The sequence below is a fragment of the Ruegeria sp. AP11 genome (genome assembly GCF_056535865.1).
The window spans coordinates 172461-287803 of sequence record NZ_JBQFJB010000002.1; the positions used below are offsets into that span (position 1 = coordinate 172461).

Sequence of the window (115343 nt, forward strand, 5' to 3'; positions counted from 1 at the left end):
CATCTACCGAAGCCCCGAGGACGAATTTTACTGCACCGACGGCCTGTGCACCCATGAAGAAGTGCATCTGGAAGACGGTCTGGTGATCGATCATCTGATCGAATGCCCCATGCACAACGGCCAATTCGACTATCGCACCGGCGAGGCAAAGCGCTCACCGGTCTGTGTGAATCTGAAAACCTACCCCGTTAAGGTCGAAGGCGGAGATGTCTTTATCGATATCGGATGATACCATGAAACGGATCTACGACTGGGACGCGAAGTTCTCACTTAGAAACTACACCGCTTCCGACCTTCGTGCGCTGAAGGGTATCCGCAAGCTGGTTCAGACAACGGCGAATACAACCGAAGAGGCAGCAGCCGCGAAAGATGCCGGAATTGACTTGATCATGGGCAATGCCCACAACACCTCCACCGTGCGTCAAGGCGCGCCTGAATTGTTCTTCACCGCTGCACTCGGTCTCCCGGACTTTGCAACCGAAAGTGACGTGCTGACCGCCGCGTTTGCAGCCATGAAAGATGGTGCCGACAGCATCTACACGGCAAGAGGGCCGCACATTGTTGAACTTTTGGCGCGCGAAGATATCCCTGTGATGTGTCATCTTGGCCTGGTTCCTCGCAAATCCACTTGGCGGGGCGGCCTGCGTGCCGTTGGTAAAACTGCGGACGAGGCTTTCGCGCTTTGGAATGCGTTCCGCACAATGGAAGATGCCGGAGCCTTTTCGGTAGAGGCTGAAGTTATCTGTGACCGAGTATTGGCTGAGATTTCCGCCCGCACATCTCTGATTACATCCTCGCTCGGATCGGGCCCCAGTGCAGACATTATCTATCTTTTTCAAAATGACATATGCGGAGAGCAACCCGAAAGCCCGCGCCATGCACGTGCCTTTGGCGATCTCAATTCACTGTATGAACAGATAAAACACCACCGCCGAGTTGCACTTTCGGCGTTCAGGGACTCTGTTGAAGAGGAGCAATTTCCAGGCCCATACGAGTGCGCAACAATCTCGGACGCAGAGTTTGAGAGTTTTTTTGAGCGACTAAAATGATTTTTGGTCAAGGAATGCTGAACCCAGATCCACATTTTGAAAGCCGGAATTATTACCCATCGGTGATAGATGTACGTTGGTCACCTTTGGCGACGACTAGTAAAGAAGTTTGCAATCGCAGTGAAAGTCCCTTTCCCGCCCGACCTGCGGGGGGGTCGCCGTCGCGATCCGCCAGCAGTTGTCGTTCGAGCAACCGCAGCGAATTCGGACTTTGTCCCGCGAACTGTGAGTCCGCCCATCCTCTTATCTTGCAGTCGCCGCGAAGGTCGGGAATGACGGGCCGCACCGCGGCAAACCAATCGGTGATTGAATGGCGGCTCCGGGCCGCTCGTGTGATCCGTCAAATGTGGAGCAGTGGGCAATTCTGCACTGCCTCCGAAGTCAACTGTGAGCCCATTGTGCCGATTGCTGCGGTGCAATTAACTGCAAGAAAGTTAGGGAGCAGATCTTCAGGCGTTCCTTTTTCGGTCATTCCACGGTTGGAGCTATTTCAGCAGATGCCCCGGTTTCGTTCCGCTTGCCAACGTTTTCGGCAAAGTGCTCTTCAAGCAGAGTGTCGAACCGAGCGAAGTCAATATCCGGGCAGCCCAGGATAAATTTGACCTTCAGAACCATCCGCGTCTAGCTCAGGCGGCATCTGATGAAGAGCCAGACCAGAGCCTACGCTGCTTCAGGAAATAAGAGAAACCATTTTTTCAGCCCCAATCGAAACGGATTTTGGGGTCAATCCCGAGTATCCAATGACAAGTGAATTATTGAATTCCCCCGTTTGAAATTCTTTCGCGCCAACGGACGTAAGAGTCGGAAGCAGCACACCTCTTTTTTGAGCTTCAACTTGGATCGCCTTGGCGTTGTGGTGCTGTTTCTTCGACAATGCCATGAAGCGCATGCCGGCTTCTGTACCGTCCAGCTCGATCGAACTAACTGCTTCGGACAGGCGATCCAGAAGTACCTGTCGGGTCAGGCGACAATGTTCGCGAATTTTTCGCAGATGCCGCTGGTAGTGCCGCCTCGTCACTGAAATCAGCCACGATATTGTAACTGGGTGCTGTGCATACTCCGGCGGAAGAAGAGTGTCAGGTGTGCCAAATCTTGCGTAATGCCCAAAATGCAGAAGAAGGGGGAACGTGAGACTTGGTGCGAAGCGGTGGATGTACGTCGGGGGAATGATGAACCCGTGGCGCTTCCGGGTCGGTGGGCATGGTTCTTATCTCAAGACAGCGTAATCGACAATATCCCCAGCGCGATTAGGCTGGCCCAGCCAATGCGGTGCAGAAAGCGGGGCTCTTTCAAGATGAGCGCTGCGAGGATCACCGAAACCGGAATCGAGGCTTGTCGTACCGCACTGACCGAGGCGGCTTCGGCCCCAAGCTGGAAGGCGGTCAAGATGAACAGATAGGACAGATAGGAAGCTATCCCAGCAAATACGATCCGGCCCGGCGCCAGCGCCCATCCACGCACGACCCCCAAGAAGGGGGCGGACAGGTGACGGTCTTCCCAGGCCCGGATGCCAGCAAGCAATGGCGTAACCAGTAGGTAGGTATAGAACAGGAAAGGTGCCGGAGTGGCCTGTTGCATCGCGTTGGCATCGCTCAACGAATAGGCGGCTGACCCCAGCATCGCCATGACCGCCAGCGCAAAGGCTTTGTGATCATGCAGGAGTCCGCCCGGCGACTTTTGGATCATCAGGCTGCCAACCAGAACCAGCACAATACCCAACAGGGTGAACCAAGAATATTGCTGATCTAGCACCAGCCAGCTGAAGGCGACGATGGCAATCGGCGACGAACGGATGATCGGGTAGTAGACCGACAGGTTGCCGCGCCGCAAGGCAGATAGGGTGCCGTAGTAATATAAGGTCAGCCCTAGGGCTGAAATTACAACAAAAGGCCAGGTTTCGTGCGGCAGGACCAGGTCCTGCCCCGTCACCAACGTATGAACCGTCGCCAGGATCACCCAGGTCAGCGACACGCCGACATAACACGACACCGGATGCGCAGCACCTTTCAGCGTCAGGTCTCGCAGCGGGTGGGTCGCGGCTGAGATCAGGACAAGTACAATCCAATACAGCTCCATGCCTCAGGTCTGATGCAGAGGGTTGCGATGCAGGAAGGTGTTGAAATGCATCGTCAGCTGGTCATCGTCGATCTGCACGACGCCATAGGCCGGTGGTTCGTCGCAGAACTCGCCATCAACACTGGCCGCATTCAGCGGAATCTGGTGGTTGAGGCTGGGCAGGCTGGTGAAGGGGATACCGCGCCAGTTCACATAGGTCATGCGGTGCACGTGGCCGTAGAACGCATGCCGGATGTTGCGCCCGTGTTTGAGTGCGTCGGCAAATGCGTCCGCCTCGATCAGCTTGATCTTGTCCACGAGGGGAATACCTAGGTCGAAGGGCGGGTGGTGCAGGAACAGATAGGAGGGTTTGTCCCCGGCTTCGGTCAGTTGCGCCTTGAGCCAATCCAGTCGGGCAGGGCAAAGCTGCCCTTCATGCACGTCGTGTCCGCCTTTGGTGGAATCGAGGAACAGGAAAATACCCTCATCCGTTTCGAAGCGGTGCTGGACAAACCCGTTGGTATCCATCGGGTGATCCGGGAATACCGATTGGAAGACGGCTCGGTCGTCATGATTTCCGATCAGAAGAAAGCAGCGGAGCGGAAACGCGGCCAGTCGCGCCTTGAGCGCCTGATAGGCTTCCTTTTCCGCGAACTCGGCCAGATCGCCGGATATCACACAAAACGCCGCATCGGCATGCCACCGAACGATATCGTCCAGACAGGCGTCCAGCCGCTCGGACGGGAATCCGCCATTTAGCGGACCACCATCGCGGACAAGGTGGATATCAGTGACATGAATGAACTTCATCCGCCATTTTTCCCGCCTGTTATCAGGTACAAAATATCGGCGAAGTTTGCCGACCTTCAACATGTTGGAGAAAAATTTCGGAACCTCTTGCTCAAACGCGGCAGTGTGGGCAAACGAAAACGACAAGGATTGCGGCGGTTTCCGTTAGCAGGTTCCTTCGAAGGGACGAGCAGCATTAGAACGCTCGATGGTCAAGCATCGACGCCGCCCCTCCGCGGATCTCTCGTGGCCGGCCTGCTACTTGGAGTAGACTGTTTGAAACAACGTTGATAACCGGCCAACCGGCGCCCGGTGACGTGATGCGCCGATTCCGACCAGACGAGCCCATCGCAGCCAAGGCCCGCTCTGTCCCGCGATCTGTAAGTTCGACCCTACCCAGATTTTGCGGTTGCGGCGAATGGCGGCAATGCGGGCTGCAATCGCAGCATATTGACCAATTGGCCAACGGCATCTGTGGGTGGCTCCTGCATTGCAAGTGTTTTCTGGTGATTTCTGCGGTCATTTTCGTCAGTACCTTCGTCTGTCCGGCCTGTTTGTGTGGCGGCATTGTCGCCACTGGCCTTGATGAATTCCGCGAGCGAGGTTCCAATCGGCTTATCGACCTCAGAGGGTCGCTGCCGTTCCCGGAGTGTCCTTGCTCTTGGTTGGCTTAATTCCGCATCATCACTTCAACGTCTTGCATCTCGCGGGCAGTCGGCGCGGTTAGAACGCAGGCTGCCGGTATTCCTGTTTCTTTGTGAGCATCGCCCAGATGGCCCGAGCGGCCTCGTTGGCCATGGCGGTCGTCGCCAGCCGGAAGGGCTTGTCTGCGATGATCTTCGCGGTCCAAAGGTCGACCTTTTCTGGCGAACGTTTCGCCATCACAGCGCGCGATGTCATACCTACGACCAACAGCTTGCGAATGTAGCGATCGCCCTGCTTCGTGATCTTGCCCAGACGTTCCTTGCCACCGCTGGATTTGTTGAGTGGGGTCAGTCCGAGCCAAGCCGCCAGATCGCGTCCGGTCCGGAACTGTTTTGCATCACCAATCGTAGCGACAATCGCTGAAGCCGTGACCGGGCCGATGCCTGGCATACGCATCAATCTACGCGCATCTGCATTCAGAAGGGCATGTTGCTGGATCATCTTAGAATAGCCGTCGATGCGTTCGTTCAGGCCGAGGAACTGATAGCACTGTATGCCGAGCATGCCGTTGGCGATCTCTGGTATGTCCGGGTGATCTCCCGCCAAGTGACGCTTTGCAAATGCGGTGACCGCTTCAATTCCGATCGGCAGGATGTGCCCAAACTCACGCAACAAGCTACGGATCATGTTGGCCAGTTGAGTGCGTTGCCGGACGGCCAGATCGCGAGTCCGGTGGATTGAGAGAATGGCTTGCTGCTCTTCCGTCTTGATCTCGACAAATCGCATGGTTGGTCGACGGACCGCTTCACAGATTGCCTCAGCATCAACGGCGTCGTTCTTGCCGCGCTTCACGTAGGGTTTGACGTATCCGGCGGGCATGAGCTTCACGTCGTGCCCCAATTTGCGCAGCTGGCGACCCCAGTGATGAGACGAGCCGCAGGCTTCCATCCCGACCCTGCAGGGTGGGAGCGTCTCAAAGAAGCGGAGCAGCTTTGCGCGTTTGATGGCTTTGTTGAAAATCACTCGGCCGTTCTCTGAAATGCCGTGAACTTGAAAAACATCCTTGGCCAGATCCAGGCCGACGGTCTTTACTGTCATTGGGTGGCTCCTTTCCTAGCAGTCGATGACAACTGCACTTTGGCACATTCGATGCCGGTGGAGCAGGAGCCACCCACCTCATCCGCTCTGGGCCGTTCGTCGCAATGAGCTGACGGCGGAGCAGGGAACTGTGCTGCAATGGTACCGAGGTCCGGAATGAGCCCAATATGTCGATTGCCGCGTGATCTACAGATATCCGGCCAGTGGAACAAATTTGGACGGTTCAACTGTTTATTAACTTCAAGAGCGCCAATGGCCAAAAGTTTGCTACAACCTCTTCAAAACCTTAACGAAAGGCATGACATACCTCCATCCAACTTTGCGCAGTCGGTATTGTCGATCTCAACGACATTAAATCCTTCACGATCCAGCATCTCTGCGGTGCGTGGAAAACCTGCGGCCATCAGCACCAGATTATTGAAGCGGATTGCGTTGGCAGCAGCTTCTTCGCCGTCGGCTACATGCAACACACGGTAGCCTTCAAAGCAACCTGATGCATCCAACCGACGGGTCGACAGGATTGTCTCGGCATCCATCAGTGAGCAATCTGTCTTGAAGTGTAAAACCCCTTCTGGCGTGAATACCTCCCTCAGCTCGTGACCCCAGTTGGAGATGATATTAGCCAGCTCGGCGACACCTTCAGCATCCGTTCGGTCGGACCTGCCCACCAATAACTCACGCCCGGTGACAAGGATGTCTCCCCCCTCGATATGGCCGGGGCCATTGATCTCAAGAACTGTTTCGTAGCAGTCGCGAAGTGTCGGAGCGATTTCGGCCACTTCACCCATTCGCGAAGGTGCACCCGGCCGCATCAGCACAGCACCTTGCGGCAGGCAAAGGGCCGTATCTTCGACAAACTGCGCGTCAGGGAACGCATCGAGGGGATCAAGTTCGATCACCTCAGCCCCGGTGCTCTTCAATGCAAACACGTATGCTTTATGCGCCGCCAGCATCCCGTCGAAATCCGGGTTTCCGACATCTTCTGCGCGCAATCCGCCAGCGATGGTTGGGGCCGGACGACGGGTGATAGCGCGAGAAAACTCAAAGGTCGGGTCTGACATGTTTCAATCTTTCTGAGGTTCGAATTTTGGAGCGGTGACTTCGATCAATGATGGACCATCCAAGGCCACGGTTTCGCGCAACGCCGGCGCCACAACCTGTGGTTCAGCTGGAACCGAAGTGAATGGGATGCCAAATGACTTGGCGGTAGCTGCAAAATCGGGTGGCGAGGGATCGCATCCTGTGACTGTGACGCCCGCGTCTTGCATCGATGAGGCAATTTCCCGGTACCCGTGATTGTTCCAGATCACGAAGGTGACGGGCAGGTTTTCGTCTACCGCGGCCATGATTTCAGGCAATGAAAACTGCGCGCCTCCATCGCCAACAATGCAGATTACCCGTGCTGTCGGATCGGCGATCGACGCACCGATGGCTGCAGGTATCCCAAAGCCGAGCGCGCCATATCCCGTCGCGGCATTGAACCAGCCTCCTGCTCTGTCATGGTCGTAATAAAGATTGCCTGCGTAAATTGGTTGGGTGGAGTCTCCGACCATCAGCGCGTTCGGGGCCGCAGAGCGTATTGCATTCAGGATTTCCACCTGATGGCGATAACCCGGGCCAATTTCCTCCCAAGCGGCGTCGCGGGTTTCACTGGCACGGTTCGCACCTTCGCTTTGCTTTGCCTCATGCGGCAAAACCTCCATCAGCTTCGGTACAACCACGTTAACGTTACCTTGAATGGTGAGCGCTGCTTCATGTCGGGCTAGTTGATCGCGGCACCGATCAACTCGGATAAGGTTTGACATTTTTGCCAGTTGACCGGTGGCATACATATCGAAATCGGTTGGCCCCAGCTCGGTTCCCAAGGCCAGTACGCAATCGGCACTATCTATCAGCGCACGTACTGCATTCAGGCTGGGGCTGGCCGGAACGGTCAGAGGGTGTCCGTGCATCAAGCCACGCGCGTTGACGGTTTGCACCACGGGAGCATCCAGGGCTTCGGACAGAGCTTGCAGTCCGGCCTCACCTCGTTTCGCACCGCCGCCCGCCAAAATGACAACATTCTGCGCTTCAGTCAGTTGCTTAACGGCGTGTGTGATCATTGCCGGGTCAACCGGCGGTGCTGGATCGCGCGTCTCAGCGGGTGTTTCCTGATATTCAGCCGCCGCGACATCCAACGGAACCTCGATATGCACCGGTCCTGGGCGACCATTTGTGAGGCTGTGAAAAACACGGTCTAAGACCGGGTCCAGAGCATTGGTGTCGGAGACTTGTTCGGACACTAGCGCAACAGTTTTTGCCAGCCCCAGTTGGTCAGGCAATTCATGCAGATGCCCCAAGCCCTTGCCGAGTGATGCGGTTTTATTGACACCGGACACCACAAGCATTGGAACTGAATCAGCGCGGGCCTGCGCCATCGGCGTCAGCGTATTGGTCAATCCGGGACCGGTGATTACAAAGGCTACACCCGGTTTGCCCGACACACGAGCATAACCATCAGCCATAAAGCCCGCGCCCTGTTCGTGCCTTGGCGTCACATGTCGAATGCCCGAAGCCGCAAGCCCGCGGTACAGATCGACAGTATGAACACCCGGAATTCCGAATACGCAGGTCACATCCCTTTGGCGAAGCTTAGCAACCAGAGCTTCGCCGATTGTCGTTCCGCTCATGCGACCTCGCGTGATTTGCTGTTGGCGTGATCAATGATGCGCGAGACTGCAGTGGCAAAGTCTGCGTCGCTGATCGTCAGTGCAATGCGGACCCAGTTTCTCAAGCTCTCCCCAAAGGCGGATCCCGGCATTACCGCTACTCCGGCTTGTAGCAGGTCCCAGGCATAGGCTTCGCCATCCAAGCCGGTCGCCGAAACGTTGATGAGGGCAAACATTCCTGCCTCGGGCCGGTGAACGGTCAGATCCGTTTCTGCTTCAAGACGATCGGCCAGCAGGGCGGCGCGACCGGAAAAACGAGCGGCCATGCCTAGAGCAACCTCGGACCCGTCACGGATCGCTTTTTCTGTCATGTCTGCGATGAAAGGCTGATTGCCAAAAAGCATGGTTTCAGAATAGGGCAGCAGTGCTTCGCAAAATGCTGCAGGTCCAACACACCAACCACTGCGGAAACCTGGGGCCGCATGTGATTTCGAGATGGAGGATACGACTATGACCCGATCCGCCAGTTCCGGGGCTGCCAATGGTGAAACAAACTGGGCACCGTCAAAGATCAGATCTTCATAAACTTCGTCCGAGATGATCCACAAATCATGCGCTATCGCGAGTTGTCCGATTTCGGCAATTTCCGTAGCAGTCAGGATTGCACCTGTTGGGTTATGGGGCGTGGTTAGAAGAATGGCGCGGCTGCGCGGCGTGATCCGCGCCGCGATATCTCCAGCCTGCATGCGAAACCCGTGCTCTGGATGCAGTGGAACGGGAACCATTTCCGCACCCGAGGCGCGTATGACCCCTTCGTATGTTGCGTACATCGGGTCACCAACCAGAACTTCATCACCTGCCTCAGCAACTCCAGCCATCGCTGTGAACAGGGCGGTTTGTGTCCCGGGAAAGCAGAGAAAGTTCTCGAGTGAAAAAGCCCGCCCGCGAGAGGTTGAATAGCGCACGGCAAGCGCGTCGAGCAGTCCAGCTTCACCGCGTCCGTTGGAATACCCTGTCCGCTGCGCACGTAGTGAGGTCACGGTGGCCTCGACCAACACATCGGGCACAGGCACATCCGGTTCGCCAATCGTCATCTCGACGATATCCGCGCCGGCTTTGATAAGGTCGCGGGCTTTTAGATGTACGCCCCACTTGGCGCCACCCAGGCCTGCTAACCTTTCGGTCACTGATGTGGTTTTCATGGCTGCTCCACCTCTTTCGTCAACGGAATCCCGACAATAGCGCCGACAGAGTCCAGTCCGATCTGTGCCAGTTGTCCTTCGGAAAAGGCATCCGGAAGCGCACCCCCTTCCAGCCAGAGGCCGTCGATCACCGCGTTACAGGCAATAGCCAGTTGCGTTGCCTCCGACGCTGCGACCGAGCGCCCGGTTTCTTGCAATGCGGCAATGATCAGCTCCTCAAGGTGACCCCGGAAATAGTCATAGGTCTGTTGGTGAATGCTTTGCATTTTCGGATCATTCTGCACCTTGTTCAGAAAGCCAGCCCACAAGGCTACGGCGCTTGGATCAACGATCGGTGGTCGCAGCGACGCGTCAACGAAGTTTGTCAACTGAGATACCGCGCTTCCCGTTCCTGACGAAGCCGCTGTCTGATCGGTCAGCGTATTCATGTGGTGCTCATACGCAGCCTGAACCAGTTCTTCCTTTGAAGAGAAATAATGGCGGATCAACCCTTGGGTCACGTTCGCGCGGGCTGCAATCTCTCGTACGGTGGCCCCGCGAACACCCATCTCAGCTATCAGGTTCAGAGTCGCCAGTATCAGCGCTTCGCGCCGAAACTCAGCGGACTCACGTGTAAACTTGCGGATTTGATCCTGCACGTCCGGTTCATCCATGGCTGGGTGTTATTATACACTTGCATAATTGCGATTTTCGAGGCTTACTGCAAGCGGAAATCAGAAGATTGTTGGATATGGACACAGCCGAAGCAGCAACATCCCCACCCGAAGCAACTGCGTCCAATGAGGCGATTAAGGTTGAAGACCTGCACAAATCCTTCGGTTCGCTAGAGGTTTTGAAGGGCGTGTCCCTGACAGCTAACAAAGGGGATGTTGTTGCCATCATCGGAGGATCAGGCTCTGGCAAATCCACCATGCTGCGATGTATAAACTTCTTGGAAACGCCGAGCTCGGGCAAGATCACCATCGGGGGTGAACTGATTGAAATGCACGCCGATGGCAACCCCGCCAACCGGCGACAGATCGAACGTATCCGCACCCGGCTGGCCATGGTTTTTCAGCAGTTCAACCTGTGGACCCATCGCACGCTTCTGGAAAACGTGATCGAGGTCCCGGTGCATGTGCTGAAGGTGCCTAAGGCTCAGGCCATCGCGCGGGCGCATGAATTGCTGAAAAGGGTGGGCCTCGGCGACAAGGCCGACACCTATCCGGCCTATCTGTCGGGCGGCCAGCAGCAGCGCGCCGCCATCGCGCGGGCGCTGGCGGTGGACCCGTCGGTCATGCTGTTTGATGAGCCGACTTCGGCGCTTGATCCCGAACTTGTGGGCGAGGTTCTGACCGTGATCCGCGATCTGGCCGCCGAAGGCCGCACCATGCTGCTGGTCACGCACGAAATGAAGTTCGCGCGCGAAGTTGCCAGCCACGTTGTCTATCTCTTCGAGGGCCGCATTGAAGAGCAAGGTCCGCCTGCCGAGGTTTTCGGTAACCCAAAATCAGAACGGTTGAAGCAATTCCTCAGCTCGGTCGCCTGATCCAACAGAACTCAACAAAATCAACTGGGAGTCACAGAAATGAATATCAAGAAACTGCTCGCATCCAGCGTTGTCGCGGCCATCCTTTCGGCAGGGATCGCCAGCGCCGAAGAGGTCAAGATCGGCATCGCGGCTGAACCTTATCCACCATTTGCCTCGCTAGATAGCTCAGGCAACTGGGTCGGCTGGGAAATCGACGTCATCAACGCGGTCTGCGCCGCGGCTGAACTGGATTGTGTGATCACGCCCGTTGCGTGGGACGGTATCATTCCGTCGCTCACCGGCCAGCAGATCGATGCCATCATGGCCTCGATGTCGATCACAGAAGAGCGGCTGAAAACCATCGATTTCAGCGATCCGTATTACAACACGCCTGCGGTCATCGTGGCTGACAAGTCGATGGATATCGAAGCCACTCCCGAGTCGCTGGCGGGTAAGGTGATCGGCATTCAGGCCTCGACCATTCACCAGGCTTACGCGCAGGAATACTTCAAGGATTCCGAATTGCGCGTCTATCAAACACAGGATGAGGCCAATCAGGACCTGTTTGCAGGCCGCATCGATGCCACTCAGGCTGACAGCATCGCCATGGCGGATTTTGTGAACTCGGATGCGGGCGCGTGCTGCGAGATCAAGGGCGCAGTCAAAGACGATCCGGCCATCTTGGGGCGCGGCGTTGGCGCAGGTGTGCGCAAGGGGCAGGATGACCTGCTGGATTCGCTGAACAAGGGTATCGCGGCCATTCTGGCGGATGGTACGCATGATAAGATCACCTCGAACTACTTCTCAGCCAGCATCTACTAAGCCGCTGCTGTGACCGGGCTGTTAGATTCACTTGGCCTCGCGCAGAGCGCAGAGCTTTTGTCGCTCTCGCCGCCGGGATGGGGAGCCAATCTGCTGCGCGGATTGTCTCACTCGTTGCAGATCGCTTTTGGAGCGTATGCGCTGGGGCTCGTGATCGGATTGTTCGGAGCTTATGGCAAACTTTACGGCGGGAAGGTCACGCGTGACCTTCTCGCCATTTATACGACTGTGATCCGGGCCGTACCGGAACTGGTCCTGATCCTGATCCTGTATTACGTGGGCTCGGATATCATCAACAAAATCTCCGCCGCCATGGGTGGTGGTCGCGTCGAGGTTAGTGGCGTTGGCGCAGGCATATGGGTGCTGGGCATCGTTCAAGGCGCATATGCGACTGAGATTCTTCGCGGTGCCATTCAGGCGGTTCCACCCGGTCAAATCGAGGCCGCCAAGTCTTTTGGGATGCCCGCCTTTATGACCATGCGGCGTGTCACAATTCCGGCCATGATGAGCTTCGCCGTACCCGGTTTGGCTAACCTGTGGCTGATTGCGACCAAAGACACGGCACTACTTGCGGTCGTGGGTTTCAACGAGCTGACGTTGGAAACGCGACAGGCCGCCAGCAGTACGCGCGCTTATTTCACATTCTTTCTGGCGGCGGGTTTTCTCTATCTCATGGTCACGCTGTTTTCTGGCGGTATCTTCGCACGGATTGAGAAATGGGCCCGTCGCGGCCAACCCTCTCTGAAGGGAGGGAGCAGATGATCGATTTCAAATCATTGATGCAGCCTCATCGCATCGTGATGATGCTGATCTTCACCGGGATCGTTATCTGGTGTGCAGTATCGCTGCAGTGGGACTGGATACCGAAATACGCCCCGCTGGCCCTTCAGGGCATCTGGACGACAATCTGGCTGCTTGTCGTCACAGTCGTTCTCGGTTTCCTTCTCGCAGTGCCGCTTGGATTGGCACAGGCGGTCGGTCCCTGGTATCTTGCCGCCCCTGCAAAGGCATTTTGTACCATCATCCGTGGCACGCCGCTGCTGCTGCAACTTTGGTTGTTGTATTATGGGCTTGGATCGCTCTTCCCCCAATTCCCGTGGATACGCTCATCCGAGCTTTGGCCCTACCTTCGTCAGGCCTGGCCCTATGCGGTGCTGGCTCTGACGCTGTCTTATGCCGGCTACGAGGGTGAGGTCATGCGTGGCGCGTTCAAGGGGGTCGCCAAGGGGCAGCTTGAGGCAGCCAAATCATTTGGAATGCCAAGGCTGACGATGTTCCGACGCATCTGGTTGCCGCAGGCAATTCGAAACGTATTGCCCACGCTGGGTGGAGAAACCATCCTGCAATTGAAGGCAACCCCACTGGTTGCGACCATCACCGTTGTCGATATCTACGCAGTATCTTCTCGGGTGCGTTCTGACACGTTCATAATCTACGAACCGCTTCTACTGTTGGCGGTTTTTTACATTCTCGTGGCGGGAGTGATCGCGTTGGGCTTCCACTGGCTAGAAGTTAAGGTACTTGGAACTGGACGCCGGAATGGCAGCTTCGGATAGTATCTACAGAAGCGGAGAAAGAGCAGATGCTCGCAGCGCGAAAGGTAACAATTCTCAAAGAATTAACCAGAATTATTGAAATTGCGAGAAGACGAACAATGTGGTCAGTCGAAATTGCATATGAAACGTCAGCTTAGACCTTTAGGCTGAGAGTTCGAGTGGCTCCTCACTTTGCTTGTGCAGCGAATGGCGGCAATGCGGGCTGCGACCGCAGAAGATGATTGTTATGCCCAATGTCAGGAATGGGCCGCGCTCTACAGCAACTGGCAACGACCCCTCTATTCGTGCGCTCGCAGTTTCGTTGGATCGTAGATGGGGCTTGCTGCGATGGTTGCTTGCGTGTTCAGGCCGTCGCTTGAGACTGCCAGCGTTGTTCCAACGGCCAGTCCTGGAACAACATGCGCAAGTGCAAGGGATTTTCCCATTCGGTGTGAATAGCAGGGGCTGTTGATCACGCCGACAGTTTGGTCGCCCAGCGAAAGCGTTTCACCACCGGCGACCATGTCGGGGTGATCTATGTCCAGGCACACATTGTCGATCTTCTCCTTTCCCTTCGCAGCCTGGGCAGCCGCTTTGCCGCGATAGTCAGCCTTGGTGCTGCTGACGGTGAACCCAAGGCCGACCTCCCATGGGGTGTTGTCCTCGGTCATGTCATAGCCATAAAACAAGAGCCCGGCTTCGATCCGCACCTTGTCCAGAGCGGTAAAAGAACAGGGCATAATGCCCTCCTGCACGAGCTTGTCCCAGATATCCGTAATCACTGTTCCATCTGCGAAAATCTCATACCCGCGTTCGCCGGAATAGCCCGTGCGTGAGATACGACAGGAATGGCCGAACAGAACCGCAGGCGCGTGTTCGAAATAAGCCAGTTCGGCCAGGTCGATATCCGTGTGGGCGCTCAGAATCTCCAAAGAGGCAAGGCCCTGTACCGACAGGTCATGCAGTTCGTCGGTAAAATCGATCTGAACGTCACGCCCTGCCGCCGAGGCTTCCAGCAACGCCATAGTGTCGCCAGAGCCATGCACGATCATCCATTCGTTGCCACCATTGTTCGATACGATCGCATCGTCGGCGATCCCGCCGTCATCGGTCAGAACGCAGAGGTAGGCAGCCTTGCCCGCTCCGACTTTGGTCAGATCGCGCGTGGTCAGATGGTCCCGCACTGCCTGAGCTTCGGGGCCTCGCACGAGCACTTTCTTCAGGGGAGACATGTCGAACATACCGGCCCGTTCACGGACCGCATCGTGCTCATCGTTGGGATCCGAGTTATAGGTCCAGGCTGTACCCATGCCGTTCCAGTCCTCCAACCCAGAGCCAAGCGCGGTATGGCGCGATGCAAGAGCGGATGTGCGGCTAAGTGCTTCGGTCATGGATCTTCCTTTCTAGTTCCATTCGTCCGGCATCCGGGATTTGCGTTCAGACACGAAGTCTTCAAGCGTTGCTTTTGTGCTGGGGTTCATGTCGGGCTGTTGATAGGGTTCCGTCGCAAATTTCTTTGAGGGCGGATAGATGGAGTTGGAGCGTCGATTATCTCGCTAGTTGGATGAACTGTTGAAATGGACGGAGTCCGGGCGTGAATTGACCTTTGCGGATCATGTTGACCAGTTCTATGCCTGCCAGGACGGATCCGGCTGAAGCGAAAGATTTGAACCCCAGCATGGGTCTGATCCTTCGTTTGATGAAGCGGTGATCCTGTTCAATGATGTTATTGAGGTATTTCCGCCTGACCATTTCAATCGGGATGGGACAACCAAAGCTCTTGAGCATCTTGTTGATCGCCTTAATGCCAGCTGTATTGGCGCCACTTTTGTCGATGACGATCTTGCGAGGCAATCCGTTCACCTCAAGCGCGCGGGCGAAGAACTTCGTCGCAACGGCTTTATTCCGGCGCTCGGACAACATGAAATCAAGGGTCTTGCCGTGTTTGTCGATCGCTCGATAAAGATAAACCCATTTCCCTTTGACCCGCACATAGGTTTCATCCATGCGCCACGAACGGTCGGCGGGACGCTTTCTATACCGCGCTGCTTCAGCTATGAGGCCAGCATATCGACTGACCCAGCGGTTCAGCGTTGCATGATCCAGATCAACGCCGCGTTCCGCCATGATTTCTTCCAGATCCCGATATGACACACCGTAGCGCAGGTAGAAGAAAACCGCGTGCAAAATCACGTCTTTCGGAAAATGCGCGCCCTTAAATGAGATTGTCACGGTTTGCCCCCTGCCATGGTCCAGCATGCGTTACCAGAACTGCGTTCGATCTGACAGGTTGGGGATGAAGTTTGCGACAGATCCCTCTGGCTGGCATCGAGGTCGCGCACATGATCCGTAAAGGCCAATTCACACCAGGACTCTGCCCGTTTCGTCAATTCGCCGAGTTGGCAATCTGACTCTAAAGCGATCGCAGATCTATTTGGCCTACCTAAAACTTTGCAACGAAACCTTCTTCAAGTGCTGATCTTTCAGGGAACAAAGCGCTTCGGCGAGCTCAAGCGGGACGTGGACGGGATTACGCAGACCATGCTGACCGGGCAGCTTCGGGCGCTGGAAGAAGACGGGCTGGTCACGCGGGAGGTGTTCCCGGAGGTTCCACCACGGGTCGAATACACGGCCACTGAGAAGGCAATGGCCCTGACCAAGATGTTTCACGCAATGCACGATTGGTGGATGCTGGAATGTAAGAAATAAAGACCGCCCAAACCAGACCCTCAGCGCAACCCCATATTCTGCGGTCGTAGCCCGAAATTCAAACATTCGCTGCTGGCACGAAAGGCAGGACCGCCTCAAGTTCAGCAGCGCGAACAAAGCTGGCATCGACAATTCGTGATTGGGACCCACTACCGATGCAAGTCACCGTTCAAGTAGCGCAGACCGGTGTCGATGATCACGGTCACTACGGTTTTGCCCGGTCCAAGTTCCTTGGCCTTTTTCATGGCCGCCCAGATGTTTGCACCTGACGTCACACCGCCAAGCAAACCTTCCTGGCGAGCGAGCGCCCGGGCCCCCCTATAGGCGTCTTCATCCTTCACTGGAATAACATCATCAATGAGGTCCCTGCGCAGGATCTTCGGCACGAAGGACAAGCCTATCCCCTCGAGCTTGTGCGTACCACTGGTGTCACCTCCTGAGAGGTTGCGCACGTCGTAGGGCTCCACGGCGACAATTTCGGTGTTGGGATTGTGCGTCTTCAAGACCTCGGCATTGCCTGAAATGCAACCGCCACCGCCCGCAACCATGACGAAGGCATGTACGGGAGTGTTTACTTGGCGCAGAATTTCCTGAGCCATATCGTGATACCCCAGCTTGTTGTCTAAGTTGTTCACCTGATCCGGCCAAAACGTGCCCGGTTCACCGGCCAATTCCTTTGCGCGCACGATCATCCGGTCGAGTACATCCGCAGTCAGCACGCCGCCCTCGGCGTGAACAATTTCCACTTCTGCGCCGAACGCTCTCATCGTTTGCAGCTTTTCCTCGGAGAACCCGTTTGAAGACACGAAGTAGGCCTTATACCCGCGAGTGGCACAGACCATCGCCAGCGAACTTCCGGTGCTGCCGCCCGTATACTCGACAACGCGCCCACCGGGCTTCAGCTCTTCGCGCCGTTCGGCCCCTTCGATCATCGACAAGGCCATGCGGTCTTTCATGCTGCCCGTTGGGTTGGCACCTTCCCACTTCACATAGATGTCGGCGTGATCGGGTCCGGTCAGGTGGGACAGTTTGATGAGAGGGGTATTGCCGATGGTGGTCATTTTAGAGCCTTTTGCGGACTGTCACTACTAGTGACTTCCATAAATTAAGTCACAATCTGAGTCAAACTTCCATTTCTTAAGTAACTGCGTTAAGTTCAACAAATTGATAGCCAACATGAGGACGAAATGACCCAAATAGAGCATGAGTTTCGTTCCCGATGCTCGATTGCGCGCAGCCTTGAGATTCTTGGTGACAAATGGACTCTGCTGGTGGTGCGAGACCTGTTGTGGCACGGAAAACATACATTCCAGGAATTGCAGAACAGTGAGGAACACCTGCCCCCGAACCTACTATCGCAGCGTCTAAAGCGGCTAATTGACTGGGGGTTGGTGGAGAGGGAGGCCTATCAGGACAGGCCTGTGCGCTATCGTTACACGCTTACCGACCGCGGTCGAGCATTAGAGCCAACCTTGTTGGGGATCATGAATTGGGGACACTCGCACTTAGGGGGAGGACTGTTTGACCCAACGCTTGGCAAAACAGTCGCCGGAAGTTCGGTCTGAGTTCCTGACCACGCCCGCTCGGGGTTCGTGGCAGACCAAGAGCGAGCGCAGTATTGCCCCCTACCCATTTTGTTGGTCTAACTGTCGGCCCGAACCGGACCTTTACCTATTTTCTTCGACGCTGCGTTGCAGTTCGTCAGTCCGGACCTTCCCCGTGACTGCATGGCCAAGTGATTGAAGGCTTGGATTCCCATCCCGACATACCTTAGCAAACAATTGAAGTTAGGGTATGTTACCGAACATTAACGCCTAAACACGACGCGTCAGCTATTCTGGCAACCCATGTCATACGGTTGTTGTAAAAGCCGATAAAAAAGGCGCGTTGACCAACAAACTTGAAAGGTGACCTATGTCTTTCTCCAACCGCACTTCAATTTCGCGTCGCCAGTTTCTCGCCACAACAACCGCTGGTGCAGCGGCTATCACCCTACACCCGTTCTCGGTGGCAGCGGCCAATAATCAAGCCCATCTGCGGATCATGGAAACCACAGACATCCATGTTCATGTGTTCCCCTATGATTATTATGCCGACAAACCCCGCGACACGGTGGGCCTTTCCCGTGCGGCTTCAATCATCAACGAAATTCGATCTGAGGCGACGAATTCGATCTTGGTCGATAACGGCGATTTTTTACAGGGCAATCCGATGGGCGACTACATCGCCTACGAGCGTGGAATGAAAGATGGCGACAGCCACCCCATCATCAACGCATTCAATACTGTCGGCTTTGATGCGGCGACATTGGGCAATCACGAGTTCAACTATGGTCTGGAGTTTTTGGACAAGGCTCTGGCCGGGGCCGAGTTCCCAATCGTTCTTGCCAATGTGACAAAAGAAAAGGGTGCGACCCCTCGCGACGACAAGACCCTGGTGCAACCTTACGCCATTCTCGACCGGGAAATTGAATTGGGTGACGGTACCAGTCTTCCGATCAAAATTGGTGTCATAGGTTTTACGCCACCGCAGATCATGAACTGGGACCGAAGGCATCTGGAAGGTAATGTCGAAACACGAGATATCATTGAAACAGCTCAGGCCTATGTGCCTGAGATGAAAGAACAAGGGTGTGATCTGATTATCGCCTTATCGCATTCGGGGATTGGCGATGCCAATCACGAAGATGGCATGGAAAACGCATCTGTGGTTCTTGCCAGTGTCGATGGGATCGACGCGCTTGTCACAGGTCACAACCACTTGGTCTTCCCGTCGCCGACATTTGCGGACCGCCCCGGGATCGATGTGGAAAAAGGCACGCTGATGGGTAAACCTGCCGTCATGGGGGGCTTCTGGGGATCGCATCTTGGCCTGCTTGATCTTCTTTTGGAACGGGATGGGAACGAATGGCGTGTCGTAACCACCACTTCCGAGGCGCGACCGATTTCCAAACGCAACGAAGACCGCTCAATCACCGCACTGGTCGGCGATGATCAGAAGGTTCTCGACTCGGTTGCTAAGGATCACGACGAAACGCTGGCCTATGTCCGCCGCGCGGTCGGCAAGACATCTGCTCCACTTCACAGCTATTTCGCGCTAGTTGCGGACGACCCATCTGTGCAGATCGTTTCAATCGCACAGAAATGGTATGTCGAAGAAATGCTGAAAGGCACCGAGCATGAAGGTCTGCCCATCCTGTCAGCAGCGGCACCCTTTAAGGCGGGTGGCCGTGGCGGCCCAGAGTACTACACCGATGTCCCGGTCGGTGACGTTGCCATCAAGAATGTGGCGGATCTGTATCTGTACCCAAACACGGTGCGCGCGGTCCGCGTGAATGGGGCTCAGGTGCGGGGTTGGCTGGAACGCTCGGCTGGTATGTTCAACCAGGTTGAGCCGGGCTCCGAGGACGCTATCCTGCTGAATCCGGAATTCCCATCCTACAATTTCGATGTGATAGATGGTGTGACTTATCAGATAGATTTGTCCCAGCCTTCACGCTTTGGACCTAAGGGCGAAGAGGTAAACCCTGACTCGGCCCGGATCGTGAACCTTGCCTTCAACGGTGCACCGGTCACGGATGAAATGGAGTTCATCATCGCAACTAACAATTACCGTGCATCAGGTGGTGGCTCGTTCCCTGGTGCGTTGGGAGACACGATCGTGTTCGAAGCACCGGACACTAATCGCGACGTTATCGTGCGCTATATTGTCGAGCTGGGAACCATCGATCCAAAAGCGGACTCCAACTGGTCGTTTGCTCCGCTTGAGGACACCACGGTGTTGTTCGAAACTGGCCCGAAGGCCCGCGACTACATGGACGACGTTAAAGGTGTCACAATAGAGGACGCCGGAGAAGGCTCGGACGGCTTTGCAGCTTTCCGCATCAAGCTCTGATCCTATCGATTTGTCTCTTCGATAATCTCGCCCGCCACCTTTCTATGCCGGTGGCGGGCTTGCACTGAAAACTTGTACGGCCCAAAGGCGACATCCAACAACCAGCTGAGATGCTGCGTTTGCATCCCGCTTTCCGGACATTCACCGCGGATACGAGACTACTCCGATTCTAAATTCAACTAGCAACGTTTTTCTTGCCCCGGACACGCCCGTGAACACCACGATCAGTTGTTGCTGGAGATCACGATTGAGGTTGTTCTTGTGCACCGCACGGATGCGGTTGTTCTTCACCTTAGATCGCCTCGTTCCTTCCGACCGCCTGATCCAAAACCCAGTCAACGCCGCGCAGAAAGTCGTCGATTGTCAGGGGATTGTTTTCTCCGCTTGAGGCCGAAAGCACAAAGCCATTAGCATAGTCGATTAGGAGGTGAACCAGAACATTGCCACCGTCGCTGTTCTTCAGTTGATCCGTGCTGGCCTTGAGTTCCGCCGCCACACGGGCGAGATCCGCGCTCATGAGCGTCACATCATTAAGGATTGCGCGCAGCAAATTGGCGTTCTGCAAGGCATACTCGAAGTAGGCCGCCAGTATGCTGCGGGCCCGTTTAACCGGAGGGCCGTCTTCAATACCATCTAGGACTCCCTCGAATGCAAGCTCCACCAGATCGGACAAAAGCTGCTTCTTGTTGCCGGCGTGATAGGTGACGGCCATTGGGGTGACACCCAGCTGTTCAGCCAGCACACGAAAAGACAGCCCGTCAACGCCGCCTTTCTGAACGATTGGCAGCGCCGTTTTCAGGACCGCTTGCTTTGACAGGTGTTGCGACGACTTTATCGGCCGTCCAACGGGTGCGACCTTGGTCACTGTTTCACCTTGTATTCAAGGTCCACCAACCCGGACGGGAAGGAGGTCGAGGACACCAGCTCCAGATCGATGTCCGTGTCATTGGAGCCAAAAATACGGATGCCGTCGCCAAGAAGGATCGGCACGATGGATATTTTCATATCCTCGATAAGCCCCGCCTGGATAAAAGACCGAATAACCGCGCCGCCATCGACATATGCCTGTTTCAATCCGCGCTTCTCCAACGAGTCCAACAGGGCTTTGGGCTCAAGTGTCGAAACCTCAACCTTGCCGCGCAGATCCTCCGGAATGTCTTCGTCAGTCATTGTGCGGCTCATCACGATGCAGGGGATGGTGTATGGCCACTCCCCGAAACCTACAACCGTGCGAAACGATCCCGACCCCATGACGATCGCGTCCATCCGGTCCTGAAACGCGGCAAAGCCGTGATCTTCATCTTGCGTCGCTTGCTTATTCAGCCAGTCAAGCGCGTGGTCGGGTCTCGCAACATATCCATCGAGGCTCATGGCCATCATGATGTGTCCGGTTGTCATATCGGTGCCTCCGTAAGTCATAATTTATACGGCGTATAAATATTAAGTCGATGATGTTCAAGCAAACGAGGTCAGGATTGGGCTCTTAGCCAGGCCGAGAATGCAGCCACGGCGTCCGTAGCAACGGTGCCGTTCGGTTTAACCAGAAAGTACCCGTAGTTGGGCAGCTCAATTTCGGACAACCGGAACAGCCGTTGGGCCTCCAAATCAGCCGACACAAGGTCATCCATCAAGGCAATCCCCTGCCCGTCGATGACGGCTTGCACCCGGACATTGGGGTCAGGAACGATCAACACATCCTGCCGCGATTGCTGGGGCAGATGTGCGGCGGTCAGCCAATCGGACCAGGCGTTGCTGTCATCGCGATCTCTGAGCAAGGTGAGTTGTGATATGGCCTCGTCCATTCCCAATTCCTCAACCAATCGGGCTGTGGAGGCGTTTCCTACGGGATAGGGCGGCATCGGCATGAAGGGCGTCACACTGCCGTGACTGAACTCGCCGTTTCCCCATCTGATCGCCAGATCAACATCCGGCATCTCGTGATCAGAGAATTCGATCATCGGCTGAATGCGCAGCTGCACATCCGGGTGGCGTTGCATAAAGGTCATCAGACGTGGGGACAGCCACCGCGCCGCGAAATAGGTCGACACTCCAACAATCAGGGATCGCGATACGCGCCCCTTAATCTCCAGAATATCAGCTTCAATTTCCTGATAACGGCTCTGGCAAGCCGCCAGAAGCTTCAACCCTTCATCCGTCAAGGTAACGCCGCGTGTCGTGCGGCGGAACAGGGCCATCCCCAGATCTGCTTCAAGCGTCTTGATCTGATAGCTAATCGCACCCTTGGTCATGTTCAGCGCTGCGGCAGCGTCTGAGAAACTGGAATGCAGGGCAATCTCGGCGAACAACCTAAGCAGGTCATGATGGCGAAAGTGTCGGCGCATACCAAATTAGTACAAAATTTTTGAACGCGATGGCCAGAAAATTTCGATTTCCAACCGGGCAAAAAACGCCAATCATTTCAGGGAACAAATGAAACGGAGTTTCGCGTTTGGGTGCTTTGAACACCACCACGGACATCTCGAAACCGGCAGTGCGCCGCAGCCGCTCCCGTCGTGATCGACCCTCATGTGGTGACACGATTTCTCCGAGCGCTCCGTTCTCGACGCGAAAGATACCTGCATACGAATTGCTAAATGACGCGGCCTTGGCAAGGATCGAAGACCAGGCGGATTGGATTCTTACAAAGATAGGCGTCGAATTCCGGGGCGATCATGAGGCGCTCGAATTGTTTGCCGAGTCAGGCGCTCACGTTGAAGGTGAGCGCGTTCGGTTTGACCCGGGGCATGCACGCGACCTTTGCGCAACAGCACCGTCCGAGTTCAAATTGCATAGTCGGGATTCCGCCAGAACCGTGACCCTCGGTGGCGACAATATTGTTCTGATGCCGGGTTACGGGTCTCCCTTTGTTAGCGATCTGAGCAATGGAAGGCGATACGCGACGCTCGAAGACTTCCGCAACTTTGTAAAACTCACATACAGTTCCCCTGCCCTGCATCATTCCGGCGGCACGGTGGTCGAACCAACGGATGTGCCCGTAAACAAACGACATCTGGACATGATGCTGGATCTGTCGCAAACTTCATCCCCAACCTGTCAGATCGAACGCAGTTCTGGTAACGCATGCTGGACCATGGCAGGGGGCAAACCGTGACAATCTCATTTAAGGGCGCGCATTTTCCGAAAGACGTGATTTTGCACGCGGTTTTCTTCTACCTGCGCTACGGTGTGTCATATCGGGATCTGGAAGAAATCATGGCGGAACGCGGCGTTGATCTGGATCATGCAACGCTGAACCGCTGGGTCAGTCGATATGCTGGCCTCATAGCTGAAGCAGCGCGGTATAGAAAGCGTCCCGCCGACCGTTCGTGGCGCATGGATGAAACCTATGTGCGGGTCAAAGGGAAATGGGTTTATCTTTATCGAGCGATCGACAAACACGGCAAGACCCTTGATTTCATGTTGTCCGAGCGCCGGAATAAAGCCGTTGCGACGAAGTTCTTCGCCCGCGCGCTTGAGGTGAACGGATTGCCTCGCAAGATCGTCATCGACAAAAGTGGCGCCAATACAGCTGGCATTAAGGCGATCAACAAGATGCTCAAGAGCTTTGGTTGTCCCATCCCGATTGAAATGGTCAGGCGGAAATACCTCAATAACATCATTGAACAGGATCACCGCTTCATCAAACGAAGGATCAGACCCATGCTGGGGTTCAAATCTTTCGCTTCAGCCGGATCCGTCCTGGCAGGCATAGAACTGGTCAACATGATCCGCAAAGGTCAATTCACGCCCGGACTCCGTCCATTTCAACAGTTCATCCAACTAGCGAGATAATCGACGCTCCAACTCCATCTATCCGCCCTCAAAGAAATTTGCGACGGAACCCCTGTTCCATGATGTTGTTCAAGTATTTCCGCCTGACCATTTCAATTGGGACCGGGCAACCAAAACCTTTCAGCATCTTGTTGATGGCCTTGAGGCCAGCGGTGTTAGCTCCACTTTTGTCGATGACTATCTTTCTCGGAAGGCCGTTGACCTCCAGCATTCGGGCGAAGAACATGGTGGCCGCGAGTTTGTTTCGACGCTGGGAAAGCATAAAATCAAGCGTCTTGCCGTGCTTGTCGACAGCTCGATAGAGATAGACCCAATTGCCTTTCACCTTGATGTAAGTCTCATCCATTCTCCAGGAGCGGTCGCACGGTCCCTTTCGACGACGCGCCGCTTCACCGATTGCACCTGCATACCGCGTCACCCAGCGATTCAGCGTCGTGTGATCCACTGCAACGCCTCGCTCATGCATGATCTCTTCTAGATCGCAATATGACACACCGTATCGGACATAGAAGAACACAGCGAAGAGGATCACATCCTTCGGATACTGCGCGCCTTTGAAAGAGATCATAAAAACTGACTTTCGACTTCAATATTTCGATATCCATTCACTCGAAGCACTTATGAGCGTCAACGGTCAAAAGTTTGCAACAGATCCGGTCTAACCCATCACTAAATGCATTCACCGCCATCGATAACTAAGGCTTGCCCCGTCATAAAAGCGGATTCATCTGAAGCTAAATAGACGATCCCATGGCCAATCTCTTCAACTGTCGCCCACCGGCTCATAGGGATCGCTTGCTCAATGTAGCTTTCCAATTTGGCGCGGCCACCCATCTGATTTTCGAAGCCTGCATTGAAGGGCGTGTCTACAAATCCAGGACAAAGGGCATTGAAACGGATTGCATGGACAGCGTAGTCGGCTGCCATCTGCCGAACCATCGCAACAGCTGCGTGCTTTGTGGTCGCATAGGCAATCATACCCCGGTCGTATTGAACCCCAGAATTTGAGGCCGTGACGATCACGCTGCCTCCGCCCTGTGATTTCATATGGGGGACGGCTGCACGCGCGGCAATGAAGTGGGCGCGGACGTTCAATGCCCATGAAGCATCCATTCCATCTGGTTCCACCTGTTCCAGTGTTCCTTCGATCTGCAACCCAGCATGAGAGTGCAACACGTCGAGCCGACCGAAGTTTTTAACTGCTTCGTCTATGGATTTGGTAAGGGCATCGTCGTCAGTTACATCAAGCTGTAAAGCTGATGCTTGATTTCCCTGCGCAACGATCTCGGCCACAGTGGCTTCTGCAAGTGTTGCATCGCGATCGGTTACCACAACACGCGCACCTTCTTTTGCCATTGCCATTGAACCTGCCCGACCAATTCCTGATCCCGCGCCCGTCACGAGCGCGACTTTACCTGCAAGCCGCATGTCACTTGGCTCCTTTATTTAACTATTCGGTTTTGAGGCGCCTCGGCGCAAAAGCAGTTGCGCTGCAACGAGCAACAAGAGCGACGCGCCCATAACCATAGCGCCGATGGCATTGATCTCGGGTGTTACGCCGCGCCGGATGGATGAGAATATGTAGATTGGCAGGGTTGTCTCCGAGCCAGCTACGAAGAACGCGATGATGAAATCATCAAATGAGAAAGTGAAGCTGAGCAGAAAGCCTGCCAAAATTGCCGGTGCTATCAACGGCAGCGTCACCTGCCGAAAGGTGCCCCAAGGCGTCGCAAAGAGGTCAGCCGAGGCTTCCATGAGCGCACGGTCCATACCCGATAGTCTTGCACGTACGATGATTATGACCAGCGCCATTGTGAACATGGTGTGCGCGGCGACAAGCGTGGGCATCCCCATGGAAAGTTGCGGGGGATTTGCTCCATCGGGCCATAGGCTTGCAAGAAGCGGGTTTAGCCAGCCGAATACGGTGACCAGGGCAATGAGTGTCGCGATGCCGATGACGATACCGGGTATCATTATCGCAATATAAATCATCGCATCAAACAAAGTTCGGAGCCATCCCTTAACCCCTTGTAAAGCGATGGCCGCCATGGTTCCGAGAGTGGATGCGAGGCAAGCAGTTATGAATGCCGCAAGCAGACTGGTCTCGAGCGCGTCCATAACAAAGGGGTTGTTGAGCGCTTTGCCATACCATTGGGTCGAGAAACCCATGAACTGGCTTGCGTGTCGTCCGGCATTGAAGCTGAAAAGCGCGATGATGCCGATGGGAATATAGAGAAAAAGGTAGACGCAAATCGCGTATAAGCGCATCGGATCCTCACATCAGCGAGACATCTTCGCGCTGGCCACCCAGGCGCGAGATGAATTTCATGTAAATTGAGACAGTGACAAGCATTACGACAACCAGTGTCATTGCGACCGCCGATCCGTACGCCCAGTTTCGAGACTGTAGAAACAGGTCCACCAGCGCATTTCCGACGAAAAAAACCTTTCCACCGCCCAAGATCGCTGGGATCAGAAACTCGCCCATCAGCAAGATGAAAACCAGCATGCAGCCAGTTGCAATACCAGGTACCGACAAAGGAAGTGTCACCTGACGGAACGTACGCCATGGGGTAGAGCCGAGATCAGCCGAGGCTTCCAGAAGGCGTTTATCCAGTTTGTCCAAGCTTACAAAAATCGGGAAAACCATCAAAGGTAGATACCCATAGACAATCCCCACAAGCACAGCGAGCGGCGTATTTATAAGGCGGACATCATCGATGCCGATCGACTCCAGTAAAGCTGGCAAGCCACGCCCGCCAAGGATGAAAATCCATGCGTATGACCGGATCAGGATCGATGTCCAGAACGGCACGATCACCAGGATCAACAGCGAAGTTCTCCACTTTGGTGAACAACGCACCGCAAGAAAGTATGCGAGCGGGTAGGCAATTATCAACGCAGCGATAGTCCCCAGAGGTGCAAGGATCAAAGTGTTCTTAAACGCCGTCCATCGCGCAGGAAGGTTGGCATATTGTTCCAACGTGAACGCTGGAACGTAGCCTCCGGCGGCACCCCGTTCGCCAAAGGAAAAGACGAAGACGACCAGCAGTGGAAGGGCAAGCATTACCAAAAGCCAAACTCCTGCCGGTGCCAGCAACAGTGCTTTTCTGCCTCGTTCGGTCATATTGTCCTCGTCTTTTCTGATATTGGCGGCCTTGCCGCTTAGGCAGACTTGAAGCGGGCGAGCAACTCGGCACGGTTTGGATCGGTTAGCGTAGCCGCCGCGCCAAACTCGAGCGCATTCAGAAGGTCAGCTGCCGGATAAAGGATCGGATCTTCCAGTAGTTCCTTCGGCAGCAACGCATTGGTGCGAGCATCAGCCGATGGATAGCCGTGAGCGAGGACTTCTTTCGCATTAACTTCCGGGTTCAGCAGGAAGTCGATCAAGGCATAAGCGGCATCCATATGGGGTGCGCCCTTAGGAATAGCGTAGTAGTCGGACCAGAGTTCACCGCCCTCAGTTCCCAGAACGTAGGCGATTTCAGGCATGTCGACATTCATCTGCTTGCCGTCACCTGTCCAGCACATCGTCATCCAGGCGTCACCGTTACGCATCGGTGGCTGATAATCCGACGAGATTGCAAACAGATGCGGTTTGGCATCCAGCAACAATTTCTCGGCATCCGCCAGTTCCTTCTCATCGACCGAGTTGAAGGAGTAGCCGAAGTATTTCAGTGCATTACCGATGGTGGTGAGTTGGTAATCATGCACCATTGTCCGGCCTGAGTAACCTTCCATAGTAAGGTCCCAGAACTCTTTCCATGTGGTTGGAGTCGGAGCGCCGTCAAGCTTGCTGGTGTTCACTGCAAAGCCAGTCGTGCCCCAGTTTTTTGGGACCGCGTAAAGCTGGCCATCGACAGAACCGGCATCGGAAAAGCGCTGTTCGAATGAACCTGCGTCGTAGTTTGGCAGTTTGGACGTATCGAGCGGGATGATCAGATCTTCACCCACATACGTAGTGATCGTGTAGTTGGTTGGAACGAAAACGTCCCAGCCAGACCCTCCAGCCTGAAGTTTTGCCAACATCTCTTCGTTCGAGCCAAAAACATTGACCTGAACATGGGCGCCAGTGGCTTCCGTGAAGGCTTCGAAGTTCATCTCGTCATGGTAGTTCGGCCATGTGGCGAGGATCACTCGGTCGCCAATGTCCCCGGCAGCAAATGCCGGGCGTGGACGCAACCCAGGAATGGCCGTGCCCAGAACGGCCGTTGCCATCCCAAGACCTGTCACGCCTAAGAAATGTCGCCGTGTAACCGAACCCTTTTGGTACCGGCGAAGCTCTTCCATGAACTTTTGCTTGGAAATAGTCCCATTATCCTTGGTCATTGTGAACCTCTCTGTTGTTGGATTGCGGGATTTGTTATTTTTCCAGGATCAGCAGTGCGCCTTCGCCCCATGAAACAAAGGCCTGCTCTCCTGCATTGAACGTCCCCTCGTTCAATTCCGCTTGCCTTGGCACAAGTACATGGAAATCACCCAGTGCTTCATTGCGCGCAAGGTATTCTGTGTGCTCCCCAAGGAAGATCCGATTTTGAATGGTAACTGGCAGAGCGATTTCAGCTGTGGGTAGCGCGCGGGTCAGCGTGATCTGTTCAGGACGGATACTAACGCACACTTCCTGCCCTGCATCTATTGGAATCTCCGGAGTTCCGTGCACCTTTTGGCCACTCGCTAAACGCACAGTGATTTGGTCGGCTGCTGAGTCAGTCACAGTTGCATCAAAGAAATTAGAGGTGCCTACAAATCCAGCCACGTAGCGGCTGCGGGGCATGTCATAGAGTTCGCGTGGGCTGCCAACCTGCACAATACTGCCGCCTTCCATCACACAAATTCGGTCGGACATTGAAAGCGCTTCTTCTTGGTCGTGCGTGACGAGGACAAAAGTTATTCCCAGTTGTCGTTGCAGGTTCTGCAGTTCAAACTGCATTTCTTTTCGAAGCTTTCGATCCAGAGCAGCCATTGGTTCATCAAGCAGCAAAAGCTTGGGCTCGTTTACGATCGCACGCGCCAAAGCGACGCGTTGCTGCTGACCACCAGACATCTCCCAGATGCGACGTGGGCCAAACCCACCAAGACGGACAGTTTCCAGCGCTTGCTCAACCTTTGTCGCGATTGTTTGTTTGTCTACGCGTGGTCGTTGTTGGCGCAGGCCGTACGCGATGTTGTCGAACACGCTTAGGTGAGGAAAAAGAGCATAGTGCTGAAACACCATGTTGACTGGGCGATGGTGCGCATCCAAGTCGTTGACGACTTCTCCATCGAGCAACACCTGACCTTCGGTAGGCTTCTCGAAACCTGCCAACATTCTAAGCGCAGTGGTTTTGCCGCAACCAGATGGGCCTAAGAACGACAGGAACTCTCCTTTCCCAATGGAAAGATTCAGGTCTTTGGCGGCGACCACATTCCCGAAGGTCTTGGTCACTCCTCGGAGTTCCGCAATCGTCTGCATGGTGACGCTCATGTCAAAGCTCATATACTGCCGTTTTCCTTTTGCTTGATTTTTTGGCATTTGTTGGCATACCACTCAAACAAGGAAAAAGTAACAATAACTCGGAATAACTGTATATACCACAATTGGGGTATAGAAGTGCTTTTCGAAAATCTGGAGCGACGTGTGTACGATTGGATGGAAGAGGCCGGCAGGGTCGTGGAGAAGATCGGAACCCCAGAATTTCCATGTGCTTTGGCAGATGGCTTACGGCAGGTCGCACCATTTGATTTTACGGTGGTGTTTGGCCATGTCGGAACCGAAGCACCAATAGACATTCACGACGATTTCCCCAAAAGCAAACGGCGTATTTTTGTTGAGGATTACCAAGCCGGGCCCTACGTACTTGATCCATTTTTTTTGGCCGCGACAAAACCAATAACACCGGGTCTGTACCGCATGCGCGATATCGCACCGGACAGGTTCTATCAGGGCGAATACTATCGCAGCTATTACAAAAGGACTGGGTTAGCAGAGGAGATTGGCTACTTTATCGATATCCCAGGCGTTGGGATGGTTGTGGTCTCGCTCATGCGAGCAGAGAAGCCTTTTTCCGCCAAGGAAATTCGTCATTTGCAAGCTCTATGGCCGCTCGTTCGGGCAGCCTGTTGCAAACATTGGAGTGACTTTCCAACGATGGCCCGCGGCGCCGCAGCGAATGGCGTTAGTCGTCGCGTTGATCTAGCATTCCAGGCATTTGGCGATGGCGTTCTGACGTCACGAGAACGAGAAGTCGTTGAGTTCACATTGAAAGGCCATTCGGCAGAAGCTGTTGGCACAATTCTCGGCATCTCTCCAGGCACAGTCCGCATCCACAGACGCAACATTTACGCGAAACTTAGGATCAACTCGCAGGGTGAGCTTTTTTCAAAGTTCATTGAAAAGGCGCTTTAAAAGGTTCCTTGAATACCCGCTTTGTCCGCGTTTTTACGGTTCATGCAGCGCGCAGCGAAGGTCAGCATTTTTTATACGATCATGCCCCGAGCCGAACGGATCTGTCGCAAACTTCATCCCCAACCTGTCAGATCGAACGCAGTTCTGGTAACGCATGCTGGACCATGGCAGGGGGCAAACCGTGACAATCTCATTTAAGGGCGCGCATTTTCCGAAAGACGTGATTTTGCACGCGGTTTTCTTCTACCTGCGCTACGGTGTGTCATATCGGGATCTGGAAGAAATCATGGCGGAACGCGGCGTTGATCTGGATCATGCAACGCTGAACCGCTGGGTCAGTCGATATGCTGGCCTCATAGCTGAAGCAGCGCGGTATAGAAAGCGTCCCGCCGACCGTTCGTGGCGCATGGATGAAACCTATGTGCGGGTCAAAGGGAAATGGGTTTATCTTTATCGAGCGATCGACAAACACGGCAAGACCCTTGATTTCATGTTGTCCGAGCGCCGGAATAAAGCCGTTGCGACGAAGTTCTTCGCCCGCGCGCTTGAGGTGAACGGATTGCCTCGCAAGATCGTCATCGACAAAAGTGGCGCCAATACAGCTGGCATTAAGGCGATCAACAAGATGCTCAAGAGCTTTGGTTGTCCAATCCCGATTGAAATGGTCAGGCGGAAATACCTCAATAACATCATTGAACAGGATCACCGCTTCATCAAACGAAGGATCAGACCCATGCTGGGGTTCAAATCTTTCGCTTCAGCCGGATCCGTCCTGGCAGGCATAGAACTGGTCAACATGATCCGCAAAGGTCAATTCACGCCCGGACTCCGTCCGTTTCAACAGTTCATCCAACTAGCGAGATAATCGACGCTCCAACTCCATCTATCCGCCCTCAAAGAAATTTGCGACGGAACCCCCGGCAGCGGACTTGTTGGGGTGAAACTTTAGCTGCGGCGTCCCGCACGAGTGATCCAGTCAGCTCCACCGTAAGTGATCGACAACACGTAGACTTCTCGGGCTTCGTCATAGACTGTAAAGGCGATCACCGCGCGGCGGGCCGCTGGGATGGCGCGCAGGCCCGGCAGGATATGATCACGCAGTGTACCGATATGGGGTAGAGTACGAAGGCTTTGCGCGACCTCGGCAATCTCCGCCAGCTTACGGCGCGCGATATGTGGGCCGGCATACTCTTCGATCAGTTCCGAAATGTTTGTCAGATCATCCGCCACCGACGGGTGGTAGCGCAGTCGATACGTCACCCTTTGCGGTCCAGACGGCGCATTGCAGGAGCAAAAACGTCGTCATGTTCGAAAAATTCCGAGCGCGGGGTTGCCGCCCGACGGCGGATTTCGTCGGCCATCGCGTCCAAAGCGACCTCGCGGACCTCATCATCCTCAATCATCCGCTCAACCGCCGCAGCAACAGCGGCCGAGGCCGAGGCATAGACCCCCTGCCCCACTTTATCTTTGAGGAATCGGTGGTGGCGATCGGTGAAACTGAGCGTGGTTTTGATGGTCATATCGGGCCTCCAAGGTCATACTTGGTCATACCTATAGCCCAAGTCAAGCCCGATTGACTTGTGGTGCAGGCCTTTGAGGCCACAGGATATGGAAATAACACTTGCAAGAATCGTAGGTTCTGCCCCATTACTTACGGAAAGCAGTGAATAAAACGGCGGCAAGCGTAACAACGAAGCGCCAAAAGAGGGCAGAGATGGAGCAAGCAACCGCAGGTGCCACCGTATCGGAGGCGCAGCAATCTGGCCATACGCAGGAACGGATCGACCTTCTGGTTGGCGATCACGCCCAGCGGTTGTCTGAACGACTACAGGCGCATCGCGCGCAGTTGTTCCCGCCCGACGCCAAACGATCCCTAGGGTCAGGATTCATAACCAGTAGATGACGACGGCTGCGAGCGCGATGGCCGAGAGGAAGACCTTGGGACACCTGTCGTAGCGGGTTGCCACGCGTCTCCAGTCTTTGAGCCTGCCGAACATGATCTCAATGCGGTTGCGCCGTTTGTATCGGCGCTTGTCGTATTTCACGGTCTTCTTGCGCTGTTTTCGTCCAGGGATGCAGGCGCGTATCCCTTTGTCTTTCAACGCATCTCTGAACCAGTCGGCGTCGTAGCCTCGGTCTCCGAGCAGCCATTCGACCTTTGGCAAACCGCCCAGCAATGCCCGTGCGCCGATATAGTCACTGACCTGTCCGGCGGTGATGAAGAGGTCGAGCGGTCGTCCCTGGCTGTAGCAAATGGCGTGAAGCTTGGTGTTCATACCACCTTTGGTCCGGCCAATCAGGCGACCGCGCCCCCCTTTTTAGCGGCCATGCTGGTCGCTGTTCGATGTGCCTTCAGGTAGGTCGCGTCGATCATGACTGTCTTCTGTTCGCCGTGCTCGGCAGCTAGCCCCACCATCATCCGCGCGAATATGCCCTTTTCGCTCCAGCGCTTCCAACGGCTATAAAGCGTCTTGTGTGGGCCATAGGCTTCAGGAGCGTCGCGCCACCTTAACCCATTGCGGTTGATGAAAATTATCCCGCTCAGAATCCGCCTGTCGTCGACCCTTGGCTTACCGTGCGACTTTGGAAAGTAGGGTTTCAGACGCGCCATCTGTGCGTCGGTCAGCCAGAAAAGATTGCTCATGTCACCGCTCTGTTTTCGGAGCCGTGAATCACGCAGCGCTCGGGAAATCAATGCATCCTGACCCTACTTATCGCGCTACACCCACCGCAGCGCGATATCCAACAGTCGCCTGATCCGGTTCGATGAGACCACCGTCACCTTCCGCGTCAAGAATTACCGCGTCAATGGCGCCGGACGGCATACCACCATGACGCTCGCAACCGGGGAATTCATCCGCCGGTTCCTGATCCATGCCCTGCCAAAGGGCCAGCACCGCATTCGCCATTACGGCTTCTTCGGCAACGGCGCCCGTGCCGCCAATATCGCCCGGATCAGGGACCTGCTCGGAGACGAAACACCAGTTCCAGGTCTCGCTCGCGATGACACGATCGAGAGTGCCGATGCGCCCACCCGCGTCCTCGCGATGCCATGCCCATGCTGCGGTGGCCGATTGATCATCGTCGACACCTTCGCGCCCGCGCAACATCCCAGAGCGCCGCCAGGATCTGCGAGGGCTGCTGCATGAACCCCGCGCCTCAGTCCCAAGTTTGCGACCACAACCGCACACCGTGCTGGCTGCGGCCCATCCCGCTCGTCCAAATCCAGCCCTCATTGGTCCTCGGAACGCAGATATCAAGGGAACGCAACGCAGGACGGCTAAAAACCACCGCGCCCTACGAAGGGCATGCTCTCACCGGCCACCACGAACCCAGCCCGAGCAGTCGGATCCAAGGCACTCAAGCCTCCAAATCCCCATAGACCCAACCGGTCCACACAAACCCAACCCCGCGATTTCGTGCCTGAGCGCTTCTCCGACGCCAGACAACGCCACGCGCTACTCAAACGTCGCACAAGGCGTCCGAGAAACCTGCATCGAAGCTGCCCAATGCGTTTGCGTCGTTCGCCAATGAAACAGCAACCTGACAACGGCTATTCAAGCCACCAGTAAACTGAGGCGTCAGCGCTGTGCTGATGTCTGGGATTGGCGGGAGGATTGGAGAGCAAACTATGCCAAGAGTCCAACTTCCCGCTGTTACCCCGAAACGAAGAGCCTGGAACAAGGGCCGGATCATCGGCCAGAAACGACCACTGCTGCCGAAACAGGTCTGGGCGATCCGCGCGCGGCTCGAACTGGCGGGCAACCTGCGCGATCTTGCGCTGTTCAACGTGGCCATTGATAGCAAGCTTCGCGGATGCGATTTGGTGAAACTGGCCGTCACCGACCTAGTGAGGGACGATCGCGTTCGCAAACGCGTGTCCGTGATCCAGAATAAAACCAAGCGGCCCGTTCAGTTCGAACTCTCTGAAAACACGCGGGATACCATTGCCGCATGGATCAAGTCACCGGAGATGCTCGGCTGCCGTTTCATGTTTCCCAGCAGGTTTCATGACCGCCCGCATATCTCAACGCGCCAATATGGCCGGCTTGTGAGGGGTTGGGTGGCCGCGATTGGGCTAGAACCCAGTGGATACGGCACCCATTCGCTGCGCCGGACCAAAGCAGCTGAGATTTACCGCAAAACCGGAAATCTCAGAGCGGTTCAACTTCTGCTCGGTCACACCAAGGTAGACAGCACAGTACGGTACCTTGGTGTCGAACTCGAAGATGCGCTGAGCATTGCCGAGCAAATCGACATTTGATCCACGTTGGCGGGCGGCTCTTGCCGTTCGCCAATCCTGAGCGGACCTGCGTTCGCGGCGCAGCGGCGGGGCGGATCGAGCCCAGAGTGCCGGATGCTGCGCAGACGTAATTGCCGGACAACCATTGAAACTCGACGTTAGCGATATTGAGGACGGCCCGGAGCTGCCGTCCATTGGACAACTTCGATGCTGCGTTGCGGTTCGTCAAACTTGCAGTTCGCTGCCAGCGCGAGACAGGGGGAAGGCCAGTCGAACAGTTCGCGGATTTTCCGGGCCTTCAGCCAAACGCCTTACACGCGCGCAAACAGTCCCAGCAGTTTCAAGGCCGCATCGGAGCTTGGCTGAAGCGGCCAATAGTCCAGTTCGGACACCGAAGTTACGAGAGGTTGAGTACACGATGCTGAATCTTGGGTGCAGTTTGCTATCTGCCCCCAAGAAATCCAATTCTATATCGCTACACAGTACTCAAACCGACCGCTCAGACCTAGATCCATCTATCTGTTCAATATCGATCTCGGCCAGCGAAGAAACGACGCAGTCCGCGGCGGTTAGTTCACTCTCGTGATCTTCGTGAAGGAGACCAACGCAGTAGAAACCACCATTCTTTGCGGCTTCGACCCCGGAGGAGGAATCCTCGATCACGACACACTCATCCACTTCCAGCCCCAGCCCGCTGGCGGCGGTGAGGAATATATCAGGGTTGGGTTTTCCTTTTTCGACATCATCGCCCCCGATAACAACTGGAAAGGCATCCAACAAACCGGCTTTTTCAAGAACGGCTCGGACATTGGCGCTGCTGGAAGCAGCCGCCAGCCCGTAACCCTCGGACTGGCATTGTCTTACGAGGTGCACAGCAGCATCGAAGACACGAAATTCTCCTCGCTCGATCATTTCAACATAGTAGTCATTTTTTTTGTCTGCGGCGGATCTGACTTCATTTTCCGAATGCCGGGTCATGACCGCGCGCGCCCCGTCAAAACGTGGGCGTCCATCGACCAGCCGCCGGTATTCCGCCCTTCCAAACTCATATCCGTACTCTTCGAACATGCGTTTCCATGCCGAAAAATGCGCAGGAACGGTGTCGACCAAAACACCATCGAGGTCAAAGATCAGTCCTTTGATCGGCATGCTGAATCTCCTGGTTCGAGCCTGTGCCAGAAACACGTAGCATGTAGGGAATTTTCTTCAATCATCTGGCATGTGAATGTTTATCTGGCATAATTATTCACACTACCAGGTTCGTGTTACCAGACATTGTTGGGTCAAATGATTGACGTAAAAAAACTTCCATTCGAAGAACGCGCCCAGTGCGCGGCCTACATGCGCGCGACGCATAACATGTCACAGGTGGAAATCGGGGCCATTCTTGGAGGCCTGTCCCAACCACACGTATCGCGTTTGCTGAAACACGCTGAGCGCCAAAACTACCTGGTCATCGAACAACGCTTCGTCAAAGAACAATTCTCAGACGAGTGGATTGCCCAGATGGACGAATTGCTGGCACCTTCAGGGCTTAATTCTGATCTGAAACGATATTGCAACAGGAACAACCTCAGATCGCCTCGGCTTGGGGTGTTTGAAAGCGGCCCGGGGAACACCGAGGCTGCGCTGTCACAGCGACGGGCCAGATTTGGGCGAACGGCATCCGGGCGATTGATGGAACTGATCGAGAGATCGAACGTCGTAGGCGTTGCGTGGGGGCGAACGATTAAATCGCTGGCAGAAGGAATTGCCGCCTCAAGGCAACCCATAGATAAAACGAAAAAGACGGAGTTTGCAGCGGTATGTGCAGAACTGATGTCGCTGGCTCAGCATGGATACTCTGCCAGCCGGCTTGCCGAAACGTTTGATGAGCTATTTAACGATCAGCCGGAGGATAGCCCTCAGCTAACTGGATTCCCGGCGTACATTCCCCGTCACTATGATGAGACCATGCGCCGTTCCATCTGGCAGTACATCTCTGACACCCCAGGATTTCACCGCGTGTTTTCGGGGCCTGACGCGTTGATTGGCAAAATGGATATGCTGATTTCCAGCGTTGGGTCTTCAAGCACTCCGGTTCTGGGCAGTTTTGAAGAGTTGGTTCAGGCAGGCGGTTTAAGGGCTGATGATCTCCGGCAATTGGTCGTCGGAGACCTTGGCGGCATTTTGATCCCAAGGACGGAAATATCACAGGCCAAAATGGACCTGATTGACGAACTGAACGGGTTGTGGACCGGGATCAAAACAGAGCATGTCAAGGCCATCGCGGACCGAGCATTTGACGATCCTGACCAAAGTGGTGTTGTGGTCGTCGCGATTCAGAAGGAACGAGGTGATACGGTATTTGAACTGATCACCCGGGGGCTTGTTAACGAATTGCTCATCGATCACGCGGCGGCGGAACAACTGCACACGCGCGTTGCCGAGGCTCTTGCGGACTGACCGCAAGACCTCGGCACATCTTGACTTTTCCTGCGGGATTGGCCCCTGTCTTCACGCTGGCTGCGGTGCGAAGACCACTTCTTCTCCGGCAATCAAAGTAACGGGATGGCCCATCACCTCGATGTCTTCTTTCGTGCCGGACGGAGCGATCAGCTTAAACCGGCACGCGTCATGAGAAATCGCAACTTCGACGTCATTCCCCTGCCACTTCAGGTTAAACCGGATGGCGGACCATGCCTCAGGCAGCCAGGGTTTGAAGGTCATCTTGCCATGCTTGACCCGGAACCCGCCGAATCCACACACAAGCGACTGCCAGGTGCCACCGGCCGAGGCGATATGCATCCCGTCCTGCGTGTTGCCCTGATTGTTGACCAGGTCGACAAAAGCGGACCGTTCGAAATAGCGATGCGCCGAGGAAATGTCGCCGACTTCAATCCCCATGATCGAATGAATGGCCGGGCTGAGTGAGGACTTGTGCATCGTGCGCTTCTCATAAAACGCGTAGTTTGCTGCTTTGACTTCGTCCGAGAACTCATCTGGCAAGAGATAGTTTAACATGATCACGTCCGGTTGCTTGAGTAGCATCGAGCCATTCAATGAAAAGTGGTCATGCCCCTCGGGGTAGACCGGCATACGGTTTTTGTCCCATTCGGTGATCGAAATGTCCTTGAGCTGGAAATACCCTTCAAATTGCTCAATCAGATTGCGGGACGGGTCAAAGGGAACATAGATTTTTTCGGCCGTTTCCAACCAATTATCCACTTCCTTTTCTGTTAGATCTAACCGAATTCGCAATTCGTCATGAACCGCTGACGAAGCCTTGCTTAACTCTTTGAAAACACGCACCGATTGCTCCAGATGCCATTTCGCCATTCGGTTGGTGAACGTGTTGTTGTCGACATGTTCGTGGAACTCGTCCGGTCCGATAACGTTTGTCAGCTCGTACCGGTCCTTGTCTTTGTTCCATTCCAGCCGGCTGATCCAGAACCGGCTGGTTTGATACAAAACCTCGGCACCGAAATCGCGAAGGAAATCTCTGTCTCCAGTCGCCGCAACATAACTGAGGATGCCATATGCCACGCATGCGGTGACGTGAATCTCTTCTTCTCCAGTCCATATGCGGTTCGCGCCGTCCGCTGTCCATTTTGGTGTTGTCTCCACCCCGGTATCAGCGGCTTCCCATGCGTACTGCGCACCCTTAAGCCCATTCATTCGAGCGTTCTCAAGTGCGCCGTTCAACGTGTTGTAACGGTATTTCAGAAGGGCTTTGGCCGTCTCCGGCTGCGTGAAAATGTAGAATGGCAGCAGGAAGATCTCGGTATCCCAGAAAACGTGCCCTTTATACCCCTCGCCTGACATGGACTTGGCGCCGATGTTCGCGCGCGGGTCGTTTTCGTTTGCGGCAATCAGCAGATGATAGATGTTGAAACGCATTGCGCGCGTTGCTTCTGGATCGCCTATCACCTCGCAATCACAGGCGTCCCACTTTGCGCGCCATGCCGCAGCGCTTTCGCTCAGACAGGCGGAAAACCCCTTGGCTTGTGCTGTCTCCAGGGAGGCTTCGCATTTTGCTGCCAATTCTGCGCCGTTCAGATCTCGCGACGTATAAATTGACACCAGCTTTTCGAAAGTCAGGCTTTGTCCGTTGAGCGCCTCGACAGAGACGGTTTGTGAAACCTGCTCATAGCCACGGTTTGCGACTTTGAACTCGATGAAGGCAGGACAATCCAAGGCAGACGCCATACCAATCGAAATGCCAGTGTCCAGTGTCAGAGCTTCGATATATGACGCATCGCTGCTTGCATGTGACTGAGTGACCTTCATGTGCCGACTTTTGGCCCACTTCTCCCATTTGACTTCGGGGTGGAAGACGGGATTTCCCTGATAAGCTGGCAGGCGGTCCAGATTGTACCGTTGGGCATCCAGGGCGCTTTCGACAGTGATTTCGGACGAGTGGTTTTCTGGTGTGACGGTTAGGCGAATGCCGCAAATATGCTGATCGGAAAAACTGGCAAAGCGGATGCTGGTGATGCGAGTGCGACGGCCTTTGCTATCTTCAAACACCGTATCTCGGTGGAGAAATCCGGTCTGCAGATCCAACACGCGCTTGTGTTCGACCACTTTGCACGTTTGGACATCCAGAATTTCACCTTCGACACGGACCCGAAGCGGCAGCCAGGTAGGCACATTGACCTGATCGATCACCGTCGAGTCATGGTGATCGTAAACACCGGCCAGATAGGTGCCAGACAGCTCCCCTTTGTGGCCCTCTTCCAGAGACCCACGTGTCCCCTGATAGCCGTTGCCGACCGTGAAAATGGTCTCCTTGAAGTTCGCTTCATCCAGATTGAATTGGGTTTCTTCGATCAGCCAGTCGCTACTGCTCAGCATTGTCTGCATGTCAGGGCTCCATTCGGGTGATATTTCGGATAATTCAGTCGCCGTAGGTTTCGGCAATCTGACGTTCGGTTTCTTCCAGCGATCCGTAGACATCCAGTTCGCTGCTCGAGCAGCGCTGCGCTCCTGCACAGTTTCCGAACTGGCAGGCTTTGACGAAATCGCCAGTCTTGAGGTAGCCAAAAGCCAAGCCACCAGCAAAGCTGTCACCGCAGCCCGTGGTGTCGACCACGTCTTCGACAAGCACCCGCTTGACCAGATGTTCCCGCATCCGGCCAGTTGCATCGTTGTGGTAGACGGCGCAGCCGTGTTGATCCAGCGTGACGTAGAGCGCCTTGACGCCCAGATCCAGGCAGTGTTGGGCGAACTTGGGCAACTGGTCCATCGTGAGTTCGCTTATTTCCTGCAATTCGTCAGACCCGTATTCTCCCTTGAACCAACTGCATTGAGCCTCTTCCAAATTCATCTTCAGAAGGTCGATATGCGGAAGCCAGCGATCTCTGTCGATCCAGAATTTATGATACCGTTCTCCATGTGCTGAACACCCGCTGGTGGGACCATGCGCATCAAATACAACCAGACCATCGCTGTTGGCCTTGATGTATCGGATCGTTTCCAACGGAACCTCGAAATCCGTGATCGGAACGAAAACGAAAGCCTCGCAATCCATCAGGTCTTCGATGTCGTCGGGCAGGATCGGGTTCATGAAACCCGTTTGCTTTTCGTTGCGATGGTTTTGGTCCACGTAGACTAGATCGATCACTGCGCCCTGATCAGCGTCGCCTGTAACATGGCTGACATCCATATACGGAAACGCAGACAGCAAGTTGCGAACATTGTCTACGTCCGACCTGCGCACATGGCTGACAACGTTGATCCGCGAACCCGGACCGGCCAGCGAGGACATACAGACCGCTGTATAGACCGCGCAGCCAAATTTATTAAATTTCTCACCCTGATAGCTGGTGATATTGTCCCTTGGGATCGGGCCAAGGACTGCGACATTGATCTTGTCAGACATTTCGGTCCCTTGCTTTTATTCACTGTTTTGCCGACGGGCGTATGCGTGATTATAGCAGCTTCAGTTCTGATAGATCTGTTCGCTGGTATAGAACCCGCCATCGATCACCGTGCTGTCGATCGTATCTTTTGACACTGCGAAGACAGGGGTGATAACCGTCGGAATATCCGCGAAACCATTGTCGATCAGCGTATGCTCACCGATCAGTTCGCTGATTCCGGCATCCGGAGACTGCGCAATTTTCACAGCAATATCCGCCGCCTCATAGGCCAGAGGTTTGATTTGCTTCCAGATTTCCAGCGCCTGTACGTCGTCAGCAACCATTTGGACGTTTCTCAGATCAGCGTCTGACCCGGCGACAAAGACCCGATCCGCCGATGCCAGATCCTCATCCGACAATGCTGCAAGAACCCCGAAGGCAAGCCCGCTGTTATTGGCAATGAACGCGTCGATGTCGTTGTCATATTCGACCAGAAGGTTTTCGGCAGTGTCTCTGGCCATATCCGGAGACCAGTCCAAGTGGCTGCGATCTGCAACAAGTTCGAGCCCCGGATGATCGGCAATCACTTTCAACACACCGCTGCTGAGCGCTTCGGCATTGGCATCACCAGGCTGACCGCGGATCAGGGCGACCCGGCCTTTGACCTCACCGCGGGTATCATTCAGCCAGTCGACCATCGCTTCGGCCTGAAGCTGCCCGACGGCCCAACTGTCCTGCATAACCATGACGTCAAGCGGCCCGTCCTGCAGCATCGAGTCGTACCCGACCACTTTGACGCCTTGATCGTGGGCCAGATCAACCAGTGCTCCGGCGGTTGCTGTGTTGACGGGTTGTAGAACCAGAACATCCACCCCCAATTCCAGCATTTCCTCAACCTGCTGCAACTGGCGCAATGGATCATTGCCGCTGCTATCAAAGATCACGTCTGCACCTTGGGATTCTGCGCGGGCGATGAACAGAGATTTGTCTGTCTGATATCTGGCTTCCTGCATGGTCTTGAGCAGGAACCCGATCTTGGCGTTGTCCTGCGCTGCCGCAATCATTGGTAGCGATGCGGATAGAAGGCCGGCCAAACCCAAAGCTCTGAGGCCGTCTGTGCGTAAGGTTGCTAAAATGGACTGGACCATCGCTTACCTCCCAACTGTCATTCAAGATTTAGGGGATTTTGGCGTTGCCCCCGGTGCATGTGACCGGAGGCAGGCCAGCAACATTATTTTTTCTGCATCACATCGAACCAGACAGCGAGGATGATGATCAGGCCCTTGATGATCAACTGATAGAACGTGACCACACCAAGCAGGCTCATGCCGTTGTTCAGGACCCCGATCAGCAGGGCACCGATGATGGTTCCACTCACCTTGCCAGAACCACCCGCCAGGCTGGTACCGCCGATAACAACCGCTGCAATCGCATCAAGCTCGAACATGGTTCCAAGGTTGGGTGAGGCACCGTTCAGACGCGAGGCCAGGATGATACCAGCCAGCGCCGACAGGACCGAAATGACCGTATAGACAATCATCTTGGTGCGGACGACGTTGATGCCGGACAGGCGAGCCGCATCCTCGTTTCCGCCAAGCGCATAGAGGCGGCGACCAAAGCGGGTGCTGTTCAGCGTATAGATCCCGGCAAACGCAATGACTGCAAAGATCGCAACAGGAACGGGGATCCCTTTGTAGCTGGTGAACACGTGGAAGGCCAAAGCAAAACCACCAATCATCACGGCCCCGTTGACCAGCAACTCTTGCATATTCACATCGACGCCGTGAGCTTTGCTTTGTTGGACGTCCCGGAAAATCGAATAGACAGCAAGCGCAGCACACACGATCAGCACGATACTGGACATCATCGGCGGGATATATGCACCACCAATCAACGGAAACACATTACTCGTTACCGGTACAGAACTGCCGTTCGTCAGGGTCAGTGCCAAACCGCGTGCGATGGTCAGCATTCCAAGGGTTATGATGAATGGTGGTATGTTGAACTTGGCTATCCAGAACCCGTTCCACAGACCTATCCCGACACCCACGATCAAAAGAGTTGCAGGCACCGCCAATATTGTCGGCACGCCCCATTGCATCATGAGCGTACAGACAACCGCTGATAACCCGACGACAGAACCAACGGATAGGTCAATACCCGCGATCAGAATGACCATGGTCATGCCTACGGCAATGATCCCGATGATGGTAACTTGACGGGACAGGTTGCTGAGGTTCCGCGCAGTGAAGAACGCGTCGTCGGCAAAGCTGAGCCCAACGACAAGCACGATCAACGCAATTAGTGTCGCGTTGTCCTTGATGAAGTTTATCAGGTGGTTTTCCTTGGCGCCATTGACGCCAACACCTGCAACGTTGCTGTCAGCACTCATTTGCTTCCTCCCTTATGCGCTGCCGGTGGCATACGCCATGATTGCTTCTTTCTTCGCGTCGTCCCTTTCAAAGTTCGACACAATCTCGCCTTCGCACATCACCAGAATCCGGTCGCACATGCCCAAAACCTCGGGCAGTTCCGAAGAAATCATGATGACGGTGACACCCTGCTGGACCAGCTCGTTCAGCAGCTTGTAAATCTCGACCTTGGCGCCGATATCGATCCCGCGGGTAGGTTCATCCAGGATGAACACATCCGGGCGCGAGTTCAGCCACTTACCCAGAATGACCTTCTGCTGGTTGCCGCCGCTCAGCGTACCGATGACCGTGTCAATCGACGGTGTTTTAACGCCCAACTGGTCGACATATTCCTTAACGATTTTGCGCTCCTGCTGGGTGTTGATAATGCCCAGAACCTTTGAACTGATCGTCTCAAGCGAGGAAATCGTCGTGTTGAAGGAAATGGATTTGTCCAAAAACAGCCCCAAAGCCTTACGATCTTCGGTCAGCAGCGCGATGCCGGCATCAATTGCATCCTTCGGAGATTTGATTTCCAGCTTTTGCCCATTCAGCTTTACCTCACCGGTGGTCTGGTCCGGATAGGCACCGAAAACACCGCCAACCAATTCGGTCCGGCCTGCGCCCATTAACCCGGAGATGCCCAATATCTCGCCTTTGCGGGCAACGAAGCTTGCGTGCTTGACCAGATAGCTGCCAGGCAGGTCGGGGTTTGTGACGGACAGATCGTTGACCTCCAAAGTCACCTCACCCGGTGTGAAATCGACCTTGGGGAACATATCCTTGATGTCGCGCCCGACCATTCGGGCGATGATTTGATCCAGCGTGATATCCGCGATAGGCGTGACTTCACCAATCGTCTGGCCATCACGCAGAACAGCGATCCGGTCCGCGATCTGCTCGATCTCTTCCATCTTGTGCGAGATGTAGCACATGCAGACACCGTCGGCTTTGAGCTTGCGGATGATACGGAAGAGATCCTTGACCTCCTTATCGGTCAGCGCCGACGTCGGCTCATCCAGCACCAGTATCTCGGCCTTCAGCGACAGGGCTTTGGCTATCTCAACCATCTGCTGTTTGCCCACAGTGATATTTTGCACCAGATCTGTCGGACGGATGTCGTTGATACCCAGTTCGGTCAGCAGTTTCTGAGTTTCGGCAAAGGTCTGGTTCCAGTTGATCCTGCCCTTGGCATCGGTGAACTGGCGATCCAGAAAAATGTTTTCTGCAACCGACAATCCCGGGATCAAGTTGAGTTCCTGATAGATGATGCCAATGCCTGCTGCCTCGGCCTCTTTCGTATTTGCGAACCGGACTCTTTCGCCTCGCAGAAAGATATCGCCTTCGTAAGTCGGATAAGGCCAAACCCCGCTGAGCACTTTCATCAACGTGGATTTGCCCGCCCCGTTTTCTCCCATCAACGCCAGAAGCTCACCTGAGCGGGCTTCGAAATTGACATTGTTCAGGGCGCGAACTCCGGGAAAATCCTTGATGATACCCTGCATTTTCAGGACGACTTCAGACATGCTTTTTCCCATCACATTCAGAAAGGTGTTTCGGACATTCCCCACCCTGACCGGCAGTTTCGCCGTAAGGGGTTAAGGAAGGAGGGCACCATGAAGCCGCGTGCGGGGAGTACACGCATAGTTAGCCAGATGGCGAAACGCCCTCCTTCAGGAAACAGTCTCGGGGATCAGTTCCCGTAAACTTCTTCCTTGGAGTAGAAGCCGCCAGCGATGATCGTGTCATCGATGTTGTCCTGTGTCACAAGCGTGATCGGGGTCACGATTGTTGGCACATCGGTGAAGCCGTTGTTGATAACCTTGTCCACTTCGACCAGATCAGCAGGTGCAGTGTCCGGCGCATTAGCCAACGCCACTGCAACTTCTGCCGCGGTTTCCGCAAGTGGATCGATCTGTTTCCAAATTTCTACAGCCTGCTTGCCTTGCGCCACGTATTGGATGTTTGCCAGGTCGGCATCGGATCCGGCTACAAATACTTTGTCTGATGACGCAAGCCCCTGTGCTTCCAATGCCGCGATAACACCACGGGCCATGCCGCTGTTGTTGGCGATAAACGCGTCGATGCTGTTGCTGTTAGAGGTCAGCGTGTTTTCTGCAGTCGCCATGGCCTTCTCAGATGACCAACCTTCATGCGCCTGATTTGTTACCAGTTCCAACCCCGGGTTCGCTTCGACAATCTCCAACACACCGCTGCTCATGGCAATCGCGTTGGAGTCGCCCGGTTGACCTTGAATCAAGGCGATTTTGCCGGACACCTCTCCATTTTTCTCCTGCAGCCATTCGACCATGGCTTCGCCTTGCAAGCGGCCCACGGCCCAGCTGTCTTGCATCACCATCGCATCCAGCGGCCCATCCACGAGCATTGAGTCATACCCGACAACACGCACACCTTCGCTGTTTGCCATGCTGACCATGCTACCGGCAGTGCCGGTATTCACGGGCTGCAACACGATGACATCTGCTCCCTTGGCGAGCATGTTTTCGAATTTCGCGAGCTGCGTCAGCTCGTCATTATTCGCTGAATCAAAGATAACTTCGGCGCCCAGTTCCTCAGCTTTCGCAGTAAACGCGGCGCGGTCACGCTTGTAGCGTTCTTCCTGCATGGTTTTCAGCAGAAAGCCAATTTTGACATCGCCTGCATACGCTGTCCCGGCAGTTAGTGCGACAGCGGCGACAGAAAGCAAGGCGGCTCTACGGGTAATGGTCTGCAAAAGGGACATATTTCCTCCAGTGTATGTTCCTTGGCTGCCGGTCCAATTGGGTTGGCAACGCTAAATGCTTCGCAAATTGTGCTGGGTGCCGGCTAACCGGTAAGAACAAGCGTCAATCTCAAAGCGATAACGCTAACATAGCGGTGAAGATTGAGAGGAGAATTTGTATATTTAGAAAGCATAAATATTCACAATACCGTTGGGACTTCTGCGCCCAAAGGGATTTTACATATTTAACAACACCATAATTGATTGCCACTCACTAATTGAATACATTGAATCCTCTTGGACAGGCCGCGACAGAGTTGTGCCATAATCGCAAAGCGGGTTGCAAAGCCGCGAAATCGGCAATCAAACATCCTGATGAGATAGCCAGGCCGAAACCGTCTGGTGGTTTCTCTGTTTGCATACTCAAGCGGACCAATAAGTCAGTTCACGCAGACGTCGTCGAATGACCGCTAGGGTCAGGATTCATAACCAGTAGATGACGACGGCTGCGAGCGCGATGGCCGAGAGGAAGACCTTGGGACACCTGTCGTAGCGGGTTGCCACGCGTCTCCAGTCTTTGAGCCTGCCGAACATGATCTCAATGCGGTTGCGCCGTTTGTATCGGCGCTTGTCGTATTTCACGGTCTTCTTGCGCTGTTTTCGTCCAGGGATGCAGGCGCGTATCCCTTTGTCTTTCAACGCATCTCTGAACCAGTCGGCGTCGTAGCCTCGGTCTCCGAGCAGCCATTCGACCTTTGGCAAACCGCCCAGCAATGCCCGTGCGCCGATATAGTCACTGACCTGTCCGGCGGTGATGAAGAGGTCGAGCGGTCGTCCCTGGCTGTAGCAAATGGCGTGAAGCTTGGTGTTCATACCACCTTTGGTCCGGCCAATCAGGCGACCGCGCCCCCCTTTTTAGCGGCCATGCTGGTCGCTGTTCGATGTGCCTTCAGGTAGGTCGCGTCGATCATGACTGTCTTCTGTTCGCCGTGCTCGGCAGCTAGCCCCACCATCATCCGCGCGAATATGCCCTTTTCGCTCCAGCGCTTCCAACGGCTATAAAGCGTCTTGTGTGGGCCATAGGCTTCAGGAGCGTCGCGCCACCTTAACCCATTGCGGTTGATGAAAATTATCCCGCTCAGAATCCGCCTGTCGTCGACCCTTGGCTTACCGTGCGACTTTGGAAAGTAGGGTTTCAGACGCGCCATCTGTGCGTCGGTCAGCCAGAAAAGATTGCTCATGTCACCGCTCTGTTTTCGGAGCCGTGAATCACGCAGCGCTCGGGAAATCAATGCATCCTGACCCTAGACAGGGCCATAGGCGATCCCTCATTCGAGCGTTAGCTGACTCAGGAACAGTCTCACATGCTCTCAGAGATCAGATCATCGAAATTTTTTCACGTGAGTTGAAACACAAAAGCTTGTCGGCTTTGGAAATTGCGATTGCCATGCGGAATTGGAAGGAATCGCGTTTGGATGGCCAGTTCGCAATTTTACTTGAAAGCGAAGACGTTGACCCCGTCACGCAGTTCGTCATCCAAACCAAATTGGCATCAAAAGACTGAACGCCAATAGCGTGCCTCACAGTATTAAAGCGGTGCTATCGCCGGAGGGTTCCTCCCGATCTGTGCAGAGTCCGAATAAGCCGACCGATCTATCCGAACAGTCGCGGCTCACCCATTCTGTCGTGGATCGAATTCACCATGTCTGGCTTGAGTCCCAGCGCTTGTGACAGCTCATACAGGTACCGGGCCTCTTTGTTTGTATCCAGATCGATCCCCATAGTGGTTTTGCCAACACCAGACACGCCCATGACAATAAAGACATGATTTCGGGTGGCCTTTGGGGGTTCAACCATAGGAGTGCAACTCAAATGAGTAGAGCGCGGGCTTGATCCGGGAGCAACGCATCCGGACGTTCGCAAGAGGTGACTATATCGACCCAGCGTCGTTCTTCAGCCGACTGTAGGATTGCGGTCATTATCTCGACCACGTGAGTCGCTAGTTCCAAGCTGCAACGATGCGGCCTTCCCGTGGCGACGGCAGCGGCCATATCCGCAAGTCCTGCACAGCGGTAGTTGGCACGGTCATTCCCTTGCCCGTCCTTGGCATTGGGGATCTCAAATGCATGATTGCGAGACGCAATAGCGGTGGCATCGCCGTCCTGCTTGGCTAGATAAACCTCACCCCCAAAGAAATTTGGATCAGGAAGGTACAGCGAACCATCAGTTCCATAGAGCTCCATGTTCTCATGGCGATGGGCGCAAACATCCCAACTTGCGCCAAGGGTGATCAGCGCGCCGTTTTCGAATTCAAGCACGGCGTGAATATTGGTCGGCGTGTCCACAGGCACGGTTTCGCCTTCGCGCGGGCCATTGCCGATGGTGCGGGTCGGAAAGCTGACCGAAGCCATGGCTGTCACCGCTTTCACCGGCCCGATAAGTTGCACCAGGCTGGTCACATAATAGGGACCGAGGTCAAGAATGGGTCCGCCACCGGGCTGGAAAAAGAAGTCCGGATTGGGGTGCCAAGCCTCCATTCCGCGCGACATTACGTGACAGGTACCACCGATGATGTCCCCGACCAGATTTTCGTCAATGGCTGCACGAGCGAGTTGATGGGCACCGCCCAGGAAGGTGTCCGGCGCCGATCCTACGCGCAGACCTTTTTCCGCCGCCAGGCTCCGCAGTGCTTCGCCCTCTTCAAGGGTCAGCACGAAGGGCTTTTCGGAATAGGCGTGTTTGCCTGCCTCCAAAATCCGTTTGGTCACATCGAAATGTGCCGCCGGGATCGTCAGGTTGACGATTATCTCAATGTCATCAGCAGACAGCAGATCGTCAATCGTATCGGTGCGGACGGAAAACTCTTCGGCCCGTGCCTTGGCCGCATCCATGTTCAGGTCGGCAACCGCCCGGACCTCAAGCGCCTCAAAAAGTGGCGCGAGCTTGAGGTAAGAGGTCGAGATATTTCCGCAGCCGATGATGCCGACACCAACAGTCTTCATGTCTGCGATCCCTCAAAATGCCTGAACAGTGGCCAGCGAGCGGGTCGCCATGCGGACGTGGTCATTGGGGTTGTCATGCTCGATGACATAACGCTCGACCCCGGCGGCATCCATCGCCTGCTTGATCGCGGGCCAGTCCATGATGCCGTGACCAACATCGGCCCAGCCGCTCTCATCGGCATTTTCACCTTCGGGCGCACGGTCCTTGACGTGCACGGTGGTGATGCGGTCGGCATATTTCGCTAGCCATTCCGCTGGGTTGTGCCCAGCCACTTTGACCCAAGCCAAATCCAGCTCAAGCATGATGTCGTCCGAAGCGGCGGCGATGATATCCAGCGGAATCTGCCCGTCGACAGGAACAAACTCGAAATCGTGGTTGTGCCAGCCGAACTCAAACCCAGCGGCGGTGATCGGTTCGCCGGCTTTGGCCAGACGCGTGGCAAATTCCTGCCAACCGGCCAGAGTTGTCGGGCGTTCGGCCGGCGGAATGAATGGCACGATCACCGTCTTGATTCCTAGGATCTTGGCAATCTCGATCGCCTTTTCGGGCTCGTTTTCGACCAGATCAGGCGCGAAATGGCCCGTCGGCATGGTCATGCCATGGGTCTCGAGCAAGGCTTTGGTCTTGGCCAGGTCTTCATAGTAAGGGCCAACACCTTCGACCTCTTTGACGCCCAACTCGGCGAGCATCTTGAAGGTCTCTTCAACGTCCCAATTGCGGGAGGAATAAAGCTGATAGGATATAGACGGCATGATCTGTCCTTTAAGATCAAGTTGAGGGGATGGCTTCGGCCCGTTTTCTAGATTGGAAAGTGGCTTAGAGCCGCAATTCCGATTGAATATCAAAGAGCGAGGATTGTGACAGGTCGAAACCAAGTCGCAGTTTCTCACCGACTTTCACATCGGCCTGCCCCTCCATGCGCACGCGGAAATGGTTGCCCGCAACAACACAATCCACCAGCTTGTCTGAGCCAGTTGGTTCAATCAGGTCGATATCCACATCGATCTGATAGGGCGCGTTCAGCACAAGCTCTCCGGTGACCACATGTTCGGGACGGATGCCCAAGGTCGCAGGGCCTTCGATCGAACCCTCCGAAGAGAATTCGTAGCCGGACAGCGGGATCTTCTGCTCGCCCACTTCGAAGTGACCGTCCTTGATCTGGCCATCCATGAAATTCATTGACGGCGATCCGATGAAGCCCGCCACATATTTGTTGACCGGGCGGCTGTAGATTTCATCAGGGGACGACAGCTGCATGATCTGACCGCCCCGCATGATCGCGATCCGATCGGCCAGCGTCATCGCTTCGATCTGGTCGTGAGTGACGTAGATCATGGTGTTTTCAAGGTTTTGGTGCAGGCGCTTGATTTCGACCCTCAGATCCGCGCGTAGTTTCGCATCGAGGTTCGACAACGGCTCGTCAAACAGAAATACATCGACGTCGCGCACCAACGCACGCCCGATAGCCACACGCTGACGCTGACCACCGGACAGGGCGGCAGGTTTGCGTTTCAAAAGCGGCTCGATTTGCAGGATTTCCGAGGCGCGTTTGATCCGCTCGGCGATCTCAGCCTTTGGCAGGCCCGCATTCTTAAGGCCGAAGGACAGGTTCCCCTCGACCGTCATCTGCGGGTAGAGCGCATAGGACTGGAACACCATGCCGATGCCACGTTCGGACGGCTCGGCCCAAGTAACGTTCTGACCGTTGATGTGGATCTGCCCAGCGGAGATATCCAGCAGGCCTGCAATACAGTTCAACAGGGTGGACTTGCCGCAACCGGACGAGCCCAGGAGCACCAGGAATTCGCCCTTTCCGATATCGAGATTGAGGTCTTTGAGGACTTTAACCGATCCAAACCGCAGGTCGAGATTTTTGATTTCTACTGAGTTTTCCATGATGTTCAGCCTTTCACCGCGCCGGCGGCGATGCCGCGCACAAAGAGTCTTCCCGAGACGAAATATATGGTCAGTGGCACCAATCCGGTGAGGATCGTGGCGGCCATATTGACGTTGTATTCCTTCACGCCTTGAGTCGTGTTGACGATATTGTTCAGCGACACAGTCATCGGATAGCTTTCCGGGCCGGTGTAGACGACGCCGAACAGGAAGTCGTTCCAGATGCCTGTCACTTGCAGGATCATCGCAACCGTGAAGATCGGCAGAGACATGGGCACCATGATGCGGAAATAGATGCCCCAGAAGCCCGCCCCGTCGACGCGTGCAGCCTTGAACAGCTCTTCAGGCAGCGACGTGAAATAGTTGCGGAACAGCAGCGTCAGGATCGGCATCCCGAAGATCGTGTGAACAATGACCAACCCCGATAACGATCCGTATAGGCCAATCTCGCGCAGCATGATCACAATCGGATAGAGCATCACCTGATAGGGGATGAAGGCGCCAAAGATCAGGATGGTGAAGAACAAATCCGCGCCTTTGAACTTCCAGTTGGCCAAAGCGTAGCCGTTCACCGACGCGATGATGATCGACAGGATCACCGAGGGGATCGTGATCTGGACCGAATTCCAGAACCCAGTACTGAGACCGTTACAGGTCAGACCGGTACAAGCCTCGGACCAGGCTTTGACCCAAGGTTGAAAAGTAACCTCCATCGGCGGGGCAAAGATATTGCCCATCCGGATTTCCGGCATGCCTTTCAGCGACGTCACGATCATGATGTAGAGCGGCAGAGCGTAGTAGGCAGCCACTAAAAAGAGCGTGCCGTAGAGAAAGATATTGCGCCGCGAGAAGGCCTTTTGCGGTTTTGGCCCATGTGGGTCGGTGAAAGCGGAAGCGGAAGTATCAGCCACGGTTCTTGCCTCCAAACTCGAGGATAGCCCAGGGGATCACGATGATTGCGACCGTCATCAACATCATGGTCGAGGCAGCAAAGCCTTGACCCAAATTGTTGGCCTGGAACATCATGTCATAGACGTATTTGGCGGGAACTTCGGTGGCGATGCCCGGACCCCCGCCCGTTTGCGCCACGATCAGGTCATAGAGTTTCACAATGCCCGTCACCACCAGTACAAGGGTCGTGATAAAGACCGGGCGCATCATCGGGATGACAATGAAGATATAAGTTTTCCAGGCGGGGATACCGTCGACACGGGCCGCCTTCCAGACCTCTTGATCGATACCGCGAAGACCGGCGAGCATTAGCACCATAACGAGCCCGCTGCCCTGCCAGAGGCCGGCAATGAGCACGCCGTAAATTGCGATATCGGCCGTATAGAGCGGGTCGAAGGTGAAGCTTTCCCAACCCAGACCACGCACGATATTTTGCACGCCGAATTCCGGGTTCAGAATCCATTGCCAGACCAGGCCGGTGACAACGAAGCTGAGCGCATATGGGTAAAGAATAATGGTCCGAATAGTATTCTCAAATCGGATCTTTTGGTCAATCAGCGCAGCCAGAATGAAGCCGATCACAAACATCAGAACCAGCATACAGAAGCCATAGATGGCAAGGTTCTCGATTGAAACCAGCCATTTACGCGTTGTCCAAAGACGCTCATACTGGTCAAGGCCAACCCAATTCAAGCGCGGCAAAAGCCCTGAATCGGTAAAACTGTAAACAACCGTCCACACGGTTCCGCCAACAAAGACAAAGAGTGCGGTCAACACCATTGGTATTGCTGCAATCTTTGCTGATTTGTTTCGGAACAGCTGGTTTGGGCGCGTCGAAGTCATCGCCTATCTCCCTGCTGAAAGCCCGACAATCAAAGTGGATGGGTTAGCCCGTTCGAAAACGCGCCAACCCCAGAGTGGTTTAGTTTGCGCGTTCAATAATGCGCACGAAATCGGCGTGTGCATCTTCCGGGGAGTAGGAAGGATCGGCAAAGAACTGCACCATAAGATCGTCGATCTGAGATTTGGTGTCAGGGGTCACCAGCATGTTGAAGTCCGGCAGAAGTGCGCCTTCCGCAAGCAAGGCCAGACCCTGCTGCATGCAGTCATTGGCTGCTTCGAGGTCGATATCACCCCGGACCGGCAACGAGCCTTTCGCTAGGTTAAAGCTTACCTGAGTTTCAGGCTTGAGAAGCAGGGCTGCGAGTTCGGCTTGGGCCGCCGATAACTCCGCGTCGTCGAGCACGGGGAAGTAGAATGCGTCACCGCCCGTTGATAGACGCGGGTTTACGCCAAGACCAGGCAAGCAGCTATAGTCTTCACCGGCAACCTGACCGGCAACCGCGAATTCACCTTGTGCCCAATCACCCATGATCTGGCCGCCAGCCTTGCCCGTGATCAGCATGTTGGTGGCGTCGTTCCAGTTCTGGACGTTGGAGTTAGCAGCCATATCCCGCGCGGACGCGGCGGCGGCGAACACGGATGCCACGTCTTCGCCCGCGGCAATCTCGACGTTCTTGTCGCCATAAACGCTGGTGAATACGTCGCTTGGCGGCAAGCTTGCCATGAAGACATTGAATGCGCCGGCCTGCTGCCAGCCCTGCTGACCTATGGCCATCGGGATTTTCCCGGCAGCCTCAAGAGCGTCTGAAGCGGCAACGAATTCATTCCAATTGGTCGGTACCGCAACACCGGCGTCTTCAAAAGCACCATGGCTTACCCAGAGCCACTGCCAGGAGTGGATGTTCACCGGGGCGCAATAGACGCGCCCGTCGACGGTGCAGGCTTCCAGCAAGCTGGGAGGGTTCACAAGGTCAAGCCAACCTTCGGCCTCGGCGATGTCGGTGATGTCTCGCAGCAGCCCTGCTTCGATCAGCTCTTCGGCCTGACGACCGTGGTTGAACTGGAACGCGCCCATTGGGTCGCCACCTGTCAGGCGGCTCACCATAACAGCGCGCGCGGCGTCGCCTCCAGCGATCGCGCCGTCAACCCAAGTATTGCCCGTGGCATTAAAGGCATCGGCGAACTGCTGGACTGCTACGGCCTCACCGCCCGACGTCCACCAGTGCATAACTTCAAGCTCAGCGGCAGAAGCGCTGGATGCGGCGACAATCGCCGTTGCTGACATCAGCATTTTAGTCCGGTTCATGGTTTCCTCCCACCTATAACGATATAGTTTTTCTCCTATAACGTTATAGTTTCTCCTTGCAAGTGTTTTTTTGTACGCTTTATTATTGGGGTGCGACCTTTCGCAGACGGAGGCGAAGCAAGAATTGCTGAATAGGTTCAGGCCTGTCTAAGCAGTGTTCTGAGGTGTAGGCTAATGAGACGAAGCGCAGATGTAATCGCTGGATTGAGCAAAAAAGAACTGTCGGCGCTGGTTCATCCAGGCGAGCGACCGACCCTGAAGACAATCTCGCGAATCAGCGGTTTGGCCGTCGCAACGGTCTCACGCGCATTGGGGGATGCTCCGGATATCGGCAGCGACACCAAAGAGCTTGTACGCAAAATCGCCGATGCGGTGGGCTATGTCCCAAACCGAGCCGGGGTCCGCCTCCGGACAGGACGAACAAATGTTGTCACCCTCGTCGTGCCCGCGGAGGGCGATGTCATCAGCAGCGCAACTCGCCTTACGAGTTCAATCGCACTCGAGTTGCGTGGGACACAGTTTCACCTGAACGTGTTGCCATGGTTTCCAGACGAAGATTCGTTGCGGCCGATCAAGTACATCGTCGAAACGCGGTCAGCCGATGCGGTAATCTTCAATATGGTCGAACCAGAAGACCAGCGCGTCGCGTATCTGATGGAACGCAAGTTTCCATTTGCGACGCACGGGCGTTCGAAGTGGTGCGCCGATCACGCCTATTCCGACTACGACAACGCTGCATTCATGCGCATCGCTCTAAACCGTCTTGCAGAGCGTGGACGCAGAAACATCCACGCAATTCTACCACCCCTGCATCAGGCCTATGCCACGGACATGAAGCGCAGCCTGATTGAAACCGCACCTCATCTGAATCTGAGCTATCGAATTGCCGAGAGGGTCTCCAGCGACGATTCTTCCGACGACATCCGGCATTGGCTGCTGAACAGGTTTGAAAAGTCACCAGATATTGATGCTGTTGTCTGCGCTTCCCCCAAAGTGGCCATCGCGACCATCGGTGTTCTCGAAGGCCTAGGGCGCAAGCTGGGCAAGGATATCGACGTGTATTCGAAAGAAACCGTGCCGTTGCTGAAGACATTCCGCGACGACATCCTCGTCGAAACTGAGGATGTCGGGAAGACGGGCCAGTTCCTCGCAAAGGCTGTCATGCAGCAACTGATCGCACCCGATGAGCCGTTGATGCAAAGGCTGCACGTTCCTCCTGAACACTAACAATCCATCGCAAGGAGAAAACGATGGCAACTCAAATCAAGGGGCCAGCCCTTTTTCTGGCCCAATTCGCGGGCAACGAAGCGCCCTTCGACTCCCTGGCCGGGATCACCCGCTGGGCCGCGGTGTTGGGCTACAAGGGCGTGCAGATCCCGACCTTCGACGCACGCCTGTTTGACCTTGAACAGGCAGCGACCAGCCAGACCTATTGCGACGAGATTAAAGGGATTTGCGCGGACGCGGGGGTCGAGATCACCGAACTGTCGACCCATCTTCAGGGCCAATTGGTGGCCGTGAACCCCGCCTATGACGAAGCCTTTGACGCCTTCGCGCCTAAGGTCGTGCATGGTAATCCCAAGACGCGGCAGGAATGGGCCGTGGATCAGATGATGAAGGCCGCCGTCGCCTCCGAACGGCTTGGCCTCATGCACACGGTCAGTTTCACAGGATCGCTGGCGTTCCCTTATCTCTATCCCTGGCCGCAGCGCCCCGCCGGTTTGATCGAGGAGGCTTTTGCCGAGCTTGGCCGCCGCTGGACCCCGATCCTGAACCACTACAAGGATCACGGGCAGGATATCGGCTTTGAAATTCATCCCGGCGAAGATGTCTTCGATGGCGCCACGTTTGAGATGTTTGTCGATGCATGTGACGGCCATGACGCGGCGATGATCAACTACGACCCCTCGCATTTCCTGCTGCAACAGCTCGATTATCTGGCCTTCATCGACATCTATCACGACCGCATCAATGCGTTCCACGTGAAAGATGCCGAGTTTAACCCAACCGGACGTCAGGGTGTCTATTCCGGTTATCAGGGTTGGACCGACCGCGCCGGGCGCTTCCGGTCTCTTGGGGATGGCCAGGTCGATTTTGCCGGGATTTTCTCAAAGCTCACGCATTATGGCTACGACAGCTGGGCCGTTCTTGAATGGGAATGCTGCATCAAGTCACCGGAACAAGGCGCAGCCGAAGGGGCACCCTTTATCGAAAAACACTTGATCGAAGTGACCGGCAAAGCCTTTGACGATTTCGCCGGAGCAGAGCGTGACGATGCGCAAATCAAACGGATGCTAGGACTATGAAAAAACTAAAACTTGGAATGGTCGGCGGCGGCCAAGGCGCATTTATCGGTGGTGTGCACCGCATCGCCGCGCGTATCGACGGCAAGTGGGATCTGGTCGCGGGAGCGTTGTCATCCAACCCTGAACGCGCGGCGGCCTCGGCGGTGGAGCTGGGCATCGCGCCGGAGCGGTCTTACGACAGTTTCGAAGTCATGGCCCAGCAGGAAGCCGCACGTGAAGATGGCATTGATGCGGTTGCGATTGTAACGCCAAATCACATGCATGCAGGCCCTACGATCGCGTTTTTGAATGCTGGGATTAACGTGATCTGTGACAAACCCCTTGCCGCGACACAGGACGATGCTGAGGCAATCAAAGTCGCCGTGGACACTTCAAAGGCAAATTTTATCCTGACTCACAACTACACAGGTTACCCACTTATGCGACAAGCCCGTGAGATGATTGCACGTGGAGATCTGGGGAAATTACGGGTGGTTCAGGCCGAATATGCCCAGGATTGGCTGGCCGAAGACACCAGCAACAAACAGGCCGATTGGCGCACCGATCCCAATATGTCCGGCGCTGGAGCGATAGGCGACATCGGCACGCATGCCTTCAATCTTCTCTCTTTCGTATCGGGTCTTGGTACGGAAGCGCTGTGTGCAGACCTGCATTGTTTCGTAGATGGCCGTAAGGTCGATGACAATGCCCACATCCTTTTACGTTTGGAGGGTGGCGCTAAGGGTATGATTTGGGCCAGTCAAGTTGCCGTTGGTTGCGAAAATAGCCTGACATTGCGCATCTATGGCGATAACGGCAGCATTGAGTGGAACCAAGAGAACCCAAACCAAATGAGTTTCACCAGATTTGGGGCGGCCACACAAATCCTCACACGGGGCGGCTCTCATTTAGGCGATGAAAATGACCGTTGGACGCGCATCCCTCCTGGGCATCCCGAGGGGTATCTAGAGGGGTTCGCCAATCTCTACAGTGACGCAGCCGATCTTATCAGCGGTTCTAGCGATGGGCTTCTCCTCCCCGGGATTGACGCTGCAATGAATGGCATGTGGTTTATCACAGCGTGTCAGACAAGCTCGAAAAATGACGCGTCTTGGGTGCGCAATAATCCAAAATAAGGCTGTAAGTGCTAAGGATAAGCTAAGTTGAAGCCATTGGGGAATATGTAGCGAAAGCCCGCTTCATCCTGTGTGGATGACATCTGCTTTGCAAGGACAAAATGCTCTGATTGCACAGCTGGTCAGTATAGTCCTGTGTCCGGCCTTTGATCGCGGATGCTGTATTTCCGCCGGCCTTGATGGGTTCCGTGAACCTAGTCCCAATCATCGACGCGAACTTGAAAGTTCGGGACAAAGCTCGGGGTTCGACGGGATCGAACGGTTCTCGGATAACCGCACGTGCAATCATGGCATTCGTCTTGCATGAGATCGAACGATTAAAAACAACCGTGCCGTCAGTGCTAATTCCATGAACCTGAAAAACATCTGCAGTCTGCTGCATTGCGCGACAGTTAGGTGCAGACGCCATCCACCCCATCCGCGTTCTGTAAATCACGGCCTTTAAAACATGCTGTGTAGTTCACGAATGGTCGAAATCGCCGCCGCGGCGCGTCATAAAATGTCGTGCTTGTGCAGAATATTTGCCGCTGCGCGCACGCGGTATGAAATCAAAATGACCGGCATGGGCTCCTTCCAGTCCTCGGAGCAGACGCAGCATGGGCCCCTGCCCCGTATTCCCGGCCCATGAGAGACATTCGACGCGCTGGTGGCATTCTGTGGTCGCAGCCCACATTCCGGTCGTCCGCTGCAAATGCAGAATCTGACACTGTTCGAACCCAACCCTGCGTAACGAATCCACCGCTGCGATGTTGCATTGAAGTCCACACTAGGTAGCTAGAATTCTAAACTGCGCCCCGTAAAGCCTGAAGCTTCTCGGCGTTCAACGGGCTGGTTCCTTTATGAATGTCAAACCGTTACGCCTTGCAGAACCTGTTCCCGCGACAGCTCGTCCCGCGTGCCTTTCATCAGGACCGCGCCGCGCCGCAGGACGATGAACTTGTCGGCAAGATTATAGGCGAAATCGAAATACTGCTCTACCAGAATGATCGCCATCTCTCTTTTGGTTCGGAGGTGGCGAATTACCTCGCCGATCTGCTGGATGATGTTGGGCTGAATGCCTTCGGTCGGTTCGTCCAGCAGCAAAAGTTGAGGCTTGGTGATCAGCGCCCGGGCGATGGCAAGTTGCTGTTGCTGGCCACCCGACAGATCACCCCCGCGCCGGTTCTGCATTTTCTTCAGCACCGGGAACATATCGAAGATCTCGTCCGGAACGAAATGCTCATTTGTTGGCAGGCAGACAAAACCGGCCTCAAGGTTTTCGCGGACAGTCAACAGCGGGAAAATCTCGCGCCCCTGCGGCACGTAGGCCACGCCTTTCCACGCCATGCGATGGGCTGGCAGAGGTGGCAGGGCCTCACCGTTTAGTATCAGATCGCCGCCCGAGCGCGGATGCGTCCCCGAGATCGCCTTGATCAGGCTTGTTTTCCCCACGCCATTGGTGCCCATCACGCAGGTCACCTCTCCTCGCGCGGCCTCCAGCGAGATACCGTTGAGGATTTGCGAATGCCCGTAATGCAGGGTCAGATCGGTCAGTTTCAGCATTGCTCAGCGCCCCATATAGACATCGATGACGTCCTGATTTGATGTGACATGATCCAGTGAGCCCTCGGCCAGAACCGAGCCTTCATGCAGGACTGTGACCTTGCAATTGAGGCGGCGCACGAACTCCATGTCATGCTCGACCACAACAACGGCGCGAGTTTTGGCGGCCTGTACCAATAGATCGGTCGTGTGTTGGCGTTCTTGCGGGGTCATCCCGGCGGCGGGTTCGTCAACCAGCAGAAGGCGGGGTTCCTGCGCCAGAAGCATACCGATCTCAAGCCATTGTTTTTGCCCGTGGCTGAGTTCGCCGGATTTGCGGGTCAACTCATCCTTCAGACCAATTTCAGAGGCTAGATCCGCGACCTTGTCCAGATCATCTGCTGAAGGCCGATAGAACAGCACGCCCAGCCAGCCGCGCTTGTTTTTCAGCGCCATCAGCAGGTTTTCCTGCACGGTTTGATCTTCGAACACGGTGGGTTTCTGGAACTTACGCCCGATGCCGGCTTGCGCGATCTTGGCTTCGCTCATTCGCAACAGGGAAACGGATTTCTCACCCCAGATCACGCGGCCTTCGTCGGGTCGGGTCTTGCCGGTGACGATATCCATAAAGGTGGTTTTGCCCGCCCCGTTCGGTCCGATCACCGCGCGCAGCTCGGCGTTGCCGATCTGGAAGGACAGGTTGTTGATGGCGCGGAACCCGTCGAAGGTAACCGACACGCCGCTGACCTCTAGCAGAGTGCTCATTCCGTGGCCTCCTTTTCACGCAACGCGCTTTCATCAGGCCCCAGGGCCGCGCCGTGGCGCTGTGGTGCGCGGCGGTTGGTCCAGAGGTCGAACAGCCCTCCGATCCCTTGCGGAGCAAACAGCGTGACCAGCACGAAGGACACGCCCAGCAGCACCTGCCACCAGTCGACCCATTTGATCGTGTAGAACCCCAGCGGGATATCTGGTGCCTGCCCGCCCGTGAACCATGTGCTGAGCAGGCTGACGAACGCCGCGCCGATGACCGCGCCGTACAGGCGACCGCGCCCGCCGATGGCAACCCAGACGGCCAGATAGATCGAGGCAATAGGGGCCATTTCCTCGGGGTTGATGATGCCCGCCTGCGGGTAATAGAGCGCGCCTGCGATGGCTGCGATACAGGCGGTGAGCGTGAAGACGGCCAGCTTGTAGACTTCGACCAAGTAGCCGAGGAACCGCACACGCGCCTCGTTGTCGCGGATGCCCCGGATGACCGAGCCAAACTTGCCTGACACCACCCATGCCGCCAGCATGTATCCCAGCCCCAAGGCCAAAGCCGAGGCCCAGAGGAACCAGATCGACACCACATCCTGCGAAGCCGTGACGCCCGGCAGGTTCTGCAAGCCCGACAGGCCGTTGTTGCCGCGCAAGCCGCTGTCGTTCTGAAACAGGTACAACGCCAGCGCCAAGGTCATTGCTTGCGTCAGGATCGACAGGTACACGCCCGTCACCCGGCTGCGGAACGCCAGCCATCCGAAGATCAACGCCAACAGGCCCGGCACCAATACGACAAGTGCCAGTTGCAGGAACAGACTGTCTGAAAAGGCCCAGATCAGCGGGAAGTCCGACGATCCGACGACGCCGAAGATTTGCGTTCCGATGGCGTCCACCACCTCGGACGGGGTGGGCGGAATGTCGGCTTGCGACAGTGACTCGACCACGATCAAGCGGGTGCGTTCGTACATCAGCCACATGCCGATCATGTAGCCGCCCAGCCCGAAAAAGGCGAAATGACCGAGAGAGAGGATGCCCGTGAAGCCCCAGACCAGATCCATCGCCACAGCGATCAGGCACAGGCACAGGGTCTTGCCCAGCGTTTTGACAAAGCTGGTCGAGATCACGCCGATCCCGAACCCTTCGGACAGGACGGTAACGCCCAAGGTGAACAGGGACAGGATGGCCAGAAAGACCAGCACCGAGGGGTTTTTGGCAACAAAGCTGCGGTCCATGGCTCAATCCCCCGCCGCGCGGCCTTTGAGGGCGATGATGCCCCTTGGCCGGAACTGGATGAAAATGATGATGAAGATGATCATGTAGGTTTGGGCCGCGAGGGTGTTCGAGGGGGTCATCCACTCAATCCCCTTTTGCAGGAAGCCGATCATGCCTGCCCCCGCCAGCGCGCCCCAGATATTGCCCACACCGCCGACAACCACAGTCATGAAGCTCTGCACGATATAGTCGCTGCCCAGATCGGACGTGACCTTGGCGAACAGTCCAATTGCAACTCCGGCGATCCCGGCGATGCCCGAACCCAGCCCGAAGGTCAGCATATTCACCCGCCCTGGATTGATGCCCATCGATCCGGCCATACGCGGGTTCTGCGTCACTGCGCGCATCTCAAGCCCCAACCGGGTGCGTTTCATGATGTACAAAAACAGCCCCAGAAAGATCATCGCCAGCACAAAGATCGCGATACGGATATAGCTGATCGAGACCACGTCGTTCAGCACCCAAGCGCCGTCCAGCCAGCCGGGCGCGGTCAGCGGCCTTGCCTGCGTGCCGAAGGTGTTCTTGGCCAGTTGTTGCAGCGCAATCGAGATACCGAAGGTCGCCAACAGAGTCTCAAGTGGACGCGAATACAGCCAGCGGATCACCAGCCGCTCCATCGCGACGCCCATGGCGAAGGTGACGGCAAAGGCCATCGGGATCGCGACGATGATCGACAGCGTGTGGTCGGGGATAAATTGCTGCACCACATAGCCAGTGTATGCGCCCATCATGATGAACTCACCATGGGCCATGTTGATGACGCCCATCACACCGAAGGTGATCGCCAGGCCGATTGCGGCGAGGAAATAAATCGACGCCAGAGAAATCGCGTCCAACGTCAGGTCGAGGGTCTGGTTCAGGCCGACCTTCAACTCAATCTGCTCCAATGCATGCGCGGCGGCGGCGGTCACGTCGAACGAAGGCTCCGCGTAGGTATCAAAGAACACATGCGCGGCAAGTGCTGCATCGATGTCGGCTTGCGTGATCAAGGCCGGGAAGGCCCCAGCCTCAGCCAATGCCTCATACGCCTGCGCGCGGGCAGCGGCGGAGCTCAGTTGCGCAACCGGTACACCCCCCACGCGACCTCGGTCGATATTGGCGGCCAGAGCGGCGCGAAGGTCGTCTGCCGAAACACGCGGTGCGGCCAGATCGCTGGCAACCAGCAGATCATAAGCCACGTCGCGCGACAGGTCATCCGAGTCGGGTTGCAGCACGGCGGCGATATTCATGTCCGAGGGCAGCGTGGCAGCGGCCTGTCGTTTGGTCACTACCAAAGGGTTCAGGGCCGCGCGAACATCGACGCCCAGATCGTCGGACATCTCTTCAATCGCAGCCACACGCGCGCCGGTATCGGTGTCATACCCAATGGTCAACAACCGTTCCAACCGCTGTTTCTGCGCCTTCAAATCCGCATCGGGTTCGTCGTCAATTGACGCGCGAAGTGGTTCCAACAATACCCCCTCGGGATCGCGTTGGATGGATTGCAACGCAGCCTGTCGCCGAGCGCGATCTGGATCGGTCAACTGGAACTGCACCAAAGCCGTTCCGATCATCGCGCGGATACCGCTATTGGGTTTCAACTGTTTCAGGTCGGATCTCTCAAACGTCCCGACGACCTCTCCCGTATCGAAATCGGTCAGTTCATACGACCGCCCCTCGGCTTTTTTCCCGGCAAAGAACAGGCCGTCGGACTTGCGCATCCACACGTCCTTGGCGGCCCATGTCTCAAGCATCACCTGCGCCTGTGGCAACCCGCTGCTGGCAATCGCGTCAATCGCCGGTTTGATCGTCTTGCGTGAGCTTTTGGCGATGATCTCCTGATGCTGTCGCAGAATCGGCTGCAAACCGGCCTCTTGCGCGTTGGCAGTCAGGCAGGCGCACAGGATTGCGAGGCCCGCAAGGTATAGTCGTAACATTTGATGAAACCCGAGATGTCTTGGGGCAAAGCGGGCAATCACACCCGCCTTGCGTATCGTTTAGTAGTTCGACAGGGTCTGAACGCAGGTCTTGGTCTCGGTGTTGTACATACCGCAACCCAGTTCTTTCCAATCCGAGATCAGCACCGCCGATTCCGGCAGGAAGTCAGTCCAGGCGTCGCCCGGCACAACGTCGGTTTCGCTGATGATGTCGAACTGACCGTCTTCCTGAATCTCACCGATCAGAACCGGCTTGGCCAGGTGGTGGTTCGGCAGCATGACAGCAGTTCCACCGGTCAGGTTCTGGAATTCCTGCCCGTACATGGCGGCGCGCACATCGTCGACTTCGGTCGAACCGGCCTCGGTCGCGGCGTTCACCCACATGTTGAAGCCGATGTAATGCGCCTCCATCGGGTCATTGGTCACGCGCTCGTCGCCCATGGTTGCTTTCCATGTTTCAACGAATTCAGCATTGGCATCGGTATCTGCTGACTGGAAGTAGTTCCACGCCGCCAAATGGCCGACAAGGTTGGTGGTATCCAGACCGGACAGTTCTTCCTCACCCACCGAGAAGGCCACGACCGGAATGTCGTCTGCTGAGACGCCCGCCGCAGCCAGCTCTTTGTAGAAGCCAATGTTGGCGTCACCGTTGATGGTCGAGATCACGCCGACCTTCTTGCCATCAGCACCCAGTGCGACCACATCGGCCACGATCTTGGACCAGTCAGAGTGCCCAAACGGGGTGTAGTTGACGAAGATATCCTCGTCCGCGATGCCCTTCTGCCTCAGATAGCTTTCCAGAATGTTGTTGGTGGTGCGGGGATAAACATAATCAGTGCCTAGCAGTGCGAATTTCTCAACGCCCAACTCGTCCAGGAAATAGTCGGTCGCAGGGATTGCCTGCTGGTTCGGCGCGGCACCAGTGTAGAAGACGTTCTTGGAAGATTCTTCACCCTCATATTGAACCGGATAGAACAGCAGGCCGTTCAGTTCTTCGATCACCGGCAGGACCGACTTTCGGCTAACAGACGTCCAGTTGCCAAAGATCACATCCACCTCATGCACGCTCAGCAGCTCACGCGCTTTTTCAGCAAATAGCGGCCAGTCGGATGCGGGGTCGACCACCACGGCCTCAAGCTGCTTGCCGAGCAGGCCGCCCTTGGCGTTTTGCTGGTCGATCAGCATCAGCATGGTGTCTTTCAGCGTGGTCTCCGAGATCGCCATGGTGCCCGACAGCGAATGCAGTACGCCAACCTTGATGGTGTCTTCTGCCGACAACGCAGCGGTTGCCATGGCGGCGAAGACGGCCGATCCGGCGAGCGTGGATTTGAGAAATGTCATTAGATTCTCCTGGCGGGGCGGGCACAGAAGCCTTGCGTTGACACGCCGTCTTCTACTACCTGATCCCCGCAACTGTATGTTGCGTTACGTGTGGCGGTTGTGTCCGAGGTCCAATTCGCGCAGCCGTCACACACCCCTGGGCGTTTTCCCCGTGGTGGGCACCCATACGGTTTCTGCATTGCGGCGAAGTTGGCAAATCGTTAGCCGGACATTCCCGATCATTCGGCACTTGTGCTCAAATTTTCGGCGAAAGTCGGGATGATTGCCCAAGAAGTAATCTGCTGCTCTGAAAAACGGACAGGATTCGCTGTTCGGGAATAGAGTTTTGACAAACAAGCGCTGAAACAGGCGGCACCGAACGTTGTCCCGCAGGTGCGCCATTACACATCACGCCACGATATCGCCCCCCAAGGCCACGACGCCGCCACGCGCACAGGGCGCAGTTCGGCTGAGCGTCAAGCGTTATTGCAAAGCCTCGGTTCTGGACGGGTTTCGCCAGTCGGGATCGTTCAAGTGCCTGTTCCCCCGAACCGACGGGGATGCGCTGGATGCCGTGTTGCTGAACACTGCGGGCGGGATCACAGGCGGCGATTCGTTTCGATTGCAGGCTCAGGCGGGTAAAGGCACAACGTTGACCCTGACCACGCAGGCCTGCGAGCGCGCCTATAAGGCCAAGCCCGGCCCGTCCGGGCAGGTCGTCAATCACCTGATAGCCGCACCGGGCGCGCGGCTGAACTGGTTGCCGCAAGAGACGATCCTATTCGACGGCAGCGCGCTTGACCGCCGTTTGCAAATCGATCTGGCCCCTGATGCCAGCGCGCTGATGGTCGAGCCGCTGATCTTCGGGCGGATGGCCATGGGCGAACGCCTGACCGATATCCGCCTGCGCGACCGGATCGAGATTCGCCGGAACGGCGCGCCCCTATTTCTGGACGCCTTGCGGTTCAGCGGCGATCTGCAGACGCATCTGGCCCAGCCCCATATCGCAGGCGACGCAGGTGCGATGGCTTTGGTCGCCTTCGCCTCACCCACGGCCCAAGGCCAGTTGGACGCGATCCGTCAGATGCTGCCCGACACCGCCGGGGCCAGCTTGCTGCACCGTGATCTGCTGGTGATCCGAATGCTGGCCCAAAACAGCCTTGCCCTGCGCCGCGCGCTGCTGCCGGTCCTGCGGCAACTGAACAATAATACGCTTCCCCGATGCTGGACAATCTGACATGAACCTGACGCCCCGAGAAAAAGACAAACTGCTGGTTGCCATGGCCGCCGAGGTCGCCCGCAAGCGGCTGGCCCGTGGTGTCAAGCTGAACCACCCCGAGGCGATTGCCCTGATCACTGACGCCGTGGTCGAAGGTGCCCGCGACGGGCGGTCGGTCGCCGACATGATGCAAGCCGGGGCCGAGGTGATCACCCGCGCGCAATGCATGGAGGGCGTGCCCGAGATGATCCACGAGGTTCAGGTCGAGGCCACCTTTCCCGACGGCACCAAGCTGGTGACCGTCCACAACCCTATTCGCTGACAAAGGAACCCTGATATGACCCGTATGCTTTTCCCCGCTTTGATCCTGGCTGGCCCCGCCGCCGCGCATAATGGCACGCATATCCATGCACATGGCACGGACTATGCCGCTTTGGCCGTGGGCCTCGCGGTGGTCGCACTGGCCGCTGTTGCTTTGATGGTGAAACTAAACAAATGATCCCCGGCGAGCTTTTCCCTGCCGAGGGCGAAATCACGCTCAACCCGGGCGTTGAACCGGTGACGCTGATGGTGGCCAATACCGGCGACCGCCCAATTCAGGTCGGCTCGCACTATCATTTCGCCGAAACCAATCCCGCACTGGAATTCGACCGCGCTGCCTCCCATGGCCTGCGTCTGGACATCGCCCCCGGTACCGCTGTGCGGTTCGAACCCGGTCAGGCCCGAGAGGTCTCGCTGATCCTGATCAGCGGCGCGCGCAAGGTTTACGGGTTCAATCAAAAGGTCATGGGGCCACTCTGATGCCAGCAAAAATCAAACGCTCTGACTATGCCGCCATGTTTGGCCCCACCACGGGAGACAAGCTGCGGCTGGCCGACACCGATCTGGTGATCGAGGTAGAACGCGACCTGACCGTCTATGGCGAAGAGGTCAAATTTGGCGGCGGCAAGGTGATCCGTGACGGGATGGGGCAGTCTCAGGCCACCCGGGCCGAAGGGGCCGTGGATACGGTCATCACCAATGCGCTGATCGTGGACCACTCGGGTATCTACAAGGCCGATGTGGGTCTGAAAGACGGGCGCATCGCCAAGATCGGCAAGGCCGGGAACCCAGACACGCAGCCCGGCGTCGATATCATCATCGGCCCCGGAACCGAGGCCATCGCGGGTGAAGGGCGTATCCTGACCGCGGGTGGGTTCGACAGCCATATCCACTATATCTGCCCACAACAGATCGAGGACGCGCTGCATTCCGGTCTGACCACCATGCTGGGCGGTGGCACCGGACCGGCGCACGGCACTCTGGCCACCACCTGCACCCCCGGCCCCTGGCATATCGGGCGGATGCTGCAGGCGGCTGACGCCTTCCCGATGAACCTGGCCTTTGCCGGTAAGGGAAACGCTTCGCTACCCGCTGCGTTAGAGGAACAGGTCAAGGCCGGGGCCTGCGCGCTGAAACTGCACGAAGATTGGGGCACGACACCTGCGGCCATCGACTGCTGCCTCTCGGTCGCCGACGCGATGGACGTGCAGGTGATGATCCACACCGACACGCTGAACGAATCCGGCTTTGTGGAAAACACCGTGGGGGCCATGAAAGGCCGGACCATTCATGCGTTTCACACCGAGGGCGCAGGCGGCGGCCACGCCCCGGATATCATCAAGATCTGCGGTGAGAACCACGTTCTGCCGTCCTCGACCAACCCGACGCGGCCCTTCACCGTGAACACGGTCGAAGAGCATCTGGACATGCTGATGGTCTGTCACCACCTCGACAAATCCATCCCCGAGGATGTGGCTTTTGCCGAAAGCCGCATCCGGCGCGAGACGATTGCGGCCGAGGATATCCTGCACGACATGGGCGCGTTCAGCATCATCGCGTCCGACAGTCAAGCCATGGGCCGCGTGGGAGAAGTGCTGATCCGCACATGGCAGACCGCTGACAAGATGAAGAAACAGCGCGGCCGCCTACCCGAGGAAACCGGTGAAAACGACAATATGCGCGTGCGCCGCTATATCGCGAAATACACCATCAACCCGGCAATTGCCCACGGCGTCAGCCATGAAATCGGCAGCATAGAAGAAGGCAAACGCGCCGATCTGGTGCTATGGAACCCCGCCTTCTTTGGCGTGAAGCCCGAAATGGTTCTGCTGGGCGGCACCATTGCCTGCGCGCAGATGGGCGATCCGAATGCCTCGATCCCGACACCGCAGCCGGTCTATAGCCGCCCGATGTTCGGGGCTTATGGGCGCTCGGTGGAACACTCGGCGATCACCTTTGTCTCGGCCGCCGCGCAGGCCGACGGGATTGGCGATACGCTTGGGCTGGCGAAACAGACCGTCGTCGTGCGCAATACCCGCGACATCGGCAAGCAGGATTTGCTGCTGAACGATGCAACGCCGCAGATCGACGTCGACCCCGAAACCTATGAGGTACGTGCGGACGGCGAATTGCTCACCTGCCAACCCGCCGAGGTTTTGCCGATGGCGCAACGTTATTTCATGTTCTGAGACAGGAAGAAGGCCAAGATGACCTCCGCGATCAAAACCGCCCGCATCTACCACAATCACCCCCACACCCCGGCCTATGCGCAGGTTTCGTTGGACTATGACGGGCGCTTCCTGCGCCGAAAGATGCTGGCAACCGATGAGGGTGAGGCGTTTCTGGTCGATCTGGCCCAGACAAAGTCTCTGGATCATGGCGGGGTTCTGGTGCTCGAAGACGGGCGCGAGATCGAGATCATCGCCGCCCCCGAAGACCTTCTGGAAATCAGCGGCGACCATCTGCTGCAACTGGCATGGCATATCGGCAACCGGCACACGCCCTGCCAGATCGAAGCAGACAGGCTGCTGATTCAGCGCGATCACGTCATCCGCGACATGCTGACGAAACTGGGGGCCGACATCCGCGAAGTCGTCGAGCCCTTTACCCCCGAAGGCGGCGCATATGGTCATGGCAGGACCCATGGACACACCCATTAACGCCGACATCCTGACGCTGACGCAGTGGTTGTCCCCGGCCTATCCGGTGGGCGGTTTCGCCTATTCCCATGGGCTGGAAGCCGCGATCGAACAGGGCCGGGTCGCGGGCGCTGACCAGACAGGCGATTGGGTCGCTACGGTGCTGCAACATGGCTCGGGCTGGAATGACGCGCTGTTTCTTGTGGCCGCCTATGATGCCGCTGACAGGGCTGCTTTGACCCAGATCGATGCCACCGCCCGCGCCATGTGCGCTGGATCGGAACGGCTTATGGAAACCGATCTTCTGGGTCGGGCCTTCGGGTCCGTGACCGGAGATATCTGGGGGTTGGACCTACAGCGCCTCACCTATTCGGTCGCGGTGGGCCGCGCCGCGCGGATGCAGAACCTGCCTCTTCTGCTGGTGACACAGATGTTCCTGCAGGCGTTCATGAGCAACCTGGTCGCCTGCGCTACCCGCCTTGTGCCTCTGGGTCAGACCGATGCGCAGCGATTGATCCGCGACCTAACGCCGCTCTGCGCCGATATCGCTGAAACAGCGCAGCAAACAGGTCTGAGCGAGCTGAGTTCGACCACCTTCATGACCGACATCGCCACGATGCAGCACGAAACTCAATATTCAAGGATTTTTCGAACATGAGCAGTATGAACGGCCCCCTCCGCGTGGGCATCGGCGGCCCGGTCGGAGCTGGCAAAACCACCTTGACTGCCGCCCTTTCTGAAGCCCTGCGTGACGTCTGCTCCCTGGGTGTCATCACTAACGACATCTACACTCAAGAGGATGCTGAAGCCCTGATGCGGATGCAGATCCTGCCGCAGGACCGGATCATTGGCGTCGAAACCGGCGGCTGCCCGCACACCGCAATCCGCGAGGATGCCTCGATCAACCTTGCGGCTGTTGCTGAAATGCAGGCGCGCCACCCCGATGTAGATGTGGTGCTGATCGAAAGCGGTGGCGACAACCTGTCGGCCACGTTCAGCCCCGAGTTGGCGGACCTAACGATATATGTCATTGACGTTGCCGCGGGCGAGGAAATCCCGCGCAAGGGTGGCCCGGCGATCACAAAATCAGACATTCTGATCATCAACAAAACCGACCTCGCCCCCCATGTCGGAGCATCGCTCGAAGTGATGGAACGCGACGCGACACGTATGCGGAAAGGCCGGCCTTTCGTGTTCTCTGCACTGCGCCAACGTACGGGCGTTGATGCGATCGTCAGTTTGTTGGCGCAGATCGGAGGTCTGAAAACTGCAGATAGAACTGTAGCAGAGACTTTTGGCCATTGACGTGCGCCTCTGTCGATTGAATGACGACCGAACCATGTAGCTCGTAGTCCGCTAACAATTTCGTTCTTGGGCGCGGCGAACCGGCCCGATCGCCGATACAGTGCTTCGCCGCAAGGGGTCGTCCCGACACCCCCCGAAGATGAACACAATCGTCATCAATGGGTTATCTTCGGCAAGTCTCCGAAAGAGCTCGTTTGCCTCGCTGCTCGATGGTCCATCGGTATTCGCAACCAGTCTTCGCCTTGCCTCAATTTTCCACTTCGAAATTTGTTGGCGTAACCTGACCATGTTGACCAGTTAATGGGATATGGCCAAAGTATAGAACCCACCTGAGCAATGGAATTTAGGCACTAGGCGACGCGTTTGGGCGGCCAAGGAACTTAGTCATTTGAAGCAGCTAAGTCTGAGTACTCGAGTGCTCAGAACGTCCGAACTTGTGGACGAATTCGACCGACGCTGTGTGGAAACCTATTTGGTTTTCGGCGTTAGAGATTTTCTGCTGGTTTCCTTTGGGGGTTTCGGTTTCTGAACCATTTTTGGGGCCTATTGCGCTGGAGCGGGGTGGAAATTGAGCTCTAATCAGCGTTTCCCGCCGCGCAATCTGAACGGTTCGCCCCGGATTAGGCCGGAATGGCGGTCAGAAGCCCACGTACCCCGATCAGGGTGATCATCCGTTTGATGTTATAGGCTGTCCGTCGTCGAATGACCGCTAAGCAAGAGTGCAAATGGCTTTTTCGCGCCGACAGCGAATGGTCGGTTCCCGCCCATTCTGTTGAAAAACAACGTGTTGCTGACGCAGAAAGTGATGCGCTGAACAGAGCGCGAGCACCTTTCTGGTCAGGCTTTGCGCGTTTGCTGCGGTGCAGGAATGATCTTGGCCAATTTGCGGAGGTTCTGGGCGGTGGCGGCGAGGAGGAATTCGTCATTGGCACCACATGGTCCGCGTAATCGGAGCCGTCCCAGACCGAGGATGCGTTTGAGGTGGGCAAAGAGCATCTCGACCTTCTTTCTGAGTTTCATCGAGATGTCGTATTGGCGGGTTTTGGCGATCTCGCGGGCAACCTGACGGGCATCTTCGTGTTCTTCCCGGGTGATTTTGCGTGCATCGGCGTTTGGGCAGCATTTGGCTTTGGATGGGCAGGCTCGGCAGACGTCTTTCAAGGCGCGGTAGCGGGCTGTACCCTTGCCAGTTGGCCCTCGGTTTGGGTCAGAATAGTTGCGTCGGAACTGCTTGAGTTCCTGGCCCTCAGGGCAAATGTACTGATCGTTTTTTGCATCCCACTCGAAATCCGCCCGCGTCCAGGTGCCATCGTTGCGCCCGGACTTGTCGAAGACCGGAATGTGCGGGGCGATGTTGCGATCGACCAACCAGCCCAGGAGCGGCCCGGTGCCATAGGCGGTGTCCGCGATCAGGCGCTCCGGATGTAGATCGAACTTCGCTTTCGCCCGGTCCAGTATCGTCTTGGTGGATCCGACCTCTGCTTGCCGGATTGAACTGGTGCCTTCCACGTCGACTATCACCCCATGGTCGGTGTCGATCAGGTAGTTGTCGGAGTAACTGAAGAAAGCAGGGCTTTTGCGGGCTGCCGTCCATTGGCTGGCGGGATCAGAATGCGAGGTGAACTTGGGCTGCACTTCGCTCGCAGCTCCGAAAGCCGCCTCATCCAGGGTGTCGAGATATTCGCGGACCGCGCGAGGCGCATCTTCTGGATCGATGGTTGACGCATCCCATTCTTCCTTTGGCGTTGAGTTTTGTTTGTTTGCATCGGCTTCGATCAAGCTGGCATCGATTGCCATGCGCTGACCGCTGACCAGACCTTCTTCGATGCACCGCGCGACAGTCGTCTCGAAAAGGTGACGCAGCAGTTCGCTCTCGCGGAAGCGTCCATGCCGGTTCTTGGAGAACGTCGAGTGATCCGGGATACGGTCATTCAGATCAAGGCGGCAAAACCATCGATATGCCAGGTTTAAATGCACCTCTTAGCACAGCCGTCGCTCAGAGCGGATGCCGAAGCAATAGCCGACCAGCAGCATACGGATCAGCAGCTCAGGATCGACCGATGGACGACCGGTGTGGCTGTAGAAATCCGCGAGATGCACTCGAATGCTGCTCAAATCAACAAAGCGATCAATCGACCGAAGTAAGTGATCCTGGGGAACGTGGTTCTCCAATGAGAACTCATAGAACAGCGACGATTGCGCTTCCTGCCTCGTTCCCAACATCGCTCAATCCTCCCACCCATTGAAAGAATTGAATCAGCAGTTCATGCACCGATCAAGGAAGAGTTTTTCAACAAAATATGCCATTGGCACCGGAATCTTCCATTTATCCCGGGTATTCCGATGGGTTTCCGCGTGGCGCTGTGTTTTTAATAATGTGATATTTTCAGCGCTATAGACGCTTTAAAGATGTACTTTTCAAAGAGATCCTCTTCAACATCTTGTTGATGGCCTTGATGCCGGCGGTGTTGGCACCGCTCTTGTCGATTACAATCTTCATCGGCAATCCATTGACCTCCAACATCCTGGCGAAGAACTTGGTGGCAGCTGGTTTGTTTCGGCGTCGTGAATGCATGAAATCAAGGGTCTTGCCGTTCTTGTCGACAGCTCGATAGAGGTAAACCCACGCACCTTTAACTTTGATGTAAGTTTCGTCCATTCTCCAGGAACGATTACATGGCCATTTGCGGCGACGTGCTGCCTCAGCGATTGCACCAGAATAGCGTGTTACCCATCGGTTCAGCGTGGTGTGGTCCACTGAAACACCGCGCTCGGCCATGATTTCTTCCAGATCCCGGTATGACACACCGTACCGGACATAGAAAAACACCGCGAACAGGATCACATCCTTCGGATATTGCGCGCCTTTGAAGGAAATCATGAACTGACTTTCGACTGATTTTACCGAAAGTCATTCACCCGCAGCATCTGACCTCGTCAACAGCCAAAAGTTTGCAACAGATCCCCATTTCTACAGTTCGCAGAGCTGGCAGCCTAACCCATCGGCTCAAAACTAGGTTTCCGAACAACCGCAAACTTTGCAACGGAACCGGTCAGATGTATTTTTTCGAACTTCGGTAAACTGCGCAACAGAACCAAACAAAACCGTATTCGCGTTCGATGAATGCCAGCTAATAATCATAATTTCAACAAAATGCACACTACCCACAAAGGCTAGAATTCGGGCTATCTCCGCTGATCCGGCCTCCGAAACCACAACAAACGCACCGTCTCGGTGATTTTCACGACGCGCAGTACATAATGAACTCCCCATACACCAAAGCTCTGCGCAGTCGTCAGTTCGCTTTTCCTGAGCAGAGTTCGCAGCGTCTTGAATGACGGAACAAGTTTATGGATGGGCGGAATGTAATTGACGAAACCCCGCTTGGAGTTCCGACGCAATCGGGCGCCTTCGATGCGGCGGGCCTTGGTAATGTGTTCGCCAAGACTGTGGCGTGCGGGGTGGCGCACAATGGCGTCTGAGGCGAACAGGATGGGCTCACCCGCGGCCCGGGCCCGGTCGTTCCACTCCATATCACCGCCCGACAGAACCGTGTCATTAAAGCGCCCAACCCGATCCATGACCCAGCGGCGTACGAACAGGTTGGCGGTCACCGCCCTGCCCCGTTCAACCCATTTCTGTTGCTCAAGGCCAAGGTGCACATCATAGAGCTCGGCTATCGTCCAGTCCTGGCCGTTCGGGATCAGTTCGACGTTGCCACCAAATCGACCGATCTCGGGGTGATCGTCGGCGAATTTCAACCCGGCCTCTACGTAACGGGGATCGGGCTGACAATCAGAATCCGTGAAAAACAGCAAATCCGCGGCAGCCTCTTCAATTCCGCAGTTTCTTGCGGCGTATGAACCGGGTTTGGCCTCTCTGAGGATGCGGGCATTCGCAGGCAGTCGAAATCCCTTTGGTACCGGGTCTTTGGGGTCGTTGTTCACGGCGAGAATTTCAAACCGGTCAGAATCGATTGTCTGGGTGGCCAGACAATCAAGACATAGCTGCAACTGATCCCAGCTTTGGTAGGTTGGAATGATGACGGACGCGACCAGAGGCTTGCTGTCAGACCCTGCGCTCATTCCACTTTGACCGCGTTGGAATACTGATGGTCATAGAGCGTTTTGAACGGCCCATCATGCTCCAGCAACTGCTCTGCACTGCCTTGCTCCAGAACCTCGCCGCCTTCGATAACAACAATCTTGTCCGCGTGCATGATTGTGGACAAGCGGTGCGCCACGATGATTGTGGTGCGCCCTTTCGTCAGTCGATGCAGAGCTTCCTGGACCAAATGTTCGGACTGCGAATCCAGCGCGCTGGTGGGTTCATCAAGCAACAGAATCGGGCTGTCGCGCAGCAGTGCACGCGCGATTGCGAGGCGCTGTTTCTGCCCACCTGACAAGAAGGCTCCGTTTTCGCCCACCATGGTGTCAAACCCGTCTTCAAGGGCCATAATAAAGTCATAAGCATTAGCCGCTTTGGCAGCTTCGATCACGTCATTCTGCGAGGCGCCTTCACGACCAAAGCGGATATTGTCGGCAATAGAAGCCGAAAACAAAAAGGTTTCCTGACCCACGAAGGACATATTTTTGCGCAGCGTTTCGAACGAGGCGAATTTGATGTCCTGCCCGTCAATCGACACCGAACCTTTGATCGGATCATAAAGCCTGAGCGCGAGGTTCAGAATGGTCGATTTACCGCCCCCGGAAAGGCCGACAAGCGCCGTAGTTTGCCCGGCCTCAAAGGTCAGTGAGAGCTTTTTGAGAATGGGGTCCCGCTTGCGATAGCCGAAGGTGACGTTGTTGAATACAACCTTCCTTGGCCCTTCGGGCAGGGTCTTTGGATCTGCCTGTTCAGGCAGCGTTTCCGGCTGATCCAGCAACGTAAACAGCATCTTCACGCGCCGCAGCCCGATTTCCATTTTGACCCGAACTTTGGACAACCGTTTGGCCGGCTCATAAGCCATCATCAAAGCTGTGACGAAGGACATCAACTCGCCCGGTGTCGAACCTGCGGACCCAAAGATGTTGGCCGCGCTCAGGCCAATGACGGAGGCGATCGCAAAACCCGCCAGAATGTCCATCAGCGGGCTGGTTGCGGCTTGCAGGCGCGCCAGCTTATTGCGCCGCTTTTCAACGCTTTTGACAGCCGTATACATCTGTCCGGCCATGCGCTCTTCCAGACCAAATGATTTGACCACCCGAATACCGGCCGAAGTCTCCTGAATCACCTTCATGATCGCGCCCATCGATTGCAGTTCCATATCTGCAATCTCGCGCACTTTGCGCAGAAGCGACCGAACACCCCAGATCGCAACAGGGCCAATAATCAGCGTAAACAGTGACAGAATCGGCTGTTGATAGAACATGACGAACAGCAGCCCGACCAATGTCAGGGTATCACGTACAGCAGTGGTAACCATGATCTCGATAACGGTCCGCGCCGCCTGCGCGGATTGCGTCACCTTCATCAGAAGGTCCGAGCTTTCTGTGAGATTGAAAAATGAAACGCCCTGCCGCAATAGCTTGTCATAGAGTCTGATCTGCTGTTGTGCCACGATACGGTTCCCTGCCCGCGTCAGAGCCACCACCTGCACATAGGTGGCCACCCCTTTGACGAGGAAAATCAAGAAGACCGCCATGGATACGCCAAATATCTTGCCGGCATTCTCGCTGTCGAACAGCGAATCCACCACATCGCGCATGATGAACGCAACCGCCGCCGTGGTACCCGCGACAAAGACCATCGCGATGATCGCAATGATATAGGGCACCATCTGCGCCCGCATATTCTCAGTCAACAATCTCCACAGAATCGAGTCTTCGGTGAATGCGGCGAATTTCGATTTGATCTTTAGCAATGCAAGCTTCCACAGTGATCAAAGAAGAGGCGGGGCATTGGGACCCGGCCCAAAAAACCATTGTCGCTAGATAGTCCTCCCTTCGCCCCTGAGCAACCCCGCATGCCCCTGCCCTATCCGTTGACGCGAATTCACAGCATCGCACCAAAATTCGCCTATGTGGGGTATGTGGACAGCTTAGCTGATAAAGTTCACCTTCTGGATGACACCAAATTCCAACTGAATAGCCCCAATCAATGGTCTCAGATGATGAGATTGTACATATTGCGCGATGAACTTGCTGGGGGCACGCAACGTGATTGTTTGCCCTTCAGTTTCAACAAGCTGCAGGTCGCGATACCAGCTTTTGAACAGCAATGCTTCTGAAAGAGACAATCGGTGCAGCACCCGATCCCAAGGCGAGGGCAGATTTTGTCCTTGATGTTCGGCTGTTGCCGGTTTTTCAGGACCAAAATTTACATGAACGACCTTTTCGACTGGTTTTGGCGCCTGCGATTCCATCCTCGAAGCAAAATCTGGACCCACATTCTTCCAGACAGGCTCGCTAAGACGATGAATTTCGGAATAGTTCAACCTGTAGGCAGCAACCCGCCCTCTCACACCCGGTCTAAGCTGCAGTAATACTTTTTTGTCGATGAGACGTTTGATCTCTCGCTTTACGGTGCGTTCGTTTACCGACCACAACCGTGCCATTTCCTTTTGTCCGACCGTCAACTCATCGGATCGCCAGTTGTACCGGGCAGTGATCAGCGCAATGAGACGCATCATCGAACACTGAAATCCGGGTGTCCCGTTTAGCCCTGCCACGGATATCGCAGTTAGAAGGTCGTACTTCTGCGACCCAGCATGAGGTCCTGTAAATCGCTTTATTTCCATCTCACCACTGCCACTGTGCCTCGTGTGGACCGGTTTCGTCGACCGATTCCATCAATTGAGTTCAGTGTGGCGAAATCCCGTAGTTTGTCAACGATCTTAGAAAAGCAGGATGAGATACACGTATTCAAAAATCAAAAGAAAAATCGGTTAATAGGATATAGGTGACAGGTATATGACACCCTATAGGGGGCGTTTTGTCACCATAAATCTGGTGAAGCGCGATTTCCTGTCACCTAAACCTTGTCGCTGACCTCAAATATCTCCCGTATTTCCTCGACCGATTTGGAAAAAGCGGAAAATCCAATCTTTAAGTTTTGCAGTTTCCGAAAATCGCGTTAAGAGAGGATATTCGATATATAACAAGAGCAGCATGATGCGTGACCATACCGACCTACAAGCAATGAACGAACGCAGCCTGGCTCAGCAGGCCGCCGTACGCCGGGCGACGTTCTCTCCTGCAGATGAGAAAGTGCTTCGACCCTTCTCGATATGGGAGATCAGCCAGTTCATGTTTGATGTCCCTGCAGACACATTAAGAAAGAAACTGGCCGATGATCCATCGCTACCACAAGGCGCGACCGAAGAAGACGGGCGGCAGAGATGGTTCTCGCTAGCTGAGATTAACGAATTGCGGCGTCGCCTGAGATTCAGAGGCAAAACTCTGTTGCCCCATCGGCCTGCAGGTCGGGCGATGAGAGTAGCGGTTTCAAACTTCAAGGGTGGCGTTGGCAAAACCGTGGTCGCACAGCACCTGGCGAACGCAGCTGCTCTTGACGGCTATCGGGTTCTGGTTGTCGATTTTGACCCTCAGGCGACGCTTACCCATTCCATGGGGCTGGCCGAGGTCAGAGAATGGAACACTGTATGGGGTATCATGTGTCGTGATCTTTGCCGCGAGGCCAACCGGATCGCGGAAGAATATGATGACCCTGCAGACTGCCCCTACCCCACTGCCGACGAATTGCCCGAAGATGTTCAGTCGATCGGTGCACAGCGCGTACAGGATTTCATTCAAAGAACATCTTGGTCGACGATCGATATCATTCCGAGCTGTGCGAACGCGGCCTTTGTCGAGTTTGCCTCGGCGCAGTACCGGTCAATTCACAAAGCGTGGAGCTTTTTTGGCTGTGTCGCACGATATCTCGACGAGCTGCCGGATGATCAGTACGACCTTATCATTTTCGACTGCCCCCCTGCAATCGGATACCAGTCTTTGAACGCAGCCTTTGCCGCGGATATTCTCTATATTCCTTCAGGCCCCGGGTATTGGGAGTATGACAGCACTACCAGCTATCTCGGTCAGCTGGGTGACGCGCTGGAAGATATCACCACCGGATTCGAGCGCATTGCTCAGGATGCAGGCATTACCTTGCCAAAACGGTTCGATGATATTCGCGTTCTTATGACCCGCTTTGAGGCAAGCAATTCACTGCACATTGCGATGATGGATGCGTTCAAGAACGTCTTCGGCGCGGATGTCTGCCAGAACGCGATTGAAATGACTCGTGCAGTTGAGCAGTCGGGCCGATTCCAGATGTCCGTTTACGAGCAAGACTACAGACAAATGACTCGGGATACCTGGAAGCGGGCGCGTCAATCATTCGACAATGCCTATGGCGAATTCAAAGAAGTCGTTCTGAGAGCCTGGGAGGCCCGGACGAAAGTTGAGGAGCGTGTAGAATGAGCGGGAATAAGTTTGGCTTCACTCCTATTGACGAAAGCGATCTGAAGAAATCCCGTCGCCGTGATGTCGGACCGATGGGCGCTGCGGTTCGGGAAACAGCTGACAGTCTGAACGAAAGCACTGAGAACCGCGTTGAGCAGCGGCGTCAGAATGCCTCGGACGCCAAGGAGTACCGGAAAGCACGCGATGAAGGCAGGGTTCTGGTTGCCGTCGGAATCAATGAAATCCATACATCCGACCTGCCCCGGGATCGTCTTGAACTCTCGGCTGTTGCCAGTTCGGATGAGATGGATGAGCTCAAGGCTTCGATTCAGGAGCGTGGGCAAAAGGAACCGATCGAGCTCTACAAGGATGAAAGCGGTCAGTTCCAGCTTAAGAAAGGTTGGCGCCGGCTTACCGCGCTGAAACAGCTGTTCGAAGAGACGGGCGATGAGCGCTTTGCCAAAGTGACGGCCAGAGTTGCGGAGGCCAAGGGTGACCGGATCGACCTTTACATCGACATGGTGGAGGAGAATGTCGTCCGGGAGGATCTGACCTTCGCTGAGATGGCCCAGGTGGCCATTCTAGCGACACAGGATTCGGAGCTAGGATTGGGCGATGCAGAGGCTCTGGTCGGTCGATTGTACGCGTCTTTGCACAAGATGAAGCGATCCTATATCCGCAGCTTTGTCTATTTGTTGAATGAACTGGATGGCGCGCTGCCTTACCCGAAAGCGATTTCAAGAAACCTGGGTGTTGATGTCGCGCGAAAGCTAAAAGCTTCACCGGGAACATTGGCCGGCCTGAGGGACGCAATGGGGCCGGTGTCTTCAGCTGATGAGCAAAATGCAGCTTTGAGCGCGTTTGTCCAGAACGCTGAAGCCGAAGCAGTTGTTCGCAAATCGGCTGAGAAGAGCGAGAGCGTCAAATATGAGTTCCATGTCGGCGCAACAAAGATCACTGCCCGAAAAGGGGAGTGCAGAATATTGTCCGGATTGGACTTCAGTTCGGTAGACAGAGCAAAGCTACAACGTGCAGTCGAGGCCTTTGAGGCTGTTCTAAATGAGCGGTAACCCGCGGGTTACATGTTCTCGATTTTTGGCAATAGGGCGGTAACCCGTGGGTTACCGCCCTAAATTATTGTCTGGAATATCCCGGCAGGCCGGCCACGGATCTTTCGGCAATTCCGATATCATCATAATATTTCTGTGCCTACGCGAGGAGTTTATGCAGGGATGGGGTCATGGCGGCTTGGATTGGCGCGTGGACTAGCGCAGCTTGCGTCAGAAAGCAGGATCGAAACCCGTGCTGCAAGGGGAAGGTTGCGGGAAGGCCCGCGAGTTAAAGACGGTGTTTCGACGATCCGATAGATTGCATGCGGACTAAGGCGCGTTTCAGTATATGATTGGCCTTTGACGTGGGGTGGAGGAGGGGGCCATCCTCTGTTTTCGTCCTCAATCTAATGTGTCAGCGTTTGAGCCGCGCGTCCGATGAACGCCAGGTTCGGGGTCTCGCTTTTGGTTTTGGCCTCCAACGGTGAGAGCCAGATTATACCTGTTTGTCGAATTCGCTCAGCGGCACGTTCTCGCGCCTCAGCGCGGTGATTTCCGAGCGCCGAGTGTCGCCGCTGGCCCGATCAACATCAGCAAAGCCCGAATGCGGAAATCGCGGCGTGGGCCACGGCAGGTGGCCAACAATAGCTCGAGTATGTCGCGGGGATCTGATGATTTGCCTACCGGGCAAACTTCCAAGCCTTGATGTAATGCAGGTCACGCTCATGTGCGCAAAGCGTGTTGGTGCGGGTGCTGTGAGTATAGAGATCAGTGAGTGTCTCCTGATCTACAGTGGAGAGGTCAGGGCAGGGCGGGGAAGTATGGCGCAAGGGGCTTCGTGAGAGGTATTCTGCGTGCAATTCCAGTTGAAGCCAATCAACCCGACAAGCACTATTTATCTAGTGTAATTGTGGTTTGTAGATGAGACTGTACTAATGTGCATAATGGTTAATTTTTGCGCATTTAATGACTTGAGGCTTATTTCACTAGAAGAATGGAGGGATGTTTCGCAAACTCTGGGGACTATTTGACGAGCTTACGAGATCTGAGGTTTGTACTCGTAGAATAGTTTTCGAACAGGTTACTTGAGCATGATCTCATTGAAGGGCTGCCATTTCCCCAAGGATGCGGTTTTGTACGCTGTGTACTTCGTACTTCTATCTGCGGTACCCGGTGTCCTATCGCGACCTTGAAGAGATCATGGCCGAACGCGGCGTGCAGGTGGACCACGCCACACTTAACAGATGGGTTGTGAAGTATTCACCGATGATCGCAGCAAGAGCGCAATCGAAGAAACGCTCAACGCTGAGCTCCTGGCGCATGGACGAGACCTATATTCGTGTTCGCGGCAAATGGATGTACCTCTATCGGGCCGTCGACAAGGCAGGAAACACCCTTGATTTCATGCTGTCCGAGCGCAGGAACCGTCCAGCAGTCGCTAGGTTCTTTGCCAAAGCGCTGTCTTCAAATGGAATCCCGAGCAAGATCGTCATCGACAAAAGTGGGGCCAACGCCGCGGGCATTCGAGAGGTGAACAAAATCCTTAATCGGTTTGGCAGCCCAGCCAAAATCCAAACGGTCAGGTCCAAGTATTTGAATAACCAGATCGAGCAGGATCATCGGTTTATCAAGCGTCGCGTGCGGCACATGTGCGGGTTCAAGTCGTTCAGATCCGCTTCGGCTACTCTGGACGGCATTGAGGTTGCGCACATGATCCGAAAGCAGCAATTCCCCAGCACGACGACATCCGGCTTTCGGCAATTTGCCGAGATCGCAGGATAGGTACGTCCAGTAAGGCGCTACTTTGGCCATTCTAAAAGTTTGCAACACATCCGTCTTAACTGCAATTTCGGTCAATCCGAAAACCACGTTTCAGGCAGATTGCGAAATCACGATCAGACCGGCGACGATCAGAAAAACGCCTGTGATGCGCCCGAACGAAACTGGTTCCCCAAGTATGAATACGCCGGAGGCCAGAACCATGACGAAACTCATCGCGACAAATGGGTAGGCCAGAGTCAAATCCATCCGGCGCAATGCAAATAACCAAAGGATGGTCCCAATGCCATACAGGGAAAGGCCGCCAATAACGTATGGCGAAAAGAGCATTGTCGCCGCTTTGTCAAAGAGAGATGTGTCCACGCCCATTTGAATCCGCCGCACTCCGTATTTGAATGAGGTCTGCGCCAGCGCCGATAGGGTGACACTTGTTAAAACAATCAGGAAATTCGTAACAGTCATTGCAGCATCCAGTTTGTATCAATCAGGCAAGTACCGAAAATGATGGCAACGACGATCGTGCCAATTCTACGCAGATGTGGGTGCATTGCATGTACCAGCCGCTGCATCACATATGCACGGAAAAAAAGAGATTTGCCCTGATCAAGGAATCGTAGAGCGTTGCGTCGCACACAAAAAACGGATCCCGGCGTCATGTTTCTGTTCCGAAAACAATTCCGCCGCCAATTGGCGGGTTATACATGGGGGGGATAGGCGGCACCTTCCGGAGGCCGGTTCGAGTTGATTTCATTTCAGAGAACATAGTAGCTTTCAAAAGGTAACCAGGATTCGACTTCTTTAATGTTAGATACCAAATTTGAGCAAAAATCTGTTCTAATTGTACTGAGCATATGTCTCTATCTGATTGCTCTGACTCTGCGGGCAAGCGGAGCGGATTATGGCTATTTCCACGGCGATGAACGCATTAACGATGCAGCGAAAGTTCTGACAGGTCAATTGATACCTGGTCAGCATTTTTATCCCCCGCTGATTAACTACCTGAATGCCGTGGCTTTTGGCGGGCTGTTCGCGTTTGGTCTTGGTACCGATATGTGGAGCAACCCGGGTGAATTTCGAGCGGCCTATTTTGAAGATCCGACGCCGTTTTATGTGACCGCGCGATATACGACCGCTATGATCAGCGCATTGATGGCGCCTCTTTTCTTTGCATTCGCGCGTCAACTGCAATTGAAACCGCTTGCGGCCGTGTGGGTTGGTCTGATGGGGGCACTATTCCCGCTGGGTGTTTTCATGGCGCATATCGCCAAGGGGGACAGCGCTCTGGCAGTTGTGATCGTTGCGGTCTTCTTTTGCCTTTGGAAACGGACCGAGACAATTCAACCTAGTCGCTGGGATTTTCTGACCGGGCTGAGTGTGACCTTGGCGGTCAGCTTCAAACAATCGGCCATTTTCGTACTTGGCCCTCTGGCTTTGGGATGGATGTTAATCCTGCTGCGGCGGGAAGGCCCGAAAGCATGTCTGGCATCGGCCCTTCGCGCGGGCGTTGTCATGTTGATCCTGTGGCCCATTCTGAACATCGGCATATTGTTGGACCTTGAAAACTTTTTGGATTACCAAAAAATTCAAACGGTGATGTCCGTTCAGGACGGCGAGGGCTTCGCCGTCGGGCTAATAACCCTAGCCGCCCGTTCGTTTGATTTATACTGGGGTCTGAACCCGGTTTTCACTTTGCTTGTTTTTCTGACGCCGCTGGGTTTGTTGGCGACCAAGACAATCGAATTTCCCAATCGTGATGTCCTTTGGGTGATCTGGGGATCACTGGCGATTGGTAGCCTTTTTACCGCTTACATCACGGGGTCAAGGCAGCCTGAACATCTCTGGATTGCCAATTTCGCCGGTTTCCTGCTGCTTGGTTGTCTGGTTCTGGGGGCGGCTGCCACGTCGGCGATGCGCGCAATGCGTCTGGCGGCTCTGGGTGCCGGTACGGTTGCGACGCTGCTATCTGTGATGGGCGCGTGGGGCCCCGTAAGTCAGGCGGTGGCGCGCCCTCTGACCGAGGAGCTGGATGAGTATCTGATCGGCAATTTCGGATCGAAACGAATCCTGACGTCTCAACCATTGGGGTTGCCGCAGCACGCGAATGCGCAGGATATGGAATTGCAACGGCTGGAACGGCTGGCTAAGAAATACGATGTTGACCTTCCGGAAATGGCCCCGGAAAGCCTGATGCGGAACAACGATGCGGATGCGATCTATTACGTCAATGCGCCAAGTACGATGTACGGGCTGGAGGATGTTGACGAGGACGACATCAATTACGAGGTCAAGGCCCACAGTTGGCCGCTTCAGAAAGAGGAATGGCAGCTCGAATATTGGAAGGATCTAGGCTTTACGATCTTTGTGATTCGGGATCTGGACTATCTTCTGGCGGATGTTCCCTTTGATTTGTTGCGGGATTATTACCACTCCGTCGCCGAGCAATGCAGCGTTCTAAAAACATTTGAATCCAGAAAGCCGCTTTATCTGGAACGACCTGTCACGGTATTGCAATGCTAAATCCGGGGTCTTTTGAGTGGCTTTGTCGCAATTTTTTAGCTAGGAGGTCTTCGTGTTAATGGCGTCTCGGATTTTGATCGAGGTAGACAGTGACAATTTCGTTCAAAGGCGCTCATTTTCCAAGGGACGTGATATTATACGTAGTGTTCTTCTATCTTCGTTACGGTTCTGTTGCGCAGTTTCCGAAGTTCGAGGAAATACATCTGACCTGCTTTGTTATGCGAGTAGTTCTCTGACTTCAAGGTCACGGTACGACACGCCGTATCGAAAGTAGAAGAACACAGCAAAGAGGATCACATCCTTGGGATATTGTGCGCCTTTAAAGGAGATCATGAGCTGGCTTTCGACTATTTGGGACCGAAAGCCATCCACGCGCTAAACCCAAGCGCGTCAACAGCCAAATCTTTGCAACAGAGCCTCGGGAGAGCGCTCGGTGCATGTAGATTGTCGGGCACGACCGAGCTGGAGTGGAGGTAATCCAACTTCTGGCCTAGCATAATTTCCGTTCTCACTGGCGTTCCAACTGCGTTGAAGATGAGGTGATCTTTGTCGTGAATCCACCACGCACTGAGACTAAACACCTAATACACTGTGTCTATCCCGAGATTAGTATCTGACAGACCAAACCGCCAAGGCTCGCGGATGTTTCCAATTTCAACTTGCTGCCATAAGCGTTCAACAGGTCAACGGATATGGCCAGACCCAAACCGGTGCCGCTGACAGAGGTGTCCAGCCGGCCTCCGGAGCGAAGCACCCCTTCGCGTGCGTCTTCCGGAATCCCTGGCCCGTCATCCTCAACGCAAATTTCAATACCGTTCTCAATACGTTTTGCAGTGATATGGATTGTTGTTCGACTCCATATGAGCGCATTGTCGAGGAGGTTTCCAATTACCTCCTCGATGTCCTGAGTGTCCATTCGAACCTGAAGGCCGACTTCGCAATCAGTCAAAAGTGATTTCCCTTCGCGTTCTGCCATTATCGAAAACAGTCTGGATAACCTGGCGATTGAATTTGAAAGATCGGTTCGTGAATACGTGAGTTCGGCGGTGTTCGACGCACGCATTCGCGCCAGCGAACGCTTCAGTTGAGCATCAATCCTGTTCAACGCGTCATCTGCAGGTTCAGTATCTGCGCCCGTGTGCGACAAAGCTGCCAACTCGTTACGAAGGATTGCTGTCGGAGTTTTGAGCGCATGCGCCAAATCAGCCGCTTGACGCCGAGAACTAGACACAATTTCGCGGTTTCTGTGCAGTAACTGGTTGAGGTCCTCAACAAGCGGCGAAACCTCCTCGGGATAGTCTTCGGGGTTCAGGTCATCTCCCTTGTCCCAGCGATGCGCCACATCCGAGCGTAGTTTCCTGAGAGGGCCGACAATGGTTGACATCAAAAGCAGCGAGCCGGCAACCCCGATCAAGCCGACCAGCCCAAAAACCGGAAGCAAGCTGCTCTGGGCAGCCCGGCGTTCGCTGATCAGCTCAAGTCTGCTTTCAGCGACCGTCACGCCCCATTCGGTTCGGTCTTCGAAGGTGATCTTCTGATAGACACCGCGAACGGCCTCATTGTCCGGGCCGGACGTGTTCCAGACGATTGCCTCCTGCCTCACACGCTCAGGTTCGGAAATTGTTTCATCAAAGAGCGAGGCAGACGTATACGTGGCTCCGCTTCTGTCTGTCACTTGCCAGTATCTGCCCGAAAACGGTGTTCCATAGGCCGGGTCGAACATGAGACCATGCAGAGCCTCTGGGTCATCCGTAGTCGCACTCAACCCGACAACAAGTTGGGTGTGCCTGTCGCGCAGTGTCTGGTCAAACTGCTCCAGAACACGGGTGTTGATGTACGAAAACACAACCAATGTTCCGACACCAACCGACAGCGCGGCGGACGCCAGCCCGCCAAGTAAGGCACGTTGGCGCAGCGACAGCATCAGGTTGTATCGATCATATAGCCGCGCCCTCTGATCGTTGTGATGAGATCCGGGCCAAGTTTCTTGCGTAACCGGGTTATGAAGACAGCAATGGTGTTCGAGTCCCTGTCACCGTCATATTCATAGATATGTTCTGACAACTCAGTGCGCGACACCATGCGCCCGATATTATGCGCGAGGTAGGTCAGGACGGCAATTTCCTGTGCCGTCAGGTCTACCGGAATTCCGCCCACGCTGACACGACCGTTCCGCGTATCCAGAGAGACCTTTCCCATTTCGATCACAGGGTTCAACTGACCGCTTTGTCTGCGCAGGATCGCCCGGACGCGCGCAGCCAATTCCGGCATGTGAAACGGCTTTGTCATGTAATCATCCGCGCCGGCATCAAGCCCATCAACGCGCTCGCTCCATCCGTCCCGGGCTGTCAGGATCAGGACTGGTGTTTTGAGCCCCGAACTGCGCCATTCACGCAAGACAGAAATGCCATCACGTTCGGGCAAGCCAATGTCGAGGATGATCATGTCGTAGGGCTCGGTTGCACCCAGATGAAGGGCGTCCGTTCCATTGGCGGCCACATCAACAACGCGACCTTCTGCGGTCAGCAGTTTTTTGATTTGCTCACTGAGCTGCGGTTCATCTTCGGCAAGAAGTACTCTCATAATCGGAAACTACAGGCACAACGCTGTCGATTTAAGCCCTAATTTTTACCGTTGCCTTTTCCGTTCCCACCGGAATTACCGCCGCTGTTGCCGCCTCCGCCACTGTTGCCGCCACCACTGTTGCCACCACCGCTATTGCCGCCGCCACTGTTGCCGCCACCGCTGTTGCCACCACCGCTATTGCCGCCGCCGCTATTGCCGCCACCACCACTGTTACCGCCGCCGCTATTACCACCTTTGTTTCCGCTGTTTCCGCGGTTCGCCGAGACTTTGCCGCTATTGCTCTTACGATCACTTTTGGCTTTGGCCGAACTGGATTGCGCGGCTTCCGATATCTGACGCCCGATACTGGACCTGTTGGAGACAACTGCGCCCGTTTTCGCATTCACGATGACACTGACGATCTTTCCGCCGGGCTTTTTGACCAAAATGCGATAATAGATCCCGTCGGCCTGAAAAGCGCGCGCATCGATCGGGGTGCCGCCATAGGCATTCTGCACACCTTTTATTACACGCGTAAGCCGGATGGCGTTTCCGGAAAGGGTCGCGTTGCGAAGCTCGCCTTGCTTGAGTTCGCGCGCGTTTGCGGCTGCCTCTCCACCGGAGAACGCAGTCAGCAAACCTGCAACCAACACGAACACCTTCAAACGCATTCAAACCTCATACATCTCGCGCAACATTACTGTGCGGGACGTGAACCGATGATGAACAGGCAGTTAGCGCTGCGTTCAAGAGACCTCAAGTTAAATGGTCAAAACAGACCGCGATTCGCGCACGCTTCAGGCGCGCAAAGCAAAGTGCGTCTGTCGAATGTACTGGAAACCGCATAGCTGCGCGCTGAAGGAGCTAGTTATGAAAAGAACCACTTATGGGCTGCTGAAGGCCTCAACACTTGCGATTGCCCTGCTGGGATCCGCTGCAGTTATCGCGACAGTCGCGGCACCTGACTTTGCTCATGCGAAGGAAGGAAAAGGAAACGGCGGCGGAAACGGTGGCGGAAACGGCAAAGGTGGAGACGGCGGCGGAAAAGGTGCCTCGGGCAATGGCGGCGGCAAAGGTGTCGACAAAGGCCGTAGCGGTTCGAAGGCTGGAAAATCGACCTCTCGCAGTGGCAAGTCCAAATCCGAGCGGGCCGGGTCGAAAAAGGGCGGTGGCTTCTCACTGAAGGACCTGTTCCGCGGTAAAAACAAATCCGGAACGACTGCATCTACCAAGAAAAGCACCACCACAAAGGTTAGCAAACAAAAGACCAAAACTTACAAAGCGCCATCGAAGACTGCGGTTGTTGAGGATTCTGTTCATCCATCCAACCATAAAAAGGGCGACCGGATAGCTGATCTGCTTGGCGCCCATCCATCTGAACTGGGCGCTCTGAATGCGGCCAACGCAAGCGCAACCGCGCTGGCCAATGCCGCCCCCAATTCACGCGTCGGCCGGATTGCCGCCTATCGCGATACGGTGCTCGAAGGGGATGCCCTACGCGAGGAACTTGCAGAACAGCTGGCGGAACTCGAAGGTCTGGAGCCTCCGGAACGGTCTGTTGCTGAGATCGAGGATGATCTGGCAGCAACACTCGATGATGTTCAGAGCAACCAGGAACGCGTCGAAGAGCTTGAACAGGAACTGGAAGATGCCGGTGGAGCCGATCCCGAGATCGAGGAACAGCTTGATGAAGCCCGCACGGACCTCGAAAACTCGGTCCAGGATGCGCAGGATTTGACCGATGAACGGCAGGCAGCCCTGGACTACCAGGAAACTGTGGATGAAACGCAGGAGCTGGCCGAGCGTGTTGAACAACAGGAACTGACCGAGCGGGAGGCACTGGAAGCTGCCGCGAACAAGCCCGTCACGGATGCTGTCGAGGCTGAGGTCAAATCGCTCCTGGGCTTGTCACCAGAGGACACCGATACGTCAGGTTAATTCCGTACAGTACTGAGTGCTCACGGAAGTACTGTAAACCGGGCCAGCCAATTGCTTTATTGAGAGCAGATTGGCTGGCCCATCTTATTTCGACACCCGGCTGATCCGACTCGGTGCTTTGATCCCATTCCGACATCGGACAAAACAGAAATCCCGCCCCAGGATGGAGCGGGATTCAGTTTTCAATTCCAATATCCAGGACAAATACCGGGAATTGTGTGGGGGTCTGCTGAACTACCTTCAGACGTTATTGTGTGCCTCAGAGAGTCGCTCGTTTTTGATGATCTCAGACAGTGTATTTTCGATAGGAGGGAAGCGACCGGTGCTCGATTTGGCCGTGGAAAACAAACGTTCGCCGGCGATTCCGCCAGAGGTTTGCATCACAGCTGTAGTGCTGGAGTCTTCAGTCATAAAGGCAGACTTCATCATGCTTTTCCCCTTGTTTGCAATCAAACGGATGATCATTCGTTCGATCCAACAAAAGCACTATGCCCCAACCCGGTTGAACACATTGAGAATACATTGTTCACGTTCAGTTAATGTTGTTCCCGAATTAAAGACAAAAGAACACGTGAGTGACTAGGCTCAGTATACATCGATTTTTGCTGTGCTGAGTGATTCTCTGCTCCCGGAACAGAGTGATGGCATGAGCGACCTTTATTGGTTGGCGGATAATCAAATGGCTAGGCTTACCCCTTTCCTCCCTAAGTTTCATATTAAGTCTCGGCTTGATGACAAGCGGGTGTTTAGCGGTGTTATTTTCTTTAACCGTAATGGGTTGTGCTGACGAGATGCCCTTGAGATCTGCCAGCCGTACAGGACGCTCTACAACTGGTGGAAGCACTGAAGCGAGAAAGGCTTTACCGCACCGATGATGGCGGGACTCGCCACCGAGCACGGCGGAAAGAAATTGATAGTGATTGATGCGGCCTATCTGTAGGCGGAGCTTTGGCCCCGCCTTCTGTTTTGGTTTGTGATTTGAGACTCCAGCCTGAGTGATAGTTTTCAGGGAGTTTCTCAATGGAGCACTCAACGTCGTTTCTCAATGAATTTGATGTACTGGTCGGACGGCGGGGCCATCGACGCTGGCCTCGTGATCTGAAGGCATGGATTGTCGCGGAAACGTTTGTAGATGGCGCGACGGTGAGCGACGAAGCACGGCGGTATGATATGCGGCCGAACCATTTGTCGGCGTGGCGGCGCGAGGCGAAGGACGAATGTATCTGGGGCGGGGTCGATTTCGGCTTTGGCCACACTTCGGTTCTGGACATGCCGCCAGATGGTCAGCCCGCCAGCTCGCATTTCGACGGCATCTCGACCAAGGCCAGCATCTGGCTGGATGATGAACTGATCGTGGAAAACGGGGTCTTTGTGCACCCCGACATCAAGGAAGACGCTGCACAACTGCTGGCAGGATATCAGAAAGTCGTCAGCGGCCGAACCTATCGACTCGTCACGGTGCCGGCTATCCTGGCATCGTCTATTCCGCGACCCAAAATTGAAGAACCGCCATACGACGTTACCTATTTACAACCATTTAATAGGCTCTTCTTGCAGACCAAGGTCATGCCGATGATGTGTCGCAACTTTTTCGAGCCAGAAAAAGCCCGTGCATAGACGCACCTATCCTGCGAGGTCGGCAAAAAGTCGAGATCCGGAAGTCATCGTGCCGACGAATTGCTTCTTGCGGATCATAGTGGTGACTTCAATACCGTTCAAAATCGCTGACGCAGATCCGAGTGATTTTAAGCCGCAAATGAGTCTTTCGCGCAGGTTGTTAGATCTGTTATCCACGGCTCGACAAGGCATTGCCCTGAAAGTGAGATAGCATGCGCTATGGGGTATCGTCCGTCTCTACTATGCGCGTGCGAAATCCGTTTGCTGGTTTTTGGCAAATCCCCGGCGTCGGTTCAGAGGCCTGTGTCATATTCCACGGCCAGGGCCCGGACTTTGGCCGCGGACTGGGCCAGCGCTTCGCGTGAGATAGCACCCCGGTCCGCCGCATCCACCAGCGCGGTCGTGACGGTTTGCAATTGATCCCCGATATCGGCAAGCAGCAGGAAATCACAGCCGGCATTGACGGCATCGATCGCCACCTGTGGGACGCTGTCGCCACGCATGGTCGCCTTGCTGTCCAGATCGTCGGCCATGATGAGGCCGTTATATCCAAGCCTGGATTTCAGCATATCGACTACTGGCTTCGAGCGCAGCGCGGCAACCTTGGGGTCAAAGGCCGAGGTGATCGCAGGTCCTACCATGATCATCCCGACATCGGCGGCGATGACATCGCGGAACGGTCCGAAGCCGGCCTCGAAACTGTCCGCTGGTTCACGGTTGATTGCGTCTTCCTCGATGGCCGGGTCCAGTTCGATATTGTGGAATCCGGGGAAGTGCTTGGCGGTGGCCGCTACGCCACCGCGCTGAACACCGCGGACATAGGCGGCGGATACCCGGCCAACCACCTTGGGATTCGTCGAAAAGGTCCGACCTGCCAGCCATGGGTTGGCGCCGGTCAGCAGGTCCAGAACCGGGGCGAGAAAGCAATTGACGCCCATGGAAACAGCAGCCTGCGCCACTTGATAGGCGATTTCCTCGATCTCTTCATCGGGTGTCTGCGGGATATCAGCGACAGCCGGAAACTGTCGAACAAGATTGTGCAAGCGGCATGTGCCGCCGATTTCCTGATCGACGCAGACAAGCAGAGAGCCCGCGCGCGATTTTGCCTCGGACGTTACCCGCAAAAAGGTGTCCGGAGTTTCCGTCGCGCGCCGTTCATCGCTGACACGTCGCGCGACATATTCCTCGCGTGTTTCACCCAGCAGGATTGACACACCGCCCTGGTCCAGAAATTTCCGGGTCGCATCACTCAGTTCAGTTGATGCAAAGGCCGGCAGCAAAATCGCATTGGCGTCTTCGACGATTGTGAAGCTCATCTCTAACTCCGGTTTTATCCCAGGCTGATCGCTAAATCAGCCTTGTTGCTTTGTCCAACGAAATGGTGGCGTCTCAATCCACTAGAGATGGTGACGGGCTGTCGTGAATCGCGCGTGGGCTGGACATAAATCAATGAGCATGTCGGCAAAGATGTCTTTTTCGTAAGATCGCTTCCAACGGCTGTAAATCTACCGTGGAACGTTGAGGCCAGCATGAGCACTCTACCTTCATGTCCGGTTAGAGTTAACCTGTTGTTCTACAAGACATGTAATTGTATGCGTTTCCTGCGACCTGCCGGTCGCAAAGTTGAGGTGAGACAGGTGGCGCAACAACAAATCAAGAAGTCGCATGATTTAGCGGAAAAATTGTCCTCTCGAATTGTCCGGGGCGACTTTCGGCCCGGTGAAAAACTGCGCCAGGACTTGATTGCCCGCACGTTCGGAGTAAGCCAGGTGACTGTGCGCGAGGCATTGCTCAACCTTGCGGCAAAGGGGTTGGCAATCAGTCTGCCGCGCCGCGGCATGTGCGTGGCCCCAATGGATTATGATATGGTCGAAGAGCTGCGCACTATGCGATGCGCGCTCGAACCGGTCGCTCTGAACAAATCGGTTCCCAATTTGACGCCAATGCAGATCACCGAGGTAGAAAGGCTTCACGAAAGGTGTAACGCTGCCGATACATCTCATGAGTGGGAAGAGGCCAACCGGTGCTTTCACATGGCGATCATATCGGGTTGCAGGATGCCACGGCTGATTGCCGAAATTGGTAATCTGCAGTTGCTGTATTCGTGGCATTTCAACATGCATCGCACTGCCAAATGGCGACGGCGTGACGATCCGGATCACGCGGCTATTTTGGTGGCGATCAAGGAGCGGGACGCGGACCGCTCGCGGGCAATCTTGCAGCGTCATCTGACGCGGTTGTCTTGAGGATCAGGCGCTCTTTCGGGCGATGATCCAGACTGCGTGATAGGTCAGCGGCAGACCAAACTGATCCCCAAAATGCCGTGAATAGTCGTCCGTGAATTGCACCAGGCGAGATTTGGTCCAGCTTCTCTGCGCGCGTCCATTCACACCCGTTCGGCGCAGATGCTCCAGAACGTCACGGGCGGATGAAAACCGGGCTTGTCGCACGGTTTCACCTTTTGTCATTATTTCCAGTTCATGCTCCACGGCAGAGGCCAGTTCGTGTGCCGAGCACAGTCCCGGCGCCTTGGCAGACGACCCAAGCTGCACCAGTTCGCGGTACTGTCGGGGGCCAAAACCGGACACCGCCAGCCATCCGTTTGGAGCAAGTGCCATTGCCGCCTTGCGCAAGAAACTGGCAGGATCGGGCAGCCATTGGATCATCGATGAGGACGCAATCAGCCCGGGCTGGTTCGGCCACTTAACGCTCTCGGCATCCCCGCACAGAAACGTGGCCTCTGCGGCTTCCGCTGTGTGCCGGGCTTCAGGTGACAGGTCATTGAGCGTCAGCGACCCGAAGTTGAATTCAGCGCACAACCGCTGCGTCAGATGGCCAGTGCCGCATCCCAGCTCCAACGCGGAAGCAAAGTGCCGAGGTGCACCGCTGTCGCACAGATCCTGAACCAGTTGTCCGGCGATTTGCGCCTGCTGGCCGGCTGCGTCGTGATAGCTTGCGAAGCTGCGGCTGAAACTGCGCTGAACGCGCGCGACGCATTGAGGTGTCATTGCATCCACTCCGCCCATGTCTGACCCGGGTTGAACGGGATATGCAGGCCCGGCGCGTAACGAACCGCCTCAGATTGCGCTGCCCATGCCAGCTCTTGCGTCTGGGTCGGAATGACCCGGTCGCGCTTTGGTATCCAGATACGATCAAACCGGGTGTCCGGTGCTGGCCCGCGCTCGATTATCGCGTGCAGTTCGGCGCGGGCGGCTGGAATATCAATCGCAGGTGCGGGCGCTTTCAGACCCGCGCGCCGACAGAACTTGGCAAAGCTTTCCCCGGTCAGATTGTCTGCGGTGGCCCGGATCAGATCCGGCGCGATCCCTTTATCCGCATCCGCTGGCAGCAAAGTGCCGCTTATGGCAATGCTTCGCGCGGGCACAAATCCGGTCGTCGCCATCCAGTGCGCAGCAGAGGCCACACCGAAGGAAAAGGCGACCAGATCGACCCGGTCATATTGCGCCAATTCAGGAAGGGGATCATCCAGCCGGGTGTAGTCTTCGACCAACAGGACGGCACCATCACCCGAAAGCCCGGCAAAAGCCGCTGCTCCCACCGCCCAGCCACCGAAGACAAGGGTGAGTGACGCGGAGTCTGCGTGAGATAGCCACTGAGGCCTCATCACATGTCCCCGGCCAGCGAAACCATTGCTGCCGTTACGCGGCTGAGCTCATCCGGTGAGATGATATAGGGCGGCATACAATAGATGTTGTGGGCGAAGGGGCGCAGCCAAACACCGGTTTCCGGCGCTTGTCGATGCGCAATCGCAGGGTCGACGCGATGTTTCATTTCAATCACGCCAATAGCCCCCAAGACCCGGACACCCGCAACGCCGGGAAGCTTTCGTGCCGGTGCCAGCTCCTGTTCCATCTGGCGGGCAATTCCATTGACCTCGGCGCGCCAGTCGCGCTGCACAAGCTGTTCGAGGCTCGCGATGGCAGCAGCACAGGCCAGTGGATTGGCCATGTAGGTCGGCCCGTGCATCATGACACCTGCTTCGCTGTTGCCAATACCGGACGCCACGGGTTCCGAGGCAACGGTAGCAGCCAGCGAGATATGACCGCCCGTCAGCGCTTTGCCTAAGCAGACGATGTCCGGCACGACACAAGCGTGGTGCATTGCGAACAGTTCCCCGGTCCGCCCAAAGCCGGTGGCAATCTCATCAAGGATCAGCAAAACCCCATGTGCATCACACAGCGCGTGCGCGCCGGACAGCCAGGCGGGATGATAGAAATACATACCGCCCGCCCCTTGAACCACGGGCTCCAGGATCAGGGCAGCAATCCGATCGCCTTTGGCTTTCAACAATGTTTCGAGCGCGCCAAGCCCGTTCAGGCCGGGGTCATCCGTCCACTCTTGATCAAACGCAATCGATGGGCGTGGCAGGAAATGCTGTATCGACAGTGCCCGGCCGAAAAACCCGTGCATACCGGTTACGGGATCGCATACGCTCATGGCCTTCCATGTGTCACCGTGATAGCCACCGCGAATGGTGGCGAACTCGGTCCTGTCTGAACGACCCATGGCCATCTGATATTGCACGGCCATTTTCAGCGCCACCTCGACCGAAACCGAGCCACTGTCGCAATAGAATATCCGGTCAAGCCCGTTGGGCAGGACATCGACAAGACTGCGGCCCAGTTCAATCGCAGGGTCATGTGTCAGCCCGCCGAACATAACGTGGGGCATTTGCGAAAGCTGGGACTGCATGGCGCCGATGATGGCTGGATGACGATGACCGTGGGCGGCACACCACCATGATGACATGGCATCGATCATCCTGACCCCGTCATCGCAGGTCAGCCACACCCCTTCGGACTGGGTGATCAGATGCATCGGTCCCGGATCCAGCACATTGGTATACGGGTGCCACAGATGTCGTGCATCAAATTCCAGAGGCGTCACAGAAACCTCCGGATCGTATCGATGTCGATTGCTGTGAACGCTTCGGACAGGGTCGCCTGAGACAGGTTATCGAGATGAGGCAACCGGCCCAGATGCTGAACCTGACCCATTTCTTCGATTGTTTGCTCCACATCCGGTTCCGCTTCGCCAATGAAGGCAACACCTATGACCTGACACCCGGCATTCCGAAGAGCCCGCAACGACAGGAGTGTATGATTAATCGTCCCAAGTGCGGTGCGCGCCACCAGAATGACGGGCGCGTTCCATTGAACAAAGAGGTCAAGAAACAGGTGCTTGCGATTCAGCGGCACCATAACCCCGCCAGCCCCTTCAACAATCAGCGGGCCATCAATGTCAGGCAGCGCCAGTTGATCCAGCCGGATTTCAACGCCCGCATGTTCGGCCGACAAATGCGGTGATGCCGGTTTTTCAAGCCTATAAACCTCGGGCAGAGCGTCTGCGCCGGACAAGGACCTGACCATTTCCGTATCCGAAACATCCTCGAGCCCGGATTGCACGGGCTTCCAATAACGGGCCCCAAGCGCTCGGGTCAAACCTGCGGAAAAGACCGTCTTGCCAACACCGGTATCTGTGCCCGTCACGACCAAAGCGCTCATGCTGCGATCCTTTGATATTGCGCGATTGCATCAAACAAAGCGTTGATATTCGCATGGCTGACATTTCCCGTGATCGAGATGCGCAGCCGCGACGTACCGCGCGGAACCGTCGGGGGACGGATGCCCCGCACATCGAAACCCTGTTCCTGCAACGTATTTGCCAAGGCCATCGCCCGGGCCTCATCGCCCAGCAGCACAGGTATGATCTGACTATTGAGTACAGATTGCGGCAACCCGATGCGCTGCGCGGCGTCATGCGCGTGGCGGATACGAGCTTCGGCGGAGGCGACCAGATTGCCGTCTTTTTGCAGAACCTGCAGCGCAGCACGCACTAGAGCGGCGGTAAACGGAGAAGGGGCTGTCGCGAATATGAAGGGACGTGCGCGATTGATAAGAGTATCGATCATCACCTTCGGTCCACATACCAAGCCGCCGGACACGCCAATCCCTTTGCTGCAAGTGTGCAGCGTCAGCACCTCTGCCTGCAGATCATGGGCCAATCCGCGCCCTTGCGATCCGAATACACCGGTCGCGTGGGCTTCATCCACCACGAGCACTGCGTCAAATTCAATGGCCAGTGCCGACAGGTCCGGCAATGGTGCTAGATCACCTTCCATGGAATAGACGCTTTCGACCGCGATCCAGATTTGCCCTGCTCCGCCCGCGGCCCGCCAGTCCGCAATGATCTCGCGGGCATGGTTCACATCGTTGTGGGCAAACTGCCGGGCCTCGGCCCGACCGGCGCGCATCCCGTCATGTGCGCTGGCGTGGATCAATTCGTCATGCAGGACAAGATCTTTGGCAGCAGGGAGAGTCGAGAATATCGCCTGATTGGCCTGAAACCCGCCGCCCATGAACAATGCCGCCTCAGCACCAAAGAATTCGGCTGCCTCTCGTTCCAGCGCTTCATGTTCCGCGTGGTTCCCGCGCAAAAGGCGTGAGCCGCCTGATCCCAGCGGCACCCCATTATCCAGCGCGATACGCCCGGCCCGTTGCAGAGCCTGCGAACCGGCCAAACCCAGATAGTCGTTCGAGGCAAAGTCAAGACCTGCAGGTTGCAAAAGGGCACGCCGCCGGTGGCGCTTGTCCAGCGCCTCAAGCACCAAGGCCAGGCGGTCCAGCCCTTTCATTCAGCGACTTCGCAACGGGCCTGATCTTCGGCAGCTTCCGCCTGAAGGCCCAGTTTGGTGAACAGTGCCGCGTCGACATCCTCACCCGGGTTCTCTGACGTGAGAAGGGTCTCACCGACAAAGATCGAGTTTGCCCCGGCGAGAAAACACATCGCCTGAACGGCATCACTCATGTCACTGCGTCCAGCAGACAGCCGTACATAGGATCGTGGCATCATGATCCGCGCCGTGGCGATCACCCGGACAAACTCGATCGGATCGATCGGCTGTGCATCCGCCAAAGGTGTATTTTCCTGCGGTATCAGCATGTTGATCGGAACGGATTCGGGTGCGGGGTCCATGTTGGCCAGAGTAACCAGCATATCGATCCGATCCTGTACCGCTTCGCCCATTCCAAGAATGCCGCCGGAACACACCTTGATTCCCGCTTCTTGCACGCGATCCAGGGTATCGATCCTGTCGGCGAAATTGCGGGTGGTGATGACCTCGGAATAGTACCGCTCGGACGTGTCGATGTTGTGATTGTAATAGTCCAGCCCGGCATCGCGCAGTCGGAAAATCTGATTATCGTCCAGCATACCAAGGGTCATGCAGGTTTCCATGCCAAGATCGCGGACACCTTCGACCATCGCCACCAGCGCATCCATGTCCCGGTCTTTCGGCTCCCGCCACGCAGCACCCATACAGAAACGGGTTGCGCCGCCGTCCCGGGCTTTGCGCGCCTCGTGCAGAACGCGCTGAACTTCGATCAGCTTCGATGCAGACAGTTTCGCGCCATTTCGCGCCGATTGCGAGCAATAGGCGCAATCCTCGGCGCAGCCGCCGGTTTTGATGGATAGCAGCTTTGACGTCTGGATCTTGTTGGGATCAAAGTTCTCCCGATGCGTCACCTGAGCGCGAAACAGCAGGTCCATTAATGGCAGATCATGCAGGGATTGCGCGGCCTCTGAGGTCCAAGGTCTGATGGTAGGTGTCATTTTATCGATAAATTACCCGTGATTCCTGTCGGGGCTAAGTTATTATCGATAGCAGGGGAAAGCACAAACCGTTTCGTCAGAATAAGCATGGTGCTCAGCATGAAGATTGAGACGCGCCACTCTCTTCCATCGACGCCTCTATTTCTAAAGCCCGGGGTCTAGGCGTCGCAGGATTGCGCGCTTTCACCCGAATGTACGACATGTTCGAAGGCCAGATATATTTTTGCGTCCGTCAGCTCTCCTTCTTCGAAGACGAGCTTGATGTGATTGATACGACGTAACAGGACGCTGATGCCGCCGCTTTTTCTGAGCATTGCTTCAATCACCAGATGCAGAGGCCAGTTTTCGTCATTATCGAAAACACTGAGCTTGCCGGGCCAATTGCGCAAGGATTGGTAAGCCTGCTCAGTGCAGAGCTCCTTTGTGGACAGCATGTTAAAAATAGCTTGCGAGGCCGCCGCGTTTTCCGGACGGCATTCGAGGCCGATCCTCGATCCGACGGCATCATCGATATCGACCGCAAGGACCGTGTTGCCCCCCAAATTGTATGCCTGCTCGAACAGAGCACGGCACTCGGGTCGCAGGGTTCCATATTGAGCAACCCAATCCCAAGCGCTATCCGAACTCAGCCCGGCTACATTGAGCCTCAGGGCGCTCTGCGGCCTTGATAGCATCACGCCGACATAGTTGGGCGTGGCCTGAGGTGGAAGTGTCTGAAGCCAATGATCTAAGGGTTCGGCTGAGCCGGGCTTCAATCGCTCAAGCGCGCGCGCTGCTCCGGTACTTTCTGCCGTACAGGGTTGTATCGGCGAATCTTTGAGATGAAGGAAAACGGATGGCAGCGGCAACACGTCGGTCTCGCCGTCCAGGTCAAACTCAAGCCATGCCGATTTTGTGTTGGACTCAGAGAGATTTTCTTCGGACCACCAATCGACGAAGCTGCAGAAACGATCCCATCGTTCGGACCCGTCAGACGTGAAGTATTTTGGAAGCAGACCTTTGTCGACGTCCGAGTCGGTGATGCCGATTGAAAGGTCGACTTGTGCTGCTTCGGCCAATCGACATTCAAGAAGCACACGCGGAAAAGGCGGCAGATGTTTCGAGAGACGCAGCAGGTTGGATCTGGCGTGCGGGGTGGAAAGACTGTCGGAAAGATGGGAAAGCTGTAATGACAGCGCCTCTGAAAGATCGAACCTTTCGGGCAAAGTCATATCGTTTCCATGCACCGCCATGCGTTGCTACTGCCGATAAGGGGCAATTGGCAACTTGCTCTCACGCCGTGCCTTTGGCCGGAGCGTCAGCGTAATGAGTTGATGCTTCATCTGCATATTGAGCCGCAGACGAAGCCGCGTAATGCGGGCTGCTGTCGGGGCCAGCGGCGTATGCTGGATGTCTGGAATACGAGGCTTCTGGTTCGGCGGAATATGCGGCCTGAGCGGGATCGCCGAGGTCAATATCATCCTTGGGCAGCCCTTTTTGATTAAGCAGATCGGCATATGCCTTGACGATTTCCGGGCCGGTAAAATCAAGACCACACGTCTTTCCGAGGTCCGAAACTTTTGCCGCCGCGCCGCCGCGGATTGCCTTTGCTAATTCTTCACGAAGCTGATGATCCGTGTTCAGCCGCTCAATAAACTGTTTCGCATCTGTTGCCGACATTGGCCTGTTACCCCTGGAAAATACTTGTCAGATTATGCGGGGAACATACCGCTAAAAGAGGATTTTTGCAACAAATGTGCTGATTTCGCCGATTCAGACACCGGGTAGTGCAAGCCTGCAAGGATTGTTGGTTGATGGGTACAGAAGTGTCATAGTGGCATCAGCAGCGCACTGGGAAGCTCAGTAAGCGACGTAATCCCGGCGCGATCATGATGAGAGGAGGGCGGCCAGTGCGAGCGCAATCTTTTGGTCTCAGGGTCAACGTGTTCGACGCGCAGAATCCCTGCATCAAAGACTTTGCGCTCAGATTGGTGGGTCTGGGGTTGGGCGCCTTGAGTGTTCCCGCGTGGCCTGAAGCGCGCGCAGATTCAGTTTCTGATCGCCGGATGTATGGCATTGGTAGCGTATGATGGTCGGACCTAATCGAAGCCGAGCTTCATCCTGCATTCTCACCTCGGCCGACGATATCGCGCCGTATACAACCGATTATGGAAAAATCCGGACCTGCATTCCGGCTGCGGTCGCAATCCCCACAAGCATTGACGAGCTTCAGGTCTGTCTGGAATACGCATCTGCCCGCAACCTGAAGCTTGTTACGCGCGGCGGCGCGTATTCATTTCTTGGACAATCTTTGGCGGCGGATCACATGGTCGTGGACTTGGGGCGTCTGCACGATGGGCGGCGGCCACGTTTCATAGACGACAATTGTGTCGAAGTCGCCTCTGGCATGAAGCTTTGGGGTGTACAGGATTACCTGACCAGGATAGGGCACCGGCTGCCTGTTCTCACTTCTGCGGGAAACGCCACAATCGGTGGAACGCTGTCGATTGGCGGACTGAGCGGCCGAAGTTATCGGCGGGGATTTCTTGTAAGCCATGTCCGCGATTTCACCCTACTGGGAACGGATGGCAAAACCTGGCGATGCAGCCCGGTCGAGAGTACGCTGCTCTACAAAACCGCGCTCGCTTGTCAGGGGATGCTTGGGTTTGTTCTGGATGCTACAATAGCCGTTGAGCCTCTGTTGCCTCGCCGTGTGAAGATGATCGTCGGGGGCATTCCGGCGCGGCATTCATACAGCATCGCGCGGCGCCTACGCGACTATAGTGAAGTCTTATGCCTTGAAGGGTATATCGACTGGTCTGCCGCCGAGCCCATGATGCAGGTGCATTCCACGATAGAAGCGAAAACCGCCAGCGACGTGGAGTATGCTCGGCAGCGCTGGCAAGAGATCATGGCCGAACAGAAGGTGTCGGGCTACCAGATTGAAACTCTGGATATTGAGAGCCCTATTGGATTTTCGGCCTCGATTGGGGGTTGGGACAAGACTCGGATGCTTGAAGCTGACCGTACCGCAAACACCAGACACATGCTGCTGCCTCTGGGTTTCGTGCTGCAAGAGGCCGATGCAGCCCCGGCGCTCGCAGAGCTTGGAGAATATGCCAGGTCAAGCCGACCCGTGTACATCAGCAATTCCTATTTCTCGATGCTGGCATCGATGTCGAGCCAGAACCAGATATGGGCAAAACTGGATGATGACGCGCCCTGGGTCATGGGCATTGATATGTTGCTTCGCTGTCCGCGTGAAGAAACTGATAGTATGCTAAAGCAGGCGGAAGACGTTTGGGCGATCCTGCGCAGATACAATGTGCGCACTTACCCCTATGGAAGCATGCCAAAGGAAGGTCTGCTCCATACGTTGACAAAAACGGATGTCGCCAAGATGCGGGAAGCGGCCCGCATGACTGATCCGGACAATCTGCTGCTGCATCGGAATCTGGTTCCCGAAATCAACGGCGGCGCCTACAACCGACCCCCACGAAACTCGTAGGACCAAAAGTTGCGACAAACCTCTTTCTGAACTATTCTTAATGATGCGGCTTGGATAGAGCGAAACACATACGCTCAAAGAGAATTCGATCCGAACGCGGAGGGGATAATGCCTGAAGTTGAAGCGTGGTTGGGACGGCTCGGCTTAGAGGAGTATGCCGCTGTCTTCCGCGAACAAGGCGTCGACATCAAATTATTGCCCGAGCTGACCAATGACGATCTCAAAGAGCTCGGGATTCAGCGGCTTGGTGATCGAAAGATCATTCTAAAAGCTATCGCGAATTTGAATGCCGGTATCGGCGGCGTTAACGATATGGTTGTTCGCAACGCATCAGCCGCTGAACGGAGGCAGTTAACTGTCATGTTCTGCGATTTGGTTGGGTCTGTTGCATTGTCAACCCGGCTGGACCCTGAGGACCTTCGCGAGGTTATTCGCGCTTACCAGAAAAGTTGCCGCGAAGCCGTTCGGAAATATGACGGCTTCATTGCAAATTACATGGGTGACGGCGTCCTGATCTACTTTGGATACCCGATTGCGCATGAGTACGGTGCAGAACGCGCAGTGCGCGCGGGTTTGGAAGTAGTTCGTTCAGTCCGAGAGTTGAATGCCAGTGTGCGTCGCCGCTTTGATATCGATCTGTCTGTGCGTATTGGTCTGGCAACCGGGCCGGTTGTCGTCGGAGACATCATCGGAGAAGGCGTGGCCGAGCAAACTGCGGTCGTTGGCGAGACACCGAATTTGGCGGCACGGCTGCAAGCGGTAGCGGAGCCCAACCAGGTCATAGTGGCATCAGAAACGCGTGATCTGCTGGGCGAATTGTTTGTCTACGAGCAGCTCGGTGAGCGTACACTCAAAGGAATTGAAGAACCGGTCGCGATTTGGCGTGTCATACGCGAACGCAGCGTTGCCAGCCGCTTCGGCGCGATGCAAACGCGACGGCGTGCGCCCTTGGTCGGGCGTCAGGAAGAGCTCGATGTCCTGCTTTCTTGTTGGGATAACACACGGAAGGGCTGTGGGCAGATCGTGCTGTTGGACGGAGAGGCCGGGATTGGTAAGTCCCGCCTTTGCGAAGCGTTCGAAGATCGTTTGATGTCCGAAGGGCATCAGCCAATTCGTATGCAATGTTCACCGTTTCGCACTAACACAGCTCTTTATCCGCTGGTCGACCTGATCCGGCATTCGATTGATGCGGATGGCGAATACCGCTCTGCATTGGATTTTGCCAGCCTGGCTCATCTGTGTTCCCGGTTTGCGGATAGCGAGGGCCAGTTTGCGCGACTAATGGCGCCGATGTTGTCTGTCCCGATTGATGAGAGAGACAGCCAGCCTCAGTTGAGCCTTGCGCAACGCAAGAGGCAAATGATGGATGCGGCGCTCAATGTCCTGCAATCTCGGTCCGCCATGCGGCCGATGGCCGTCATTTTTGAGGATGCGCACTGGATTGATCCGACGTCGCTGGAGATGCTCAACGCGATTGCGAGCTGGCTCAAAGACGTGAGGATCCTGATTGCGATTACGCATCGACCGGGCTTCAAGGCGGTATGGCAGGACAGTCGCGCTGTGACCAGCATCAAAGTGGGGCGGTTGAACCAGACGCAGATCCGGGAACTGGTCTACGGTCTGATTGACGATAACGCGCTGCCGCAGCAGCAGGTCAACTATGTGCTGAACAAGACCGACGGTGTTCCGCTTTTCGTCGAAGAGCTTACCCAGATGTTGCTGTCAGCTTCTCAAGATTCTGACGGCTCTCAGAACGGTCGGTCGACGCGGAATGTACCCGATATCCCCACAACAATTCATGACCTGTTGCTGGAGCGTCTGGACCAGCTGGGCGATGTCAGGAACCTTGCTCAGCGGGCCGCATGTTTTGGCCGGACCTTCTCGCGCAGGCATCTATCGATTTTGACCGAGATGCCAGATGAGGTGCTCACACCGAAGCTGGACGAACTTACGTTATCCGGGCTGATCGAAGAGCTTGATGAGACCAAAGGCACATTCAAGTTCAAGCACGCTTTGGTGCAGCAGGCGGCGTATTCCTCTTTGTTGCGCAACCAGCGTATAGAGATTCACGCCAAAATTGGACTGGCTCTCGAAGAGGAGCTTGCTGCCGAGGCCCCGGAGATTTTGGCCCATCACTTCACCGAAGCGCACGCGTTTGCCAAGGCCAGTGACTATTGGCAGGCTGCGGGCAGCCGAGCGATGGGGGTTTCGGCATTTGTCGAAGCCAGCGCATATTTTTCAAACGCTCTGGAACAGTTGAGGCGAATGCCTGTTTCCCCTGAACAGGATGAAAGCGAGCTTCTGCTATTGCTGGAACTGGCGGACCCCTTGATTGCAAGTCGCGGATATGCCGCCAAAGAGGTTTCAGATACCTTCAACCGAGCGCGCGAAATCTGTCAAACGCTCGAGAATGTCGAGCTGTTGTTTCCGGTGCTCTGGGGCCTTGTTTCCTATTACATCGTCAAGATTGAGCTTGATGAAGCGAAGGCGCTGGCCAACCAGTTCGTGGAACTTTCGAAATCGAGCGAGATGGAAGAACTGACCCTGACGGGTAACTACCTCGTTGGAACTACCAACTTGTGGAGCGGAGACCTCGCCGATGCCCTGGAACCGGTCAGGCGCTTTGTTGAGCAAAGCGACATGGAAACCGGTTTGGCCTATCAGATTGCGCCGTCAGAGAACCCGATGGTCGACGCACTTTCGGCGCTGTCCTGGATTCTGTGGTTGATGGGGGATTCTGATCAGGCCGAGGTTTACAGTGAGCAATGTATCGAACTTGCGCGATCGCTCGACAATTACCATGATCTGGCATTTGCTTTGGGTTTCGCGTCCTGGTTCAGACTGTTCCGTCGCGAATATGGCAAAGCTGGTGAGCTGGCCTCTGAACTTATCGCGTTGGCCAGCGAGCACGAACTGACATTCTGGCTTGCCGCAGCAAGGATTGTGCACGGAGACTGGCTCAACCGGCAGGGTCGCTTCGAAGAAGCCATAGTCGAGATTGAGGATGCTCTCGAGATTTGGCAGGCTGCGGGTGCCCGTCTTCAAAAGCCGTCTTACTTGTTGGTTCAAGCCGAAGCTTATGTGGCCGGGGGCCAGATTGAAAAAGCGATCGCGATCGTTGATGAAGCGCTCGAGGCTGTCGCCAACGGTGAGAGACACGCAGAAGCAAACGTGCGTCGCTTTAAAGGCGAACTGCTGGAAATGAATGGCCAACCGGACGAGGCCGAGGCCTGGTACCTTGAGGCTATCGAGGTTGCGCGCAGTCAAAAAGCCAGGACGCTGGAGTTGCGCGCCACGGTCAATCTGGCTCGGCTCTGGCAACGTCAGGGCAAAGGCCGGATTGCCCATGGGCGGCTTGAAGAAGTATTCAGGCAATTCGATGAAGGTTTTGAAACCCCCGACCTCAAAGAGGCCGCCAGACTTTTGGACGAACTGGCGGCAGGCTAAGAGGCCAGCCATACATCTTACATTGCGCAGCTTACGCCGGTGGCGGCGATGCTTGCCGTGGGCCTGCTAGGAAAGCTCCTGCATGACACCAAGGCGGGTCCCCATGAACACCGACACCGCGTTGAACACGCCCTTCTGAAAAAAGAGAATACAGAGGGAGCCGCCATAAGCGAATGACCCCAGCTTTTCGCCTTTGGTCACCGGAATCGGGGTGTCGCCTGGCTCAACCCCTTTCTCACACGTAAGGGATCGCTGAATGCGGCTAATGGTATTCAAGCCGACCGGTACCAGCCCGACTATTCCGTGCTTCTTTGTCCTGATCAGATAATAGGCGCGATGGAAGTCTTCGAAGACACTGAAATCTGCTGTACCTTGTCCGAAGTTGAAATTATCTGTGAATTCGCCCCCGTCGACGATCCCAAAATACCTGCCTTGGATCTCGGCAGCTTCAATAATTTCACCTGTCACCGGGGCATGGAAATGGTGATAGTTTTGCGGCAGCAGAACGCAGGAGATCGCAGTGCCCCCCTCGAAACATTTTGCTTTGGAAGATCCATTAAATAGGTCGGTAACATTGATCTGACGCGACTTGATATTCAATTCCTGAGTCAGCGTGAGATCGGAAATTATATAATTTAAAACAGAATCGGCCGGAGCCACCGGAACAGAGTCGTTTCCCGGATCAGAAATCGGTCGTGGATCGGAACCCGGGCCTGTTTTGAGCTCGCGGGTGAAAAATTCGTTGAACGAATCGAAGCCTCCTTCCGGCACGACGAAATCTTTCATTTCATCTCCAAGTGCTTTAGTCCACTCCTCAACGTATTTTGTTGATCTAACTGAATCCATGAATTTCCCGCGCAGTTTTACAAAGCGCACCATCCAGTCGAATATTTCTGTTTTATATTCGCCTGTTGAAGCACAACGACTCTTGAATGTATTCAGAAATTCTCGGGCTGTCGGGTTGTTCAGGTAGAAAAAGCTGAATGGAATTATCCGACCTAACCCGTCACCGCTTATTGGCTTGGGGAGATAAGTAAACCACGTTCGGAAATATTCCCTGAAATACTCGCTGGATTGCCCTACCCAACGGTTATCCACTCCGCCTTCCAGCTCAATATACGGATAGACATGAGCAATTGCGTTGTTGTACGCGGCTTCAATTACGGGATTGTCGAAAAGCTGATCCAGCTCTTTCAACATGTCCTCCATTTCTTTGCACAATTTCGGATTACTCTTTCCCAGCTCCTGAAGTTCTTGCAGATTCAAATCCATTCCTCCTTTTTGGGCGGGCTTTTCTTTGACGATCAAAGAATCCCGAAAAATTACTGAATCTGCTCGCTTTTTTACCTCTCGATTTTTTGTGGCTTGATAAATTACAGCTAAGTCAAATTGGATATTTTGAAGCGTTCGTGTCCAATCTACATATACTGTATAGCTTCAAAATGGAACTTATCAGCTTTTTAGGTGCGGTGGCCATCTATGCAAATGGCGTCGGTACAACGGGCTTCGCTTCAGTCAATTCGAACTGATCGAATGCCTTTTCCCTTCGGGCGTTTGATGCTCTGACAAACTTATCGGCGGCATTCTCCAACGCCGCCGGTTTTGCGGGAATCGTCAGTTAATGTTACCATTGCCATGTTGGTAGGATCACCGATGGGTTTCTCCGGTCATCGCGCTACCTAATACGATTTTGAACCAAGTTTTTTTGCAGCTTGACCGGACCATCCGGGGCCCCTGGGCCAGCGTTTCAAGGCGCTATTGAACGGAGACAAACATGTCGGAAACAGTATTTGAACGCGCGCCAAACGGCGCAATCGTCGGACTTCAACATCGCGGTGACACATTGTCCGGCCGTACAAAAGGGGCCAGCGCGCTGGATGTGGCGCAAGCCTACGCGGCCGATGTCGCAGGTCACTATCGGATCACGCCTGATCTTCTTGACCGGATGGGAGAACAGGTGGCAGGCGCGTTTGATCGCGAGGAAGGCAGCAAGCTGCGGCTGGAAGAAGCCAAGTCAGTGCAGTCCTTTCTGATCTTCACATTCCGCCAGACTTTCAACGGTATTCCTGTCTGGGAGCGGGGCCTGACGGTGCGCATGGCGGGCCCGGACAACATTGTCACCGGGTCGGCCTCCAGCGTGGTATCCGATATCAACCCCGGTAAAATCTCTGCCCCTCCAACTGATCGGGCAAAGCAGGCGGGCACGGTCCTGCGCGAGGCTGCCAAAGGGGCGAAGTTCACAAAGTTCAAGATCAACGATACCCGAGACTTCCTTTATCGCTATGACGCCGAACATCGGCTGCCGCATCAGGAGCCCGGCGAGATCGAAGGCGCACAGCTGACGCCGTTGCCGGAAATCGGTCGTGTACCAAAGACCGTCAAGGACGGTGACTGGCGCTTTGCAAGCCTTGTGCATTTCGGCTGCAAACTGCCCGATTATGGCGAGTTGAACTGGCGGGCGCTTGTCGACTGGGAGACTGTCGCGGTTCTCTATATCCGACCGCTGGTGGGGTGTGTTTCGGGCTATGTTTTCACCGACGATCCGATCTCGCTTTCGGGGGATTCCCAGCTTGATCCGACAGCACCGGTCGCACTTTTGAACGCACAGCGCGAGCTGGTGGAACTGGAACGCCTGATCCTGCCGGGCGGCGGCGCGCCGGTCGAGTTGAGCGGTGAACTGGTGGCGGTGCGCGACCTTGATACGCCGAATATCGCGCCCCCAACCGAAAACGCCGGTGCTGCTTCGGTCTTTGACTATGCCGCCGATAGCGACGACTTCGCGGCGGTCTGTGCGTATTACAATCATGATTTCCTGTATCGTTTCGTGCAGTCGCTGGGTTTCGACCTGCCCAGCTATTTCGACGGGGTGACCTTTCCGGTGGATGTGGACCACCGCTGGTTCAACCCCATAGCAGGGCCGGTGAATGCCCAGGCACCCGGCAATGCCATGGGCAATGGCGTTTTGCGGTTTCGCTATGCGCTGGCTGCCAATGGGTCCACCGTGGGCATGGCCACAGATTCACGCGTATCGGCGCATGAGTTCGGCCACGCGGTGCTGTGGGATCACCTCAATTCGCCAAATTTTGGCTTCTGCCACGGTTTCGGCGACGCGCTGGCGGCAATCCTCTACGATCCGCAAGGCATCGCGCCCGACCGCTTCCGCACATTCCCCTTCAGCAACCTGATCACCCGGCGGTGGGACCGGTCGGTGGCCTCGGGCTGGGGCTGGGGTGGCTCAATGGATGTGGGCGGATATCTTTCGACCGAGATCAACGCCACCACGCTGGGCCGGATCTATCGGTCTCTGGGCGGGGATTCCACCGATCTGGACGACAGGCTGCATGCCAGCCGCTACACCGTCTATCTGATCCTGCAGGCGGTGCCGCTTCTGGCCGGTATCGTGCCTAACACAGTCGAAGGATTCTCTAGCGCGCTGCAGGAATCCGATCGCAATACCACCGATTTCGATGGCGCTGCCGGGGGCTGGGCGCACAAGGTGGTGCGTTGGGGCTTCGAAAAGCAGGCGCTTTACAACGGAGCACCACCGGATGTGGACATCTTTGTCGATGACGGCCGGCAGGGTGAATACCCCTGGCATCAGCCGGGCGATAATGCGCCTGGCATCTGGAACCGGCACCGCCCTGACGGCGGCACCGACCACGAGACACCGCGCCGCTGTGTCGAGAACTACCTCTATGTCCGGATCGGCAATCGAGGCAATTACCCAGCCGATGCAGTCACGTTGTCTTTGGCACGCGCAACTGACGGCAAGGGCGCCACGTGGCCGGATGACTGGGCCCCGCTGGTCGTCGGCGAACCCATCGGTCAGCCAGTGCATTGTGGAGACGAAGTGATCGTCGGCCCGATCCCATGGTGCCCCGAGGACCTGTGCGACGAGCATATCCTTGCCAGCGTGGATACGCCGGACGACCGCAGCAATGTCGAGACAATTGCAGGCAGCCTGCCTGTCGCCCGGCTGGCTCTTGGTGACAACAACGTCGCTCTCCGTGGCATGGAGGTAAATCGCGCCGAAGATGACATCACTTGCTGCGAGGAGGAAGAAACAGAGATGACGTATCGCTATGCAGTCAAGTTTGTTTGCGGCTGCTCCAAGGGCCGCATCTTGTCCACGGGCCGCTATCACACGGCAATCAACATCGGCAACGGAAGCGGAGATACGGTGCGTTTTCGCAAGCGGATTTCCTCTGCCTTGCCAAATGAGAAACCGGGCAATGTCTCTTCCAGATCGAAAAACAAACTCGGACCTTGGGAGTCGATGGAGATCGATTGCGAGGATGTGGCGCGGCACTTGCGGGTGGCCGAATGCTGTTTCCTGAAAGGGTTCGTGTTCATCGACAGCGAGACGCCGTTGGATGTGGTTGCGGTCTATACTGCAGCCCATGGCGACGGCGAGGTGGAAACAATCGATGTCGAGCCGGTCGCGCCCCGGCTGATCAAAAAGACGCCACCACCGCCGCCGCCTCCTCCGCCACCGCCGGATTCCGAAGAGAAGCCGGATTTGATCCCGGTGCAGCCCTTCCCGCCAGGTCCGCCGCCTTTCCCGGCTTGGTATTGTGAGGAACCGCGCAAATTGAGGATCATCGTACGCAATATCGGTGCCGGACCCGCCGGGCCTTCGACAACACGGGTTGATTTCTTCCAGAGCGGTGTGGTGGTCGATCTGCCGACACCAGCGCTCGGGCCAAACGGGGACGAGACCACCTTGTCGCTTGTGTTCCCGGACGATGTCAAAGGTGGCGAACAAGTCCCCTTCAAGATCACCGTCAATGCCAATCCGGCCGACGGCGTGGTGGAGACGGACTCAACCAACAACAGCGATGCCTCGTCTTGCGGCTTAGCCTCTTAAGGCGCGTCGCGAGCGGTCCGGGCCTGAAATGGTCCGGGCCGGCATAGTTTGTATTCTATGTCTCGTTCCGCTGCGTGATATGACAACGTATCCAGTTTTTGAAGCCTGTGAAGGTCAGCCTTCAAATGGTAGCGCATCTGGCGTTTCAGGATTTACCTGAAACTCATTGCGATATGAACGTTACGAAAGCGATATCGGCGTGGCAGGGTCTTTGTGACTAGAGTTCTGTCGGGTCGATCTCAGATTGTCGTCTGGTCACATAATCATCCAGTTCGGCGCGGATATCGTGTGGCATGGGCGGGGTTTCGAACCCGTCCAGCAGCGCCTGCGCCCTGGCGCGGCACCGGGTGGCCATGTCTTGGGAGCCCGCCGCGCTCCAGTGTTCGAAACTGGAGAAATCCATTTCTTCCGGCATTGCAAAGGCGTCGCGAAAGCGGGCCAGCGTAAAGGCATCGCCCAGATAATGTCCGCCGGGACCGATCCGGGCCACGGCTTGCAGAGCCTCGCCAAACCGATCAAATGAAATCCCCTGTGCATAGCGCGCCATCAGCCGGTTTTGTTCATCATCGGCTATGAACTTGCCATAGCAGATGGTCAGCCCGCCCTCGTCCCATCCCCCGGCGTGCAACATCAGGTTGGCCCCGGCGTTGATGCCGGTCATCAGGGTGGTGGCGCCTTCATAGCCAGACTGCGCATCAAAGGCCTTGGATGACGCGTGATTGGCCGAGGTGCGCCAGGGCAGGCGATAGCGTCGCGCCAGCTGACCGATGGCCTGTGTGATCAGCGCCACCTCGGGCGTACCCGCCATCGGCGCGCCGGACTGCATCGAGATCGAAACGGTATACTGCCCATACACCACCGGCGTTCCGGGCCGGTAGAGTTGCATATAGGCGATGGCCGCCAGCGCTTCGGCGTTGACCAGCGCAATGGTGGCCGCGAAATCCGCCGGGGGGTGTTGGCAGCGGCCAGTACAAAGGGCGAGCAGAGCACCGCTTGTCCCGCATTGGCAAAGACCCGGGCACCATCCAGCATCGCCTGATCCCAGACCAGAGGTGAGTTACCGGATGCGTGCATCCAGATCGTTACCGCCCGGTCCATCAATTCCCCGGTTGCGATGCGCGCCATGGCGATGCAGTCTTCGGTCCGCATCCGGCTGGTGCCGATCCCGAACAGCGGTAGGTCGGTTTCCACCAGATGGTGGCGCATCATCGACAGGTGGCGATGGGCAACGGGCAGGTCCATCGGCTCGCAGGTAAAGCCGCCTGCCATGTGGAAGCTTGGGCAGGCTTGCGTCAGGCGGGCGAAACTGATCACAACCGCCTCGGTTGTCGAGCGGCGAACACCGTGGAGGTCCCGGGTAAAGGGCGCCCCTGTCATCGGGCAAAATACAGTGGTGTCGCCACCCATGGTAAAGGCGGTTCCGGGGCCGCGCCCCTCGACCCAGAATGTTTCGGGCGCTTTGGCCACCAGCGCCATCAGCAGCGCCCGGTCGATGCGCACACGTTCGCCGTAGACATGCGCCCCGGCGGCACGCCAGTGATCCAGCGCGACAGGGTCGCGAAAGTCGATACCCGTGTCTTCGAGTATCGTGCAGGACGCATCATGGATGCGTTCGATCTCGTCCGGTTCAAGTATCTCAAGTGGCCTCAGCCGCCGCAGGATCGGGGGCAGGCGTGGTTGCTAGGCCAGTTGCGCTTGCATACGTGCCGCGCGTCCGGACCTCAGACGCGGCACGAAACCCCCCCGTCCACCGTGATCTCGGTACCGGTGATGTACGAGGCGTCGTCGCTGGCCAGAAACAGCGCCACATTCGCCACGTCCCACGGCGTGCCAACGCGTCCCAGCGGGATGCGCGCGGCGCGCTGCTGACCCAGCGCGTCCCAATCAATCTGATCCGGGGCTGCGCTGTTGTCCACAATGGCCTGACGCGACATGGGTGTGTCTATAAACCCTGGCAGAATTGCATTGGCGCGGATACCATCGGGCGCGACCTCGGCTGCAAGGTTGCGGGTAAAGGAAATGATAGAGCCCTTGGTGGCGTTGTAGCCGATATAGGGCGCCCCCAGATAACGCAGACCGGCGATAGAGGATACATTGGTCACCACGCCGCTGCCCCGTTCGATGAAATGAGGCAGCACGTGCTTGGTCGGCAGGAACACGGCCTTCATGTTGACCTGAACCATCAGGTCCCAATCCTCAACCGTCGTATCCGCTGCGCCGCCAGTGCGTAGGATGCCCACATTGTTCTGCAGAATATCGATCTGCCCGAAGGCCTCCAGACAGGCCGCCACTGCATTTGCGATCTGGTCTTCATCGGTCACATCTGCGGCCAAAGCCGTGGCGCGACCGCCGTTCTGTTCGATCAGAGCGCAGGTGTCCTGCGCGGCTTCAAGGTTGATGTCGAGCGCGCAGATCAACGCCCCCTCTTGCGCCAGCCGCAGGGCGGTGGCCTTGCCGTTGCCCATGCCGTCGCCCATCGAACCGGCCCCGGTGATCAGTGCGACCCTATCTTGTAACCGTTTCGTCATTCAGGCCTCGTTCGCTTGCAGATAATTGTTCATGCCCCCGTCCACGGCGAGGGTCTGACCATTGATGTAGGACGCGGCCTCGGACATCAGAAAGGCGGCTGGTGCGGCGATTTCTTCGGGCTCGGCCCAGCGCGCGGCGGGGGTTCGGTTTTCGATGCGGCGCACAAAACCCTGATCGCTCAGAATTTTGCGGTTCATCTCGGTCAGCACATAACCGGGCGCGATGGCGTTGGCATTGATCCCGTCCTTGCCGAAATCCGCCGCCAGAGACCGTGTCAGCCCCGCCACGGCCGATTTCGAGGAACAGTAGTTGCCGATGCCCGGACGAGGATTGGTGGCCCCGATCGAGGCGATCGATATGACCCGCCCGCGTTGTGGGCCGGGGTTCTGCTGCATCACCTGACAGGCCGCGCGGGCCAGCACGAAAGGGGCAAACACGTGGACGTCATACATGGATTTGTAATCCTCCACCGTCTGTTCAGATGCATGGCCATGATTGGTGAAACCCGCATTGTTGATCAGCCCCCAGATCGAGCCCGCCTGAGCGGCAACATCGCTGATCCATGCCTCGCAGGCGGCGAAATCGGTCAGGTTGAAACTTGCGGCTTCGGCATCGTAACCCTCGGCGCGCAAGGCATTGGCCGCTGCTGCCACCTTTTCGGCATTCAGATCCATCAGCCGCAGCCTTGCCCCTTGCGCGGCACAGGCCCGTGCCATGGCCAGCCCAAGCCCCCGCGCGCCCCCGGTGACCAGAATGACCTTGCCATCCAGCGCGTAATTCGGTGCGCTCATGATGCCATCACCCCGGCGCGTTGATCGCTGGCAAGGGCGGCTTTGACGGCGGGCATCACCTGATCGCAGAATACTTCGAGCGAGCGTCTGGCATCGGCAAACGGGATTGAGGCGATCTGCATGAAGACGCTCAGATGCGTAATGCCAAATTCCTGCGCCTCGGTGACGATACGGCGCGTGACCTCTTCGGCATCGCCGATAATGGCGCGCTGCAACACGGTGTCGATGTCCGGTTCCTGATCGAACGGTACGATCTTCAGGTCGGCCCCGTCCATCTGCGGGTCGGGCTGCCGCATGTTGTTGGCCATGCGGGCATGGATCAGCACCTGTTCTGCCGCGGCGCGGGCATCCGCCTTGTCTTTGGCGACATAGATGTAGCGTTGAACGGCAAAGGGAAACCCCACGAGACCCAGCCCGTTTTCTGCCCGCGTTTCCTGATAGAGCCTGCGCGTGGTGCCAATAATCGCGTTGGGACCGATGGCAGGGGTGGTCAGTGGTTCGGCCCCGTAATCAATCATTTTCTGGCGCATCTCTGGGGCATTGCCCACGGCAAAGGTGCGAATGCGGTCCTGCACCGGGGCAATCGACAGTGCCGCATCCTCGATCCGGATGTGCTGACCCTGAAAGTTGATCACGCCGCCATAAACGCCCTGTTCGATGCAATCCCAGATCTCAAGGCCGCGCATCAGCCTGTCATTGATCTCGAACCCGAATTTCTTGAATTCGCGTGGCTGATAGCCGGTGCCCAGCCCCAGAACCAGACGCCCGTCGGTCAATTGATCGGTCAGGCAGATGTCTTCGACCAGACGCAGCGGTTCGTAGAACGGTATGACCACGACCGCCGGCCCCAGACCGATCCGCTTGGTCACCCCCGCCATATGCGACGCGGTCATCAGTGGCGAGGGCGAGATGCAGTAGTTCGACAGGTGGTGTTCGGCAAACCACGCAATATCGAACCCTGCATCATCCGCCATCCGCGTCATGTCGCGCATTTGCCCGAACACGTCCGCATGGCTTGAGCCGTCGACCGGTTTGGTCATCAGGTTGAAAAGCGAAAACTCCATTTGGCCGTTCCTTTGCGCATGGTTTGACCGAGTGTCCTCAAATCCTGACCCCGCGACAAATGCTGTCTGCTTGGGAAGTGCAAAAGAATTTCTTAGGCAGAGCCGATCTCAGCCCGCAACCATGTCAGGAACGCTTGCGCGCGCGGCTGGTCCAGCCGGGTTTCTGGGCAGAGGAAAAAGTAGGAATGCGGCCCGGGTACCTGTTTGAATGGCAAAGGTACGACCACGCCCCGCGCCAACAGATCAGCGGCCAGAACATCGCGCGTGACGCCGATCCCCTGTCCCGTGGCAATGGCGTTCAGGGATGCGCTGGCATCGCCGAAATACAGCCCCTTTTCAAAATCCTCAGGCGCGCCACCATTGATCTCAATGACTTGGCGCCATTCGCTGTGGTTGGTGTCGTGGATCATCGGAAACCGCTTCAGGTCGGTGATCGCGGCGTCTGGTCCGATGTGTTCTGCCACGTCGCGCGCCGCAATCAGAACGTGGTTTTCATTCATCAGCCGTTCTTCATACAGACCCGTGGCACCACCGGGGCCCCATCGGATGGCGACGTCGGCGCCTTCCTGTCCAAACTCGGTTTTGGCCACCGTAGACAGGGCGATCAGGTCGATCTGCGGGTGCGCCGCCACAAAGCGCCCGGATCGGGACGCAAACCAAGTCGAAGCGAAAGAGGGTAGCATGCTGACGGTCAGCGTCATGCGCCCCTCATTCGGGGTCAGCTCGTGCACGCTCTCGCTCAGGTTATCCAGCAACGCGGAAACCGCCGCACTGAAACGCTCGCCATTTTCGGTCAGAACGATCTGATTGTTGCTGCGCCGGAAAAGCGCCACCTCAAGCCTGTGTTCCAGCAGTTTTACCTGTTGGCTGACGGCGGGCTGGGTCAGGTTGAGCTCGGCGGCGGCCAGGGTGAAACTGCCAAGCCGCGCCGCCGCCTCGAACGCGACCAAAGTTTGCAGAGGCGGCAGGCTCCGGCGCATACGATTGCTGTCAAAGCCGACGGTTTCAAGCTTCGACAGCGCGTTTGGCCCGAGACGGTCCAGCTTGGTCCTGAGAGAGTGGTTCATCACGTCTCCCTGCATAAGGTGGATTTGGGCAGATCGTAATGAAATCGCTCTTGCGGTCAACAGGATGCCCAATGGGGGTCTGGCCTCCATTTTTTGTCCCTCTCCCACCGCTAGCAGAATTTTTAAGCGCTTAGATGTCATCAATCAGCTCGAAAATCTGCGCCTGCTCGGCAGCCTCCAGCACCATTGTCGGCTCGCCCACGATCAGCACGTTCGGATCGCCTGCAAGTTTCACCGACATGACAAAAAGAGACACCGGCTTGTCTTGGTTCAAGCAGGATACTTGTGTGCTGTCATATGAAACAGCTCGGTCGCCCGGTAGTGCTTGCTAACTTGACATCACTGAGGCAAGTACAAATGAGGAAGAATCCGGTTGTCTTTTGATCCGATCCCTCCTAGTCAAGCCCTTACCTCGGGGTGCGTGATCAATACGCTGAGATGCCATCGGCGAACCCGTTGAACCTGAACCGGCTAGAACCGGCGGAGGGAAAGGTGACGGTTCTTCCATCCTTGCCCTCTCGTCGCAATGGAGGATGACATGAAACATCTGCTGATTGCTGCGGGACTTCTGAGTGCAACAACGGCCGTGGCGGCCGATAAGCCTCAGCTGACCGTTTATACCTATGACAGCTTCGTCTCGGATTGGGGTCCGGGCCCCAAAGTAGAAGTAGCGTTCGAGGCAGTCTGTGACTGCGACCTGAACCTTGTCGGCGTCGAAGACGGCGCTGCGCTGCTGTCGCGTATCCGGCTCGAGGGCGAAAACTCGGGCGCCGATGTGGTGTTGGGGCTGGATACGAACCTGATCACCGCAGCCAAGGAAACCGGTCTGTTTGCACCAAGCCCGATTGCCGCCGACTACGCGCTGCCCATCGAATGGTCGGATGACGTGTTTGCCCCGTATGACTGGGGATATTTTGCCTTTGTCCATAATGCGGATGCCGGCGCACCTGCGAATTTCCGTGAACTGGCCGATGGCGACTCCAAGATCATCATTCAAGACCCACGCTCATCCACGCCCGGTCTGGGTCTGTTGTTATGGGTCAAGGCGGCTTATGGCGATGAAGCGCCGGAAATCTGGGCCGGTCTTTCCGACAATATCGTGACCGTGACCAAGGGCTGGTCCGAAGCCTATGGTCTGTTCCTTGAGGGTGAGGCGGATATGGTTCTCAGCTACACCACGTCGCCCGCCTATCACCTGATTGCCGAAGAAGATGCCAGTAAAGCGGCTGCCGCGTTTGACGAAGGCCACTACATGCAGGTGGAAGTTGCAGCCAAACTGGCTGGAACCGATCAGCCAGAACTGGCGGATCAGTTCCTGCAATTCATGGTCTCGGAAGCGTTTCAGCAGATCATTCCAACCACCAATTGGATGTATCCGGCGGTGACCCCGGCGTCGGGCTTGCCGGATGGGTTCGACACGCTGATCAAACCAGAAAAATCGCTGCTGTATTCTCCGGAAGACGCTGCGGAGGCACGTGATCAGGCGCTTGCGGAATGGCTGGGCGCGCTCAGCCAGTAAGCCCCTGGCCGGGTATCGGTGCGGC

The 115343-nt window shown here is 55.9% G+C and carries 106 protein-coding genes, 10 pseudogenes and 1 riboswitch (2 of these 117 cut by a window edge); of the genes and pseudogenes, 43 read left to right on the forward strand and 73 right to left on the reverse strand.

Features of this window, described 5'->3' with window-relative positions:
- Together ACR3E4_RS18680 and ACR3E4_RS18685 are read left to right on the forward strand one after the other, a co-directional pair.
- Window positions 1–229, forward strand: the 3' portion of a protein-coding gene (locus tag ACR3E4_RS18680) for a MocE family 2Fe-2S type ferredoxin (protein WP_170680686.1). It extends 86 nt beyond the left edge of the window; 229 of the gene's 315 nt are visible here — the last part of the coding sequence; its start codon lies off the left edge, out of view; it ends in the stop codon at window positions 227–229.
- A 4-nt stretch (window positions 230–233) separates the two neighbouring features.
- Window positions 234–1049 carry a 3-methyl-2-oxobutanoate hydroxymethyltransferase gene (locus ACR3E4_RS18685; protein WP_480536359.1) on the forward strand — a complete coding sequence of 272 codons (816 nt, stop codon included), beginning with the start codon at window positions 234–236 and terminating at the stop codon, window positions 1047–1049.
- A 468-nt stretch (window positions 1050–1517) separates the two neighbouring features.
- On the opposite strand, the gene ACR3E4_RS18690 is transcribed toward ACR3E4_RS18685, so the two are convergent.
- From ACR3E4_RS18690 to ACR3E4_RS18730, 9 genes are all read right to left on the reverse strand, one after another.
- Window positions 1518–1664, reverse strand: a complete 147-nt coding sequence (locus ACR3E4_RS18690; RefSeq protein ID WP_480536358.1) for a hypothetical protein — start codon at window positions 1662–1664, stop codon at window positions 1518–1520.
- A 55-nt stretch (window positions 1665–1719) separates the two neighbouring features.
- On the reverse strand, window positions 1720–2067 hold the full coding sequence (locus tag ACR3E4_RS18695) for a hypothetical protein (RefSeq protein WP_480536356.1): 348 nt from the start codon (window positions 2065–2067) through the stop codon (window positions 1720–1722).
- A gap of 194 nt (window positions 2068–2261) precedes the next feature.
- Window positions 2262–3125, reverse strand: a complete 864-nt coding sequence (locus tag ACR3E4_RS18700) for an EamA family transporter (RefSeq protein WP_480536355.1) — start codon at window positions 3123–3125, stop codon at window positions 2262–2264.
- 3 nt (window positions 3126–3128) lie between these two features.
- Entirely contained in the window at window positions 3129–3914 is a 786-nt protein-coding gene (locus tag ACR3E4_RS18705) for a phosphodiesterase (RefSeq protein WP_480536354.1), read from the reverse strand.
- 702 nt (window positions 3915–4616) lie between these two features.
- Entirely contained in the window at window positions 4617–5636 is a 1020-nt protein-coding gene (locus ACR3E4_RS18710) for an IS110 family RNA-guided transposase (protein WP_480536352.1), read from the reverse strand.
- Window positions 5637–5914: 278 nt separating this feature from the next.
- Window positions 5915–6697 carry a dimethylarginine dimethylaminohydrolase family protein gene (locus ACR3E4_RS18715; RefSeq protein ID WP_480536351.1) on the reverse strand — a complete coding sequence of 261 codons (783 nt, stop codon included), beginning with the start codon at window positions 6695–6697 and terminating at the stop codon, window positions 5915–5917.
- Between the two features lie 3 nt (window positions 6698–6700).
- Complete coding sequence (locus ACR3E4_RS18720) at window positions 6701–8305, reverse strand: 5-guanidino-2-oxopentanoate decarboxylase (protein WP_480536350.1); 1605 nt, start codon at window positions 8303–8305, stop codon at window positions 6701–6703.
- The gene (locus tag ACR3E4_RS18725) at window positions 8302–9486 is read right to left on the reverse strand and encodes a pyridoxal phosphate-dependent aminotransferase (protein ID WP_480536349.1); all 1185 of its coding nucleotides are present in this window, start codon (window positions 9484–9486) and stop codon (window positions 8302–8304) included. The genes ACR3E4_RS18720 and ACR3E4_RS18725 overlap by 4 nt, the downstream gene beginning before the upstream one ends.
- A complete protein-coding gene (locus ACR3E4_RS18730) occupies window positions 9483–10139 on the reverse strand; it encodes a TetR/AcrR family transcriptional regulator (protein WP_480536348.1) in 657 nt (218 codons plus the stop codon). Before ACR3E4_RS18730 ends, ACR3E4_RS18725 begins: the two co-directional genes overlap by 4 nt.
- 77 nt (window positions 10140–10216) lie before the next feature.
- Here ACR3E4_RS18730 and ACR3E4_RS18735 point away from each other — a divergent pair, with 77 nt between their 5' ends.
- From ACR3E4_RS18735 to ACR3E4_RS18750, 4 genes are read left to right on the forward strand one after another with little or no spacing between them, the layout of a single operon-like run.
- Window positions 10217–11014: an ABC transporter ATP-binding protein gene (locus tag ACR3E4_RS18735; RefSeq protein ID WP_480473252.1), complete on the forward strand. Its 798-nt coding sequence runs from the start codon at window positions 10217–10219 to the stop codon at window positions 11012–11014.
- Between the two features lie 39 nt (window positions 11015–11053).
- Window positions 11054–11818 carry a transporter substrate-binding domain-containing protein gene (locus ACR3E4_RS18740; RefSeq protein ID WP_480536347.1) on the forward strand — a complete coding sequence of 255 codons (765 nt, stop codon included), beginning with the start codon at window positions 11054–11056 and terminating at the stop codon, window positions 11816–11818.
- A gap of 9 nt (window positions 11819–11827) precedes the next feature.
- The gene (locus tag ACR3E4_RS18745) at window positions 11828–12580 is read left to right on the forward strand and encodes an ABC transporter permease (RefSeq protein ID WP_319546318.1); all 753 of its coding nucleotides are present in this window, start codon (window positions 11828–11830) and stop codon (window positions 12578–12580) included.
- Window positions 12577–13374, forward strand: a complete 798-nt coding sequence (locus ACR3E4_RS18750) for an ABC transporter permease (protein ID WP_480536346.1) — start codon at window positions 12577–12579, stop codon at window positions 13372–13374. The genes ACR3E4_RS18745 and ACR3E4_RS18750 overlap by 4 nt, the downstream gene beginning before the upstream one ends.
- A 278-nt stretch (window positions 13375–13652) precedes the next feature.
- Here the strand turns inward: ACR3E4_RS18750 and ACR3E4_RS18755 are convergent, their stop codons facing one another.
- Together ACR3E4_RS18755 and ACR3E4_RS18760 are read right to left on the reverse strand one after the other, a co-directional pair.
- Window positions 13653–14744 (reverse strand): aminomethyl transferase family protein, encoded by a 1092-nt coding sequence (locus ACR3E4_RS18755; protein ID WP_480536344.1) that lies wholly within the window; start codon window positions 14742–14744, stop codon window positions 13653–13655.
- 157 nt (window positions 14745–14901) lie between these two features.
- Window positions 14902–15585, reverse strand: coding sequence for an IS6 family transposase (locus ACR3E4_RS18760; RefSeq protein ID WP_480567136.1), 684 nt, complete (start codon window positions 15583–15585; stop codon window positions 14902–14904).
- Window positions 15586–15671: 86 nt separating this feature from the next.
- Here ACR3E4_RS18760 and ACR3E4_RS18765 point away from each other — a divergent pair.
- Window positions 15672–15764: pseudogene (locus tag ACR3E4_RS18765) on the forward strand (IS6 family transposase); the annotation flags it as partial.
- A 61-nt stretch (window positions 15765–15825) separates the two neighbouring features.
- Window positions 15826–16062, forward strand: coding sequence for a winged helix-turn-helix transcriptional regulator (locus ACR3E4_RS18770; protein ID WP_480536626.1), 237 nt, complete (start codon window positions 15826–15828; stop codon window positions 16060–16062).
- Window positions 16063–16211: 149 nt separating this feature from the next.
- Here the strand turns inward: ACR3E4_RS18770 and ACR3E4_RS18775 are convergent, their stop codons facing one another.
- Window positions 16212–17123 carry a PLP-dependent cysteine synthase family protein gene (locus tag ACR3E4_RS18775; protein ID WP_480536624.1) on the reverse strand — a complete coding sequence of 304 codons (912 nt, stop codon included), beginning with the start codon at window positions 17121–17123 and terminating at the stop codon, window positions 16212–16214.
- Window positions 17124–17249: 126 nt separating this feature from the next.
- Between ACR3E4_RS18775 and ACR3E4_RS18780 the strand changes: the two genes are divergently transcribed.
- Window positions 17250–17627 carry a winged helix-turn-helix transcriptional regulator gene (locus tag ACR3E4_RS18780; protein WP_480536622.1) on the forward strand — a complete coding sequence of 126 codons (378 nt, stop codon included), beginning with the start codon at window positions 17250–17252 and terminating at the stop codon, window positions 17625–17627.
- A 349-nt stretch (window positions 17628–17976) separates the two neighbouring features.
- On the forward strand, window positions 17977–19956 hold the full coding sequence (locus ACR3E4_RS18785) for a bifunctional 2',3'-cyclic-nucleotide 2'-phosphodiesterase/3'-nucleotidase (RefSeq protein ID WP_480536620.1): 1980 nt from the start codon (window positions 17977–17979) through the stop codon (window positions 19954–19956).
- Between the two features lie 292 nt (window positions 19957–20248).
- On the opposite strand, the gene ACR3E4_RS18790 is transcribed toward ACR3E4_RS18785, so the two are convergent.
- The 3 genes from ACR3E4_RS18790 to ACR3E4_RS18800 form a co-directional block, all read right to left on the reverse strand.
- Window positions 20249–20821, reverse strand: coding sequence for a TetR/AcrR family transcriptional regulator (locus ACR3E4_RS18790; protein ID WP_480536618.1), 573 nt, complete (start codon window positions 20819–20821; stop codon window positions 20249–20251).
- Window positions 20818–21354, reverse strand: a complete 537-nt coding sequence (locus tag ACR3E4_RS18795; protein ID WP_480536617.1) for a dihydrofolate reductase family protein — start codon at window positions 21352–21354, stop codon at window positions 20818–20820. Before ACR3E4_RS18795 ends, ACR3E4_RS18790 begins: the two co-directional genes overlap by 4 nt.
- Before the next feature lie 71 nt (window positions 21355–21425).
- Window positions 21426–22262, reverse strand: coding sequence for a LysR substrate-binding domain-containing protein (locus ACR3E4_RS18800; RefSeq protein WP_480536616.1), 837 nt, complete (start codon window positions 22260–22262; stop codon window positions 21426–21428).
- Between the two features lie 185 nt (window positions 22263–22447).
- Between ACR3E4_RS18800 and ACR3E4_RS18805 the strand changes: the two genes are divergently transcribed.
- Window positions 22448–23068 carry a trimethylamine methyltransferase family protein gene (locus ACR3E4_RS18805; protein WP_480536628.1) on the forward strand — a complete coding sequence of 207 codons (621 nt, stop codon included), beginning with the start codon at window positions 22448–22450 and terminating at the stop codon, window positions 23066–23068.
- Window positions 23065–23748 carry an IS6 family transposase gene (locus tag ACR3E4_RS18810; RefSeq protein ID WP_480567136.1) on the forward strand — a complete coding sequence of 228 codons (684 nt, stop codon included), beginning with the start codon at window positions 23065–23067 and terminating at the stop codon, window positions 23746–23748. The genes ACR3E4_RS18805 and ACR3E4_RS18810 overlap by 4 nt, the downstream gene beginning before the upstream one ends.
- Window positions 23749–23791: 43 nt before the next feature.
- On the opposite strand, the pseudogene ACR3E4_RS18815 reads toward ACR3E4_RS18810, so the two are convergent.
- From ACR3E4_RS18815 to ACR3E4_RS18840, 6 genes and pseudogenes are all read right to left on the reverse strand, one after another.
- Window positions 23792–24316 (reverse strand): annotated as a pseudogene (locus ACR3E4_RS18815) (IS6 family transposase); the annotation flags it as partial.
- A gap of 101 nt (window positions 24317–24417) precedes the next feature.
- The gene (locus ACR3E4_RS18820; RefSeq protein WP_480536633.1) at window positions 24418–25176 is read right to left on the reverse strand and encodes an SDR family NAD(P)-dependent oxidoreductase; all 759 of its coding nucleotides are present in this window, start codon (window positions 25174–25176) and stop codon (window positions 24418–24420) included.
- A gap of 18 nt (window positions 25177–25194) precedes the next feature.
- Window positions 25195–26016, reverse strand: a complete 822-nt coding sequence (locus ACR3E4_RS18825) for an ABC transporter permease (RefSeq protein ID WP_480536632.1) — start codon at window positions 26014–26016, stop codon at window positions 25195–25197.
- A 7-nt stretch (window positions 26017–26023) separates the two neighbouring features.
- Window positions 26024–26875, reverse strand: coding sequence for an ABC transporter permease (locus ACR3E4_RS18830; protein WP_480536631.1), 852 nt, complete (start codon window positions 26873–26875; stop codon window positions 26024–26026).
- 38 nt (window positions 26876–26913) lie between these two features.
- Window positions 26914–28077: an ABC transporter substrate-binding protein gene (locus ACR3E4_RS18835; RefSeq protein WP_093962198.1), complete on the reverse strand. Its 1164-nt coding sequence runs from the start codon at window positions 28075–28077 to the stop codon at window positions 26914–26916.
- A gap of 34 nt (window positions 28078–28111) precedes the next feature.
- Complete coding sequence (locus ACR3E4_RS18840) at window positions 28112–29212, reverse strand: ABC transporter ATP-binding protein (RefSeq protein WP_237216008.1); 1101 nt, start codon at window positions 29210–29212, stop codon at window positions 28112–28114.
- Window positions 29213–29377: 165 nt separating this feature from the next.
- On the opposite strand from ACR3E4_RS18840, the gene ACR3E4_RS18845 reads away from it, so the two are divergent.
- Entirely contained in the window at window positions 29378–30133 is a 756-nt protein-coding gene (locus ACR3E4_RS18845) for a helix-turn-helix transcriptional regulator (protein WP_480567270.1), read from the forward strand.
- A 181-nt stretch (window positions 30134–30314) separates the two neighbouring features.
- Window positions 30315–30998 (forward strand): IS6 family transposase, encoded by a 684-nt coding sequence (locus ACR3E4_RS18850; RefSeq protein WP_480567136.1) that lies wholly within the window; start codon window positions 30315–30317, stop codon window positions 30996–30998.
- An 80-nt stretch (window positions 30999–31078) separates the two neighbouring features.
- Here the strand turns inward: ACR3E4_RS18850 and ACR3E4_RS18855 are convergent, their stop codons facing one another.
- Entirely contained in the window at window positions 31079–31393 is a 315-nt protein-coding gene (locus ACR3E4_RS18855; RefSeq protein WP_480536680.1) for a type II toxin-antitoxin system RelE/ParE family toxin, read from the reverse strand.
- Complete coding sequence (locus ACR3E4_RS18860) at window positions 31390–31653, reverse strand: type II toxin-antitoxin system ParD family antitoxin (protein ID WP_480536679.1); 264 nt, start codon at window positions 31651–31653, stop codon at window positions 31390–31392. The genes ACR3E4_RS18855 and ACR3E4_RS18860 overlap by 4 nt, the downstream gene beginning before the upstream one ends.
- Window positions 31654–31847: 194 nt before the next feature.
- Here ACR3E4_RS18860 and ACR3E4_RS18865 point away from each other — a divergent pair.
- A pseudogene (locus ACR3E4_RS18865) lies at window positions 31848–32009 on the forward strand (plasmid partitioning protein RepA); the annotation flags it as partial.
- A 10-nt stretch (window positions 32010–32019) separates the two neighbouring features.
- Here the strand turns inward: ACR3E4_RS18865 and ACR3E4_RS18870 are convergent.
- A protein-coding gene (locus tag ACR3E4_RS18870; protein ID WP_480536684.1) for an IS5 family transposase occupies window positions 32020–32777 on the reverse strand; the annotation gives its coding sequence in 2 pieces (ribosomal slippage) (window positions 32020–32453 and window positions 32453–32777; 759 coding nt in all).
- 64 nt (window positions 32778–32841) lie between these two features.
- Between ACR3E4_RS18870 and ACR3E4_RS18875 the strand changes: the two are divergent.
- Window positions 32842–33282, forward strand: a pseudogene (locus ACR3E4_RS18875) (transposase); the annotation flags it as partial.
- Between the two features lie 482 nt (window positions 33283–33764).
- A complete protein-coding gene (locus ACR3E4_RS18880) occupies window positions 33765–34397 on the forward strand; it encodes a tyrosine-type recombinase/integrase (RefSeq protein ID WP_480536601.1) in 633 nt (210 codons plus the stop codon).
- Window positions 34398–34862: 465 nt separating this feature from the next.
- Here the strand turns inward: ACR3E4_RS18880 and ACR3E4_RS18885 are convergent, their stop codons facing one another.
- Complete coding sequence (locus tag ACR3E4_RS18885; RefSeq protein ID WP_480536589.1) at window positions 34863–35525, reverse strand: HAD family hydrolase; 663 nt, start codon at window positions 35523–35525, stop codon at window positions 34863–34865.
- A gap of 138 nt (window positions 35526–35663) precedes the next feature.
- Here ACR3E4_RS18885 and ACR3E4_RS18890 point away from each other — a divergent pair, with 138 nt between their 5' ends.
- The gene (locus ACR3E4_RS18890; protein ID WP_480536590.1) at window positions 35664–36821 is read left to right on the forward strand and encodes a sugar-binding transcriptional regulator; all 1158 of its coding nucleotides are present in this window, start codon (window positions 35664–35666) and stop codon (window positions 36819–36821) included.
- Window positions 36822–36872: 51 nt separating this feature from the next.
- Here the strand turns inward: ACR3E4_RS18890 and ACR3E4_RS18895 are convergent, their stop codons facing one another.
- The 14 genes from ACR3E4_RS18895 to ACR3E4_RS18960 form a co-directional block, all read right to left on the reverse strand.
- A complete protein-coding gene (locus ACR3E4_RS18895; protein ID WP_480536591.1) occupies window positions 36873–39350 on the reverse strand; it encodes a glycoside hydrolase family 65 protein in 2478 nt (825 codons plus the stop codon).
- Window positions 39256–40239 (reverse strand): carbohydrate kinase family protein, encoded by a 984-nt coding sequence (locus ACR3E4_RS18900; protein ID WP_480536593.1) that lies wholly within the window; start codon window positions 40237–40239, stop codon window positions 39256–39258. Before ACR3E4_RS18900 ends, ACR3E4_RS18895 begins: the two co-directional genes overlap by 95 nt.
- 60 nt (window positions 40240–40299) lie before the next feature.
- Entirely contained in the window at window positions 40300–41367 is a 1068-nt protein-coding gene (locus ACR3E4_RS18905) for a substrate-binding domain-containing protein (RefSeq protein ID WP_480536595.1), read from the reverse strand.
- Window positions 41368–41450: 83 nt separating this feature from the next.
- On the reverse strand, window positions 41451–42611 hold the full coding sequence (locus ACR3E4_RS18910) for a sugar ABC transporter permease (protein ID WP_480536596.1): 1161 nt from the start codon (window positions 42609–42611) through the stop codon (window positions 41451–41453).
- Window positions 42612–42623: 12 nt separating this feature from the next.
- Window positions 42624–44156 (reverse strand): sugar ABC transporter ATP-binding protein, encoded by a 1533-nt coding sequence (locus ACR3E4_RS18915; protein ID WP_480536598.1) that lies wholly within the window; start codon window positions 44154–44156, stop codon window positions 42624–42626.
- A gap of 167 nt (window positions 44157–44323) precedes the next feature.
- A complete protein-coding gene (locus ACR3E4_RS18920) occupies window positions 44324–45373 on the reverse strand; it encodes a sugar ABC transporter substrate-binding protein (protein ID WP_480536600.1) in 1050 nt (349 codons plus the stop codon).
- Between the two features lie 462 nt (window positions 45374–45835).
- Window positions 45836–46593, reverse strand: a protein-coding gene (locus ACR3E4_RS18925) for an IS5 family transposase (RefSeq protein WP_480536684.1) whose coding sequence is annotated in 2 segments (ribosomal slippage) — window positions 45836–46269 and window positions 46269–46593 — 759 coding nt in all. Because the reading frame shifts where the segments join, the coding sequence is not laid out codon by codon here.
- 412 nt (window positions 46594–47005) lie between these two features.
- Window positions 47006–47209, reverse strand: a complete 204-nt coding sequence (locus ACR3E4_RS18930) for a hypothetical protein (protein WP_480530609.1) — start codon at window positions 47207–47209, stop codon at window positions 47006–47008.
- A gap of 11 nt (window positions 47210–47220) precedes the next feature.
- Complete coding sequence (locus tag ACR3E4_RS18935; protein WP_480530611.1) at window positions 47221–48354, reverse strand: Gfo/Idh/MocA family protein; 1134 nt, start codon at window positions 48352–48354, stop codon at window positions 47221–47223.
- Between the two features lie 12 nt (window positions 48355–48366).
- A complete protein-coding gene (locus ACR3E4_RS18940) occupies window positions 48367–49107 on the reverse strand; it encodes a sugar phosphate isomerase/epimerase family protein (protein WP_480530613.1) in 741 nt (246 codons plus the stop codon).
- Between the two features lie 64 nt (window positions 49108–49171).
- A complete protein-coding gene (locus ACR3E4_RS18945; RefSeq protein ID WP_480530615.1) occupies window positions 49172–50251 on the reverse strand; it encodes an ABC transporter ATP-binding protein in 1080 nt (359 codons plus the stop codon).
- A 5-nt stretch (window positions 50252–50256) separates the two neighbouring features.
- Complete coding sequence (locus tag ACR3E4_RS18950; protein WP_480530617.1) at window positions 50257–51162, reverse strand: carbohydrate ABC transporter permease; 906 nt, start codon at window positions 51160–51162, stop codon at window positions 50257–50259.
- Window positions 51155–52045 carry a carbohydrate ABC transporter permease gene (locus tag ACR3E4_RS18955; protein WP_480530619.1) on the reverse strand — a complete coding sequence of 297 codons (891 nt, stop codon included), beginning with the start codon at window positions 52043–52045 and terminating at the stop codon, window positions 51155–51157. Before ACR3E4_RS18955 ends, ACR3E4_RS18950 begins: the two co-directional genes overlap by 8 nt.
- Before the next feature lie 79 nt (window positions 52046–52124).
- The gene (locus tag ACR3E4_RS18960) at window positions 52125–53351 is read right to left on the reverse strand and encodes an ABC transporter substrate-binding protein (RefSeq protein ID WP_480530621.1); all 1227 of its coding nucleotides are present in this window, start codon (window positions 53349–53351) and stop codon (window positions 52125–52127) included.
- 174 nt (window positions 53352–53525) lie between these two features.
- Here ACR3E4_RS18960 and ACR3E4_RS18965 point away from each other — a divergent pair, with 174 nt between their 5' ends.
- From ACR3E4_RS18965 to ACR3E4_RS18975, 3 genes are read left to right on the forward strand one after another with little or no spacing between them, the layout of a single operon-like run.
- Window positions 53526–54578 carry a LacI family transcriptional regulator gene (locus ACR3E4_RS18965; protein WP_480530623.1) on the forward strand — a complete coding sequence of 351 codons (1053 nt, stop codon included), beginning with the start codon at window positions 53526–53528 and terminating at the stop codon, window positions 54576–54578.
- Window positions 54579–54601: 23 nt separating this feature from the next.
- Window positions 54602–55657 (forward strand): sugar phosphate isomerase/epimerase family protein, encoded by a 1056-nt coding sequence (locus tag ACR3E4_RS18970; protein ID WP_480530625.1) that lies wholly within the window; start codon window positions 54602–54604, stop codon window positions 55655–55657.
- Window positions 55654–56772: a Gfo/Idh/MocA family protein gene (locus ACR3E4_RS18975; protein ID WP_480530627.1), complete on the forward strand. Its 1119-nt coding sequence runs from the start codon at window positions 55654–55656 to the stop codon at window positions 56770–56772. The genes ACR3E4_RS18970 and ACR3E4_RS18975 overlap by 4 nt, the downstream gene beginning before the upstream one ends.
- A 460-nt stretch (window positions 56773–57232) precedes the next feature.
- Here ACR3E4_RS18975 and ACR3E4_RS18980 read toward each other — a convergent pair whose 3' ends face one another.
- The 6 genes from ACR3E4_RS18980 to urtA form a co-directional block, all read right to left on the reverse strand.
- On the reverse strand, window positions 57233–57370 hold the full coding sequence (locus ACR3E4_RS18980) for a hypothetical protein (RefSeq protein WP_480530629.1): 138 nt from the start codon (window positions 57368–57370) through the stop codon (window positions 57233–57235).
- Between the two features lie 248 nt (window positions 57371–57618).
- Window positions 57619–58314 carry an urea ABC transporter ATP-binding subunit UrtE gene (gene urtE, locus ACR3E4_RS18985; protein WP_480530631.1) on the reverse strand — a complete coding sequence of 232 codons (696 nt, stop codon included), beginning with the start codon at window positions 58312–58314 and terminating at the stop codon, window positions 57619–57621.
- Between the two features lie 3 nt (window positions 58315–58317).
- Entirely contained in the window at window positions 58318–59058 is a 741-nt protein-coding gene (gene urtD, locus ACR3E4_RS18990) for an urea ABC transporter ATP-binding protein UrtD (protein WP_480530633.1), read from the reverse strand.
- Window positions 59055–60284 (reverse strand): urea ABC transporter permease subunit UrtC, encoded by a 1230-nt coding sequence (gene urtC, locus ACR3E4_RS18995; RefSeq protein WP_480530635.1) that lies wholly within the window; start codon window positions 60282–60284, stop codon window positions 59055–59057. The genes urtD and urtC overlap by 4 nt, the downstream gene beginning before the upstream one ends.
- A gap of 3 nt (window positions 60285–60287) precedes the next feature.
- Complete coding sequence (gene urtB / locus ACR3E4_RS19000) at window positions 60288–62240, reverse strand: urea ABC transporter permease subunit UrtB (RefSeq protein WP_480530637.1); 1953 nt, start codon at window positions 62238–62240, stop codon at window positions 60288–60290.
- A gap of 60 nt (window positions 62241–62300) precedes the next feature.
- Entirely contained in the window at window positions 62301–63581 is a 1281-nt protein-coding gene (gene urtA / locus ACR3E4_RS19005; RefSeq protein ID WP_480530639.1) for an urea ABC transporter substrate-binding protein, read from the reverse strand.
- Between the two features lie 361 nt (window positions 63582–63942).
- Between urtA and ACR3E4_RS19010 the strand changes: the two genes are divergently transcribed.
- Genes ACR3E4_RS19010 through ureG form a run of 8 tightly spaced genes read left to right on the forward strand, consistent with a single transcriptional unit; the run spans window position 63943 to window position 69044 of the window.
- Window positions 63943–64797 carry an urease accessory protein UreD gene (locus ACR3E4_RS19010; RefSeq protein ID WP_254705402.1) on the forward strand — a complete coding sequence of 285 codons (855 nt, stop codon included), beginning with the start codon at window positions 63943–63945 and terminating at the stop codon, window positions 64795–64797.
- Window position 64798: 1 nt separating this feature from the next.
- Window positions 64799–65101, forward strand: a complete 303-nt coding sequence (locus ACR3E4_RS19015) for an urease subunit gamma (RefSeq protein ID WP_152460019.1) — start codon at window positions 64799–64801, stop codon at window positions 65099–65101.
- Window positions 65102–65116: 15 nt separating this feature from the next.
- The gene (locus ACR3E4_RS19020; RefSeq protein WP_152460018.1) at window positions 65117–65278 is read left to right on the forward strand and encodes a peptidase M23; all 162 of its coding nucleotides are present in this window, start codon (window positions 65117–65119) and stop codon (window positions 65276–65278) included.
- Window positions 65275–65580: an urease subunit beta gene (locus tag ACR3E4_RS19025; protein WP_480530641.1), complete on the forward strand. Its 306-nt coding sequence runs from the start codon at window positions 65275–65277 to the stop codon at window positions 65578–65580. Before ACR3E4_RS19020 ends, ACR3E4_RS19025 begins: the two co-directional genes overlap by 4 nt.
- Window positions 65580–67289: an urease subunit alpha gene (gene ureC, locus ACR3E4_RS19030; protein ID WP_480530643.1), complete on the forward strand. Its 1710-nt coding sequence runs from the start codon at window positions 65580–65582 to the stop codon at window positions 67287–67289. Before ACR3E4_RS19025 ends, ureC begins: the two co-directional genes overlap by 1 nt.
- A gap of 18 nt (window positions 67290–67307) precedes the next feature.
- Window positions 67308–67760, forward strand: a complete 453-nt coding sequence (gene ureE / locus ACR3E4_RS19035; protein ID WP_152460013.1) for an urease accessory protein UreE — start codon at window positions 67308–67310, stop codon at window positions 67758–67760.
- On the forward strand, window positions 67744–68397 hold the full coding sequence (locus tag ACR3E4_RS19040) for an urease accessory protein UreF (protein ID WP_480530645.1): 654 nt from the start codon (window positions 67744–67746) through the stop codon (window positions 68395–68397). Before ureE ends, ACR3E4_RS19040 begins: the two co-directional genes overlap by 17 nt.
- Entirely contained in the window at window positions 68394–69044 is a 651-nt protein-coding gene (gene ureG, locus ACR3E4_RS19045; protein WP_480530647.1) for an urease accessory protein UreG, read from the forward strand. The genes ACR3E4_RS19040 and ureG overlap by 4 nt, the downstream gene beginning before the upstream one ends.
- An 837-nt stretch (window positions 69045–69881) precedes the next feature.
- Here the strand turns inward: ureG and ACR3E4_RS19050 are convergent.
- The 5 genes and pseudogenes from ACR3E4_RS19050 to ACR3E4_RS19070 form a co-directional block, all read right to left on the reverse strand.
- Window positions 69882–71267: pseudogene (locus ACR3E4_RS19050) on the reverse strand (IS1182 family transposase).
- Window positions 71268–71472: 205 nt separating this feature from the next.
- A pseudogene (locus ACR3E4_RS19055) lies at window positions 71473–71925 on the reverse strand (IS6 family transposase); the annotation flags it as partial.
- Between the two features lie 305 nt (window positions 71926–72230).
- Window positions 72231–73130, reverse strand: coding sequence for a glycosyltransferase family 2 protein (locus ACR3E4_RS19060; protein ID WP_480530649.1), 900 nt, complete (start codon window positions 73128–73130; stop codon window positions 72231–72233).
- Window positions 73127–74908: an ABC transporter ATP-binding protein gene (locus tag ACR3E4_RS19065; RefSeq protein WP_480530651.1), complete on the reverse strand. Its 1782-nt coding sequence runs from the start codon at window positions 74906–74908 to the stop codon at window positions 73127–73129. The genes ACR3E4_RS19060 and ACR3E4_RS19065 overlap by 4 nt, the downstream gene beginning before the upstream one ends.
- A 177-nt stretch (window positions 74909–75085) precedes the next feature.
- Window positions 75086–75676, reverse strand: a complete 591-nt coding sequence (locus ACR3E4_RS19070) for a DnaA N-terminal domain-containing protein (protein ID WP_480530653.1) — start codon at window positions 75674–75676, stop codon at window positions 75086–75088.
- A 481-nt stretch (window positions 75677–76157) separates the two neighbouring features.
- Between ACR3E4_RS19070 and ACR3E4_RS19075 the strand changes: the two genes are divergently transcribed.
- From ACR3E4_RS19075 to ACR3E4_RS19085, 3 genes and pseudogenes are all read left to right on the forward strand, one after another.
- A complete protein-coding gene (locus ACR3E4_RS19075) occupies window positions 76158–77468 on the forward strand; it encodes an AAA family ATPase (RefSeq protein WP_480530655.1) in 1311 nt (436 codons plus the stop codon).
- Window positions 77465–78520, forward strand: a complete 1056-nt coding sequence (locus ACR3E4_RS19080) for a ParB N-terminal domain-containing protein (RefSeq protein ID WP_480530657.1) — start codon at window positions 77465–77467, stop codon at window positions 78518–78520. The genes ACR3E4_RS19075 and ACR3E4_RS19080 overlap by 4 nt, the downstream gene beginning before the upstream one ends.
- 1070 nt (window positions 78521–79590) lie before the next feature.
- A pseudogene (locus tag ACR3E4_RS19085) lies at window positions 79591–80281 on the forward strand (IS6 family transposase).
- Window positions 80282–80371: 90 nt separating this feature from the next.
- On the opposite strand, the gene ACR3E4_RS19090 reads toward ACR3E4_RS19085, so the two are convergent.
- Window positions 80372–80740 carry an EamA family transporter gene (locus ACR3E4_RS19090; RefSeq protein ID WP_480530659.1) on the reverse strand — a complete coding sequence of 123 codons (369 nt, stop codon included), beginning with the start codon at window positions 80738–80740 and terminating at the stop codon, window positions 80372–80374.
- A gap of 339 nt (window positions 80741–81079) precedes the next feature.
- Between ACR3E4_RS19090 and ACR3E4_RS19095 the strand changes: the two genes are divergently transcribed.
- A complete protein-coding gene (locus tag ACR3E4_RS19095; RefSeq protein WP_480530661.1) occupies window positions 81080–82795 on the forward strand; it encodes an ArnT family glycosyltransferase in 1716 nt (571 codons plus the stop codon).
- Between the two features lie 89 nt (window positions 82796–82884).
- A pseudogene (locus tag ACR3E4_RS19100) lies at window positions 82885–82995 on the forward strand (IS6 family transposase); the annotation flags it as partial.
- Window positions 82996–83032: 37 nt separating this feature from the next.
- On the opposite strand, the pseudogene ACR3E4_RS19105 reads toward ACR3E4_RS19100, so the two are convergent.
- The 4 genes and pseudogenes from ACR3E4_RS19105 to ACR3E4_RS19120 all read right to left on the reverse strand — a co-directional run.
- A pseudogene (locus tag ACR3E4_RS19105) lies at window positions 83033–83128 on the reverse strand (IS6 family transposase); the annotation flags it as partial.
- A 262-nt stretch (window positions 83129–83390) separates the two neighbouring features.
- Window positions 83391–84719, reverse strand: coding sequence for an ATP-binding protein (locus ACR3E4_RS19110; protein ID WP_480530663.1), 1329 nt, complete (start codon window positions 84717–84719; stop codon window positions 83391–83393).
- Entirely contained in the window at window positions 84719–85378 is a 660-nt protein-coding gene (locus tag ACR3E4_RS19115; protein WP_480530665.1) for a response regulator transcription factor, read from the reverse strand. Before ACR3E4_RS19115 ends, ACR3E4_RS19110 begins: the two co-directional genes overlap by 1 nt.
- Before the next feature lie 38 nt (window positions 85379–85416).
- Window positions 85417–86031 carry a PepSY domain-containing protein gene (locus ACR3E4_RS19120; protein WP_480530667.1) on the reverse strand — a complete coding sequence of 205 codons (615 nt, stop codon included), beginning with the start codon at window positions 86029–86031 and terminating at the stop codon, window positions 85417–85419.
- 199 nt (window positions 86032–86230) lie between these two features.
- Between ACR3E4_RS19120 and ACR3E4_RS19125 the strand changes: the two genes are divergently transcribed.
- Window positions 86231–87298 (forward strand): hypothetical protein, encoded by a 1068-nt coding sequence (locus ACR3E4_RS19125; RefSeq protein ID WP_480530669.1) that lies wholly within the window; start codon window positions 86231–86233, stop codon window positions 87296–87298.
- Window positions 87299–87538: 240 nt separating this feature from the next.
- Here ACR3E4_RS19125 and ACR3E4_RS19130 read toward each other — a convergent pair whose 3' ends face one another.
- Window positions 87539–87763: a hypothetical protein gene (locus ACR3E4_RS19130; protein WP_480530671.1), complete on the reverse strand. Its 225-nt coding sequence runs from the start codon at window positions 87761–87763 to the stop codon at window positions 87539–87541.
- Window positions 87764–87944: 181 nt separating this feature from the next.
- Between ACR3E4_RS19130 and ACR3E4_RS19135 the strand changes: the two are divergent.
- Together ACR3E4_RS19135 and ACR3E4_RS19140 are read left to right on the forward strand one after the other, a co-directional pair.
- Window positions 87945–88235: pseudogene (locus tag ACR3E4_RS19135) on the forward strand (IS5/IS1182 family transposase); the annotation flags it as partial.
- 83 nt (window positions 88236–88318) lie between these two features.
- On the forward strand, window positions 88319–88915 hold the full coding sequence (locus ACR3E4_RS19140; protein WP_480530673.1) for a transposase: 597 nt from the start codon (window positions 88319–88321) through the stop codon (window positions 88913–88915).
- 293 nt (window positions 88916–89208) lie between these two features.
- On the opposite strand, the gene ACR3E4_RS19145 is transcribed toward ACR3E4_RS19140, so the two are convergent.
- Entirely contained in the window at window positions 89209–90231 is a 1023-nt protein-coding gene (locus ACR3E4_RS19145; RefSeq protein WP_480530675.1) for a glycoside hydrolase family 3 N-terminal domain-containing protein, read from the reverse strand.
- Between the two features lie 321 nt (window positions 90232–90552).
- Here ACR3E4_RS19145 and ACR3E4_RS19150 point away from each other — a divergent pair, with 321 nt between their 5' ends.
- On the forward strand, window positions 90553–91161 hold the full coding sequence (locus ACR3E4_RS19150; RefSeq protein WP_480530677.1) for a GntR family transcriptional regulator: 609 nt from the start codon (window positions 90553–90555) through the stop codon (window positions 91159–91161).
- Window positions 91162–91164: 3 nt separating this feature from the next.
- Here ACR3E4_RS19150 and ACR3E4_RS19155 read toward each other — a convergent pair whose 3' ends face one another.
- From ACR3E4_RS19155 to ACR3E4_RS19190, 8 genes are all read right to left on the reverse strand, one after another.
- Window positions 91165–91923: a methyltransferase domain-containing protein gene (locus ACR3E4_RS19155; RefSeq protein WP_480530679.1), complete on the reverse strand. Its 759-nt coding sequence runs from the start codon at window positions 91921–91923 to the stop codon at window positions 91165–91167.
- A complete protein-coding gene (locus tag ACR3E4_RS19160; RefSeq protein ID WP_480530681.1) occupies window positions 91920–92540 on the reverse strand; it encodes a pimeloyl-ACP methyl esterase BioG family protein in 621 nt (206 codons plus the stop codon). The genes ACR3E4_RS19155 and ACR3E4_RS19160 overlap by 4 nt, the downstream gene beginning before the upstream one ends.
- The gene (gene bioA, locus ACR3E4_RS19165) at window positions 92540–93823 is read right to left on the reverse strand and encodes an adenosylmethionine--8-amino-7-oxononanoate transaminase (protein ID WP_480530683.1); all 1284 of its coding nucleotides are present in this window, start codon (window positions 93821–93823) and stop codon (window positions 92540–92542) included. Before bioA ends, ACR3E4_RS19160 begins: the two co-directional genes overlap by 1 nt.
- Complete coding sequence (bioD, locus tag ACR3E4_RS19170; RefSeq protein WP_480530685.1) at window positions 93820–94440, reverse strand: dethiobiotin synthase; 621 nt, start codon at window positions 94438–94440, stop codon at window positions 93820–93822. Before bioD ends, bioA begins: the two co-directional genes overlap by 4 nt.
- Window positions 94437–95570 (reverse strand): 8-amino-7-oxononanoate synthase, encoded by a 1134-nt coding sequence (locus ACR3E4_RS19175; protein WP_480530687.1) that lies wholly within the window; start codon window positions 95568–95570, stop codon window positions 94437–94439. Before ACR3E4_RS19175 ends, bioD begins: the two co-directional genes overlap by 4 nt.
- Entirely contained in the window at window positions 95567–96547 is a 981-nt protein-coding gene (gene bioB / locus ACR3E4_RS19180; RefSeq protein WP_480530689.1) for a biotin synthase BioB, read from the reverse strand. Before bioB ends, ACR3E4_RS19175 begins: the two co-directional genes overlap by 4 nt.
- A gap of 158 nt (window positions 96548–96705) precedes the next feature.
- Complete coding sequence (locus ACR3E4_RS19185; protein WP_480530691.1) at window positions 96706–97758, reverse strand: hypothetical protein; 1053 nt, start codon at window positions 97756–97758, stop codon at window positions 96706–96708.
- A 61-nt stretch (window positions 97759–97819) separates the two neighbouring features.
- Complete coding sequence (locus ACR3E4_RS19190; RefSeq protein ID WP_480530693.1) at window positions 97820–98206, reverse strand: Nif11 family protein; 387 nt, start codon at window positions 98204–98206, stop codon at window positions 97820–97822.
- Window positions 98207–98615: 409 nt separating this feature from the next.
- Between ACR3E4_RS19190 and ACR3E4_RS19195 the strand changes: the two genes are divergently transcribed.
- Window positions 98616–100034, forward strand: a complete 1419-nt coding sequence (locus ACR3E4_RS19195) for an FAD-binding oxidoreductase (RefSeq protein ID WP_480530694.1) — start codon at window positions 98616–98618, stop codon at window positions 100032–100034.
- Between the two features lie 108 nt (window positions 100035–100142).
- On the forward strand, window positions 100143–103481 hold the full coding sequence (locus tag ACR3E4_RS19200) for an ATP-binding protein (protein ID WP_480530695.1): 3339 nt from the start codon (window positions 100143–100145) through the stop codon (window positions 103479–103481).
- A 66-nt stretch (window positions 103482–103547) separates the two neighbouring features.
- On the opposite strand, the gene ACR3E4_RS19205 is transcribed toward ACR3E4_RS19200, so the two are convergent.
- Complete coding sequence (locus ACR3E4_RS19205) at window positions 103548–104753, reverse strand: phosphatidylserine decarboxylase (protein ID WP_480530697.1); 1206 nt, start codon at window positions 104751–104753, stop codon at window positions 103548–103550.
- Window positions 104754–105255: 502 nt separating this feature from the next.
- Between ACR3E4_RS19205 and ACR3E4_RS19210 the strand changes: the two genes are divergently transcribed.
- Window positions 105256–108348: a hypothetical protein gene (locus ACR3E4_RS19210; protein ID WP_480530699.1), complete on the forward strand. Its 3093-nt coding sequence runs from the start codon at window positions 105256–105258 to the stop codon at window positions 108346–108348.
- Window positions 108349–108565: 217 nt separating this feature from the next.
- Here the strand turns inward: ACR3E4_RS19210 and ACR3E4_RS19215 are convergent, their stop codons facing one another.
- The 7 genes from ACR3E4_RS19215 to ACR3E4_RS19245 all read right to left on the reverse strand — a co-directional run bounded on the left by ACR3E4_RS19215 (window position 108566) and on the right by ACR3E4_RS19245 (window position 114055).
- Entirely contained in the window at window positions 108566–109234 is a 669-nt protein-coding gene (locus ACR3E4_RS19215; protein WP_480530701.1) for a trimethylamine methyltransferase family protein, read from the reverse strand.
- Complete coding sequence (locus tag ACR3E4_RS19220) at window positions 109129–110019, reverse strand: trimethylamine methyltransferase family protein (RefSeq protein ID WP_480531407.1); 891 nt, start codon at window positions 110017–110019, stop codon at window positions 109129–109131. Before ACR3E4_RS19220 ends, ACR3E4_RS19215 begins: the two co-directional genes overlap by 106 nt.
- Before the next feature lie 50 nt (window positions 110020–110069).
- Window positions 110070–110876 (reverse strand): SDR family NAD(P)-dependent oxidoreductase, encoded by an 807-nt coding sequence (locus ACR3E4_RS19225; protein ID WP_480530703.1) that lies wholly within the window; start codon window positions 110874–110876, stop codon window positions 110070–110072.
- Window positions 110877–111668, reverse strand: a complete 792-nt coding sequence (locus ACR3E4_RS19230) for an SDR family NAD(P)-dependent oxidoreductase (RefSeq protein WP_480530705.1) — start codon at window positions 111666–111668, stop codon at window positions 110877–110879.
- Window positions 111665–112732, reverse strand: coding sequence for an LLM class flavin-dependent oxidoreductase (locus ACR3E4_RS19235; RefSeq protein WP_480530707.1), 1068 nt, complete (start codon window positions 112730–112732; stop codon window positions 111665–111667). Before ACR3E4_RS19235 ends, ACR3E4_RS19230 begins: the two co-directional genes overlap by 4 nt.
- 92 nt (window positions 112733–112824) lie before the next feature.
- Window positions 112825–113799, reverse strand: a complete 975-nt coding sequence (locus ACR3E4_RS19240) for a LysR substrate-binding domain-containing protein (protein ID WP_480530709.1) — start codon at window positions 113797–113799, stop codon at window positions 112825–112827.
- A gap of 130 nt (window positions 113800–113929) precedes the next feature.
- On the reverse strand, window positions 113930–114055 hold the full coding sequence (locus ACR3E4_RS19245) for a hypothetical protein (protein WP_480530711.1): 126 nt from the start codon (window positions 114053–114055) through the stop codon (window positions 113930–113932).
- A gap of 147 nt (window positions 114056–114202) precedes the next feature.
- A riboswitch (TPP riboswitch) is annotated at window positions 114203–114306 on the forward strand.
- Window positions 114307–114337: 31 nt separating this feature from the next.
- Between ACR3E4_RS19245 and thiB the strand changes: the two genes are divergently transcribed.
- Window positions 114338–115318: a thiamine ABC transporter substrate binding subunit gene (gene thiB / locus ACR3E4_RS19250; RefSeq protein ID WP_480530713.1), complete on the forward strand. Its 981-nt coding sequence runs from the start codon at window positions 114338–114340 to the stop codon at window positions 115316–115318.
- Window positions 115294–115343, forward strand: partial view of a thiamine/thiamine pyrophosphate ABC transporter permease ThiP gene (locus ACR3E4_RS19255; RefSeq protein WP_480530715.1) — the 5' portion only. It continues 1498 nt past the right edge of the window; the window shows 50 of its 1548 coding nt (coding positions 1–50); it begins with the start codon at window positions 115294–115296; its stop codon lies beyond the right edge, outside the window. The genes thiB and ACR3E4_RS19255 overlap by 25 nt, the downstream gene beginning before the upstream one ends.

Bases quoted from the DNA above. Each gene is read 5' to 3' on its own strand.
- ACR3E4_RS18685 (WP_480536359.1), top strand. From the start codon at position 234: ATGAAACGGATCTACGACTGGGACGCGAAGTTCTCACTTAGAAACTAC.
- ACR3E4_RS18775 (WP_480536624.1), bottom strand. From the start codon at position 17,123: ATGACCACCATCGGCAATACCCCTCTCATCAAACTGTCCCACCTGACC.
- ureE (WP_152460013.1), top strand. From the start codon at position 67,308: ATGACCTCCGCGATCAAAACCGCCCGCATCTACCACAATCACCCCCAC.
- ACR3E4_RS19210 (WP_480530699.1), top strand. From the start codon at position 105,256: ATGTCGGAAACAGTATTTGAACGCGCGCCAAACGGCGCAATCGTCGGA.
- ACR3E4_RS19115 (WP_480530665.1), bottom strand. From the start codon at position 85,378: ATGAGAGTACTTCTTGCCGAAGATGAACCGCAGCTCAGTGAGCAAATC.
- ACR3E4_RS18750 (WP_480536346.1), top strand. From the start codon at position 12,577: ATGATCGATTTCAAATCATTGATGCAGCCTCATCGCATCGTGATGATG.
- ureG (WP_480530647.1), top strand. From the start codon at position 68,394: ATGAGCAGTATGAACGGCCCCCTCCGCGTGGGCATCGGCGGCCCGGTC.
- ACR3E4_RS19145 (WP_480530675.1), bottom strand. From the start codon at position 90,231: ATGAGCTTCACAATCGTCGAAGACGCCAATGCGATTTTGCTGCCGGCC.
- ACR3E4_RS18825 (WP_480536632.1), bottom strand. From the start codon at position 26,016: ATGCGCTTATACGCGATTTGCGTCTACCTTTTTCTCTATATTCCCATC.
- ACR3E4_RS18860 (WP_480536679.1), bottom strand. From the start codon at position 31,653: ATGACCATCAAAACCACGCTCAGTTTCACCGATCGCCACCACCGATTC.
- thiB (WP_480530713.1), top strand. From the start codon at position 114,338: ATGAAACATCTGCTGATTGCTGCGGGACTTCTGAGTGCAACAACGGCC.
- ACR3E4_RS19015 (WP_152460019.1), top strand. From the start codon at position 64,799: ATGAACCTGACGCCCCGAGAAAAAGACAAACTGCTGGTTGCCATGGCC.
- ACR3E4_RS18730 (WP_480536348.1), bottom strand. From the start codon at position 10,139: ATGGATGAACCGGACGTGCAGGATCAAATCCGCAAGTTTACACGTGAG.
- bioB (WP_480530689.1), bottom strand. From the start codon at position 96,547: ATGACACCTACCATCAGACCTTGGACCTCAGAGGCCGCGCAATCCCTG.
- ACR3E4_RS19020 (WP_152460018.1), top strand. From the start codon at position 65,117: ATGACCCGTATGCTTTTCCCCGCTTTGATCCTGGCTGGCCCCGCCGCC.
- ACR3E4_RS18740 (WP_480536347.1), top strand. From the start codon at position 11,054: ATGAATATCAAGAAACTGCTCGCATCCAGCGTTGTCGCGGCCATCCTT.
- ACR3E4_RS18920 (WP_480536600.1), bottom strand. From the start codon at position 45,373: ATGTCCCTTTTGCAGACCATTACCCGTAGAGCCGCCTTGCTTTCTGTC.
- ACR3E4_RS18735 (WP_480473252.1), top strand. From the start codon at position 10,217: ATGGACACAGCCGAAGCAGCAACATCCCCACCCGAAGCAACTGCGTCC.
- ACR3E4_RS19060 (WP_480530649.1), bottom strand. From the start codon at position 73,130: ATGAGCGCAGGGTCTGACAGCAAGCCTCTGGTCGCGTCCGTCATCATT.
- ACR3E4_RS18710 (WP_480536352.1), bottom strand. From the start codon at position 5,636: ATGACAGTAAAGACCGTCGGCCTGGATCTGGCCAAGGATGTTTTTCAA.
- ACR3E4_RS19125 (WP_480530669.1), top strand. From the start codon at position 86,231: ATGAAAAGAACCACTTATGGGCTGCTGAAGGCCTCAACACTTGCGATT.
- ACR3E4_RS18955 (WP_480530619.1), bottom strand. From the start codon at position 52,045: ATGACTTCGACGCGCCCAAACCAGCTGTTCCGAAACAAATCAGCAAAG.
- ACR3E4_RS19140 (WP_480530673.1), top strand. From the start codon at position 88,319: ATGGAGCACTCAACGTCGTTTCTCAATGAATTTGATGTACTGGTCGGA.
- ACR3E4_RS18930 (WP_480530609.1), bottom strand. From the start codon at position 47,209: ATGGTTGAACCCCCAAAGGCCACCCGAAATCATGTCTTTATTGTCATG.
- ACR3E4_RS19040 (WP_480530645.1), top strand. From the start codon at position 67,744: ATGGACACACCCATTAACGCCGACATCCTGACGCTGACGCAGTGGTTG.
- urtD (WP_480530633.1), bottom strand. From the start codon at position 59,058: ATGAGCACTCTGCTAGAGGTCAGCGGCGTGTCGGTTACCTTCGACGGG.
- ACR3E4_RS19070 (WP_480530653.1), bottom strand. From the start codon at position 75,676: ATGATGCGTCTCATTGCGCTGATCACTGCCCGGTACAACTGGCGATCC.
- ACR3E4_RS18885 (WP_480536589.1), bottom strand. From the start codon at position 35,525: ATGCCGATCAAAGGACTGATCTTTGACCTCGATGGTGTTTTGGTCGAC.
- ACR3E4_RS18970 (WP_480530625.1), top strand. From the start codon at position 54,602: ATGGCAACTCAAATCAAGGGGCCAGCCCTTTTTCTGGCCCAATTCGCG.
- ACR3E4_RS18935 (WP_480530611.1), bottom strand. From the start codon at position 48,354: ATGAAGACTGTTGGTGTCGGCATCATCGGCTGCGGAAATATCTCGACC.
- ACR3E4_RS18755 (WP_480536344.1), bottom strand. From the start codon at position 14,744: ATGACCGAAGCACTTAGCCGCACATCCGCTCTTGCATCGCGCCATACC.
- ACR3E4_RS19200 (WP_480530695.1), top strand. From the start codon at position 100,143: ATGCCTGAAGTTGAAGCGTGGTTGGGACGGCTCGGCTTAGAGGAGTAT.
- ACR3E4_RS19095 (WP_480530661.1), top strand. From the start codon at position 81,080: ATGTTAGATACCAAATTTGAGCAAAAATCTGTTCTAATTGTACTGAGC.
- ACR3E4_RS18940 (WP_480530613.1), bottom strand. From the start codon at position 49,107: ATGCCGTCTATATCCTATCAGCTTTATTCCTCCCGCAATTGGGACGTT.
- ACR3E4_RS19225 (WP_480530703.1), bottom strand. From the start codon at position 110,876: ATGACGAAACGGTTACAAGATAGGGTCGCACTGATCACCGGGGCCGGT.
- ACR3E4_RS18795 (WP_480536617.1), bottom strand. From the start codon at position 21,354: ATGACAACCGGACACATCATGATGGCCATGAGCCTCGATGGATATGTT.
- ACR3E4_RS18845 (WP_480567270.1), top strand. From the start codon at position 29,378: ATGGAAGAGGCCGGCAGGGTCGTGGAGAAGATCGGAACCCCAGAATTT.
- ACR3E4_RS18905 (WP_480536595.1), bottom strand. From the start codon at position 41,367: ATGGTCCAGTCCATTTTAGCAACCTTACGCACAGACGGCCTCAGAGCT.
- ACR3E4_RS18820 (WP_480536633.1), bottom strand. From the start codon at position 25,176: ATGCGGCTTGCAGGTAAAGTCGCGCTCGTGACGGGCGCGGGATCAGGA.
- ACR3E4_RS18840 (WP_237216008.1), bottom strand. From the start codon at position 29,212: ATGAGCGTCACCATGCAGACGATTGCGGAACTCCGAGGAGTGACCAAG.
- urtA (WP_480530639.1), bottom strand. From the start codon at position 63,581: ATGACATTTCTCAAATCCACGCTCGCCGGATCGGCCGTCTTCGCCGCC.
- ACR3E4_RS18690 (WP_480536358.1), bottom strand. From the start codon at position 1,664: ATGGTTCTGAAGGTCAAATTTATCCTGGGCTGCCCGGATATTGACTTC.
- ACR3E4_RS18725 (WP_480536349.1), bottom strand. From the start codon at position 9,486: ATGAAAACCACATCAGTGACCGAAAGGTTAGCAGGCCTGGGTGGCGCC.
- ACR3E4_RS18705 (WP_480536354.1), bottom strand. From the start codon at position 3,914: ATGAAGTTCATTCATGTCACTGATATCCACCTTGTCCGCGATGGTGGT.
- ACR3E4_RS18785 (WP_480536620.1), top strand. From the start codon at position 17,977: ATGTCTTTCTCCAACCGCACTTCAATTTCGCGTCGCCAGTTTCTCGCC.
- ACR3E4_RS18700 (WP_480536355.1), bottom strand. From the start codon at position 3,125: ATGGAGCTGTATTGGATTGTACTTGTCCTGATCTCAGCCGCGACCCAC.
- ACR3E4_RS19215 (WP_480530701.1), bottom strand. From the start codon at position 109,234: ATGCAACTCTACCGGCCCGGAACGCCGGTGGTGTATGGGCAGTATACC.
- ACR3E4_RS18945 (WP_480530615.1), bottom strand. From the start codon at position 50,251: ATGGAAAACTCAGTAGAAATCAAAAATCTCGACCTGCGGTTTGGATCG.
- ACR3E4_RS18975 (WP_480530627.1), top strand. From the start codon at position 55,654: ATGAAAAAACTAAAACTTGGAATGGTCGGCGGCGGCCAAGGCGCATTT.
- ACR3E4_RS18835 (WP_093962198.1), bottom strand. From the start codon at position 28,077: ATGACCAAGGATAATGGGACTATTTCCAAGCAAAAGTTCATGGAAGAG.
- ACR3E4_RS18960 (WP_480530621.1), bottom strand. From the start codon at position 53,351: ATGAACCGGACTAAAATGCTGATGTCAGCAACGGCGATTGTCGCCGCA.
- ACR3E4_RS19160 (WP_480530681.1), bottom strand. From the start codon at position 92,540: ATGAGGCCTCAGTGGCTATCTCACGCAGACTCCGCGTCACTCACCCTT.
- ACR3E4_RS19235 (WP_480530707.1), bottom strand. From the start codon at position 112,732: ATGGAGTTTTCGCTTTTCAACCTGATGACCAAACCGGTCGACGGCTCA.
- ureC (WP_480530643.1), top strand. From the start codon at position 65,580: ATGCCAGCAAAAATCAAACGCTCTGACTATGCCGCCATGTTTGGCCCC.
- ACR3E4_RS18910 (WP_480536596.1), bottom strand. From the start codon at position 42,611: ATGAGTGCTGACAGCAACGTTGCAGGTGTTGGCGTCAATGGCGCCAAG.
- ACR3E4_RS19155 (WP_480530679.1), bottom strand. From the start codon at position 91,923: ATGACACCTCAATGCGTCGCGCGCGTTCAGCGCAGTTTCAGCCGCAGC.
- ACR3E4_RS19110 (WP_480530663.1), bottom strand. From the start codon at position 84,719: ATGCTGTCGCTGCGCCAACGTGCCTTACTTGGCGGGCTGGCGTCCGCC.
- bioD (WP_480530685.1), bottom strand. From the start codon at position 94,440: ATGAGCGCTTTGGTCGTGACGGGCACAGATACCGGTGTTGGCAAGACG.
- ACR3E4_RS19240 (WP_480530709.1), bottom strand. From the start codon at position 113,799: ATGAACCACTCTCTCAGGACCAAGCTGGACCGTCTCGGGCCAAACGCG.
- ACR3E4_RS19175 (WP_480530687.1), bottom strand. From the start codon at position 95,570: ATGAAAGGGCTGGACCGCCTGGCCTTGGTGCTTGAGGCGCTGGACAAG.
- urtB (WP_480530637.1), bottom strand. From the start codon at position 62,240: ATGTTACGACTATACCTTGCGGGCCTCGCAATCCTGTGCGCCTGCCTG.
- ACR3E4_RS19195 (WP_480530694.1), top strand. From the start codon at position 98,616: ATGGTCGGACCTAATCGAAGCCGAGCTTCATCCTGCATTCTCACCTCG.
- urtE (WP_480530631.1), bottom strand. From the start codon at position 58,314: ATGCTGAAACTGACCGATCTGACCCTGCATTACGGGCATTCGCAAATC.
- ACR3E4_RS19205 (WP_480530697.1), bottom strand. From the start codon at position 104,753: ATGGATTTGAATCTGCAAGAACTTCAGGAGCTGGGAAAGAGTAATCCG.
- ACR3E4_RS18965 (WP_480530623.1), top strand. From the start codon at position 53,526: ATGAGACGAAGCGCAGATGTAATCGCTGGATTGAGCAAAAAAGAACTG.
- ACR3E4_RS18980 (WP_480530629.1), bottom strand. From the start codon at position 57,370: ATGCTGCGTCTGCTCCGAGGACTGGAAGGAGCCCATGCCGGTCATTTT.
- ACR3E4_RS18780 (WP_480536622.1), top strand. From the start codon at position 17,250: ATGACCCAAATAGAGCATGAGTTTCGTTCCCGATGCTCGATTGCGCGC.
- urtC (WP_480530635.1), bottom strand. From the start codon at position 60,284: ATGGACCGCAGCTTTGTTGCCAAAAACCCCTCGGTGCTGGTCTTTCTG.
- ACR3E4_RS19130 (WP_480530671.1), bottom strand. From the start codon at position 87,763: ATGATCATCCGTTTGATTGCAAACAAGGGGAAAAGCATGATGAAGTCT.
- ACR3E4_RS18900 (WP_480536593.1), bottom strand. From the start codon at position 40,239: ATGTCTGACAAGATCAATGTCGCAGTCCTTGGCCCGATCCCAAGGGAC.
- ACR3E4_RS18830 (WP_480536631.1), bottom strand. From the start codon at position 26,875: ATGACCGAACGAGGCAGAAAAGCACTGTTGCTGGCACCGGCAGGAGTT.
- ACR3E4_RS19080 (WP_480530657.1), top strand. From the start codon at position 77,465: ATGAGCGGGAATAAGTTTGGCTTCACTCCTATTGACGAAAGCGATCTG.
- ACR3E4_RS18720 (WP_480536350.1), bottom strand. From the start codon at position 8,305: ATGAGCGGAACGACAATCGGCGAAGCTCTGGTTGCTAAGCTTCGCCAA.
- ACR3E4_RS19190 (WP_480530693.1), bottom strand. From the start codon at position 98,206: ATGTCGGCAACAGATGCGAAACAGTTTATTGAGCGGCTGAACACGGAT.
- ACR3E4_RS19090 (WP_480530659.1), bottom strand. From the start codon at position 80,740: ATGACTGTTACGAATTTCCTGATTGTTTTAACAAGTGTCACCCTATCG.
- ACR3E4_RS19120 (WP_480530667.1), bottom strand. From the start codon at position 86,031: ATGCGTTTGAAGGTGTTCGTGTTGGTTGCAGGTTTGCTGACTGCGTTC.
- ACR3E4_RS18715 (WP_480536351.1), bottom strand. From the start codon at position 6,697: ATGTCAGACCCGACCTTTGAGTTTTCTCGCGCTATCACCCGTCGTCCG.
- ACR3E4_RS19230 (WP_480530705.1), bottom strand. From the start codon at position 111,668: ATGAGCGCACCGAATTACGCGCTGGATGGCAAGGTCATTCTGGTCACC.
- ACR3E4_RS18880 (WP_480536601.1), top strand. From the start codon at position 33,765: ATGCCAAGAGTCCAACTTCCCGCTGTTACCCCGAAACGAAGAGCCTGG.
- ACR3E4_RS18915 (WP_480536598.1), bottom strand. From the start codon at position 44,156: ATGTCTGAAGTCGTCCTGAAAATGCAGGGTATCATCAAGGATTTTCCC.
- ACR3E4_RS19185 (WP_480530691.1), bottom strand. From the start codon at position 97,758: ATGACTTTGCCCGAAAGGTTCGATCTTTCAGAGGCGCTGTCATTACAG.
- ACR3E4_RS18890 (WP_480536590.1), top strand. From the start codon at position 35,664: ATGATTGACGTAAAAAAACTTCCATTCGAAGAACGCGCCCAGTGCGCG.
- ACR3E4_RS19025 (WP_480530641.1), top strand. From the start codon at position 65,275: ATGATCCCCGGCGAGCTTTTCCCTGCCGAGGGCGAAATCACGCTCAAC.
- ACR3E4_RS19075 (WP_480530655.1), top strand. From the start codon at position 76,158: ATGCGTGACCATACCGACCTACAAGCAATGAACGAACGCAGCCTGGCT.